Below are 114,945 nucleotides of genomic sequence, written 5' to 3' on the forward strand. Positions count from 1 at the left end.
TGGTGTTGTGTGAGGCCACGTCCCAGGCGCCCGCGCCCACGGAGGCGCATCCACCCGTGGCTCGCGCTGCGTCGCCGCGCGACTCCGCGTCCACCCGAGAGTCCGCCGCCCCGTCGTCGAGCGCGCACTCGGAGTTGGAGGATGATCTCGCGCTCTACAGCGCCGAGGACACCCTGGCGCTGGCGACGCGCCACGAGGAGAAGGTCCGGACCGTTCCGGCCATTGGCTCGTCGTTCGGCCGGGATCAGCTGCGCGCCCTGGGCGCGAGGACCGTGGCGGACGTGCTCGATGTGGTGCCGGGCCTGTCGGTCAGCCGTGACGTGCAGGGCTTCCATCGCACCGCCATTCGCGGCCTGCGCAGCGACGCCGAGGTGCTCTTCCTCCTCAACGGGCACCGGCTGAACAACTTCTTCGACGGCAAGGCGCTGATGAACCTGCCGGTGGAGAACCTGGAGCGCATCGAGGTGATCCGCGGCCCGGGCTCGGCGCTCTATGGCGCGGGCGCATTCCTGGGCGTGGTCAACATCGTCACGGACCGCTCCGAGGGCGTCCGCATGTCGGCGTCGGGGGGCGGCTTCCCTCAGGATGGCGGAGGGCTGGCGCTCACCACGGATGGGCATCTGTCCGCCGCGACGACGTCGGGCGAGCTGCGCCTGTATGGCGACGCGGACGTGTGGCACCAGAATGGCGATTCGAAGGTCATCGAGCACGACTCGCTCGATGATGAGTCGCTGACCCAGGGACTCCGCGATGTGTTGGTTCCGGCGGGCCACACGCGCGACAACCGGTTCCTCGTCAACGTGGGGGGCGGCGCGAGCTACAACCTGGGGGGCGCCGGAACGATGGGCGCCTCGGTGCGCTTCCTCACCGAGAAGCGCGGCGCGCTGCTGGGCCTCTTCGACACGGTGGGCGAGGACTCGGAGCTGCGCTGGAACGTGCTCCTGGCGGACCTCACGTGGGAGCGCGACCTGGGCGGCAACGTCCAGCTGCGCGCGCGGGCCGCGTATGATCAGCAGTCCACCGATCGCCTCTTCCAGCTGACGCCCAAGGGCTTCCGCACGGGCGATGGCGGCGATCAGCTCTTTCCTTCGGGGCTCCGGGAGCAGACGCGCGTGCTGGTGCGCACGCTGGCGGGCACGCTGGACGCGGATGTCGCGGTGGCACAGGGCAACCGGCTGACGCTGGGGCTGGTGGCCGAGCAGCAGATGCTCGCGCGCTACGACTACGAGACGAACTACACGCTGGACGGGAAGCTGCGGCCCGCCTTCGCGGTGCCCGAGGGCGTGGTGGACCTGACGCAGCTGGCGAATGGCGCGGCCACACGGCGGCTGACGGTGGGCCTGTCGGCCCAGGACCAGTGGACGGTCATTCCGGCCCTGACGCTCACGTTCGGGGTGCGCCTGGACGCCACGCAGCTCCCGACGGTGGATGGCGCGGGCGTGCTGAACGGCTCCAAGTTCGTGCCGCGGATCAACCCGCGCATGGGCCTGGTGTTCTCGGCCACGGACGCGTTGGTGCTCAAGGCCCTGTACGGGCGTGCCTTCCGCGCGCCCACGCCGCAGGAGCTGGTGGAGCGCATCCCGGACACGACCTACAACCAGGGTCGCTTCGAGGGTGACCCGAGCCTCCAGCCGGCCACGGTGGACACGTTCGAGCTGGGCGTGGACCTGGTGCAGACGGCGGGCGATGCGCGCGTGCGTCTGCGCGGCAACGTGTTCCTCGAGAACTTCGCGTCGCCGATTGTTCCGGTGGATACCACGGGCAACATCGTCCCGCTGGAGAACCGCGAGCTGGGCGTGCGCGTGTACGGCGTGGAGGGCGAGGCGCGGCTGGAGGCGTCCCGTCGCGCGGCGGCGTGGATCAACGCGAGCGTCTCGCGCGCCCAGGACCTGGAGCTGCCGAGCCAGTCCCGCCTGCTGACGGACGTGCCGCAGGCGCGCTTCAACGCGGGCGTGTCCATGCCGATTGGCGACTGGGTGAACTTCGACGTCATCCTTCGCTCCGGAGCCGAGCGCCGCAACAACAGCCGCTCCACGCTGGAGCTGATCCGCCGCTACAAGATTCCCGCCTACAGCCTCATCACGGCGCAGCTGCGCACCGAGCCGCTGATGGACCACTGGGAAGTCGCCCTGGTGGCGCAGAACCTCTTCGACCACGACTTCCGGGACGATGTCCCGCGCCCGGACCGCGTCACCGGATTGCTGCCGCGTGAGGGAGTCTCTGGCTATCTCACCGTGAGGGCCCGCTACTGATGGAACGCCGTCCACTCTTCACCGCGTTGGTGCTCGCGCTCTGCGCGCCCGCCCTCGGCTGCCTCGCGTACAACGACTCGTGCACCCCGCTCGTGGATGACCCCGACGCGGTCGTGGGGTACCTGGGAGAGGATGTCTTCCTGGACAAGCCCTTTGCCCGCCACGCGAACAACGCGCTCGGGCAGCTCTCCGCGGATGCCTTGCTGCACGCCGAGGATGGCTCGTCCAAGCCCGCCGAACTGGGCGTGGTCAACGGCGGCTCGCTGCGCGCGGAAGGGCTGTGCGTCACGCGCTCGTCCGTGCGCAAGGGGCCGCTCACGGACGGCGTGCTGCACGAGATCATGCTCTTCGAGAACCTCGTGGTGACGGTGGACCTCACCGAGAAGCAGCTCGTGGAGGTCTTCGAGAACTCGGTGGGCGCGCTCTATGCCGAGGGCCAGTACATCTCGTCGCCCTCGGGCGCGTTCCTCCACGTGTCCGAGGGGACGTCGGTGCGCGTGGACTGCTCGCATACCAAGGGCCAGCGCATCCGCGAGCTGAAGGTGGGCTCGCGCGTCGTGCAGATTCCCGCGCGGACGGATGAGTCCATCCGCTACCGCGTGGCGATGTCCGCCTTCTTGTTGGGAGGAGGGGACGGCTACGGCGCCATCCTGGGCAGCGTGGGGCAGGACCCCTCGCGCAACCCCGTGCAGGCCCGCAAGCTGGGCGGCACGGACGTGAACCTCACGGCGGCGTACATGAAGGAGAAGTATCCGAACGCGTCGCAGGCGCTGACCGAGGCGCCGCGTGTCGTGTTCGAGAACTGCGCCCTGCCGGTGCGGCCCGCCACGCGATAGCGAGGTGGCGGGCCGGCGGAGCGGGGGAACCTCAGGACTTCGGGGGCTCGCCCGCGGCTGCTGTCGCGACGACAGGGGCCGAGGATGCCGTGGGCGCGGGCGCCGGGGCCGCGTGCCGAGGAGGCAGCGGGCTCAGCACGTCGTTGACCGAGGGCATCTTGCGAATGTCGGCCCGGGCCACCTTCCACGCCTGCTGCACAATCCACGACAGCGAGCGATCCTGTCGGTTCGCTTCGCGTTGGATCTCCTCGAGCATCTCCTCGGGGAAATACAGCGACTGCTTGCGGTGGTCCGTGGTGGCCATGGCGTCGCTACTCCTCGCGCGGATCCTGCCGCTCGTCGCCAGTCACGTCGTTGACCGCAGGGAATGACTTGATGCGCTCACGGGCGATCTTCCATGCCTGCTGCACCACCCACGAGAGCGAGCGGTCCTGCCGGTTCGCTTCCTCCTGGATCTCCTTCAACATCTCCTCGGGGAAGTACAGCGACTGCTTGCGCTTGTCGGTGCCTGCCATACCTGAGTCTCCGGGTCCGGGGCGGATTCGAGGTGACGACCTGAACACACCGGGGCCGTTATCCGACAGACGCCCTGAAGGGTCAACGGTTTCGGAGGACTCGTGCCGTGCCCCCGGATACTGAACGTTCAGGCACACGCGGGCGTGCAGCGGGGCGCGAAAAGGGGGGCGCAAAAGGAAACGCCCCGGACCTCGGGGACGAGGACCGGGGCGTCTCGGAAAGAGGGACCGCCGAGAGCGAATCTCTCAGCGGACCCGTGGGCCCAGAGGGGGAGGGGGGGGACCCCTAGGCCCAACATCCAGAAATCAGAGCCGTTCTTTCAACACGCGGGGTGGCGCGTCCTATTTCCACCCAATCCGCGCCCGGTGTGAGGATCATAAGAATCCTCCCCCTCTGCCTTCAACCGACGGCGCCTCTGTAACCTTGTTACCGGACACTCGATTCCGAAGCTGTTCGATGCCCCTCACTCGTCCCGCCATCCGACTGCTGTTGAACACCCTCTCGCGCGCCTATCGGCGTCACGGGCTGGAGGGGCGCGGCGTGCTGCTCGCGGTGTCGGGCGGCGCGGACTCCACCGCGCTGTTGGTGGGCACCGCGCGCGTGAGCGAGGCGCTGGGGATGAAGCTGGAGGTCGCCACGCTGGACCACGGCCTGCGGCGCGAGGCCACGAGCGAGGGCGAGGCCGTCGCGCGCCTCGCGTACGGGCTGGGCCTGCGCTGCCATCGCCGCGCGCTTCACCTGGAGGCTGGCGCGGGCGTGGAGGCTCGCGCGAGGGCCGCGCGCTACGAGGTGCTGGAGGCGCTGCGGCGCGAGCGTGGGCTGGCGGCGGTGGCCACGGGGCACACCGCGGATGATCAGGCGGAGACGCTCCTCATGCGCCTGGCGCGGGGCAGCGCGCTGCGGGGCGCGCGCGGCATCCATGCGGCCGGGGGGGCGCTCGTCCGACCTCTGCTCGAGCGCACGCGCGAGGACGTACTCGCCTTCCTGCGCGAGGCGGATGTCGCGTACTTCACGGACCCGATGAACGCGGACGCCACGCTCTTTCGCACGCGCATCCGGCAAGGGGCGCTGCCCGCGTTGTCGGCCGCGGCGGGCTTCTCCGTGACGCGCCACCTGGCGACGTTCGCGCGGGTGGCGGCCGAGGACGACGCGCTCCTGGCCGCGCTCGCGGACGCGGCCTGGGAGCGCGTGCGGGTGGCGCCCGGCACGCTCGATGCGGTGGGGGTCAGGGCGCTGGAACCGCCGCTGCGCCGGCGCGTGCTCGCGCGGCTGGTGGCCGAGGCAGGGGCCCTGGTGGACCACGCGACGCTGCTGCGCGCGGACGAGGCCGTGGCGCGGGGTGGGTCCACGGCGCTCAGCGGCGGGCTGCGGCTGAAGGCGGCGGGAGGTCGTGTGCGGTGCGCGCGCCCTCCTGGGGTGGCGCCCGCGCCGTTGCTGCTCGCGGGGCTGGGGGCGCAAGGCTCGCTCGGCGAGACGGGCTGGCACTTCTCCATCGAGCCCACGCCGCCTCCCGCGGGCATGGCGGGGCTGGCACTGGGGCCCGGCACGCGCTGGCCCCTCACCGTGAGGACCCGCCGGCCGGGCGATCGAATTCGCACGGGGGCGGGACAACGCAAGCTGCAGGACGTGTTGGTGGATCTCCGGGTGCCGGAGGAAGCGCGTCATGCGCAGCCGGTGGTGGCGGACGCCGCGGGAACGGTTATGTGGATTCCGGGCGTCCTGACAGCAGTGCCCACTGCGGCTGCTTCCGGACAGTACATCTGGGCGTCTCTCGCGGCCGCGAGCAATCACGAGACGCCAACGTTATAGAGTGGAACCGTCGCTTCAGGGGATGGCCGTGACCCCCTAAATAGTTGAGGGCTTTTTGCTGTTGCTGATACGGTCCGTCGCTGGTTGGGTCGTTCTGACAGGCGCCGGGCAACTCATGAAACAGGCTGGGTTTTTTGCCCAGCGCGGCCCTCATCCCGCCGAGTACCGAAAGGGCAGCTGACACGTGCGTTCGACCTACAAGACCATCGGGCTCTGGGTCATCCTGATCGTCCTCTTCGTCGCCTTCTACAACTTCTTCTCCCAGGGCAGCGACCAGGTCCAGGAGCCCACCTTCACGCAGCTCCTCACGAAGGTGGAGGAGAAGAAGGTCCGGGGCGTTTCGATCAAGGGCAACACCTACTCCGGCACGTTCGTGGACACGAACGAGAAGTTCCGGACGACGGGCCCCGCACCGGACGTGGCCGTGCTCAACCAGCTTCGCGCCAGCAACGTGGACGTGAAGTACGAGCGCGAGGAGCAGAACAGCCTCTGGCTCACCATCCTCGGGCAGTGGATGCCCGTCGTCTTCCTGTTCCTCTTCTTCATCTTCTTCATGCGCCAGCTCCAGGGCGGCAGCGGGAAGGCGATGACCTTTGGCAAGTCGAAGGCGAAGCTGCTGAGCGAGAGTCACAACAAGGTGACCTTCGCGGACGTGGCTGGCGCCGACGAGTGCAAGGAGGAACTGGAGGAGATCGTCGCGTTCCTCAAGGACCCCAAGAAGTTCACCAAGCTGGGCGGCCGGATCCCCAAGGGCGTGCTGATGATGGGCTCGCCGGGTACGGGCAAGACGCTCCTGGCGCGCGCGGTGGCCGGTGAGGCCGGTGTGCCGTTCTTCTCCATCTCCGGCTCGGACTTCGTGGAGATGTTCGTGGGCGTTGGCGCCAGCCGCGTTCGCGACCTGTTCGAGCAGGGCAAGAAGAACGCCCCCTGCATCATCTTCATCGACGAGATCGACGCCGTGGGCCGCCACCGTGGCGCGGGCCTCGGCGGTGGACACGACGAGCGCGAGCAGACGCTCAACCAGCTCCTCGTGGAGATGGACGGCTTCGAGTCCAACGACGGCGTCATCCTCATCGCGGCCACCAACCGTCCCGATGTGTTGGATCCGGCGCTCCAGCGCCCGGGTCGCTTCGACCGCCGCATCGTGGTTCCGCGTCCCGACCTGAAGGGCCGACTGGGCGTGCTGAAGGTGCACACCCGCCGCGTGCCGCTGGCGCCGGATGTGGAGCTGGAGGTCATCGCTCGTGGAACGCCCGGCATGACGGGCGCGGACCTGGAGAACCTGGTCAACGAGTCGGCGCTGATGGCCGCGCGTCAGAACAAGGAGCGCGTGGACCTGAGCGACTTCGAGGCCGCCAAGGACAAGGTGTTCATGGGCCCGGAGCGCAAGTCCATGATCATGACCGAGAAGGAGAAGCGGAACACGGCCGTCCACGAGGCGGGCCATGCGCTGCTGGCCAAGCTCCTCCCCGGCTGCGACCCGCTCCACAAGGTCACCATCATCCCGCGCGGTCAGGCCCTGGGCGTCACGTGGAGCCTGCCCACCGAGGACCGGCTCAACGGGTACAAGAAGCAGATCCTCGACCGCATCGCCATGATGATGGGCGGCCGCATCGCCGAGGAGCTGATGTTCGACGAGATGAGCAGCGGCGCCTCCAACGACATCGAGCGGGCGACCGAGACGGCGCGCGCCATGGTGTGCCGCTGGGGCATGAGCTCGAAGCTGGGGCCCTTGTCGTTCGGCAAGAGCGACGGCGAGGTGTTCCTGGGCCGCGACTTCAACTCGTCCAAGGACTACTCCGAGGACACCGCGCGGCAGATTGACGCCGAGGTCCGTGAGATCGTCATGGACTGCTACAACCGCGGTCGTCAGACGCTCACGGAGCACATGGAGGCGCTCAAGCGCGTCTCCGAGGCGCTGGTCGAGTACGAGACGCTGGATGCCGAGGACGTGAACATCCTCCTCCAGGGTGGTCAGCTCACCCGCGAGCGTCCGCCGCCCCGCATCAACGCGCCGCCCAAGGCGACGGAGAAGAAGGACAAGCGGAAGATCCTCGACGCGCTCGAGGGGCTCCCGAAGATGGAGCCGGGTAAGGCGTAAGCCGCTCGGAGCCGCTGCATGAACGAAGGCCCTTCCCGAGTCTCGGGAGGGGCCTTCTGCTTTGTCGCCCTGGATTCCTCGCTGGAGTTGCCGCCGCCATGATTCGCGCCCGCCCCATCTGCCTCGATCGCCCCGAAGACCTGGAGCTGGCCTTGCGTCGCATGGGGCTGCCGGTGGCCTTGCGTGAGTCGTCGCGCGCGACGCTGCCCCATGCGCACGTGCTCCTCACGGGGCTGACGTCCCACGAGGAGCGCTTCCTTCAATCGCTTGCAGCGAACCCACGGGGTCCCGGGCGCGAGGCGTTTCCGGCGTGGATGCCGGGGGCGCCGGATGCTCGGCCAGGGACGGGCTTGCTGTCGGGGAGTCGCGCGCGGCTCGAGCGGCTCGTGGCGGAGGCTCGTGGGGAGGGTGTGCTGTCGGAGTTGGTGCTGGCGCTGGTGCGCGTGCTCGAGGTGAGCGCTCCGCTCCCGCCGCTCGTGTTGGGCGGGCGCACGTTTGAGCTGGGCTCCCGCACGCATGTGATGGGCGTGGTGAACGTGACGCCTGACAGCTTCTCGGATGGCGGGCGCTACTTCGGCGTGGAGGCGGCCATCGCGCGTGGGGTGGCGTTGGCGGAGGCGGGCGCGGACGTGCTCGACGTGGGAGGAGAATCCACGCGCCCTGGTTCGCAGCCGGTGTCTGTCGATGAGGAGCTGGCGCGGGTGATGCCCGTGCTGGAGGGGCTTCGCGCCCGTACGCAGGTGCCGCTGTCGGTGGACACCACCAAGGCGGAGGTGGCTCGCGCGGCGCTTCGGGCGGGGGCGTCGCTCGTCAACGACGTGACGGGCTTCCACTCCGACTCCGCGCTGCCGGCGGTGGTGGCCGAGGCCGGAGCCGCGTGCTGCCTCATGCACACGCAGGGGGCGCCCGCCACGATGCAGCAGGCGCCGCGCTACGACGACGTGGTGGATGAGGTGCTCGCGTACCTGGAGGCGGGCGTGGCGCGGGCTCGGGCCGCGGGGGTGCCTCGCGAGCGCATCCTGGTGGACCCCGGCATCGGCTTCGGGAAGACGGCGGGGCACAACCTGCTGTTGCTGCGGCGGATGGGCGAGCTGCGCGTCTTGGGGCTGCCCCTGCTCGTGGGCACCAGCCGCAAGCGCTTCCTGGGGACGCTGACGGGAGACAAGCCGCCCTCCGAGCGGCTGGCCGCGACGCTCGGCTCGGTGGCCGCCCTGGCGGCCTTGGGGGGCGCGGACTTCGTGCGGGTGCACGACGTGGCCGAGGCCCGGGATGCGCTCGCGGTGGCGGATGCCTTGCGTGGGGCCGAGGAGGGCGGGGCGTTGTATTCGCGCTGAGGCGGCTGTGGGCTCCTGGACACGCCGGATGTCTCGCAGCGGCACGGGCGATTCTCCCGGGCTTCAGGTATGGATGCCGTGCTTGCATGGTCGGGCGGTTGCCCGGGGAGCGCGGGGTTCCTAGCTTCGAGCCCACGTGGGGGACGGGATATAAGCCCCGTCGCCGCGAGCCCGGAGCTGGCCCGGCGTTGGAAAGGTGGATCGGCACACATGGCGTACAGGATGAACATGCCCCCGAAGGAGGGGCGCACCGCGGAGCGGCTGTTCGGCACCGACGGCGTGCGCGGCACGGCGAACGTCTACCCGATGACCGCCGAGGTCGCGATGCAGCTCGGTCGCGCGCTCGCGTATCTCATCCGCAATGGCCCGCACCGGCACCGCGTGCTCGTGGGCAAGGACACGCGGCTGTCGGGCTACATGCTGGAGCAGGCCCTGGCCGCGGGCATCATCTCCATGGGCGTGGACGTGGAGCTCGTGGGGCCGCTGCCGACGCCAGGCATCTCCAACCTCACCACGTCCATGCGCGCGGACGCCGGCGCGGTCATCTCCGCGTCCCACAATCCGTACCAGGACAACGGCATCAAGTTCTTCTGGCGCGATGGCTTCAAGCTGCCGGACGAGACAGAGGCGAAGATCGAGGAGCTGCTGTCGAGCGGCGCCATCGACTCCATCCGCCCCACCGCCACGAAGATTGGCCGGGCGTTCCGCATGGAGGACGCGCGCGGGCGCTACATCGTCTACCTGAAGGCCACGTTCCCTCGCGAGCTGACGCTGGAGGGGCTGACCATCGTGGTGGACTGCGCGAACGGCGCGGCGTACCGCACGGCGCCCCTGGTGCTCGAGGAGCTGGGCGCCAAGGTGATTGCCATTGGCGTGCAGCCGGACGGCAAGAACATCAACCACAAGTGTGGCGCGCTCTATCCGGAGAACCTGGCGCGCGCGGTGGTGAAGCACGGCGCCCACCTGGGCATCGCGCTGGACGGCGACGCGGACCGCCTCATCGTCGTGGATGAGAAGGGAAAGGTCGTGGACGGCGACGCCATCATGGCCATCTGCACCGGCGAGCTGGTGGCGCGCAAGGAGCTGAAGAAGAAGACGCTCGTGGCCACGGTGATGAGCAACATCGGCCTGGAGCGCGCGGTGTCGCAGTGGGGCGTGAAGGTCGCGCGCACCCGCGTGGGTGACCGCAACGTCGTCGAGGAGATGCGCCGCAACGGCTACAACCTGGGCGGCGAGCAGAGCGGCCACCTCATCTTCCTGGACCACACCACCACGGGCGACGGCACCCTCGCGGCGCTACAGCTCCTGGCGGTGATGTGCCGCCAGGGCAAGCCCTTGAGCGAGCTGGCCTCCATCTTCGAGCCGGTGCCCCAGACGCTGCTCAACGTCGTGGTGAAGCAGAAGCGCGAGCTGGGGGAGCTGCCCGAGGTGATGAAGGTCATCAAGAGCGTGGAGCAGCGGCTGGGCAAGTCCGGCCGCGTGCTGGTGCGCTTCTCCGGCACCGAGCCCAAGGCCCGCGTGCTCATCGAGGGCGAGGACGCGGCGCGCAATCAGGCCTTCGCCAAGGAGATTGGCGACGCGCTGGCCAAGGCCCTCAGCCGGTAGGGGCCTCTGCTGGGTTGACTTCCGGACGCCGGCCCTCAATAGAAGGGCCGGCACGGCCCGGGCCCGCTGAGAATCCCGAGGCCGCCCGCAAAGCGAGGAGCGGTCGATGGGACAGCGACTGGGTGTCAACGTGGATCATGTGGCGACGCTGCGGCAGGCGCGTCGCACCCCTTATCCGGATCCGGTGACGGCGGCCGCGCTGGCGGAGTTGGCCGGCGCGCGGCAGATCACCATCCACCTGCGCGAGGACCGGCGTCATATCCAGGATCGTGATCTGCGCATCCTGCGCGACACGGTGCAGACGCTGCTCAACCTGGAGATGGCGGCCACCGCGGAGATGGTGAAGATCGCCTACGAGTACAAGCCGGACGTGGTGACGCTCGTGCCCGAGCGCCGCGAGGAGCTCACCACGGAGGGCGGGCTCGAGGTGGCGGGTCAGCGCGAGCAGATCGCGAAGATCATCAAGAACCTCAAGGACGGCGAGATTTCCGTCTCGCTGTTCATCGATCCGGACCTGGACCAGGTGCGCGCGGCGCACAAGGTGAACGCGGACCGCATCGAGCTGCACACCGGGCGGTACTGCGAGGCGCGCAACGAGCGGGAGCGGGCGCGGGAGCTGGCGCGCATCGTGGATGCGGCGAAGGCGGCGGCGAAGCTCGGCATGGGCGTGGCGGCGGGGCACGGCCTCAACTACGACAACGTGCAGCCCATCGCGCGCATCCAGGAGATCGACGAGCTGAACATCGGCCATGGCATCGTCGCGCGCGCCGTGCTCGTGGGCTTCGAGCGCGCGGTGCGCGAGATGCTCGAGCTGATGCGCGACGCGGGATAGCGCCATGTCCATCATCGGCCTGGGCCTGGACATCTGCTCCATCGAGCGCATCCAGCGCATCATCACCGGGCCCCGGGCGGAGGCGTTCCTCGCGCGCGTGTTCACGGATGGCGAGCGGGCCACCTGCTCGCCGCGCCACGACGCGGCGAGTGCCTACGCGGCGCGCTTCGCGGCCAAGGAGGCGCTCGTGAAGGCCCTGGGCGCACCCAAGGGGATCCGCTGGCGGGACATGGAGGTCGTGCGCGAGGACGGGCCGCCCCGCTTCGCGCTCGCTGGCGTGGCTCGCGAGGTGATGGAGGCGCGAGGGTTGGAGGCCTTCCTCGCGCTCACCCATGACGCTGGCGTGGCCGCCGCCACGGTGGTGCTTCAGACGAAGGGGGTGTGAGCCATGCTGCGAGTCCTCACCGCCGAGCAGATGCGTCAGGCCGAACAGGCCGCCGAGCAGCACCACGGCATGCCCTCGGGTCTCCTCATGGAGAACGCGGGCCGAGGGCTCGCGGAGGTGGTTCGCGAGCTACTCGCTCCCACGGGGCGCGCGGTGGTGGTGTGCGGTCCGGGCAACAATGGTGGGGATGGGCTGGTCGCGGCCCGCTTCCTTCGGGCGAGTGGGGCGCAAGTCCTGGTCGCGCGGGTGGGTGACGTCGCGAAGCTCACGCCCGAGGCGCGACGCAACCTCGAGGCGCTCCGGGGCTTCGGCGTGGAGCCGACCTTGTTGGACACGATGCCCGCGCTGCGAACGGGCGATGTGGCCGTGGATGCGCTGTTCGGCACGGGCCTCAGCCGCGCGCCGGGTGGCGCGTTCGCCGCGGCCATCGAGGTGCTGGCGCGGTGGCGTCAGGCGGGCGCGACGGTCGTGGCGGCGGATGTGCCCTCGGGGCTGCGCAGCGACACGGGCGAGGCGTTCTCGCCGTGTGTCGAGGCGGACGTGACGGTGACGTTTGGCTTCCTCAAGCCGGGCCAGCTCTTCGAGCCTGGCGCGGCGCGATGTGGCGACGTGCGGCGCGTGGACATCGGGATGGGCAGCGCGGTGGCCCAGTCGGTGTCCGGTCCCGAGCTGCTGTGGCTGGAAGAGTCCGATGCTCGCGAGTCCTTGCCCGTGCGCCGGGCGGACACGCACAAGGGCACCTATGGCCACGTGCTCGTGGTGGCGGGGAGCCCCGGCAAGACGGGGGCCGCGGCGATGGTGGCCCTGGCGGCGCTGCGCAGCGGGGCGGGGCTCGTCACGGTGGCTACGCGTCCCTCCGCGTTGGGGCATGTGCTCGCGCACGCACCGGAGATCATGGGTGAGGCGCTGGAGGCCGAGGGGCCGTTGGGGCTCGGAGACCTGGACGCGCTGCTGGCCGCCGCCGAGGGCAAGGACGCGCTCGTGATGGGGCCAGGGATTGCCCGGGGGCCTCAAACGGCGGCCTTGATTGGCGAGTTGCTGTCGCGCGTGGAGGTGCCCGTTGTCCTCGATGCGGACGCGCTCAATGCCGTAGCCGAGGACCTCTCCGTGCTGCGGCGCGCTCGCGGTCCGGTGGTCCTCACGCCACATCCGGGAGAGATGTCGCGCTTGCTGAAGCAGTCGACTCGCGAGGTCCAGGAGCACCGCTTGGATGTGGCACATCGGCTGGCTGCTTCATCGGGCGCGACGGTGGTGCTCAAGGGCTCGCGGACGCTCATCGCCGAGCCCGGGGGCCGCGTGTTCATGAACCCCACGGGCAACCCGGGCATGTCCACGGGGGGCTCAGGCGATGTCCTGTCAGGTGTCTGCGGGGCGCTGCTGGGGCAGGGGCTGCCTGTGTCGAGCGGGGTGTGCACCGCCGTGTACGCGCACGGGTTGGCGGGGGACCTCGTGGCGGCGCGGCGCGGGCAGCTCGGGCTCATCGCCACGGACTTGCTCAAGGGACTCTGTGAGGTCTGGGTGAGGTGGGGACGATGACCGCGGCACGGCAGGTGCGCACGCGCGTGTCCGCGTCGCCGGAGGAGACGCACCGGTTGGGGGTTCGGCTGGGCCAGCTGCTGGCCCCTGGTGACTTCGTGGGACTCATCGGCGACCTGGGCGCGGGCAAGACGCACCTCGTGCGCGGCGTGGCCGAGGGAGCGGGGGTGGCTCGCTCCGAGGTGGCGAGCCCCACGTTCGCCATTGTCTATCCCTACGCGGGCCGCATCCCGCTGTACCACGCGGACCTCTACCGCCTCGCGGACTACGACGAGCTGTACGCCACGGGCTTCCTGGACGTGGTGGGCAACGACGGCGCGGTGCTGGTGGAGTGGTTGGATCGCATCCCCGAGGCCGCGCCGCGCGAGTACCTGCGCGTGACGCTCGGCCACGCGGGCGACGATGCGCGGACGCTCACCGCCGAGGCGTTCGGGGAGCGGCCCACGGCGCTGTTGGAGAAATGGTGGGCCGAGGAGGGCTGATCCTCAGGAGTGCTGCGTCGCGGGACGGACCGCCAGCTCCTGCACCTTCCACTTGCGGAAGACGAGGCCCTGGTCCACGCCGACCACGTCCTCTTCCTCCAGCGGCAGCCAGTGCGGACCGCCGCACAGCGACTCGCTGGAGACGATGAACTGCTCCAGAGCCGCGCCGGGCGCGGGCGCCTGTCCGGAGCCGAAGCAGCTGCGCGGTCCCGCGGACATGAACAGGGTGCGGTTGCGGCGCGTGGCGACCATCACCTCGCCGTTGGTGACGAGAAAGTTCATGGCCGAGCGGCACTTGGGCTCGTTGCCCGGGACGTCGGTGATGGAGGCCACCAGGCTCATCGTCTCGGCGAGCGCGCCCGCGACCTGATCCAAACCCACCGAACCGCCCAGCGAGACGCGCTGCGAGAGCCGGGTGAGGAAGAGATAGAAGCAGCGCTCGCTGTCCGTCGTGCCCTTGATCTGCGCGAGCAGGTCCGCGCGGATGTGCGCCTCGATGGCCGACTGGTGCTGGGCGAACTCGCGCAGCGTGCCGTTGTGCACGAAGGACCAGCGCTCGAACGAAAAGGGATGGGAGTTGCTCAGCTGCACCGTGCCCACGCTGGCCAGTCGGATGTGGGCCACCACGGTGCGCGCGGAGACGCCGCTGGAGACGCGCTCGAAGTCCGGATCGTTGAACGCGGCGCCCACGCCATGCTCCACGTGAGGGAGCGGCTCGGGGCCGTAGGCGGCGATGCCCCATCCGTCCTTGTGCTCACGGGACTGCCGGAGCAGCGAGTTCTTCTCCGTCACCAACGCGGAGTGGACGGCGGCGGGCACTGCGGAGCGGATTCCAAAGAGTCGGCACATGGCGGCAGTTGGTACTTATAACGGCCGACGTGGGCGGATAGTCCCGCCCTGTCGTCCGGCGGACGGCGCGGCCTCCGCGTCGCCCCTTACTGACAGGAACTCATCCGCGCGCGATGCACCACCTGTCCACTCTTCACCACCACTCGCGCGTGGTTGATGCCCAGATGGTAGGGCAGGTGCCGGTAGCTGGGACAGCCAAACACCACCAGGTCGCCTGCATCCCCCACGGCCAGGCGGCCATGCTGTTGGAGTCCCAAGCATTGCGCCGCGCCGCGCGTGGCGGCCCAGTAGGCCTCGGCCGCGCTCAATCCATTCTCCAGACAGGCGAGTCCTAGGACGAGCGCGTGGTTCTCCGTCATGGACGAGCCCGGATTGACATTGGTGCCCAGCGCGACGTTGAGGCCGGCGTCGCGCAGCTTGCGGCCGGGCGCGTAGGGGCGCATGCGCAGGAAGAGGGTGGAGGTGGGCACGAGGCAGGCAGTGACGTTCGCGGCGGCGAGCGCGCGGATGCCCTCGTCGGTGATCTGCTCCAGGTGGTCGGCGCTGGCGGCGCCCAGTTCGGCGGCGAGCTGCGAGGCGCCCATGGCGGTGAGCTGATCCGCATGGAGCCTCGGGACGAGGCCCAGCGCGCGGCCCGCGAGCAGGAGTCGGCGGGACTCGTCCACGGTGAAGGCGCTGTCCTCGGTGAAGACGTCGCAGAAGCGCGCGAGCCCCTCGCGCGCCACGGCGGGGAGGATGTCGCGGATGCACAGCTCCAGGTAGTCCTCGCGGCGGCCCTTGTATTCCTCGGGGACCGCGTGCGCGCACAGGAGCGTGGGCACCAGCTCCATGGGCGTGTGCGTGCCCAGGCGGCGCACCACGCGCAGCATCTTCAGCTCGTGCTCCACGGACAGCCCGTAGCCGCTCTTGACCTCCGCCGTCGTCACGCCGAACGACAACAGCCGCTCGATTCGCGGCAGCGCGAGCTGGATGAGCGTTTCCTCGCTGGCGGCGCGCGTGTTGCGCACCGTGTTCGCGATGCCTCCTCCCGCGCGAGCAATCTCCAGGTAGGTGGCGCCCTGGTTGCGCAGGTCGAACTCGGCGGAGCGCTCGCCCGCGAAGACGAGGTGCGTGTGCGGGTCCACGAAGCCGGGGCCCACGAAGCCGCCCTCTGCGTCCACCACCTCGGTGGCGGGGCCGATGGCGTCAGCGGGCAGGTCCGACTCGGGGCCGACATAGGCCACGCGGCCCGCACGCAGGCCCACGCAGGCGAAAGGGCGCGGGGTGAGCGCCGCTTCGGCCGCTTCGCGGTGCGTGCCTTCGACGGTGAGGACTTCGGAGGTGTTGCGAACGAGCAGGTCCAACATGGTCAGGGCCTCAGCGGGCGCCTCGCACGCCCACGATGGGAACGTTCCAGGAATCTCCCGTGCCCAGGCGCGTGCGCCCGAAGCCACCGGAGATCTCCATCTGGTTGGCGCCGCGGCCCAGCGTCACGCGCGCGGCCACGACGGCGCCGTAGTACACGGCCCAGGTAGAGGTCGCCTCGCGGGCGAACGTCTGGTTCCAACTGAAGAAGGGCACCAGGCCCAGCGCTACGCCGGGCTCGGGCTGAAGGGCGAGCGCGCACGTCGCCTCGGCGCCAATCATGCTGCCGGGGCCACCTCGTCCCGTGAGGCCGAAGTCCGAGGCTCCGCGCACGGACAGGGCGGGTCCCAGGCCCACGCGCTCCGTCCCCAGATAGTACGACGCGCCGGCATAGACGCCGTAGCCGGGCATGGGCACCGTCACGGGCGTCACCTCGCCCTGCGCGCCCGCGTGCAGCGACAGCCGCTCCGAGAGTGGGAAGGTCACCGCCGCGTCGTAGGCGAGCCCCCATTGCTGCGTGGCCAGGGTGCTGGTGTCGCCGCGGAACGGCGTGGTGGAGGTGCTGTTGAGGGACGCGCTCAGCCGGGGCCCGGAGCGGATGCCCAACTGAAAGAGCCGCGCGTCGGGGTTGCCCGGGCCCAGCCGCATCACGGCCGGGCCCAGGGTGGTGGGCGCGCAGCCCCCGAGCGTCGTGAGCGCGCAGGCGACCGCCAGGCAGTTTCGGACGTTCGGGGGAGTCATGCCGTGTCTCAGAGCGTGATGCCGGGGATCTTCACGCCGCGCTCCTTGGCGACGTCGACCGCCTCGGTGTAACCCGCGTCCGCGTGGCGCAGCACGCCCATGGCGGGATCCGAGGTGAGCACGCGCTCGATGCGCCGCGCGGCCTCGGGCGTGCCGTCCGCGACGATGACCTGACCGGCGTGGAGCGAGTAGCCCATGCCGACGCCGCCGCCGTGGTGGAACGACACCCAGGACGCGCCGTTCACGGCGTTGACCAGGGCGTTGAGGATGGGCCAGTCCGCCACCGCGTCCGTGCCGTCCTTCATGGCCTCCGTCTCGCGGTTGGGCGACGCCACCGAGCCGCAGTCGAGGTGATCGCGCCCGATGACGATGGGCGCCTTCACCTCGCCCTTGCGCACCAGCTCGTTGAACGCGAGGCCCGCCTTGGCGCGCTCGCCGTAGCCCAGCCAGCAGATGCGCGCGGGCAGACCCTGGAACGCGATGCGATCCTGCGCCATGTCCAGCCAGCGCTTGAGCGAGGCCTTGTGCGGGAACAGCTCCAGCACGGCGCGGTCGGTGCGGCGGATGTCCTCGGGGTCTCCGGACAGGGCCACCCAGCGGAAGGGCCCCATGCCCTCGCAGAACAGCGGGCGGATGTAGGCGGGCACGAAGCCGGGGAACTCGAACGCGTCCGTCATTCCGCCGAGCTGCGCCTGTCCGCGCAGGTTGTTGCCGTAGTCGAAGACGAAGCTGCCGGCGCGCTGGAAGTCGTTCATCGCGTCCACGTGCATCATCATGGACTCGCGCGCGCGTCGGACGTACTCCTGCGGATCTCGCTGGCGCAGCTCGTGCGCGGCCTCCAGCGACAGGTCCGTGGGGATGTAGCCGTTGAGCGGATCATGCGCGCTCGTCTGATCCGTCACGAGGTCGGGCTTGATTCCGCGGCGGTACAGCTCTCGGAACACCGACGCCGCGTTGCCAATGATGCCGATGGACTTGCCCACGCGCCGCTGCATCGCGTCCTTGGCCAGCGCGAGCGCCTCGTCGAGGTCCTTGGCGACGACGTCCAGGTAGCGCGTCTCCACGCGGCGGCGGGCGCGCGTGGGGTCGATCTCCACGCCGAGGAACACGGCGTTGTTCATGGTGGCGGCCAGCGGCTGCGCGCCGCCCATGCCCCCCAGACCTCCGGAGAGGATGAGGCGGCCGGCCAGGTCATCGGTGCCGAAGTGGTGGCGACCGGCGGCGGCGAAGGTCTCGTAGGTGCCCTGCAGGATGCCCTGCGTGCCGATGTAGATCCACGAGCCGGCCGTCATCTGGCCGTACATCATCAGGCCCTTCTTCTCCAACTCGTGGAAGTGCTCCCAGTTGGCCCAGCGGCCCACGAGGTTCGAGTTGGCGATGAGCACGCGGGGCGCATCCGGGTGGGTGCGCAGCACGCCCACGGGCTTGCCGGACTGCACGAGCAGCGTCTCGTCGTCGGTGAGGTTCTGGAGGCTGGAGACGATGCGGTCGAACGACGGCCAGTCGCGCGCGGCCTTGCCCGTGCCGCCGTAGACGACGAGATCCTCGGGGCGCTCGGCCACGTCGGGATCGAGGTTGTTCATCAACATCCGGAGCGCGGCCTCCTGGACCCAGCCCTTGCAGGACAGGGTGGAGCCACGGGGGGCGCGGATGACGCGGGACATGCGAAGACTCCTGGAGCCGGGGGCTCGGACAAGTCGAGGGCCGGCACACTACCCGAAGCCCTCCAGGGCGGGGGTGTCTCTTGCTCCACGACGCGGTGGGAGCCCGCGCCACTGAATCGTGACGCGGGCGGACATGGACCGGTGGTCCCAGGGGACCTCAGCTCGACGGACGGTGGGCGTCCTCCGGGGCCGGGGGCGGGGTGGGCTCCGAGGCGTGGTCGGCCTGGTGGATCCGCAGGTGGTTGTGGATGTCCTTCACCCCCAGCTCCCCGTCGGCCACATCCTCGATGGCGCGCTTCTCGTCACGGCTGCTCACCGTGCCGCGCAGGGTGACCTCGCCGGCCTCGACGTGGACGTCCACTTCGCTGGCGTCCATCCACTCGCGCATCAGGCGTTCGCAGATCTCCTCGCGGATCCTCGAGTCCGAGCGCGTGTAGCTCCGAGGCCCGCGCCCCGCGGGTCGCGGCACATGGCCTCGCCCCAGGTAGCCGCCGTGCCCCAACTCGTGGTCCTGCGGGCGCGAGGGGCTGGTCCAGTAGCCCATCTGCGGAGGCGCCATGTTCTCGCGGCCGGGGCCGTGGGGGCCGGGCTCGGTGCCGCCATATCGAACGTCTTGCTCCGGGAGCGGAGCCCCCCCTCGAGCGCGGCGCGGTGGTCCTCTTCGATGGCGGCCCGGGGGCGGCTCGGGGGGGAGCTCGTGGAAGGAGCCGCTCGGGCTGAAGCCGGGGCGGCGGAGGCTCTGCTCGGGCTCGAACTCGCGCGCGCGGCGATCCCTCTCGCGGTAGGGGTCGAAGTGGCGCGGCGGTGGACGCGCGCGGTCCAGGTCCTGCGCGGCGACGTGGAAGTCCTGGTCCAGGTCGAACTCGCGCGTGTCGTGATCGCGGGCCAGATACCGCTCGTCGCGGTCCCAGGCGAAGTCCCGGGACTCGCCCTGGCGATCCGGATCCGAGTCCCAGTCCCCCGCGTGGACCCGCCGGTCCCGGGCCTCGTCCCGGGCGTCGTCCAGGTAGTGCGCCGCGTCGCGGTGGGCCCGGCCCAGGAGCGGAGACTCATGGGCGAGGGGGTCGCCCGCTCGGGCTGCCTCCCACCCGCCGGACAGCCCCTCCCCGGGCCGCTCGTGCTTGCGCCCCTTGGGGCCATGGCCTCGTTTGCGCTTGCCGTCGTGGTGCCTGCCGCTCATCGCGCCGCCTCCTCGGGGTGCCGTGCGCTGTCGCACTCCGCTCCAAGACGTTCGTGCCGATGGGAGGTGACGGCAACGTGGGGTGGGTGGGGGGAGACGGAGGAAGGACCATCCTCGGGCGTCACCTCGCGCCTCGGGCGCGGTAGGATTGCGCCCGCCCGGGCGGCGGCGGAACGGTCGCGCGCACGGGTTTCTGGGAGGGCGGTTCATGGCGGACGTGCAGCAGATGGAGGGACAGACTCGGCCCGCGCCGGCTCCCGGGGCCGTGCTGGCGCCCGTGCTGCCGAGCGCCCAGCCTCCCGAGGAGACCCATCCGCCTGACGTGCGCCCGGTGGAGACCGTGGCCGGCGGCATGACCGCGGTGGTCACGGCCATGCGCCACGTGTTCAGCGAGGCCGGCCCGGTGCGCGGCACCCAGCTGCTGCTCCAGGTGAACCAGGAGCACGGCTTCGACTGCCCGGGCTGCGCGTGGCCGGACCCCAAGGCGCACCGCTCCGTGGCGGAGTTCTGCGAGAACGGCGCGAAGGCGGTCGCGGAAGAGGGGACGCGCGCGCGCGTGACGCCCGAGTTCTTTGCGAACTGGAGCGTGGCGGAGCTGTCGCACCAGTCGGACCTGTGGCTGGGCAAGGCCGGTCGGCTCACGCACCCCATGGTGCTGCGCGAGGGCGCCACGCACTACGCGCCCATCTCCTGGGACGAGGCCTTCGCGTTGGTCGCCGAGGAACTCAACGCGCTGGGCTCACCCGACGAGGCGTGCTTCTACACGTCAGGGCGCACGAGCAACGAGGCCGCGTTCCTCTACCAGCTCTTCGTGCGGCAGTACGGAACGAACAACCTGCCGGACTGCTCGAACATGTGCCACGAGTCCAGTGGCCGGGCGCTCACGGAGACGGTGGGCATTGGCAAGGGCACCGTCACGCTGGAGGACTTCGAGCAGGCGCAGGCCATCTTCGTCGTGGGGCAGAACCCCGGTACCAATCACCCGCGCATGCTCTCCGCGCTCCAGGCCGCCGCGCGGCGCGGGTGTGAGATCGTCAGCATCAACCCGCTCCCCGAGACCGGCCTCAACCGCTTCAAGCACCCGCAGGAGGTGCTGCGGCTCCTCGGGCCGGGCACGGCCATCAACACGCTGTTCCTCCAGGTGCGCATCAACGGCGACGTGGCGCTCTTCCAGGGACTGGCCAAGGCCCTGTTCGAGATGGAGGACGCGCGGCCGGGGTCGGTGGTGGCGCGCGGCTTCATCGACGAGAAGACGCTCGGCTTCGAGGCGTACGCCGACCACGCGCGCGCGGTTTCTTGGGATGACGTGGTCGAGCAGAGCGGCGTGCCGCGCGATCAGATTGTCGCCGCAGCGGAGATCCTCGCGCGCTCCGAGCGAGCCATCTGGTGCTGGGCCATGGGCCTCACGCAGCACCGCAACGCGGTGGCCAACATCCAGGAGATCGTCAACCTGGCGCTCCTGCGGGGCGGCGTGGGCAAGCCGGGCGCGGGCCTGTGTCCGGTGCGCGGCCACAGCAACGTGCAGGGCGATCGCACCATGGGCATCTGGGAGCATCCCAAGCCCGAGTTCCTGGATGCCCTGGCGCGGGAGTTCCAGTTCGAGCCGCCGCGCCACTCGGGGCTCGACACCGTGGCCACGCTGCACGGGATGCTCGCGGGGCAGGTGAGGGTGTTCTTCGCGCTCGGCGGCAACTTCCTGTCCGCCTCGCCCGACACCGAGCGGACCGCTGAGGCCCTGCGGCGCACGCGCCTCACGGTGCATGTGTCCACCAAGCTCAATCGCGCGCACCTCGTGCACGGCCGGCGCGCGCTCATCCTTCCGTGCCTGGGCCGCACCGAGCGGGACGTCCAGGTGGCCGGTGCGCAGTTCGTCACCGTCGAGAACTCCATGGGCATCGTGCACGCGTCGCGCGGCGCGGTGCCTCCCGCGTCGGAGCACCTGCTGAGCGAGCCCGCGCTGGTGGCGAGGCTGGCCCAGGCGGTGCTCGGTGCTCGCTCGAGGGTGGCGTGGACGTGGCTGGTGGAGGACTACGACCGCGTGCGCGACCTCATCTCGCGCTGCATCCCGGGGTTCACGTCCTTCAACACGCGCGTACGCGAGCCGGGGGGCTTCGCCCTGCCGAACGGGCCGCGTGAGGGGCGCTTCACCACCGCCAGCGGCAAGGCGCACTTCACGGTGCATGAGATGCCGCGGCTGCGCCTGGAGCCCGGTCAGCTCCTCATGATGACGCTGCGCACGCATGACCAGTACAACACGACCATCTACGGCCTGGATGACCGCTACCGAGGCATCCGAGACGGGCGGCGCGTGGTGTTGCTGCACCCCGGGGACGTGAAGGACCTGGGGTTCGAAGCGGGCCAGTGGGTGGACCTGACGAGCCACTTCCAGGGCGAGACACGCGTGGCGCGCCGGTTCGTGGTGGTGCCGTACAACATCCCCCGGCGCTGCGCCGCCACCTACTTTCCCGAGGCCAACGTTCTGGTGCCGCTCGACAGCTTTGCGGAGAAGAGCCGCACCCCCACGTCGAAGTCCGTGGTCATCACCCTGTCGCCGAGCGTGGATGCCCCCGCGCTGGTCGCGGGCGTGAGCCCTTGAGGCACGGGGTGATGCATCCGAGGTCCCATGTCGTCGTTCGTTGAGAGCGGGTGGCCGGAGTCGATCCGGTCCCTCTATGAGCAGGTCGCCCAGGTCTCGCCCGCGGAAGCCGTGGACGCGAGCGCCGGTTGGCGAGAGACGTTCGCGCAATGGGTGCGCGGCGCGTCGCTGGAGGAGCGCACCCAGGCGCAGGCCGCCGCGTGGGCTCGGCTGTCTCCGGGCGAGCGGACGTCCGGGGAGCTGTTGTTCCTCGTGTCCACGTGCAGCGAGCTGCTGTGGCCCTACGCCGAGCCTCCCGCGGGACTGCTGCGGCAGCTCCTCGCGCGGCAGGCCGAGGCGGTCCACGCGCTCATCGCCGCGGGAGACGGCGGTGGAGCGTTGCGCGTGCGGCGCGAGACGGACGCGTCCATGTCCACCGTGCTCACGCGTTATCTGCGGCGACATCCGGAGTCCTTGCTCGCGCTCGTCGAAGGTGTGCCGTGTACGTTCGATGGTCGAGCGCTGCGCTTCCAGGACGTGGTGGAGGTGGACCTCAAGCAGGTGCTCGGGACGGGCGTGAAGTCCGTGGGTCTGCTGGAGCAGCTGCGCACGCTGTTGCCAGACACGCGTGAGGAGGGACGGGATCGGCTGGCGGACTTCATCCGGACTCGCGCGGCGCGCATCCCGTGGGCCGAGGCCAGTGAAGTGCTGGGCGAGCGACTGTTCGCGCTGGCCATGTCGCCCGAGGGCCGCAGCGGCATGCGTGGCTTCCTCGCGTGCTATCCGAACGGTCGCAAGGAGCCGGACTGGTGCTCGCGCGCGGGCATGCTGTTGGCGCGCACGGTAGAGGTGGGTGGGCCGCAGGCGGTGGTGGAGAACCTGTGCGAGCTGCTGACGCTGTTCGACTCCTCTCCGGTGGATGGACTCCGAGGGGCGTTGGGGGCGCTCGTGCAGAGCGACCTGGAGGCCGCGGCGGATCTCCATCACGCGCGCTTCGTGTTGGATCACTGTCAGGCCACGCTGCGCAAGAACGAGCCGGGCCTGGCCCTCACCATCCTGTGGCTGGAGGAGCGCCTGTTCCGCGCGGCCGTGCGGCGCGGGGTTCCGGAGGCGTTCGAGCGCCGGGGCCGCGCGCGGGCTCGCATGGAGAAGCTGCCCGGCTTCGTCCACCTGTCTTGGTTGGCGGACGAGTGCGCGGAGCTGTGGCCTCGCTTCCGCGCCGGCGCGCGCCCAGGCCTCGATGAGCTGGCGGCGTGGCGGCAGCAGGTGGCGGTGCGCATGGGCCGCAAGCCGGTGCTGCGCAAGGCGGCCATCGAGTTCTTCCTGTGGTGTGCCCCGGATGAGGCGTCGTCCGAGGCGGAGCTGACGGTGCTGGGGCTGGCGCGCACCGCGACGGATCGACGTCTGGTGCGGCGCTTCCTGGAGCATCCGTCGCCTCGCGCTCGCTTCCGTGCGCTGGCGCTCCAGAACTGGTTCCAGGGTGGCGTGGGGAAGGGGACGAAGCCCCTCGCGCCGACGGAGCCCGCGACTCCGGCCACGCTCACGGAGGCCTTGCGCCATCTGCACGCGACGCGCGCCGTGCCGATGGGGGGCCGCACGTGGTTGCGGGATCGCGACCTGGAGGAGCTGCTCCTCGGCGCGGTGGGCCGCGTGGAGTCCGAGTTCGCGCTGCGCTACGCGGAGCGCTTCCGCGAGCCGCCCGAGGAGTTGGTGGCCCACCTGCTGTCCGGCATTCAGGAGGAGTTCGCGCGGATCCGCGCGGACGTGTCGTCCCTGCTCGCGAATGGTCAGCCCGTGCCGGTGGAGCTGGGCTTCACCGTGCGGCGCAAGGCCCCCGTGCCCGAGCAGGAGCACGACAGCGTGGAGCTTGCCTTCGTCGTCACCGCCGAGATGGCGGGGATGGTGCGCACGCGCCGCGTCGCACGCATGCAGGTGGCGCGGCTGGAGCAACGGGGCGAGGGCCAGTGGCTGCCCACGTTCCGGCTCGCGCGCGAGCGTGTGGACGCGCTCCTGGCGCGCACGGAGTCCGCTTTCTGCCTGTTGCTGGTGCCCGCGTTCGTGCGACCTGAGTGCTGGGTGGTCCCCGCGAAGTTGGCGCGCGGCGTGATGGAGGCGCAGGGCTCACTGACGGGCTTGCCTCGCGAGCCGGCGCAGCGGGTGGCGAGAGGGCTCGCGCCGTGGCTCATCTACGACCTGCTGGGCCTGTGGACGGGAGACGAGCGACCGCAGGCGATGGATGAAGCCACGGTGGAGGAGGGCGGCCCTGACTTCCTGGTTGAGCTGAACCTCCGGGGCTGAAGCGGTGCTAGCGTAGCGGGGACATGACTCCCCCCGAGCGGCCCTCTGGTTCCGCGCGCCCTGCCTCCAGCTCCGAGGATCCGCAGCAGACGTTGCCTGTCGGGACCCGGCGACCCGGCGCCACCGGCGCGGTCCGGCGCTTCCGGTTCACGGTGCTGGAGGGCCCGGAGCCAGGGTTCTTCCGCGAGTCCAGCGCGGACACGTACTCGCTGGGCTCACACGCCCTCAATGACCTGGTCATCGAGGAGCCCACTGTGTCGCGCTTCCACTGCGAGGTGAAGGTGGATCGCGATGGGGCTCGGGTGCGCGACCTGGACAGCCGCAACGGCACCATCCTGGACGGCGTGCACGTGCGCGAAGCGTTCCTGCGCGGCGGCAGCGTGCTGCGCCTGGGGCGCGTCAGCGTCCGCTTCGACTTCAGCCCCGAGAGCAACCGCCTGCTCATCTCCGAGCGCCCCGTGTTTGGGGACCTGGTGGGCACGTCCGTGGTCGCGCGGGTGAGCTTCGCCCTCATGGAGCGCGCCGCCGCGAGCGACGCCACGGTGCTTCTGGAGGGCGAGACGGGCACGGGCAAGAGCCGCGCGGCCTTGGCCATCCATCGCGCCAGCGCGCGCGCCGCGGGGCCGTTCCTCACGCTGGACTGTGGCGCCATTCCCGCGAACCTGCTGGAGAGCGAGCTGTTCGGTCACGAGAAGGGCGCCTTCACGGGGGCCCTGCAACGCCGCGTGGGTGCGTTCGAGGAGGCCGATGGGGGCACCATCTTCCTCGACGAGATTGGAGAGCTGCCCGCGGAGCTTCAGCCCAAGCTGTTGCGGGTGCTGGAGGAGGGGGAGATTCGTCGGCTGGGCTCGAACACGTATCAGCCGGTCAACGTGCGCGTCATCGCGGCCACGAACCGGGACCTGCGCGCCGAGGTGAACGGGGGGCGCTTCCGCTCGGACCTGTTCTTCCGGCTCGCGGTGGTGCGCATCCTCATCCCGTCGCTGCGAGAGAGACCCGAGGACATCGCGCTCATCACCGAGCGCATCCTGGCATCATTGGGCGCGACGCCCGCGCAGGTGGAGTCGCTGTCCGCCCCGGACTTCGTCGCGCAGCTCCAGCGCGCCGCGTGGCCCGGCAACGTGCGTGAGCTGCGCAATCACCTGGAGCGCTGTCTGGTGTTCCAGGACGCCATGCCGCCATCGTCCGAGGACGTGGGCGCCGCGCCAGGAGTCGCGCCGACGGCGATCGATCCCAAGCTGCCCTACGCGGAAGCACGCCGCCGGGCCCTGGAGTCCTTCGAGCGCGAGTACCTGGATGGGCTCCTCGCGCTGCACCAGGGCAAGGTGGCGGTAGCGGCGGCGGCGGCGGACATGGACCGGGTGTACCTCTACCGGCTCCTGCGTCGGCACGGCCTCAAGGTGTAGCGCCGGTTGTGCGTGGCCGCGGTCGGTGTGTTCACCGCCGCGCAAGCAACCCCGCCCTGGTGTCTGACTTGTCCACGCGTGGCGTCCCCCTACCTTGGGGGCTCTGTCATGCGCGCATGAATCCGCCGCCACCCGAGCCCGAGCCGTCTGGTCCATCCTTGCGCGAGAAGCCGCGGCGCCGTCTCTGGCAGTGGTGGCTCGTCGGCCTCGGTGGCGTCGTCGTCGTGGGCGTCCTGCTCGCGCGTCGTCATGAGGCCAGCTCCGCCGCGAAAGCGGCGGGCGCGCGTGACACCGGGAAGCCGCAGCCAGTGGTGTCGGCCGTGGCGCGCACGCGTGATGTCCCCGTGCACCTCGCGGGGCTGGGTGCCGTCACGCCCACCAGCACCGTCACCGTCCGGACGCGCGTGGACGGACAGCTCATGCGCGTCGCCTTTCGAGAAGGGCAGCTCGTCAAAGAGGGCCAGCTGCTGGCCGAGATTGATCCGCGCCCTTTTCAGGTCCAGCTCGAACAGGCGCTCGGGCAGCTGCGCCGGGACGAGGCGTTGCTCGCGAACGCGCGGGTAGACCTCCGGCGCTACACCACGCTGTTCAGCCAGGACTCCGTCTCCCAACAGACGCTTCAGACGCAGAGAGCGCTGGTGCATCAGTACGAGGGCAACGTGAAGGCGGACCAAGGCACGGTCGCGTCGGCCCGCTTGAACCTCACCTATGCCCGCGTCACCTCGCCGGTCAGTGGGCGAGTGGGGCTGCGGCTGGTGGACCCCGGCAACATCGTCCACGCAGCCGACGCGAACGGTCTGGTGGTGGTCAACACCGAGCAGCCCATCGCGGTGATCTTCTCCGTGCCCGAGGACCGGGTGCCGGAGCTCCTCTCCCGACTGGCCACGGGGCAGACGCTGGCGGTCCGCGCGTTCGATCGCACCGGGACGAAGCTGCTCGCGAACGGGACGCTCCTCACGGTCGACAATCAGATTGACCCGACGACGGGGACCGTCCGGCTGAAGGCGACCTTCCCCAACTCGGACTTCGCGCTGTTTCCGCAGCAGTTCGTCAACGCGTGGTTGATGATCGACACCCTGCGCGGCGCGACCGTGGTCCCCACCGCGGCCATTCAGCATGGCGTGAACGGGGCGTTTGTCTACCGCGTTCAATCGAACGACACCGTCCAGGTGGTGCCGGTGAAGACGGGGCCCTCGGATGGGGATGACACGGTCGCGTCCACCGGACTCCAGCCCGGAGACCTCGTGGTGGTCGAGGGCGCGGACAAGCTCACGAATGGCGCGCCCGTGAAGCTCCAGTCGCGCGAGCCCGGGCCCGCCGTGGGAGGCAGCGGCCGAGATGGAGGCCAGGAGGAGCCCGCCGGCGTCGCGCCGGATGGCGGTCGGTGAATGTCCGAGCCCTTCATCCTGCGCCCCATCGCGACGTCGCTGTTGATGCTCGCGCTCCTGCTCGCCGGGGTGCTCGCGTACCGATTGCTGCCGGTCTCGGCGCTGCCCGAGGTCAATTACCCGACCATCCAAGTCATGACCTTCTACCCGGGCGCGAGCCCGGACGTGATGGCCACCGCCATCACCGCGCCCCTGGAGCGCCAGTTCGGTCAGATGCCCGGCTTGGATCAGATGACCTCGTCCAGCTCGGGAGGGGCCTCGGTCATCACCCTCCAGTTCACGCTGACCATGAGCCTGGACATCGCCGAGCAGCAGGTGCAGGCAGCCATCAACGCGGCCTCGAATCTGCTCCCGAGCGACCTGCCCAACCCGCCCGTCTACAACAAGGTGAACCCCGCGGACACGCCCGTCATCACCCTGGCGCTGACGTCCGAGGTGATGCCGCTGCCGAAGGTTGAGGACCTGGCCGACACGCGGCTCGCGCAGAAGTTGTCGCAACTCCCCGGCGTGGGGTTGGTGAGCATCAGCGGGGGACAGCGGCCCGCCGTGCGCATCCAGGCCAATGCCACGGCGCTGTCCGCGCGCGGGCTGACGCTGGAGAACATCCGCACCGCCGTGGCCGCGGCGAACGTCAACACGCCCAAGGGGAGCTTCGATGGGCCGCGCCAGTCCTTCACGATCAACTCCAATGATCAGCTCCTGACCAGCACGGACTACGCGCCGCTCATCCTCGCGTATCGCAATGGCGCGCCGGTTCGGCTGACGGACGTGGCCCGGGTGTTCGATGGGGCGGAGAACGCGCGACAGGCCGCGTGGATGAACGCCGTCCCCGCGGTCATCCTCAACGTGCAGCGTCAGCCCGGCGCGAACGTCATCGCCGTGGTGGACAGCGTGAAGAAGCTGCTGCCCCAGTTGCAGGCCACGCTGCCCGCGACGGTGAAGGTCGCCGTGCTGACCGACCGCACGACGACCATCCGCGCCTCCGTGCACGACGTGCAGGTGGACTTGATGTTCTCCATCGCCCTGGTCGTGCTGGTCATCTTCCTGTTCCTGCGCAACCTGCCCGCTACGTTCATCCCCAGCGTGGCAGTGCCGCTGTCGCTGGTAGGCACCTTCGGCGCGATGTACCTGCTGGGCTTCTCACTCAACAACCTCACGCTCATGGCGCTGACCATCGCGACGGGCTTCGTCGTCGACGACGCCATCGTGATGATCGAGAACATCAGCCGCTACATCGAAGGGGGCACGCCGCCGCTGGAGGCCGCGCTGAAGGGGGCGAAGCAGATCGGCTTCACCATCCTCTCGCTCACCGTCTCGCTCATCGCCGTGCTGATTCCGCTCCTCTTCATGGGAGACGTGGTCGGGCGCCTGTTCCGTGAGTTCGCCATCACCCTGGCGGTGACCATCCTCTTGTCCGCGGTGGTGTCGCTGACGCTCACGCCCATGCTGTGTGCACGCCTGCTGCGGCACCATGCGCCAGGAAACGAGAGCCGCTTCGAGCGCGCGATGGGGGGCGCCTTCCAGTGGCTCGTGGCGCGCTACGACGTCGCGTTGACCTGGGTGCTGCGGCACCAGACGGTGACGCTCCTCATCGCCCTGGGCACACTGGTGCTCACAGGGGCGCTGTTCTGGTTCATCCCCAAGGGCTTCTTCCCGGTGCAGGACACCGGCGTGCTCCAGGGCATCAGCGAGGCGCCCCAGTCCATCTCCTTCTCCGCCATGGCCGAGCGGCAGCAAGCGCTGGCGCACGTCGTGTTGCAGGACCCGGCGGTGGAGAGCCTCACGTCGTTCATTGGTGTGGACGGGACGAACACCACGCTCAACAGCGGCCGGATGTTGATCAACCTCAAGCCGCTCGCGCAGCGGGACGACTCGGCCACGCAGGTCATCCAGCGCTTGCGCGGGCCGCTCGCGCAGGTGCCGGGCATCGCGCTCTACCTGACCCCGGTGCAGGACCTGACCATCGACACCCGGGTGAGCCGCACCCAGTACCAGTACAGCCTCAGCTCGCCGGACACCGCCGAGGTCTCGGCGTGGACCGGCCGGCTGGTCGAGTACCTCCGAGGGCAACCAGAGCTGGGTCAGGTGTCCAGTGACCTTCAGGACGAAGGGCTCCGGATGAACCTGGACCTCGACCGTGACACCGCCTCGCGCCTGGGCATCACCCCGCAGCAAGTGGACGACGCGCTGTACGACGCCTTCGGGCAGCGACAGGTCTCCACCATCTTCACGCAGCTCAACCAGTACCACGTCGTGCTGGAGGTCCTCCCCGAGCAGCGGCGCGCGGCCCAGCCCATGGAGGGGCTCTACCTCCAGTCGGCGGCGGGCTTGCCCGTTCCCTTGTCGGCCTTCACGCGCATGTCGTCCGGCGTGGGGTCGCTCACCATCAACCGACAGGGTCAGTTCCCGGTCGCCATCGTTTCCTTCAACCCCGAGCCCGGAACCTCGCTGTCAGAGGTCGTGCGGGTCTTCGAACGAGCGAAGGCGAGCCTGGGAGTGCCGCTGTCGGTGCAGACCCAGTTCGAGGGAACGGCGCGAACGTTCCAGGACTCACTGGCCAACGAGGGGTTCCTCGTGCTGGCGGCCGTCGTGGTCGTCTACCTGGTGCTCGGCATCCTCTACGAGTCGTACATCCATCCGCTCACCATCCTCTCCACACTGCCCTCGGCGGGGATGGGTGCACTGCTCGCGCTGTGGCTGTGCGCCATCGACCTGGGCGTCATCGCGCTCATTGGCGTCATCCTGCTCATTGGCATCGTGATGAAGAACGCCATCATGATGATCGACTTCGCCCTGGAGGCGGAGCGCGTCCACGGACGCACCGCGCAGGAGGCCATCCACGAGGCGTGTCTCCTGCGCTTTCGTCCCATCCTCATGACGACGCTCGCGTCGATGCTCGGCGCGGTGCCGCTCGCGCTGGGCAGTGGCATGGGGGCGGAGCTGCGGCGGCCGTTGGGCATCGCCATCATTGGTGGGCTGACGGTCAGTCAGCTGCTCACGCTCTTCACCACGCCGGTCATCTACATCGGCTTCGACAACCTCTCGCGCCGGTTCACGCGAGGCACGTCGCGTCGCGGAGGGATGACGCCCCCGCGGGAGGCGCCCTCGGAATGAACCTCTCGGCGCCCTTCATCGCGCGCCCCATCGCCACGTCGTTGCTCGCGCTGGGCACGGCGTTGTTGGGGGCGCTGGCCTTCACGCTGCTGCCCGTCGCGCCACTGCCGCAGGTGGAGTTCCCCACCATCAACGTGCAAGCGGCGCTTCCAGGGGCGAGCCCTCGCGTCATGGCGACGTCCGTGGCCACGCCGCTGGAGCGACAGCTCGGACGCATCGCGGGCATCACGCAGATGACGTCCTCCAGCGGTCTCGGCTCCACGAGCATCGTCGTGCAGTTCGACCTGTCTCGGAACATCGATGGCGCCGCGCGAGACGTGCAGGCCGCCATCAACGCCGCGCGCGGGAATCTGCCGGCCAACCTGCCCAACAACCCCACCTACCGGAAGGTGAATCCCGCGGACGCGCCCATCCTGCTGCTCGCGCTCACCTCGGCCACGTACACGCGCGGCCAGATGTATGACGTGGCGTCCACGCGGCTTCAGCAGAAGCTGTCCCAGGTGAAGGGCGTGGGGCAGGTCATCGTGGGCGGTGGCGCGCTGCCCGCCGTGCGCGTGGAGGTGAATCCCACCGCGGTGAGCAAGCTGGGCCTGGGGCTGGACGGTGTCCGCACCGCCATCGCCGCGCAGAACGCGAACCGGCCCAAGGGACAACTGGAGGAGGGGCCTCGCACCTACAGCGTCACCGCGACGGATCAGCTCTTCACGGCGGCGCAGTACAAGGCCATCACCGTGCTGTCGCAGGATGGCTCGCAGGTTCGGCTGGAGGACGTGGCGGACGTCACGGACGACAACGTGGAGGACGTGCACAGCCTGGGGCTGGCGAACGGCAAACAGGCCGTGCTGCTCGTCATCTTCAAGGAGCCTGGGGCCAACGTCATCGACACCGTGGACGCCATTCGCGCGCTGCTGCCGACGTTCCAGGCCTCACTGCCGGCGGGCATCGACATGGCGGTGACGATGGACCGGACGACCACGATTCGCGCCTCGCTGCATGACGTCGAGGTGACGCTCGTGCTGGCCATCGCCCTGGTCATCTTCGTGGTGTTCGTGTTCCTCGGCAGTGCGCGCGCGACGCTGATTCCGAGCGTGGCGGTCCCGCTGTCGCTGCTCGGCACCTTCGCGGCGATGTACCTGCTGGGCTACAGCTTGGACAACCTGTCGATGATGGCGCTGACCATCTCCACGGGCTTCGTGGTGGATGACGCCATCGTGGTGCTGGAGGACATCCAGCGCCATTTGGAAGAGGGCATGACGCCGCTGGAGGCGGCGCTGCGCGGCGCGCGCGAGGTGGGGTTCACGGTGCTGTCGATGAGCATCTCGCTCATCGCGGTGTTCATCCCCATCCTCTTGATGGGGGGCATCGTCGGGCGCTTGTTCCGCGAGTTCGCCGTCACCTTGTCGGTGGCCATCTTCGTCTCGCTGCTCGTGTCGCTCACCGTCACGCCGGTGATGTGCTCGCGGCTGCTCCGCTCACCCTCGCGAGCCGCGAAGAAGCCCTCGCGCTTCATGCGGCCCTTCGAGCGCATGCGGGAGGGCTATGCGCACAGCCTCGGCTGGGCGCTCGCGCACCCCGGGCTCTTGCTGCTCGTCATGGCCGCGGCCATCGCGCTGAACGGCTACTTGTTCGTCGTCGTGCCCAAGGGCTTCTTTCCCCAGCAGGACACGGGGCGCATCAGCGCGACCGTCCAGGCCGAGCAGGACATCTCGTTCGAGGCGCTGTCGCGCAAGTTCATCGAGTACGCACACATCATCGGCGCGGATCCAGCGGTCGAGGCGGTCTCCGGCTCGGTGGGGGGCTCCGGAAGTTCGTCGAACTCCGGGTCGTTCTTCATCACGCTCAAGCCGTTGGAGGAGCGCAAGGTCACCGCGGACATGGTCATCAACCGGCTCCGAGGCAAGCTGGCCCGAGTACCGGGTTCTTCGCTGTTCATGCAGTCCGCGCAGGACCTGGTGATTGGCGGTCGGCAGGGTGGGGCGCAATTCCAATACACCCTGTCCTCGGACAACTTGTCGGTGCTGACGACCTGGGCGCCTCGGGTGATGGAGCGGCTCCAGCAGGTGCCGGGGGTTGCCGACGTCAACAGTGATCAGCGTGACCACGGGCTGGAGGCCTTCGTCACGGTCGACCACGACACGGCCTCTCGCTTCGGCATCACCCCCGCGGAGATCGACAGCACGCTCTACGACGCCTTCGGGCAGCGACAGGTGTCGACGATGTACACCGAGCGCAACCAGTACCACGTCGTCATGGTGGTGCAGAAACAGTACTGGCAGCGCCCCGAGAGCCTCGACGTCGTCTATGTCCGAGGCGCGCAGGGCCAGCAGGTCCCGCTGTCCGCGTTCGCGACCTTCGCGCCCGCCTCGACGCTGTTGTCGGTGAACCACCAGGGGCAGTTTCCCTCGGCGACCATCTCGTTCAACCTGCTGCCGGGGGCCTCGCTGGGCACGGTGGTGAGCGCGGTGGAGGAGGCCGTGCACCAGATGGTCCTGCCCGCGCAGATTCGCGGGAGCTTCAGCGGGACGGCGCAGGCGTTCCAGTCCTCGCTCGCGTCGGAGCCGCTGCTCATCGCGGCGGCGCTGTTCGCGGTCTATGTGGTGCTCGGCATCCTCTACGAGAGCACGCTGCACCCCATCACCATCTTGTCCACGCTGCCTTCGGCGGGCGTGGGGGCGCTGCTCGCGTTGCTGCTGTGCCGGTTGGACCTGTCCATCATCGCGTTGATCGGCATCATCTTGCTGATCGGCATCGTGAAGAAGAACGCCATCATGATGATCGACTTCGCGCTGTCCGAGGAGCGCGGCGGCGCGAGCCCGCGTGACGCCATCTTCCGCGCGGCGCAGTTGCGGCTCCGCCCCATCTTGATGACGACCATGGCCGCGCTGCTGGGCGCGCTTCCGCTCGCGCTGGGGTCGGGGGTGGGGTCGGAGCTTCGCCGACCGCTGGGCATCGCGATTGTGGGGGGGCTCTGCGTGAGCCAGGTGCTGACCCTCTACACGACGCCGGTCATCTACCTGACCCTTGATCGGCTGGGGCTCCGGGCCCGGCGGCTCGTGCGGGGGACACCGCGCGCCGCGGCCCCTTGATGTGTGGAGCGAGTGATGCGCGGCGCCTTCTCATCATGGCGGAGTGGAGGGACGGTGGCGGTATGCCAGCGCTGGGGGCTCGTGCTGCTCGCGGGCTGCCTGGTGCTGGGATGTCCCGTGGGGCCGAACTACCGGCGCCCGAGCGTCGTGGTGCCCGCGCACTTCAAGGAGGCCTCGAACGGATGGATGCCCGCGCGCCCCAACGACGAGCGTGAGCGCGGCCCGTGGTGGGAGGTGTTTCAAGAGCCCGAGTTGAATGCGCTGGAGGCGCGCGTGGCGAGCGCGAACCAGACCGTCGCGGGCTTCGAAGCGGCCTACTGGCAGGCGCGAGCGCTCGTCGCTCAAGCACGCGCCGCGTGGTTCCCGCAGCTGGGGGCGTCGGCCTCCGCCACTCGGGCTCGGGGGGCATCGGGCACGGGGGGCACCGGCTCCACGCCTACGACGCCCACGCAGGTTCCCAGCACGGGGAGCAGTGGGGCGGGCAACATCTACCGGTTGTCGGTGGATGCTTCGTGGGAGCTGGACCTCTGGGGCCGAGTGCGCCGCCAACTGGCCAGCGCGAAGGCCTCGGCACAAGGGGCCGCCGCGAACCTGGCGAACGCGAAGCTGTCCGCCCAGGCCATGCTCGCGCAGAGCTACTTCCAGGTTCGCGCCCTGGATGCGAGCCAGCGGCTGCTGGATGACACCGTCGTCGCGAACGAGAAGCTCCTCACGCTCACGCAGAATCGCTACGCGCAGGGCGTGGTGTCCCGGGCCGATGTGCTTCAAGCCCAGACCCAGGTGCAGCTGGCGCGCGCCGCGGCGGTGGAGAACGAGATCGCCCGAGCGCAGTTGGAGCACGCGATCGCCGTGCTGGTCGGTGAGCCCGCGTCGGGCTTCGCGCTTCCGCGAACGCCGCTCCGGGCCGTGCCTCCGCCGCTCCCCCTGCGCCTCCCGTCGTCGTTGCTGGAGCGACGCCCGGATGTCGCCGCGGCCGAGCGCAAGGCCGCCGCCGCGAACGAGCAGATCGGCGTGGCGATTGCCGCGTTCTTCCCGGACCTGTCGCTCTCCGCGTCCACCGGCTTCACCAGCGCGGCCTTGTCGCAATGGTTGAGCGCGCCCGCCTGGGTGTGGTCGCTCGGGCCGCAGTTGGTCGCGACCTTGTTTGATGGCGGGCAACGACTGGCGCAGACGGACGCGGCGCGCGCGGCCTATGCGCAGAGCGTGGCCGAGTACCGGCAGACGGTGCTCTCCGCGTTCCAGGACGTCGAGGATGCCCTCGTCTCGCTGCGCGTCCTCGAGGAGGAGCTGGTCTTCCAGCAGGCGGCGGTCGAGTCCGCGAAGCAGGCCCTGGAGATCTCCGTCAACCAATACAAGGCCGGCACGGCGACGTACCTGGAGGTGCTCATCGCGCAGACGACCGCCTTCGCCGCCGAGGAGAAGTGGGTGAACCTCTCCGGGCAGCGGATGGTCTCGGCGGTCGGGCTCATCAAGGCCCTGGGCGGGGGGTGGGACGCGAAGGAGCTGGACCCCAAGGAGAAGTGAGGCTCCTCAGGTCGGATCGGAAAGGAATCCGGGACCGATGCGAAGCGTTCCCGCCCGGCCTCCGGTGGCCCAGTGCTCCAGGTCTCGCGGCGCGCCGCGCGCGATGTCTGTGTAGAGCCGCACTTCGGCCCAGGTGTCGGCTTCGCGCATGGCTTCGCCCATCACCCGCTCGGCCACGGCCCTCACCTCGGCATGGGTGGGCGGCGCGTTCGACGGGAGGGCGCATCGGGCGAGCAGGGCGTTGCTGCTCTCGGCATCCAGTGTCCAGCCCGCGGCGCGGAGCGCCTCTCTTGCGTGGTCCACGGCGGCGTCGCGCGCGTCCATGGCCGCGTCGGAGGGCTCCTCGGTTCCCTCGGGGACGCGCACGTCCACGAACAGTGCCGCCACCCAAGGCGCGGTGGAAAGGGGAGGCTCGTGTCCGAGCGCCGCGCGCAGGGCACCGAGGAAGGTGGACACGTCTGGGAAGCGCTCCTCCGGGCGCTTGGCCATGGCTCGGCGGGTGGCTTCACACACGCCTGACGGGGCCTTCACCTGCTCACCGAGTCTCGGCGCGGGCGCGTGCAGGTGCTGCTCCTCCAACTCCACCGCGCTGGTCCCCGAGAAGGGCAGTCGCCCCGTGAGGAGCTGGTAGAGCAGGACGCCCAGCGCGTACTGGTCCGTGCGCGCGTCCACGGCCTGTCCACGAATCTGCTCCGGTGCCATGGCCGAGGGCGTCCCGAGCACCGCGCCCTCCGAGGTCAGCCCGCGGCTGCCTCCGCGCGCGCGAACCTGGGCGATGCCGAAGTCCACCAGCTTCACCCGGAAGCCCTCCGGCTGCGGGACCATCATCACGTTCTGGGCCTTCAGGTCGCGGTGCAACACGCCTTGCGCGTGGGCGAGTTGGAGCGCCGCGCCCAGCTCCTCCATGACGGTGAGCGCCTCCGCGAGAGAGAAGGGCCCCCGGTGCGCGAGCCACGCATCCACGCTCCCGCCGTCCAGCCACTCCATCGCCAGCCAGGGCCGCCCATCCGACAGCTCGCCGGACTCACGTACTTCGACGATGTGCGGGTGGATCAGCGCGCGAAGCGTGTCGGCCTCTTGCTGAAACCGGCGCAGCACCTCGCTCACCAGGGTGTATCGCGAGCGCACCACCTTCAGCGCCGCGAGCTCGCGCGTCTGCTCATGTCTGGCGCGATACAGCCAGGCGGTGATCCCGGGATGGACACGGGTCTCGACAATCCATGGGCCCACTCGCGCGCCGGGCTCCAACTCGTCACCGTAGAGCGAGAGTTCCGGTTCTGCATCGACGAGCGGTGTCGTCTCCTCGGGATGGCGCGGTCGATGGTTGCTCATGCCCTGGCCTCGGTGCGGTCCATCGGCGCGTGCGCGAGCGCATGGACGCGGTCGCTCCACAGCGGAGCGAGCCGCGTGGCGGTGTCTGCTTCTTCGAGGAAGGCGCGAAGGCGCGGCGAGTCCTCCGCCGCGCGCGCGGCCTCTGCTGCCGCGACGAGCACCTCCAGGCGTTCATCCGGCGTGCAGTGCTCCCGAGCCTCGGCGGCCAGGTGCGCCCACTGCGCGCCGTCGTACCGGTGGACTCCGCGGGCCTCACCCAGACTCCGCGTCACCGCCCGTTGGAGGACACGACCGCCCAGGGGCAGCCTCCGCGCGGCGTCCGTCTCGTCCAGCCACGCGAGCTGTTGCGCGGTGCCGTCCAGGTCGTCCACCGCGAGGCACAGGCGCGCCAGCAGCAATCCATCCTGGGCCATGGAGTGCGGAAAGAATCGCTGGCTGAGTTGTCCCGCGCGCCGCGCGAGCGGAAGCGCCTCGGTCGTACGGCCCTGATAGAGCAGCAGCTCCGCGAGGTTGAACGCGGACGTGCGCTCGATCTGCACGTTGCCCCATTCTCGTCCCAGCGCCACCGCGCGCTCCAGGTCCGCGCATGCGCCCGCGACATCTCGCTGCGCCACGCGCAGGACCACGCGATTGTTGAGCGCGACGCCCAGGTGCAGCAGGTCCCCCGTGGCCTCACACCGCGCGATGGCTTCGTCGAAGCGTCGTTCGGACTCCGCGGGTCGCTCCGTCCACGCGAGCATGGCGCCGAGCATGGCCAGGGAGATGACCTCCGCCTCGGTCTCACCCGCGTCTCGAGCGAGCCTCGCCGCGCGCTCCAGCGCGGGCACCGCCGTGGCCGCGTCGCCTCGGCGCACGATGACCCGCGCGCGGGCCAGTTCCTGGCGCGCGGCCAGCTCGGGCGGCGCGGGGTTCGCCACGCGGCCCAGGGCCCGCTCGAGCAGCGCGGTGGAGCCTTCCGTGTCGTCCTGCCAGTCCAGCGCGGTGGCTTCTTCCAGCATCAGGTCCACCGCCAGCATGGTGTCGCCCTGGGTCTCCGCGAGCGCTCGGGCGGCGCGGAGATCCGCCACGGCATCGTCGATGCGCTGAAGCCGGTAACGCACGCGTCCTCGGCCTGACAGGAGGAGTCTCCGGACGGGAGACTCGCCTCGCGTCAGCAGGCCCAGCGCGGCGGTGTAGTGTCGCTCGGCGTCCATCAGTCGGTGCTCGCGCCGCGCGGACTCCGCCAGGAGCGAGTGGAGGGCCAGCGCGTGGTCCATGTCTCCCGCGGCCTCGGCGAGTCGTGCGCGTCTCGGCGTGGGGGCATCTGGGAGCGCGGCGAGCGCGGCCTCGCAGACGCGGTGGGCGAGGGGCACGGGCAGGAGCGCCGCGAAGGCCTCGCGGAGGCTCGGGTGTTCGAAGCGCCACCGGCCCGGGCCCCGTGCGCTGAGGAGCCCCGTGCGCGCGAGCCGCTCCAGGCCCACGCCCGGATCATTCGAGAGGTCCAGTCCGCAGGATGGCTCCAATTGCGCGAGCGTGGCCGTCACCTCGTCCAGCCGAACCTCGTCGCCCAGCAGCGCGGCCACGAAGAGCAGGGCGCGCAGGCCCGAAGGCAGCGTCGCGAGCCCCCGCTCCGCGAGGCGCTCATCCGGGCTGTCGGTCGCGAGGCCATGCATCGCGTCCGTCGCCAGGTACCAGCCTTGACCATCCGCTTGGGAGCGCAGCGCCCCTGCCGCGCGCAGGGAGCGCACGGTCTCGGCCATGCGCAGGGGCGAGCCACCGCATCGCTCGCCCAGCGTTCGCAGCAGTCCCTCCGGTACCAGCTCCACGGGGCGCAGCAGCTGCCGCAGCACGGAGTGCGCGGCCTCGTCATCCAGCGGGGCGAGCACTCTGCGCGCGGAGTCCCGGGCACGTTCGCCCAGGTAGGGCCTCAGTCCCAGCAGGCCGTGCTGGCCCGCGAGCACCACGCACAGCGGCGCTTGCGTTGTCGCCAGGGTCGCCAGCTCCAGCGCATCCAGCGCGATGGGGTCGAGCAAGTGCGCGTCGTCCACCAACACGACCCGAGGTCCCTCCGCCGCGAGTCGCCCCAGCCGCTCCGCCACCGCGCGCGCGATGTGTTGCCGATGCGCCGCGGGATGCTCCGTTCCGGAGGAGGACGGGAGACACTGTGGCGCGAGCAGCGCGCGCACGGCCTCGGCGGGAGGCGTATCGGAGGGCAGGCCCAGCACGGCGGCCACGAGTTCTCGTGGCCCGCTGTCGCCGGTGCCCCCCTCGGATCGTGACGGGTCGACCCGAAGGCACCGCACGCCGGGCACATGCTCCAGCTCGCGGTGCCACTCGGACAGCAGTCGGGTCTTTCCCAGCCCCTCGCTCCCCAGCAGCGTGAGCAACACCGGAGCCCCCGTCTGCCGTGCACGTGCGAGCCCGGCCCGCAGCCAGTCCAGGTCCGCGTGCCGTCCCTCGAAGGAGGAGCCCGGCGGGGCGAGTTCGGCCACGGGCGCTCGTGAGGTCTCTTCCCACGTGCCGCTGTGGGCGAGGGCCTCGGGGGTCCGAGGGACGGTGCCTGCTTCGACCGTCACGGGCCACCAGCGTTCCGGGTGCTCTAGCGCCGCGCCCGCGAGGGTGACGCGATGCGCCCGCTCGCGAACGCGCAAGGGCGCGCAATGGATCGCGACCCGCGAGCCTTCGGGCAAGAGCGGCGCGAGGGCCTCGGCGGCCTTCCTGGCGAAGTGCAGACCTCGCTCCAACGTGGGCGCGTGCGGGAACGCGACGAGCACCTGGCCCGGCTCCATCCGCCCCAACACCGCCCCCCACGGGCTCAGCGGGGCGACGAGGGCCGCGGGAGACACGCGCGCCCGGATGCCCAGCAGCGCCACGTCCCGGACCGACGCGCGCGCACTCGACCCCGCGGGCCTCTCGAACGCCGGAGCGGAGACTTCGGCCTCGGCGGGCACCGCCCGGAGCGCGTCAACGAGCGCTCGCGCATCCGCGAACCGGGCCTCGGGGGCCTTGGCCAACAGGCGCTGCACCAGGGCCGAGACCGCGAGCGGCACCTCCCCCGCGAGGGGTGGAGGTCTCAGCGCCACTTGCGCCTGCAGGACCGCGGACGCATTGCCCACGAAGGGCGGCCGTCCGCTCAGCAGCTCGAAGAAGACGACGCCCAAGCTGTAGAGGTCCGCGCGCGTGTCGATGCGCCGAGCGTCCTGGCACTGCTCCGGCGCCATGTACTCGGGGGTCCCCAAGCGCTGGCCCGTGAGCGTCACGGTGGGCGCCAGCGCGGGCTGCTCCAGGGTGTCCTCGGGGCGCGCGAGTCCGAAGTCGAGCAGCACCACCCGCGGACCCGCGAGCATCACGTTCTCGGGCTTGAGGTCCCGGTGGACGATGCGCGCGGCGTGCACGCAAGCCAGGGCCTCGGCCATGCCCAGCATCAACGCCTGGGCTCGGGGCCAGGGCAGGGCGCCCGTTCCGGGTTGGGTGGACAGGTGGTGCGCCAGGGTGATGCCCTCGATGGGCTCCATGGCGAGCACTGGCTCTCCTGCGGCCGTGATGCACTCGCCCAGCAACTCGGGAACGGCGGGAGGCCCGATCCGACGCAGCGCCTCGCGCTCGCGGCCCAGGCGGTCCTGGCTGTGTCGCTCCAGGACCTTGAGGGCCACGGGGTGGCCATCCGCCTCGCGTCTGGCGAGGTAGACGCGCCCGAAGCCTCCCTGACCGAGGACTCCCAGGGGCGTGTATCCCGGGACGGTGGGCAGTGCGGGGGCGGGCGTCCCCTCGGCGCGCGGTGCGTTCGAGGGATGCTGGGGACACCGCTCCACCACGCGTCGGTGACAGGTCGAGCAGCGCATGCGCATGGAGCAGAACGGTTGGTGGGGGCGTTTCTTCGACGAACAGCCCCCGCACGTCTGGGTCCACTCGCGGTGCGGCCCCAGGGTGCGTGAATACGCACACTCCGGGGCCGGGGTGGACTCAGTCGCTCAGCTCAGGCAGGTCCGGCAGCGCATCCGGGTCAAGCTTCAGCAACACACACAGGCGCGTCAGCGTGGGGATGGTGGGCACCATCACCCCGCGCTCGACCCGGGCGAGGACTTCCACGGGGAGTTCCAGGTACTCGGCGACTTCTTCCATGGAGAGCCCGGCATGTTGCCGTGCCGCCTTCAGCGTCGAGCCCAATGCTTCGGCCCGCTCCCTGCGACTCGTCGTCATGGGCCCGAGCATGGCGCCATCCGGCCGTTCCGTCACCCCGAAACCTACACGCCCAGGACCCAGGACGACGCCCCGGGCGGGGACCGGAAGCGGGCGCCCCGTTGGCCGGCGGCCCGGGATGTTCCGGGAGGGGCTCGAAGGGACACGTCCGTCCTCGTGGCCCACCGATGCGACCTCCGAGGTAGGAATGGTGGGCCCGCTCGCCCGCCTGGAATGACCGGAGACCTGGGGCCCCTGGGCTGGCGGTTGGCGCGAGCCATGGACACGGTGCTCGGGTGGGAGAGGCATTGGCGAGGTACGGGGGGGTGTGCTAGTCCGCCGCTCCCCGTTCCACGCGAGGAGATGCGAATGGCCCGCCGTCACGTCCGCGTCGTCGGCGCGATGCTCCAGAACGATGAGGGGCGCTACCTCATCACCCAGCGGCCCCCGAAGGCGTCGCTGCCCCTGTTGTGGGAGTTCCCGGGCGGTCGCGTGGAGGAGGGCGAGGACGATGCCGAGGCGCTCGCCCGCGAGATTCGCGAGGAGATGGGCGTGGACATCGAGGTGCTCGAACAGGCGATGCACACGCGCCACGAGTACCCGACCTATGACATCGACTTCCGCGTGTTCCACTGTCGGCTGAGTGACGCTCGGGCCCCCATCCAGCACCTGCGGGTGCACGATCACCGCTGGGTCGGGTTGGACGAGATGTCGCAGTACCGCTTCCCGGACGCCGACGCGAAAACACTCGCCAAGCTGCTCGACCTGGATTCCTGAGATGCGGCGCGCCAGCGTCGTCCTGGGGTGTGTGCTGTCAATGGCCTGGGGCGCCTGTACGCGCCCGCAGGCGCTCTCCGGACTGGATGCTGGCACCGTCGCGGCCGAGGGCCTCCCGGGCTGCCTCCATTACGGCGAGCCGCGCCGCACTGGCACCGTGCCTCCCGAGTTGCCAGAGCTGTCCGGCCTGGCCGCCAGCCATCGCCACCCCGGGGTCTTCTGGGCGCACAACGACTCGGGGAATGCCTTCGAGGTGTTCGCGATCAACGAGGCCGGGCAGGTGCTCGCGCGGGTGACGCTCACGGGCGCGGAGTCGCGGGACATCGAGGACGTGGCGGTGGGCCCTTGTGCTCCGGGCGACACGCGGCCCTGCATCTGGCTGGCGGACACGGGCGACAACTTCGGGTTGCGGCGGGAGGTGCGGCTGTATCGCCTGCCGGAGCCGGAGGTGCTCGGGAACGCGACGCTGGCGGTGGAGACCCTGCCGTTCCGCTACCCGGACGGCACGCACGACACCGAGTCGCTCATCATCGAGCAGCAGACGGGGCGGCTCGCGGTCATCACCAAGACGCGCAAGTCGCTGGGCGAGGTGTTCGCGCTCGACGGCTTGCGCCCGGACAGCGTCACGGTGGCGACGAAACTGGGGACGCTGCACGCGCCCGGGGAAGACCATCGCTCCACCGCGGCGGACCTCCACCCGGGCGGTCAGCGGATGCTGGTGCGCACCTACTCCCGCGTCTGGGAGGTGCGGCGCCCCGGGGCCACGAGCCTGGAGGAGCTGGTGCACGGTGACGTGGTGGAAGTGCCCGGCGCGAGCCAGGCCCAGGCCGAGGCGGTGGCCTTCCTGCCGGATGGCCGCGGCTATCTGCTGGGCAGTGAGTTCACTGGCCAGCCCCTGGTCCGAGTGGATTGCCGCTGACCGGACGTTGGCGCACGGACATCCCGAACAGGCCGTGGGGCGTTCCGGTTGACGGGCCGGCCGGGGTGATCATCTTTCGCCAGTCAGGTGGGGACGTCGCGCGACATGGGTCTCGCGCGTGTTGGGGGGCGGGGGAGGCCAAGCGTGCCGACGATGAAGCCACAGGATCTGCCGCCAGGGATGGGGCCCCGTGGAAAGAAGCCAGACAAACCCACGCCAGCGCGCGGCGGGTTCAAGTTCGGCTCGCCATTGGGCTACATCCTGTTGCTGGTCCTGGGATTCTTGCTGTTCCGCAATGTCTTCCAGGACGCGGGCGTGCGGCGCGTGAGCTACAGCCAACTGCGCGACGCCATCGAGAACGGGCAGTTCAGCCGCGTTCAAATCTCCAACGAGTGGGTGAAGGGCTTCCTCAAGGAGAACGCGCAGCCGCCGGCTGGTGAGCAGAAGACACTGCGCTCCGAGCCGAGCGCGTTGCCGTGGATGGCCTACCGCGTCCCGGGGGATGACGAGCTCATCCCGCTGCTCGAGGAGAAGGGCATCCAGTTCGAGGCGGTGCCTCAATCCAGCTTCAGCGAGGTGCTGTGGATCTGGCTGCTGCCCATGGGCCTGCTCATCCTCTTCTGGAGCTTCATGATGCGCCGGATGACGGGCGGCATGGGCCAGGGCCCGCAGAGCGTGATGAGCTTCGGCAAGACGCGCGCGAAGGTGCAGGCCGAGTCGGACACGGGGGTGGGCTTCAAGGACGTGGCCGGCGTGGACGAGGCGGTGGACGAACTGCGCGAGATTGTCGAGTTCCTCAAGACGCCCGAGAAGTTCCGGCGCCTGGGCGGACGCATCCCCAAGGGCGTGCTGCTGGTGGGGCCGCCGGGCACGGGCAAGACGCTGCTGGCGCGCGCGGTGGCGGGCGAGGCCGGGGTGCCGTTCTTCAGCCTCTCCGGCTCCGAGTTCGTGGAGATGTTCGTGGGCGTGGGCGCGGCGCGCGTCCGCGACCTCTTCGCGCAGGCCACCTCCAAGGCCCCCTGCATCATCTTCATCGATGAGCTGGATGCCATTGGCAAGAGCCGCAACGCGGGCATCGCGGGCGGCCATGACGAGCGCGAGCAGACGCTCAACCAGCTCCTCGCGGAGATGGACGGCTTCGACAGCCGCGCGGGCCTCATCATCCTGGCGGCCACCAACCGCCCGGAGATCCTCGACAGCGCGCTGATGCGCCCCGGACGGTTCGACCGGCAGGTGCTCGTGGACCGCCCGGACAAGCGCGGGCGCGAGCGGGTGCTGGAGATTCACTCGCGGGGCGTGAAGCTGGGGCCGGACGTGGACCTGCGCGTGATTGCCTCGCGCACGCCGGGATTCGTGGGCGCGGACCTGGCCAACGTCGTCAATGAGGCGGCGCTGCTCGCGGCCCGGCGCAACCGCGACGCGGTGATGCGCGCGGACTTCGAGGAGGCCATCGAGCGCGTGGTGGCGGGGTTGGAGAAGAAGAACCGCCGCATGAACGAGCGCGAGAAGGAGATTGTCGCGCACCACGAGGCGGGCCACGCGGTGGTGGGCTGGATGCTGCCCTACGCCGAGCGGGTGACGAAGGTCTCCATCATCCCCCGCGGACTGGCGGCGCTGGGCTACACCATGTCGTTGCCCTTGGAGGACCGCTACCTCATGTCGCTGGAGGAGTTGCGCGACAAGATGGCGGGGATGATGGGCGGCCGGGCCGCGGAGGAACTCTTCGTGGGGGAGATCTCCACGGGCGCCTCCAATGACTTGAAGCAGGCCACGGAGATCGCGCGAATGATGGTGCGCGACTACGGCATGAGCAGCCTGGGGCCGGTGGCGCTGGGCAGTGAGCACGGGCCGGGCTTCTTGCGCTCGGCGGGCCTGCCGGAGACGCGCTCCTACTCCGAGCAGACCGCGCGGATGATTGACGAAGAGGTCCACAAGATGGTGGCCGAGGCGCTGGAGCGCGCCCGCCATGTGCTCAACACCCACCGGGACAAGGTGCAGGCCGTGGCCGCGCGCCTGCTGGCGACGGAGGTCATCGAGGAGGACACGATGGTCACCATCCTCGGGCCCAAGGTGGTCGCGGAGCGGGGCCTGCTGCACCCCGAGGCGCGCGCGGTCATCTCCGCCCACCCGGTGGCGCCGACCGAGCCGGAAACTCCGCCAACCCAGCACACCGATCCTCCCCTGGACGCCTGAACGCTCGCCTCCCGTGCGGACCGCCGTCGGCTGCAACCGGCGGCGGCCTGCGGCGTCCAACAGGCGAAATTATCTTCAGGCCGAAGGGAGGAGTCGCCGTGGAGAACCGAATCGGCAGGAGCTACGTGGCCCGCAAGGCCCTCTTCGCCAAGGGGCTGAAGGCGGGGCGGCTCACGGTGCAAGAAATCGAGGAGGCCCTGCCCGCCGGGACGCTGACGGCGGCCGAGCGCTGGTTGCTGTACTACTCGCTGCGCGCCGCGCAGGTGGAGATCATCGACGAGGTGACGGGGCAGGTGGACCACGGGTTCATGGCCGAGTCACCCGCGGCGCCCTCCGAGCACTAGCGCGTTGACATGACCGCCTCGGCGGTTAGGTTCGCGCGGCCCTCGACGATTGCAGGAATAGGCTCGACATGACCGGCAACACGCACAACGACACGCAGACGGAGGCCGCCGAGGCCGCGACCCCCACCTCCGAGGGTGGCCCCGCCCAGGATGGCTCGGGCAAGGAGGCCACCCCGGCCGTGGATGTGGAGAAGGCGCGCCTCCAGGCGGAGCTGGACGCCTCGCGCCGCCGCGTGGATGAGCTCGCTCGGGCCTATCAGGCCCTCAACAAGGACCGCGAGGAGTTCAAGCAGCGCCTGACCCGCGAGCGCGAGCGGATGATTGACGTCGAGCGCGGCGACGTGGCCGTCACGCTGCTGGAGGCCATCGACGAGTTGGATCGCGCCCTGAACGCGGGCGGCGAGGACGGATCCGCGCTGGCGCAGGGCGTCCGGATGATCCGCGACAGCCTGCTGCGCAAGGTGCAGGCGGCGGGCATCGAGCGGCTCCAGGTGGTGGGGCAGCCGTACGATCCCAACCTGGCCGAGGCCGCGGACATGGAGATCACCCCCGTGCCCGAGGACGACCAGAAGGTCGTCGCCGAGGTGCGGGCCGGCTACCGCCTGAAGGACCGGATCATCCGGCCGGCTCGGGTGAAGGTGGCCAAGTACATCCCGCCCGCGAACGCCTGAGGGCGGACCCGGCGGCCGGGAAGGGCCCGGCGGTGCGCGCTGTTGGGGCGGATCGCCATGGCCCGCCGTGTAAGCTCCCGCTCCGTGCACCCTCGCTTCCTTGCCGTGTGTCTCGTGCTGGCGCTCGCTCCCCTGGCGGGCGCCGCCGAGGATCCGCTGGTCCCCTGGCTTCAGGCCCGCGCGCGGGAGCACGCCACCTACTTCGGCGTCCACGCGGCGGGAGCGGACGGGCGGACGGGCGCCATGGGGCTGTGGCGGGAGCGCGCCCCGGGCTCCTCGGGCCTGCCCAACTTCGTCCCGCCCACCTCGTTGGCGCCGCTGATCCGCGCCGTCGAGGCGGGCGTGGTGAACATCACCGCGGTGAGTCCGGGCTCGGCCCCGGGCGGGGGGATGAAGCGCTCCACGGGCTCCGGGCTGGTGCTCACGCCAGACGGGCTGGTGGTGACCAACAACCACGTGGTGGCCAACTCCCGCGCGCCCTCCATGGGCACGATGGTGAACCCCGATGCGCCGCGCGTGGAGGTCGGGGGCCGGGAGGGCTCCACCGCCCAGCAGATCTCCGTGCGCCTGGCGGACGGCCGCGAGTTCCCCGCCGAGGTGGTGGGCCGTGACGCCTCCACCGACGTGGCGCTCCTCCGCCTGAGCGGCACGGAGATGGACAACCTGCCGGCCGTCTACCTGGGGGACTCGGACGAGCTCCAGGTGGGGGACTGGGTGGTGGCCATCGGCAACCCGTTCGGCCTGGACCACTCGGTGGCGCACGGGATGATCTCCGCCAAGGAGCGCGTGCTGGGCGTGGGCCAGTTCGATGACTTCATCCAGACGGACGCGCTCATCAACCCCGGCAACTCGGGCGGCCCGCTGTTCAACATGAAGGGCGAAGTCGTGGGCGTGGCCACGGCCATCATCAGCGAGGGGCAGGGCATTGGCTTCGCGGTGCCCATCAACCTGGTGAAGGACCTGCTGCCGAACCTGCGCGAGAACGGGAAGCTGGAGCGCGGGTGGCTGGGCGTCGTCATCAACGAGGACGGTGAGAACGGCGCCCAGCGCGCGCCCATGGTCCGCGACGTGTACCGAGGCAGCCCCGCCGCGGCGGCGGGCATCCGTCCCGGGGACCGGCTGGTCGCGGTGAACGGGCGCCCCATCGGCAGCTACCTGCAACTGCTTCGCAAGGTGGCGCTGCTCGCCCCGGGCACCGAGGCGCGGCTGACGCTCCTGCGCGGCACCGGGACCCAGGACGTGACGGTGCGGCTGGTGGCGCGCCCGGCGGCGGAGGCCACCTCGGGGCTGACCAACCGGGCCAGCAGCAGCGCCAATGACGTGGGGCTCCTGCTGCGGGATCTGACGCCCGAGGTGGCGGCGCCGCTGGGGTACGAGGCCTGGACCGGGGCGCTCGTGTCTGGCGTGCTGCCGCGCAGCGCGGCGGAGCAGGCCGGGCTGCGCGCGGGCGACGTGGTGACGGAGGTGAACCGGCGCCGCGTGAAGGATGCCGCGGGAGTCCGCGCCGCGTTGGAGCGGGGCAGCGCGGGGGCCAGCATCCTCCTGCGCGTGCAGCGGGGCACGGTGCTTCAGTACATCGCCATCGCCCGCTGAGCCTTGGCGGTGCCTAGCGGCGCAGCTGCGCGTCCTTGCCGTTGAGCCACAGGCCGAACTGCTCGCCGGTGCGGCCCTCGGTCACCAGGATGGACTCGATGCGCGCGTTGACCCCGTAGACCTTCCCGCCGCCCTTCTTGGGCAGCACCCACACGCCCTGCGGCGAGAAGACGACCTGCGCCCGAACGCCGCGCATGGAGAACATCCGGGAGAACGTCCCGCCGTTCCACATCTGCGGCGCCGTGCCGCTCACCGACAAGAGCGGCAGCACCGGGTTTCCCTGTGCGTCCGTCTTCTTCGGCGCGCCGTGCGTGAGCGCGTACTTCCCGGCCCCGAAGAAGGGCGTGATGTTGATGAGGTACTCGTTGGTGCCGGGGTTGAAGGCGCCCGGGGACAGCATGCTGGCGTCGTCCTCGGTGACGATCATGTACAGCCGCTTGCCCTGGTACTTCTTGCGGAAGGCCTCCGCCTGCGACTTGCACTGCGGGTCCACGAGCGCGCCCTCGCACTCGCCCACGTACTTCTCAAGGAACGCGCCCAGGCCCCCCAGCGGCTCGGACTCGTCGCGCAGCTTCGCGAAGCGGGAGTCCACATCAGCCAGGGCAAGCGCGGGCAGCAGGACGGCGGCGGCAACCAGGAAGCGATTCACGGTGTTGCGACTCCAGGAAACAGGGGGTTGGGACCTCGGATGCTGCCACCCCCGGCGCCCGTCCGGCAGCCCTTTCGGGGGAGGTGAGGGCGGGTAGCGACAGGTGAATAAATTGCCTACATGTGGCTACCATGTAGGGTGTGCCTGTCACTTCCTGTTTCTGGAGGCACCCCGCGTGAACGAGCGTCAGCAGGACCGCCGCACCCACCTGCGGTTCGACAAGGTTTTCACCGTGTATCTGTCCACCCAGGACGGAATGATGCGGGGAATCGGTCGCAACATCAGTGCGCGGGGCATGTTCATCGAGGTCCGGGATTCCCTGGGCCTGGGCGAGAAGCTGAAGGTGACGTTCGCGGGCGAGGACGGCACGGAGATGACGTGCCTGTGCGAGGTGCGCTACCAGGTGGCGCTGGCCTTCGGGCGCAAGGACGGCCGCCCGGGCAGCAGCCGCGGCGTGGGCCTGCGCATCGTGGCGTACGAGACCATGGATGACGCGCCGCTGCTCCTGGTGGACCGCGAGCGCGTGATGCACTGACGGGGGGGCCGGAACGCGGGGCCCGGGCAACGGGCCTTCCGGAAACGACAAAGGGCACGGTCCTTCCAAGGAAGGCCGTGCCCTTCGTGCGTCACGGGCCCAGAAACCGGGCCCGCTCGGCGCGGATTACTGCGAGAAGCCTTCGAGCAGGTAGTGGGCCTCGATGCGCTTGAGCGCGAGGATCATCGCGGCGCAGCGCGGATCCACCGTCTTACCAATGCAGTACGGACGGCTGTCGTGCATCTCCGTCTTGCGCGGCTGGTTGCGCGAGATGTCGCGGATGATGCGGTAGTTGCGCTTCATGGCGCGCTCGAGCCGCTGGTCGACCTCGGCCTCGCTCCAGCGCTCCATGCGCTTGTTCTGGATCCACTCGTAGTAGCTCACCGTCACGCCGCCGGCGTTGGCGATGATGTCGGGGATCATCTCGATGCCGCGCTTCTGCAGGACGCGATCGGCCTCGGGGGTGGTGGGGCCGTTGGCGCCCTCGGCGATGAGCTTGACCTTCAGCTTCTCGGCCACGTCGGCGGTGATCTCTCCGCCCAGCGCCGCCGGGATCAGGATGTCCGCCTGGACCTCCCAGAGATCCTTCTTCTCGATCTTCTGGGCGCCGGGGAAGCCGATGACCGAGCGCTTGAGGTTCTTGGAGTCCGCCACGTAGGCGGCCAGGGCCTGCGCGTCGATGCCGTCACCGTTGTAGATGGTGCCGTCCGCGTCGTTCACCGCCAGCAGGCGAGCGCCCATGCTGGTGAGGATGAGGGCGGCGTGGCTGCCCACGTTGCCGAAGCCCTGGAGCACGAAGGTCTTGCCCTTCACGCTCTCGCCGCGGTCCGCGTAGTAGTCCTCGATGCAGAACGCGACGCCCTGGCCGGTGGCCTTGCCGCGGCCCTCGGAGCCACCGATGCGCACGTCCTTGCCCGTCACGATGCCGCGCAGGTTGTGGCGCTCGCGCTCACCGTCGGAGAACTGGCGGTAGAGCAGGGCCATGATCTCCGGGTTGGTCCCCACGTCCGGCGCCGGGATGTCGATGTTCGGCCCGATGAGGCTCTTGAGCCGGTACATGAAGCGCAGCGTGATGGCCTCCAGCTCCTCCTTGCCGTACTCGCGCGGATCAATCTGGATGCCGCCCTTGCCGCCGCCGAACGGGACCTCGGAGATGGCCGTCTTCCAGGTCATCTCGGCCGCCAGGGCCTTGAACAGGTCCAGCGACACCTCGCGGTGGTAGCGCAGGCCGCCCTTATAGGGGCCACGGGCCTGGTTGTGCTGGACGCGGTACGCCTTGAAGCGCTGCGACTCGCCGGGGACGAGCTGGTACACCTTGCCATCCGGCAGGCGCAGGTGGCCGCGGCTGATGGACACGTCCGAGCCGAGCAGGGCGCGGCCGTTCAGGATGATGTTGCCGTTGGCCAGACGCTCCAGGCCTTCGGGGTTGCGCACCTGGGTGACGGACAAGTCCGCGAACGACTTGGCCTCCTCCGGGAGGAGGGGCACGAGCCGGTCCTTGAGCTTGGCCGTGACGTAGAAGATGTGCTCGTAGTCGGGCTCTTCCAGCTCCAGGCGAACGCGCTTGTCGAGCCCGATGAGGTCCGCCGCGCGGTTGAAGATCTCCATTGCTTCCGTGAAGATCGTGCGCTTGGGCGAGGGGGCCGGGGCGCGCATGAAATTCTCTTCGCTGGCCATGACTGAGAACGCTCCTTGGGGGCCGCCCAGATAGAGGGGGCCACAGGGGATAGCGGCGCCCTTATGTGCACAGGCGGTCCGAGGGGTCAACCACCGCGACATGGGCTAACTGTCCGGATTATTAAGTTATTATGAGGGGTTAGCCAACGCGGTGTGTCAGCCGCGACAGACGCGGTGTGTCACGCGTGTCACGGTGATTTTCGCGTCACATCGGAGCCCGGAGAGGGCACATCATTTCTGCTTGCCCTACCCGAACCCCCATGGTACCTACGCGCCGCCTTCGGTCACGCCGACATAGCTCAGCGGTAGAGCAACTGATTCGTAATCAGTAGGTCCCCAGTTCAAGCCTGGGTGTCGGCTCCATGAAACGGGTCGGCTGCGCAAGCAGCCGGCCCGTTTTTATTTTCCCATTCTTCTTGTGCGGACGAGGCGCCGCGCGACCGCGCGTGAGCCAGGGCGCCGAGCCACGCTCCGCTCCCCGCCGGTTCGTTCGGGTGGCATCCCGGGATTGCGTGGGTGTGTCGGCCCAAGGCTCGGGAGCTGCGGCGAGCACCGAACGGTGCCGGCTCCAACAGGCGTCCGAGCCACGCCGATGTCGCCGGGCTGGAGGAGACGGGGGCTCCACGGGCGGCTCGCGATTCCGTGGCGGCGTCTCGGGTGGCCGCGAGGTGCGGCCCAGCGCATCAGGGCAAGGCGGTCCAACGTGCTCATGGGGCCGGTTCTCGGCCGGGGTTCCAGGCCGTGCTGAGTGGGCGTGGACAGTGTCCCGGTGGGCTCACGGTTCAATTCATCGCTCGCGTGTGGAGCGGTATCGCGTTCGCCGACCGTCTCTCGAAGAGCTTGCGAGACGCGGGCTTCGAGTTGAGAGGAATTGTCGCGTGCGGCCGCACGACAACTCGAACGCGAGGGTGTGGTGCTTTGCGTGTCGAGATTATTTGTCTGGGTGTGCAATGAAAGCATGGTTTGTCTTGTGTTGTCTCGTTGCCGCTCGATGCTCCCGGGCGGGTGGCTGTTGGTCACGCTGCTTCAGGCCGAGCGGTAACACTCCGCTTCGAGGGCACGCCTGACGGCGCAAGGAGGCATCGCGTCGGCATTGATTCAGGCCCGTCGCCCCGATGTATGCCGGAGGGACGGGCCTCGGGCCTCGCGGAGCGCCCCGTGTGTACTCTCGCCCTTGCGGGAGGGTGGCTGAGCGCTGGCGTGCGAGGCTGTCCATGACGTCGAGCAAGGCTCCACTGGAGCGTTTCTGCTCTTCTCTGACTGGACCTCGGAGCCCCTGGTCGATCAGCGTGTCGTGCGGCAACGGGTCTCCTCGAAGTATCGGCCCGGACACTTCTGCGAGCGCGAACTCCCGGTCCTGCTGGCCGTGCGCTCTCAGGTCGAGCGGCCCCCTGGAGGCCATCCTCCGTGACGCCCCGGCGTCTGCTTCTCCTGTCGCGACGGCGCAGAGTCCGCAGGAGCAGAGGCCCTGTGCGTTTCTCGCATGCGCAGCGCCACGATGACTCCTGACGCCGCTGTGAGCAGGGCCACCAGGGTGATGGCCGCCGGAACGCCCAGCGCATCGGCCGTGATGCCTGCCACCACCGCACCTGCTGCGTAGCCTGCATCCCTCCAGAGTCGGTAGACGCCGACCGCGGACGAGCGCCAGGACGGGTGCGCCACATCGCCAATCGCCGCGAGCAGCGTTGGATAGACCATCGCGGTGCCCAAGCCCATCAAGAGCCCTGCGGCGACGAAGAGGGAGGTGCTGCGCCCGCTCACCATCAGCGCGATGCCACCCGCTTGGACCCACATGCCGGAAGCAATCAGCCACTTCCGGCCCAGGCGATCCGACAGTGCGCCCGTGAAGAGCTGCGCGATGCCCCACGCGGCTGGATAGACGGCGGCCAGCGTCCCCACCTGCGCGAGTGAGAGGCCCGAGGCCAGGTAGACGAGAGGGAACAGCCCCCACGCCATGCCGTCGTTCAGGTTGTTGATGAACCCGGCTTGGGTGACGCTCGACAGCTCTCGGTCCGTGAAGCTCGTTCGAACGAACACCCCGCGTGGAGGCTCGGAGGCCGCGCTTTGCATTCGGGCTTCAGCCCGTGCGTGCTCGCGTGTCTCGCGCACGAAGAAGACAGACAGCGCGAGTCCGAGCACCACATAGACAATGCCCAGATAGAACGGCGCGGGCCGTAATCCGTAGCGCGCCGCGAGATAGCCCGTGGCGAGCGCGGAGAGCGCCACCGCGACATAGCCGGCGAACTCGTTGAGGCCCATCGCGAGCCCTCGCTGCTTGGGGCCCGCCAGATCAATCTTCATGATGACGGTGGTGGACCAGGTGAGGCCCTGGCTCGCGCCGAGCAGTCCGTTGGCTCCCAGAATCCATCCCCAGGTTGGCGCCCAGATGAGGAGCAGCGGAACGGGCACGGCCAGGAGCCACCCGGCCACCAGCACGCCCTTGCGTCCCCACGCATCCGACAGGCGTCCCGCGAAGTAGTTCGTGGCCGCCTTGGACAATCCGAAGGCGACGATGAACGAGAGGACTGCGGAGCGGGCCACGAGGCCGAACGCGTGCTCGGCCAGACTGGGCAGGATGCTGCGCTCCAGGCCCACCATCGCGCCCACGAAGGCGTTCACCAGGACCAGGAGCATGAACTGCCCGAGGTTGGCGCGCAGGCCCAGGTGGACCTCGGATTGGGCGGGCGTCATGGCCCGCGTCCCGGGTTGAAGCGGAGGATCATCGAGACGCTCTCAGTGCGGGGTGCGAGTCAGTGCGGGAGGGACTCGGTGGGCAGGCCCGCGGCACGCCACTCGGGAAAGCCTTCATGAAGGCGTCGGGCCTTGCGTCCGTGGGCCCGCAGCAGTCGCACCGCCTCATCCGCGTAGACGCAGTAGGGGCCGCGGCAGTAGGCCACCACCTCGCGCTGCTTCGGCAGCTCGCTCAGCCGCGACTCCAACTCCGCGATGGGGATACAGAGCGCGCGAGGGATGTGGCCCGCCGCGTACTCCTCGGACGGACGCACGTCGAGCACGACGACCTTGCCGGCGCGCACCCGCTCCAGCAGCTCCTCGCGCGCCACCGCGTCGAGCGACTGGCGGTCTTTCAGATAGGTGTCCACCACCTGCTGCATGTCGGCCAGGTGCGCCTCCGCCACGCCACGCACGCCCTGCACCAGCGCGAAGACGGTGGGGCCCGCGAGCCGATAATGGGCGTAGGTGCCTTCCTTCCGAGACTCCACCACGTGCGCCTCGCGCAGCACCTGGAGGTGCTGCGAGGTGCTGGCCACGCTCAGCGACAGCTCGCGCGAAAGGGCCTCGACCGTCCGCTCGCCTTGGGCCAAGAGGTCCACCAGCTCCAGCCGCCTCGGATTGGCCAGCGCCTTGGCGACCCGCGCGAGCTGCTCGTAGAGCGCGTCCTTGAATGCTCGGTTGCCCATCGCTGCTCCTCAATTATTCAATTGAATGATTGAATAGTGGTGCGCCTGAGGCTTGTCAACGAGACCGGACGGGAGTGTCGGGTCGCTAGCCGACTCGATACACGCGGGTGGGCACGCCTTCGTAGTCGAGGGTGCGCTCCAACTTGAGGCCGATGCGCTCCGCGACGCGGATGGACGGGGCGTTGTCGGGATGGATGAGGGCCACCAGGGGAATGTCCGGGGCGGCCTCGTGGGCGAAGCGCAGGGCTGCTTGGGCGAGCTCCGTCGCATAGCCGCGCCCCCAGGTCCGAGGCGAGAGGCGATACGCGAGGTTCAGCACGAGGCGGCCCTCGAACTCCTTGCGCCGCACGCCGCCGATTCCCACCATCTGTCCTGGAGACTCACGTGGCTCCACGGCCCAGTACCCCATGCCGTGCTGGGTCCAGTCCTCCTCCCAGCGCGAGAGCAGGGCGCGCGCCTCGTCCCGCGTATGGAGGACGCCAATCGCGCCGGTGTAGCGCTGCGTCTCGGGGTCGGAGTGGAGGGTGAAGACCGTGTCCACGTCATCCGCATGGATGGGGCGCAGCAAGAGCTGCTTCGAGGTCAGGTGCTCGTGGGTGCGCGACATGGAGAGTTCCGGGGCCAGGTCTCGCTCGGTGCACCAGCGCACAGGTCGGTGATTCCTGGACGGACGTCCTGTAGCGCGTGCCGGGGCGAATGGCCAGACGGGCGCGTGACTGGCTCCGGATCAGCAGTCCTCCAGTGGGTCGGGCGCCGCGTGAGAGGGCGCGTGTCACTTCGCGCGCAGTCCGAAGCCCACCGCAGGAGGGGCATCGAGCACCTCCGAGCCGCGCCGGCGGCGTGGCTTGCCGGCGCGGCAATGAAAGACAGCCGAGCCGCCTCCAGGCTCGAGCCTCGAGGCCGCCCGGGGATGTCTCAGGTCTTGGAGATCGCCACGGTGATTTGTCCGAGCGACACGTTCTGGCCCGTGACGGCGTAGCCGCCGATGAAATTGACGGTGTCGATCCACGGAAGAGAGCCCCGGCCCATCACCGAGTCCTGGTCCTTCTGGTGTGAGTAGAAGGACGCCACCGAGTTGTTCTCCGAGTAGCTCGGGTCCCACACGCCCACGTTCAGCGTGTTGTCATCGTTGTATTGAGTCAACACGGTGACGCTGTTCTGACCGGAGCCCTGTGCGCCCAGCGTGGCGCAGGACAGCGAGAGGATCTGCGTCGAGTCCGGAGTGCTGACGACGACGCTCAGTGTATTGGCCGTCTGATTGACGAGGGTGGTCCGCAGTGAGTTCGCGTTGGTCATGGGCAACTGGGGGTTGGCCGGAATCGGCATCGTCGTCTCCGCAAGGTGCGAGGTGGCGATCGCGCACGGAGAAGGCGTCTCCGAGCCGAGCGTGTCCACCCCTTGAGCAATGCCCGTGCCGAGCCCCCGATGCAGGGCGCTTTCCTGTGTAACCGGCCTGCGTCATCGTGGCGCCTCGCCGTTCGACGTGTCGAAGCGGGTCGAGCGACTTGTCGACGCGGACACGCTGGGGTGAACGGTGGATTCGTCCCTCTCCTGGGCGGTTTCATCCCGCCCGTGTGGGGGTTGATCCCTTCTCGCTCCTTGCGTTGATCCGGGGGCGTAGAAACTCGGGTGCTGAACCACTCCAGCGGCATCAGGCCGCACAGTGCGTGGTCGCTGCAACGAGGCAGAGGGGGTTATCGCATGCGATACATGAAGTCGTGGGGAGGCTCGCTCGTGGCGAGCGCCTGGTTCCTGTTGCTCGCGCCGGGGTGTCAACCCGGCACAGACACGGGAGCTTCCGCGGAGGCGCCTGGCTCGCGCCCCGCATCCCAGACCCAAGCCATTACGTGTGGAACCAGCCAGGTTCCGGTGATGACGAGCGCCACGTCGCCGAGCGGCATCGTGACCAGTTCGGGGATCTACAATTCGACCTATGACGCCTGGATGGCGTTCGACGGTGTCGACAGCACCAGTTCCATGTGGCTCTCGGGACTGCGCCAGTCTCCCGCCTGGATTGGGTATGAATGGACAGACGGCCCGCGGCGGATCATCCGCTACGCCATCCGCTTCGTGAATGGCTCCACGCTCACGACTCGCGCGCCCAAGGACTGGACACTCCAGGCCTGGAACGGGTCGCAGTGGGTCGTGGTGGATACCCGAACCAACGAAGCGAACTGGGCTGGCTCGGAGCGCCGTGAGTACACCCTGCCGGCGAACGCGACCTACTCGAAGTTCCGTCTCAACGTGACGGATGACAATGATGCGCGCACGGGCATCGAGGTCGTCTCGATAGGCCGGCTGGAGTTGCTGGGCTGTCAGCCGGACACGACGCCCCCTGTGACGCCGGTCCTGTCACACTTCAGCCCCGCCTCGCCGTCCAACATCGCGAATCCGAACCTGTTCGGGAGCGCGGAGACGGGCTCGACGGTGCGCGTCTACACCAATGCGACGTGCTCGGGGAATCCGGCGGTCTCGGTCACTGCCGCGACGGAGAACCTGTTCTCGGCGGCCGTTCCCGCGATCACCAATGCGACGACCGTCTTCAGCGTCACGGCGACGGATCCCGCCGGAAACGTGTCCGGTTGCTCTCAGCCGATGAGCTACGTGCACGACGGCACTGCTCCAGCGGCGCCCGTGATGACGGGCTTCCAGCCCGTGTCGCCGAGCAACTCGCTCACGCCGCAGGTGCGAGGCACCGCGGAGAAGGGGAGCACCGTCCAGATCTTCAAGAGCGTGGGCTGTGTGGCGCCTGTCGTGGTGAGTGCCGTGGCGGATGCGTCCACGGGGGCGTTCTCGGCGGCCGTGACGGTCACGGCCAACACGACGACGGGTTACTCCGCGCTGGCCGTGGATGCGGCAGGAAACGTCTCGGCGTGCTCCTCGATCATCAACTACTTGCATGACAACATCGCTCCGGCGGTGCCCTCGTTGTCGGGCTTCCTGCCGGTGTCGCCGGGCAACACGCTGACACCCCAGCTGCGCGGCACCGCGGAGCGGGGGGGCACCGTGCAGATCTTCAAGGGCGCGGGCTGCGTGGCGCCCGTCGTGGCGAGTGCTGTGGCGGATGCCTCGACGGGGGCATTCTCGGCCCCCGTCACGGTGGGAGCCAACACGGCGACGAGCTTCTCCGCACGGGTCTTGGACCCAGCAGGAAACGTGTCGACGTGCGCTGTCGCGGTCAGCTACCGGCACGACAGCGTCGCGCCGCCCGCGCCGGTGTTCACCCCTGGCTTCATTCCCGCCGAGGGGAACGGCACGGTGGGCATCGTCGGCGCGTCGGGAGAGGCGGACTCGTTCATCACGCTGTTCACGGACGCTGCTTGCACCACGCAGTTCGCGCCCGCGGGTCCTTTCCTGATTGATCCGTTCGGTGCGGTGGCGGTCCCCCTGACCCAGAGCCAGCGGGCCGGGCCACTGTTCGCGAATGCGCGAGACGTGGCGGGCAATCGCTCCGGATGTGTTTCCGTGCCGGTGGCGTGCGACATCGGCTTCGCGGACTGCGATGGCAATCCAGCCAATGGCTGCGAGGTGGACCTGCTCTCGGATGAGGCGCACTGCGGGACGTGCGGCACGGTGTGCGCGGGCGGTCCGTCCGCCCATGCGGTGTGTGGCGCCGGGACGTGTGGTCTGGGCTGTGTGGTGGGGACCTTCGACTGCGATGGCAATCCGGCGAACGGATGCGAGTCTTCCACTGCGTGCGCGGCTCAGACGTGCAGCGTGGACGCTTTCTCCGAGTTGATGATCACCAACATGTCGGTGGTGGACGACCCGATGCGCACCACGGCGGATGGCGTCTGGACCTTCGGTCATCTCATGCGCGAGATGAATGGTGGACAGGATCCGTCGAACCTGGTGCGCAACTGGCTCAAGACCTGGAACACGGACCAACTCATTGGCGTCAGAAACGTCCTGTCTCGACCCAACATGAGCGGCATGGTGCTGACGCCGTGGGAGAGCCGCAGCGGCGGGCCGGGGGCCCCGCTCGACTTCGAGAGCGCGCCGTTCCGGCTCCTGGCCATCGTCAATCGCATGGATTTGCGCAAGGAAGGGCAGTTCGCGGGCGAGGGGCGCTTCGTGTTTGGCGTCACGGACCCTTTCGGCAGTCCCATGCCGTTCACCGTCATCCTGGAGTACGTCCTGCCCGGTGGTTCACCGGACGAGTTCCAGCGCTGGGCGCGTGACTGGCACGAACTCGGCCGCATTGGCGTCGGGAACCCGGGCTACAACGAGAAGCTCGAGGCGCTCACGGATCGCTTCACCCGATCGTTCGTCGCGCGAGGCGCGTACCTGGGGAGCGCCATCCACCAGGTCCGCAGCAATGAGAACGCGTTGAATCCGTTCTGGGAGCTTCGAGAGTTCCACCTGGGGGCAGGAGGGCTGGAGCCCGCGCACGTCGCGCTCACGCCAGACCTGGCCTTCAACGGGGCGCCCGTCTTGACGGATTTCATCAACCAGAACATGTCCTCCGTCCTTTCGGAGTCGCATACCCTTCCGGAGTTCTTCGGGGGCCAGCCCGTGCTCGCCGGCTCCGCGCTGACGCAGTTCAACTTCGCGTGGACCGTGCAGCAGGTCCCCACCGAGGCGCGCTTCAAGTTCTCGGTGAACACATGCAGTGGCTGTCACTCTGGCGATACGTTCACCACCTTCCTGCATGTGCGCCCACGCTCTGCGGGGCAGGCTTCGGCCCTGTCTCCGTTCCTCCTTGGGACCGGGGCGATTCCGGACCGATTCGACTCGTCCGTTACGCATTCGTTCGCGGACCTGGCCCGCCGGGAGGCCGACCTGTCGGCGCTCGTGTGCGGCGTGCCACCGGCCAATCCGCTGGTGCAGGCGAAGACGTCTTTCGGAAGCTCGCTGCTCTCGGGCTCGAATCAGCCGGTCCGGCCCGCGGTGCCTGGCTTCCCGACGCCGTCCAACCTTCCGCCGGGTCGCGTCCACTGACGTGACGTAGCGGAAACACAACGCAGTCAGCAGTCGGGGCAGGGCGCCGCGTGTCTCGGGCGCCCTGTCTGTCTTTGCCGGGTGAGGCTGGGAATGTGAGGCATCAGCTCGTCACGCCGAGCAGCTCGCGAATCTGGCGGAGCATGGCGATCTCCTCCGCGTGCACGCTGCCGTCGTGGGTGATGAGTTCCTGGGCGGCGCGGATGACCGCCGTGGGATCCATCCGCAGCAGGCCCAGGTTGGGGGCGGGGAGGGGAGAGCCGTGCTGGAGGCACTGGGTGAGCGCGGTCAGCTCCGCGAGCGGGACGCTCATCCCCCGGGCGGCCGCCACGAGGTGATCGATCTCCGCGCGGGTGACCCGATCATCGCTGGTGACGATCTGGAGCAACAGCTTGAGGACTTCGATGTGGAACTGGGAATCGGGGTCCGCGGGCATGCTCATTCGGGCTGGTCCATGGGAATTCCCCAGGCTGTCCCGTTCTGGCGGGCGCGTCCAGTCGTCGTCCCCGGGTGGCGTGGGACAGGCGGGCAGGCCAGTAGGAGTGGGTTGCGCGAATGGCCCATCCCGGGAAGCATGCGCGACCGCATGGATGCCCTGTCCCCCCTCTTCGCGCTGCACGACCGGATCCGCGCCCATCCTGTCTGGACCGTCCTCCTCTGCCTGCTCGTCCTGGGAGGCGCTGGAGCGATCGCCAGCCGGGTCCATCTGGACGAGAACGTCGCCGCCCTGTTGCCAGGGGGCCCGGGCTCTCCGGGCGAAGCCGCCACGCTGCTGTCCGAGTTCGGCGCGCTGGACACGTTGCTGCTGGACCTGTCGTTGCCCGGCGGATCGCGGGACGAGTTGATCGCGCAAGGGGACGCGCTGGTCGCGAGGCTGAAGGCGACGAACCAGTTCTCACAGCTCTACTCGGGACCCTCCCAGGCCGAGCTGGTGAAGCTGGGCGCCCTGGTGCTCCCCAAGCGGCTGTACCTGTTGGAGAACCCACGCGAGGAACTGGAGGCGCGCCTTTCTCCCGAGCGGCTGAGCCAGAGCCTCGCGCGGTTGAAGCTGTCCCTGGCCGCGCCCGAGGCGATGGGCCTCAAGCAGCTGTTGCTCGCGGACCCCTTGGGGTTGAACACGGACCTGCTCGGGCGGCTCGCGAAGCAGGGCGGGGAGCTTCAGTTGGATCGCGGGCACCTGTTGTCCGCGGATGGCACCCACCTGTTGCTCGTGGGGACACCGGCGCGGCGGGCGCTCGACGTGGATGCCTCACAGGCGTTGATGGATGAGCTGGGGCGGGTCTCCGGCGAGCTGAAGCAGACGACGGGCGGGCGCGCGACGCTGCGCTGGGTGGGGGGGCCGCGCTTCGCGGCCGAGAGCGCCGCCGCCATTCGCCACGACATCTCCGACAACTTCATCCTCTCCACGGTGGTGATGCTCGCCGTGTTCGTGTTGCGCTTCCGGGGGCTGCGGCTCCTGGTGCTCGCGTCGGTGCCGCTCGTGTTCGGCGTCGTGGGCGGGGTTGCGGCCATGGCGCTGCTGCAAGGGCACATGCATGGGCTCACGCTGGGCTTCGGGTCCGCCTTGGTGGGCATTGCCATGGACTACCCGCTGCATCTCATCAACAGCGCGGCCGCCGAGCCGGGAGATCGCGCGCACGCGTACACCTCGACGACGCGGGCGGTATTCCAAGGGCTGTGCCTCGGGTTCTTCACCACCGCGATGGGGTTCCTCGCGCTGTTCCTCTCGGAGTTCCCCGCGCTGCGCGAGCTGGGCTACTTCTCCACCATCGGACTGGTGTTGGCGTTCCTCGCCAACTTCGTGCTCGTGCCGCCGCTGTGCGCGCGGCTCGGGCCTCGGCAGGCGACTCCTTCGGGCATGGCGCCGCGCCTGCTTCGCTTCGCGTTGCCGCCGCGCGCGGCGCTGGTGACGACGCTGGTCCTGTTGGCCCTGGGGGGGGGGTTCTCGCGGAGCCTCGTGTTCGATGGAGACTTGCGGAAGCTCGACTCGCAGAACGCGCGGACGCTGGCGGACTATGACGAGGTGCTCGCGCTGTTCCGCCAGCCGTCGAGTTCCTCGCTCGTCGTGTCGAGCGGGCCGACGTTGGAGGACGCGCTTCGGATCAACGACGCGGTGGCTCGGTCCATCGAGCCCTTGAAGCGCTCAGGCGTGCTCTCGTCCGCGATGAGTCTGGCGGCGCTGGTTCCCTCGGCGGAAACCCAGCGGCAGCGCGCGGAGCAGTTGCGTGGGATGGACCTGGAGGCCGCGAGGCAGAAGCTCTCCGCCGCCAGCGTCGCGGCGGGCTTCACCCCCGAGGCCTTCACGCGCTTCTGGCAGGAGGTGGGCGCGGTGGCTCGAGGTGAGGTGGCGCCCATCACGCCCGAGGAGCTCCAAGGCACGTCCTTGGGAATGCTGTTGTCGCGCGCCATCCGCTGCGAGGGCGCAGAGTGCCGGATCGCGACGACGTTGGAGCGCCGCGCGGGAAGCTCATTGGAGGCGGTGAGTTCGGTCCTGCCCGCGGGGGCGCGCATGGTGGACAGCGAGGCCTTGGCCAACCGCGCGGTGGCGGAGATTCCCCGGCAGATCGCCATGCTGTGCGTGCTCGGCGTCTTCGGCAACCTGCTGTTCCTCTCCTGGGTCTATCGCTCCGTGCGGCAGGCGATCCTCACGTGTCTGCCCTGCGCGGTGGCCCTGGTGCTGACCGTGGGGCTCATGTCGCTCTTGGGCCTGCCGGTGAACCTCGTGTCGGCTGGAGGGTTGGTGCTCGTGTTCGGCTGCGGCGTGGACTACGGCCTGTTCGCGCTGGAGGGGCTCGCGGGGAATCAGCCCGACGGCGTCGAGCAGCTCGGTGTCCTGCTGGCTGCCTTCACGACGCTCGCGGGCTTCGGCACGCTGGCCATCGCGCAGAACGGGGCGATGCGAGCGCTCGGCATCTCCACGGGGCTGGGGACCGCCATCAGCGCCGCCGTGGCGTTGGTGTTGCTGCCGGGACTGGCGGCGCGATGGCTGCGCCCTGCTGCTCAGGGGGCGAGCAAGAACGCCCTGACCTCGGATGTTACCTCGGAGTGAGTCAGGAAGAAGTAGTGGTGTGTCCCGCGCAGCTCCACGACGCCTGCCGCGGGCAGTTGGCGCTGAAGGCGTGAGCGCGCCTCGGTGCCCACCACCTTGAGGGACGCGAGCACTCCCAGGGCCTGTTCACGGGCCGGCGCGTCGAGCCTCGCGACCCAGGGCTGGACGATGTCCGCGGACTCCTCCACCACGTAGTAGGCGAGCACAGGCGCGTGGACGCGCGAATAGTCGGGCGCCGCGTTGCCTTGCGAGAGTTGTTCGTAGACGAAGGGCGGCGTGGCGTCCTCGGTCCATTGTCCGCTGGGCACGAAGACGTTGCTCGCCCGCACCTCGGACTCGGGAATGGTGATGCCTTGGAGCCGCGCCTGCCAGGCTTGGAAGGCGCGGGGCGAGGCGAGATCCTCCGGCGTGGGGGGCGGGAGCGCGGGTGCGTCCCTCACCGCCGCGTCGATGGCGGGGTGGTCATACGCGGCCTCCAGGTACACGAGCTTGTGCACGCGCTCCGGATACGCCCCCGCGAACGCGGTCAGCTCGTCGCCTGCGACCGAGTGACCCACGAGGGACACCTTGTCCAGGTGCAGGGCCTCCAGCGCCTGACGGAGATCCTCCACGCGGGTGCGGAGATCATAGCCCGCGGCGGGCCTGCTGGAGGCTCCGAAGCCACGTCGCGTGAGGGCGACCACATGGAACGTATCCGTGAGGCGCGGGGCATAGTCATCGAAGATGTGCGCGGTGTTGCCCAGGCCCGCGAGCAACACCACGGGCGCGCCCTGGCCGCCGAAGTCGAGGTACTCCAGCGCCACATCCTCGCCGACGCGAACGCTGCCCACGCGGTGCGCGGCGGGATCCATCCAGGGGGACGCCTCGCGGAGGGCGGCGCGAGGTGCGCAGCCCAGCAGGAGCAGCAGCGCGGCGAGTCCAGGGAGGGACACGCGTGGATGCGTCATCCCCCTCGCATCGCCAACGCCGCCGAGGGCGCGAGGCCCCCTGATGGACTCAGTGCGCGGGCGCATCGGGTGTCGCCGAGACATGGGGGCAGGCCCGGGTGAGGCGCTCCTTCCGTTCGCAATGACATGCACACGACGTGGGGCTGAAGCAGGCGTCTATCTGCTTGGGCTGGGCGCAGTCGCACTCGGGGCGGGCTGGCATCTCGCGCAGCTCTTGCTCCGCGCGACGCGAGCAGGGATCGCAGGGGGCGCAGTCGCTCGGGCAGGCGTCCTGCGACGCCGCCTCGGAGTTGTACCAGGGCTGGACCGAGCCGGCCTCAGCGCCACCTGTCCAGCTTCGGACCGTGCAACCTCCAGGAGAGGGGTCGCAGCATCTCGCGCAGCCAGACTCGTCGGGCGCGCGGCAAGCCCGCGGCGCCGAGGCCCCCGGAGGTTCGGAGGGCTTCTCTTCGGGCGTGTGCTTGCATCCCGTCACGCACAGCCACAGCACGGCCCAGCACCACCATGAGCGGGACATCGTTCCTCCTCGGATGGGCGCCAGGTCCTCGCGGCGCAGGCGGGGTGTAGCAGGCAGGGCTTCGCGCGAGCGACCCGGTTGGCAAACAAGGGTGAAGCGGGCAACGTTGGCGTACTCCTCACGCCGTCCCCTTCATGATCGCCAACCTCCACAACGCCGACATCCCTCGCCCTGTCATCGAGGTCATCTCCCGCCTGCGCGAGCTGGGCCACGCCGTCTACCTGGTGGGCGGCTGCGTCCGAGACATGGTCCGGCAGGTCCAGCCCAAGGACTTCGATGTCGCCACGAGCGCGCTGCCTCAGGAGGTCCAGGCCGCGTTCCGCAAGGTGATTCCCACGGGTATTCAGCACGGCACCGTCACGGTCGTGACGGGTGGCAACCACGTGGAGGTGACCACCTTCCGATCGGAGGGCGACTACCTGGATGGCCGGCGTCCCAGCTCCGTGGCGTTCGAGCGGGACATCGTGAAGGACCTGTCCCGGCGCGACTTCACCATCAACGCGATGGCCTACAACCCGCTCGACCGTGAGCTGGTGGATCCGTTCGAAGGGCAGAAGGATCTCCAGGCCCAGCTCATTCGCTGCGTGGGCTCGGCTCAGGAGCGCTTCTCCGAGGATGGACTTCGGCCGCTGCGCGCGGTGCGCTTCGCCGCCGTGCTGGGCTTCACGCTCGACGCGTCCACGCGCGATGCCATCCCCGCAACGTTGGACGTGTTCCGCAAGGTGGCGCTGGAGCGCGTGCGCGAGGAGTTCGTGAAGCTGCTCATGTCGCCCCGCGCGGAGAGCGGGCTGCTGTTGCTCGAGCAGACCGGATTGCTCGACGTGTTCCTCCCCGAACTGGCGCGGGCCGAGCCCGAGGTTGCGCGGCAAGCACGGCACGCGGCGCAGGTGGCGGCGCATGCGCAGGAGATCCGGCTCGCGGCGCTGCTCGCGGACCTGAGCACCGGGCCGCACGCGCGCGACCTCTGTCTGCGCCTCAAGTTCTCCAACAAGGCGGCGGACCTGGTCGGGCTCCTGGTGGAGCACGCGAAGCTGGAGGCTCGGCTGGAGGACTCGGATCCCGCGCTGCGGCGGCTGCTTGCGCGGTTGGGCGTGCCTCAGCTCCCGGACTTGCTGGCGGTGGCCCGCGCGAGGGTGGAGGCCCGAGCCCCCGAGCTGCGGCCCGCGCTGGAGCAGCTCGGCGCGCGACTGGAGGCGATCGCCGCCACGAAGCCGCCCCTGGTGGCCAGGGATCTGGCGCTCACGGGCAAGGACATCATGGCCACGCTGGGGGTGAGCCCTTCGCCCATTGTCGGCGAGGCGACGCGGTTCCTGGTGGAGGCGGTGCTCGACGACCCATCGCTCAACACCCCCGAGCGGCTCCAGGACGCGCTGCGAAACTGGAGGTCGCGTCCGACGGGCGGCGCCTGAGGGGGGAGCCCCGGCCAGGCGAGCAGGGGAGGGGGAATCGCGCTGCCCCCAAGTCCTCTGCCCGTGCGCGCGGGCCCGCGTGCGTGTAGGAAGGACCCCATGCGAGTCGTCGTTGCCATGAGCGGAGGAGTGGACTCCTCGGCCGCCGCCGCGCTCCTCAAGGAGCAGGGGCATGAGGTCATCGGTATCACCCTGCGCGTGTGGTCCTACGAGGACAACGCGAAGTGCGGGAGCTGCTGCAGTCCCGATGACATCGATGACGCGCGCGCGGTGGCGAACACGCTCGGCATTCCGTTCTACGTCGCGAACGCGGAGGAGATCTTCCAGGAGCGCGTGGTCAGCCCGTTCGTCCAGTCATACCTGGGTGGGCGCACCCCCATCCCGTGCGTCGCTTGCAACCGCGACGTGAAGTTCAACTACCTCCTCAAGCGAGCGCGCGCGCTCGGGGCCCGGCTGGCCACGGGGCACTACGCCCAGGTCGAAGAGGTGGGGGGCCGCTACGTCCTGCGGCGCGCGGTGGATGCCGCCAAGGACCAGAGCTACTTCCTCTTCACGTTGGGCCAGGAGGAGCTGCGCGACGTGCTCTTCCCCGTGGGGCACCTCACCAAGCCCGAGGTGCGCGTCATCGCCGAGCGGCACCAGCTCCCTACGAGCCACAAGCCGGAGAGCATGGAGATCTGCTTCGTGCCGGACGGCGACTACGCGGGCTTCGTGGAGAAGGTGGCGGGCCCGCAGCCCGAGGGCGACATCGTGGACGCGTCCGGCACCGTGCTCGGGACGCACCAGGGCATCCACCGCTACACCGTGGGGCAACGTCGGGGCCTCAACCTCGGCGGTGGAGAAGTGCGCTACGTCCAGCGTCTGGAGCCCGACACGAACCGCGTGGTGGTGGGGCCGGCGGAGGGCTCCGCGCGCGACACGTTCGGCCTGCTCCAACCCCACTGGGTGGACGCGGTGCCGCCGCCGGAGCAGACCGTGGAGGTTCGGATCCGGCATCGGCATGCGGGTGCGGCAGGTCGTGTGCAAGTGTCGCCGCACGGGCTTGTGTCAGTGAAGCTCGATGCGCCCGCGCGCGCCGTCACGCCGGGGCAGGCCGCGGTGGTGTACTCGGGAGACCGCGTGCTCGGGGGCGGGTGGATCGTCTGACCTCGCGGGTCGGCGGGGGCTCGGTGGAGGCCGCCGCGCGGTGTCGCGACACTCGCTCGGCGCACGCTTCCGCACGGGTTCCGTGAATTTGACCGACCTGGGGGTGGGGCGTACCTTGCGCCCACGCTGTCGCTACAGGGCGTTACACGGCCCGTGGCGCGCACAAGAGGTCTTGCACTGCCATGCGTGACGCCCATCGGATGAAGGAGAAGTTCGACGTCTCGCTCGACAACCGGCAGATCGTCAGCTTGATGATCGCCGGCATCGTCGTGATGGGGGCCGTGTTCGTGCTCGGCGTGGTGGTGGGCAAGAAGCTCGCTGGCAACGCGCAGGCCGCGGCGGCGCCCGACCTGCTGTCCGCGCTGGATGCCAACGCGCAGGCGCTGCAAGAGGTTCAGAAGGAGCCGCCGCTCACCTTCCAGGACGAGCTGACGCGCAAGTCCACCAGCGAGCCCGCGCTCCCGCCGGCGCCCAAGCCCGCGGCCCGCGCCTCGGACAAGCCCGCCGCGAAGCCGGTCGAGAAGCCCACCCTGGCGCCGACCCCGGACCCGGACACGGGCGAGCTGCCCATGTCGGACGAGGCGCGCGTCGCCGAGAAGCCCGCCGCGCCCAAGCCGGTGCCCGTGGCCGCCAAGCCCACGGAGAAGCCGGAGCCTGTCGCCGCCAAGCCCACGGAGAAGCCGGAGCCCGTGGCCGCCAAGCCCGCCCCGAAGCCCGAGACGGTCTCCGGCAAGGTCGAGGACGCCGCCGTGCCGACCCGGACCGCGTCGCGCGAGGGGGGGGGCCTGAAGGAGGCCATCGACCGCGTCACCCAGCGCCCCGCCGAGCCGCCCAAGCCCTCCGAGGCGGTGAAGGGGGGGGCGTTCAGCCTCCAGCTCTCGGCCTTCCAGAATCGTCCAGAGGCGGACCGTTTCGCCGCCCGGTTGCGTGACCGGGGCTATGCCCCCTATATCGTCCCGGCCGAGGTGCCTGGAAAGGGCACCTGGTACCGGGTCCGCATGGGCAGCTTCGCCTCGAAGGAGGCGGCGGGTCGGTACCTGGCAGACTTCAAGCGAGAGACCCAGCTCGACGCGTTCGTGGCCGGCACGACGAACTAGGGCAGGGCGAGGAAGACGCAAGCACCATGACGACGACGAGGCGGGTGGAGAAGCCCTGGGGCTACGAGCTGATCTGGGCTCACACCGAGCGCTACGTGGGCAAGCTGCTGCACGTGAAGCAGGGCCACAAGCTCAGCCTGCAGTACCACAACCGCAAGGATGAGACGATCCACGTGCAGAGCGGCAAGCTGCTCTTCGTCGTGGACGAGGGCCAGGGCCTCATCGAGAAGGAAATGCTTCCCGGTGAGAGCTACCACATCAAGCCCCTCATGAAGCACCGCATGGTCGCCCTCACGGACTGCGACATCCTCGAGGTCAGCACCCCCGAGCTGGATGATGTGGTGCGGCTCGAGGACGCCTACGGCCGGACCGGCACCAGCACTCCGTAAGAAGCAGGGCCTCGGCGCTCCCCGCACGCTCCCGCATCGTGGCGGTGAGCGCGGGGGCGCACGCTACTGTCGCGCGGCGCTCGGATTGCGCGTCCACTTGTCGACGTTGCCGTCGCCGTCCACGTCCTCGCCAATGCGATCGACCTGGTTGCCTTCCCAGTACTCCCAGTAGTCGACCCGGCCGTCGTGGTTGTTGTCGTTCTCCTTGCGGACCAGCACGCCTTTTTCGAAGAAGAGGAACGAGTCAGGGCGGCCATCGCCGTCGATGTCGCGCTCGCCCTTGACCTTGAGTCCCTTCTCGAAGGTGTACGTGGCGTCGACCTTGCCGTCGTAGTCCAGGTCCATGACCTCGCGGACCTTCTCGCCGTGCTCGTCGAAGTACTGGGTGAGGTCCACCTTGCCGTCCCAGTTCAGGTCCAGCTCCTTGCGCACCACGCGCTCGCGCTCGCGGCCGTCCGGGGACTTCACCGTCACCGAGTACGTCCACACATCCGGTGAGTGGTCGCCGTTGACGTCCATCTCCGTGACTTGCTCGTCTCGGGAGCGCTCGGGACGGATGGGCTCGGCCTTCCGGGGCCCCAGGGCACCCCCCGCGGACGCATCGTCGCGCCGGGCCCCCTTGTCGCCGCTACAACCGGGAAATACTCCCGCGGCCAGGAATCCCAACAAAATCCAACGGTTCACAGGAGACATGCGTGCTCCGGGGCTGGCGGGGCGCTCCGTCCGCGCCGTCCGCAATCCGCGCTTCGCAGGCCACGTCATTCCATATATTTTCACATATCGCCATGGCCCGAAAGAAGATCAGCACCACCATCTACATCACCCCGGAGCAGAACGATCTGCTCAAGGCGCTGAACCAGAAGACCAAGGTGCCCGTGGCCGAGTACATCCGCCAGGGCATCGACCTGGTCCTGGAAAAGTACAAGGCCCAGCTACCGGGGCAGGCAACCTTTGATGAGCTCTCCTGACGAGGGCTCGAACCAATGAGGCGTGACGTGACGAGCATGCATGGCAAGCGGATAGCCGTCCTGGGGGGCGCGGGGTTCGTGGGCTCGCACCTGTGTGAACGGTTGTTGGATGACGGGGCCGCGGCGGTCTTCGCGGTGGACAACCTCATCACCGGAAACGAAGAGAACGTCCGCACGTTGAAGCCGCGGCCGGGCTTCACGTTCATGCGCCAGGACATCGTCGAGGGGCTCGAGGTGGAAGGCCCGCTCGACTACGTGTTCAACATGGCCTCGCCCGCGTCGCCCATCGACTACGCGAACCTCCCGCTGGAGACGCTGCGCGTGGGCTCCATCGGGACGGAGAACGCGCTGAAGCTGGCCGAGCGCAAGGGCGCCGTGTTCCTCATGGCCTCCACCTCGGAGATCTACGGCGACCCGGTGGTGCACCCGCAGCGCGAGGACTACTGGGGCAACGTCAATCCCATCGGGCCGCGCTCCGTGTACGACGAGGCCAAGCGCTACGCCGAGGCCATCACCGCCGCCTACGGGCGCTCCCGCGGGGTGAAGACCCGCATCGTGCGCATCTTCAACACGTATGGGCCGCGCATGCGCCTCAACGACGGCCGCGTGGTGCCGGCCTTCGTGGGGCAGGCGCTCCAGGGCGAGGACTTCACCCTGTTTGGCGACGGCAGCCAGACGCGCTCGTTCTGCTACGTGAAGGACCTGGTGGACGGGCTGGTGCGCCTGGCGCTGTCGGACGTGACGGATCCGGTGAACATCGGCAACCCGCGCGAGATGACCATCCGCCAGTTCGCCGAGGCCGTGCGCGTGGCGGCGGGCGGTGGCGGCAAGCTCGTCTTCAAGCCGCTGCCCAAGGATGATCCGAAGCAGCGCCAGCCGGACATCACTCGGGCGCGCACGCTGCTGGGTTGGGAACCGAAGGTGGCCCTGGAGGATGGTCTAAGAGAGACCATCGCCTATTTCCGCGAGGTTGCCGGGCGCAGGGCCTCGGCATAGGTTGCCGCCGCAATCGATGTGCTCAACGGTGCGGCCACGACCGGTGGCCGGGAGCGTACTGGCGTGAAAGTCCTGGTGACGGGCGGCGCGGGCTTCATCGGCTCGCACGTGTGTGACGAGTTCCTCAAGGGTGGCCACGAGGTCATCGCGCTGGATGATTTGTCCGGCGGCAAGCGCGAGAACCTGGACCCCCGCGTCCGGCTCGTGGTGCACGACATCCGCAGCCGTGAGGCCTCGGAGCTCATCAAGTCCGAGAAGCCGCAGGTCATCTGCCATCTGGCGGCGCAGATGGACGTGCGCCGCAGCGTGGAGGACCCGAGCTTCGACGCGGACGTGAACATCCGCGGCATGCTCAACCTGCTGGAGGCGGCCCGTCACGCGGGCGTGAAGAAAGTCCTCTTCAGTTCGACGGGCGGCGCCATCTATGGCGAGCAGGACCTGTTCCCCGCCCCCGAGTCGCACCCGACGCGGCCGGTGTCTCCGTACGGCGTCTCCAAGGCGTCCGGTGAGCTGTATCTGGGCTACTACCGGGCGCAGTACGGCCTGCCGTACGTGGCCCTGCGGTACGCCAACGTGTACGGCCCGCGGCAGAACCCGCATGGCGAGGCCGGCGTGGTGGCCATCTTCAGCCAGCGCCTCATCGCGGGGCAGGGCTGCACCATCTTCGGAGAGGGCAAGCAGTCGCGAGACTTCGTCTTCGGTCCGGACGTCGCTCGCGCCAACTACCTCGCCTTCGAGAGCGACTACGTCGGGGCGGTGAACATCGGCACGGGCGTGGAGACGGACATCAACCAGCTCTACAAGGCCCTGGCTGACGCCGCGGGCTCCACCCAGCCGGCCACCCACGCGCAGGGCAAGCCGGGCGAGCAGCTCCGCTCGTGCATCGACAACAGCCTGGCGAAGAAGGTGCTGGGCTGGCACCCGACGGTGGACCTGGCCGAGGGCGTGCGCCGCACCATCGCGTACTTCCGTCAGAAGGCCGCCGCACCCACCCGCGCCATGGGGTGAAGGTCTTGAGGGTGCCCGTGCCGTCCTCTCCAGGCGGAGGACGGCGCGCGGTGCCCGTTGGGAACAGCGCCGCGCGCGGACGGGTTGGCTGGGCGGCGGGCGCGCTCACGCGTAGATTTTCGCGCGGTTTGGTGTTAGCCACGCCCGCTTCGATTAGCGACGAGCGTCCCGAGCATGCCGGCCGAAAACGCGCACATCCGCAACTTCTGCATCATCGCCCACATCGACCACGGTAAGTCGACGTTGGCGGATCGCCTCCTCGAGAAGACTGGAACGCTGACCAAGCGGGAAGCGCAGGCCCAGTTCCTCGACAACATGGACATCGAGCGCGAACGGGGCATCACCATCAAGGCCCAGTCCGTGCGGATGACCTACACCGCCAAGGACGGCAAGAACTACGTCCTGAACCTCATCGACACGCCGGGACACGTCGACTTCGCCTACGAGGTGAGCCGCAGCCTCGCCGCGTGCGAGGGCGCGCTCTTGGTGGTGGACGCCAGCCAGGGCGTCGAGGCCCAGACGCTGGCCAATGTCTACATGGCGTTGGATCACGACCTGGAGATCATCCCGGTCATCAACAAGATCGACCTGCCGAGCGCGGACGTGGCGCGCACGCGGGCCGAGATTGAAGACGTCATCGGCATCGACGCCTCCGTGGCGGTGCCCACCTCCGCGAAGGAGGGCATTGGCATCCACGACATCCTGGAGTCCGTCGTGGCGCGCGTGCCGCCGCCGAAGGGCTCCGCGGACGCGCCGCTCAAGGCGCTCATCTTCGACTCCTGGTACGACAACTACCGGGGCGTGGTGACGCTGGTGCGCGTGCTGGAGGGCACGCTCAAGCTGAAGCAGAAGATCAAGCTCTTCAGCAACAACAAGGTCTTCGAGGTGCAGGAGCTGGGCGTGTTCAGCCCGTTCTCGCGCCCGGTGCAGCAGCTCATTGCGGGCGAGGTGGGTGTCCTCGTCGCGAACATCAAGGAGCTGCAGGACGCGAAGGTGGGCGACACCGTCACCGAGGAGGCGCGCTCCACGGAGGAGGCGTTCCCGGGCTTCCAGGAAGTGAAGCCGATGGTGTTCAGCGGCATCTTCCCGGTGGACTCCGCCGAGTACGAGAACCTGCGCGACGCGCTCGCCAAGCTGAAGCTGAACGACTCGGCCTTCACCTACGAGCCCGAGTCCTCCACGGCGCTGGGCTTCGGGTTCCGCTGCGGCTACCTGGGCCTGCTCCACATGGAGATCGTCCAGGAGCGCCTGGAGCGCGAGTACAACCTGAACCTCATCACCACCGCGCCGTCCGTGGTGTACCGCATCACCACGAGCAAGGGCGAGGTGACGCTGGTGGACAACCCGGCGAAGCTGCCGCCCGTCCAGAACATCGCGAAGTTCGAGGAGCCGCTGCTCTCCTGTCACATCCACGTCCCGAATGATCACCTGGGCGCCATCCTGAAGCTGTGCCAGGAGCGGCGCGGGGTGCAGAAGGACATGAAGTACCTGGGCAGCAGCGGGCAGCGCGTGCAGGTGACGTACGAGATGCCGCTGGCCGAGGTGGTGTTCGACTTCTTCGACAAGCTGAAGAGCGTGTCGCGCGGCTACGCGAGCCTCGACTACGAGCTGTCCGGCTACGCCGAGGCGGACCTGGCCCGGCTGGACATCCTCATCAACGGGGATCCGGTGGACGCGCTGAGCGTCATCGTGCACCGCGATCGCGCGTACCTGCGCGGCCGCGAGGTCTGCCAGAAGCTCAAGGAAGTGATTCCCAAGCAGATGTACGAAGTGGCCATCCAGGCGGCCATCGGCGCGAAGATCATCGCGCGCGAGACCATCTCGGCCATGCGCAAGAACGTGCTCGCCAAGTGCTACGGCGGTGACATCAGCCGCAAGCGCAAGCTCCTCGAGAAGCAGAAGGAGGGCAAGAAGCGCATGAAGCAGGTGGGCACGGTGGAGATTCCCCAGGAAGCCTTCCTCGCGGTCCTCAAGACGGAGCAGTAGGCCCCCATGAACGCGGCCAGTCCTCCCGTGAAGCTCGGTGCGGCCATGGCCGCGCGTCGTACCCCGGAGCAGCTCAAGGCACGGCGCCAGTGGGTCTGGCGCGAGATGCTCACGAGCCTCTGGGCCCCGCTGTCGCTGCTGGGCATCGCGTTCGTGCCCTACGTCACGCTCATCGAGGTGGCGCCTTCGACCGCTGGCTGGGCGCAGCCGGCGATGAAGGGCTTCGGGCTCCTGATGGTGGCCTACTTCGTCGCGCTGCTCATCTGGCGCAACGTCTCCCCCAAGGAGAAGGCCATCCGGCAGCTGCGCCACGACGCGCGCGAGCTCATCGCCGAGGACGAGCGCATCCTCGCGCGCGTACAGGGCAAGGTGCCCGCGCAGGCCAGCGAGCGCATCACCGAGCAGGCCCTGCGCGTGGAGACCGCATCCATGGAGGGCGACGTCGCTCGGCTCCAGGCGGAGGTCAAGACGCTGGAGGCGCTCACCGCCGAGCACCTGGGCGCGTACCGCAAGCAGTCCGCGTGGGACTTCATCGGCGGGTTCGCCAAGGCGCTGCTCATCGCGCTGGTCATCCGCACCGTCATCGTGGAGCCGTACCGGATTCCCTCCGGCTCCATGCTGCCCACGCTGCAGATTGGCGATCAGGTCTTCGTCAACAAGTTCATCTACGGCGTGCGCATCCCGTTCCTCAACGTGGTGCCGTTCCGCATCGTCCGCGCGCCCGCGCGGGGCGACGTCATCGTCTTCAACAACCCCGTGGACGAGTCCAAGGACTTCATCAAGCGCGTCATCGGCGTGCCGGGTGACACCGTGGAGATCGTCGACGGCGTGGTCGTCATCAACGGGCAGCCCCAGCCTCGCCAGCTCGTGTCCACGGACTACGTGGTGCACAACTGGAACGAGCAGGGGGGCGAGTGGTTCGACGAGGAAGAGGTCCTCTACCGAGAGGACCTGGCCGGCGTGGAGCACGCCACGCTCCAGAACGCCGTCCAGCAGCCGAGCAAGGCCCGTGAGGGGCCGTTCGTGGTCCCCGCGGACCACGTCTTCGTGATGGGCGACAACCGCAACAACAGCTTGGACAGCCGCTACGGCCTCGGTGGGCCCATCCGCGTGGCCTACGTCCCGTTTGGCCACATCAAGGGCAAGGCGATGGTGGTGTGGTTGTCGCTGGGCTACGGCGGCCTGCTGAGCAACCTGTTCGGCGGCACGGGCCTGCGGGTGGATCGCTTCTTCGAACCGGTGCGCTGATGTCCGTGTGACGGGGGCCTGCGCGCCGCGCTTGACGCAACGTGCGGCGCGGGGTACGCGGCGCCCCCGGCCCATGAGACACCTTCTTGGAATCGAAGGCTGGCGCCGGGATGAGCTGATCGCGCTGCTCGACCGCGCGCTCGCCCATCTTCCCGGTGGTCCAGATGCCTCGCACACCCTCCGGGGGCGCGTGGTCGCGAACCTGTTCTTCGAGGACTCCACCCGGACGCGCTCCTCCTTCGAGGTCGCCGCGCGAGGCTTGGGAGCGGACGTGCTCAATTGGGGCCTGGTCGGCTCCTCGGCCTCCAAGGGCGAGACGCTGCTGGACACCGCGCGCAACATCGAGGCGCTGGGGCCCGCGGTCATCGTCATCCGGAACCGAGCCTCGGGCGCGCCGCACCTCGTCGCTCGGCACGTGCGCTGCGCCGTGGTGAACGCGGGCGACGGTGCGCACGAGCATCCGTCCCAGGCGCTGCTGGATGCCTTCACGCTCCGGCGCCGCTGGGGAAGTCTGGACGGGCGCACGGTGCTGATTGTGGGCGACGTGCAGCACAGCCGCGTGGCGCGCTCGAACCTGCTGTGCCTCACGGCGCTGGGCGCTCGCGTGGTGCTGTGTGGTCCGCCCACGCTGATTCCGCCCGGCCTGGAGGAGATGGGCGGCGAGGTGACGCACCGCTTGGATGAGGTGCTGCCCCAAGCGGACGCGGTCATGTGCCTGCGCCTCCAGACGGAGCGGATGGGCGAGGCGTTCCTGCCCTCCACGCGCGAGTACGCTCGGCTGTTCGGCCTCAACGCGGCGCGCGCGGAGCGCATGAAGCCCGAGGCGCTGGTGCTTCACCCGGGCCCCATCAACCGCGGCGTCGAGCTTGCGCCCGGCGTGGCCGATGGGCCTCGCAGCGTCATCCTGGAGCAGGTGGCCAACGGCGTCGCGGTGCGCCGGGCCATCCTGGAGGTGTGCGCGTCATGAGTTCTGTGCTCTTCCGGCGGGGGCGGCTCATCGATCCACGCCACGGTGTGGACGGCGTGCACGACGTGCTGGTGCGCGACGGCAAGGTCGTCGAGGTCTCGGCCCAGCCCATCGCCGCGCCCGCGGGCGCGCGCGTGGTGGAGGCGGCGGGGCAGTGGGTGGTGCCGGGCTTCATCGACCTGCACGTGCACCTGCGCGAGCCGGGCGAAGAGGGCAAGGAGACGGTGCTCACCGGGTGCCGCTCGGCGGTGGCGGGCGGCTTCACCGCGGTGGTGGCCATGCCCAACACGAAGATCGTCAACGACAGCGCGCTCGTCACCGAGCTGGTGCTGTCACGCGCCCGTGACGCGAACCTCTGTCACGTGTATCCGGCCGGGGCCATCACCAAGGGGCTCAAGGGCGAGGAGCTGGCGGAGGCGGGCGAGCTGGTCTCCGCGGGCTGTGTGGCCATCACCGACGACGGGCGCCCCGTCATGAACGCGGCGCTGATGCGGCGCGCGCTCCAGTACGCCACGCTGTTCGACGTCCCCGTGATGGTGCACGAGGAGGACCTCACGCTGTCGGCTGGAGGCGCGATGCACGAGGGCGCCACGTCCACGCGCCTGGGCCTCCGCGGCATTCCGGCGTCCGCCGAGGTCGCCATGGTGGCGCGCGACATGATCCTGCTCGAGGAGACGAAGGGCCGGCTGCATGTGGCGCACGTCTCGTGCGAGGGCAGCGTGCGCCTCATCCGCGAGGCGAAGCGGCGCGGCCTGCGCGTCACCTGCGAGGTGGCGCCGCACCACTTCACGTTGGATGACCGGGCGGTGGGCCACTACGACACCCACGCGAAGATGGCCCCGCCGCTGCGCTCGGACCGTGACGTCCTGGCGCTGCGCGAGGCGCTGGTGGATGGCACGGTGGACGCCATCGCCACGGACCACGCGCCGCACGGCGTGTTGGACAAGCAGGTGGAGTTCGAGAAGGGCATCAACGGCATCGTCGGCCTGGAGACCTCGTTGGCGCTGACGATGTCGCTGGTGCATGGGGGGCTGTTGAGCCCTCGGCGCGCCGTGGAGCTGCTGTCGGAGGGGCCGGCGAGGGTGTTCGGCCTGCCGGGCGGTCACCTGGCCGTGGGGGCACCGGCGGACATCACGGTGGTGTCGCCGGATGAGGAGTGGACGGTGGACGTCCAGCGTTTCTATTCCCGCAGTCGCAATACCCCGTTTCATGGCCGGTCGATGAAGGGCCGCGTGACGCAGACGTGGGTGAGTGGTCGCTGCGTTTACGAGGGGGGCCAGGTGAGCCCCTCCAAGGAGTCACGGTGATGACGAAGCGGGCGGTACTCGCGCTGGCGGATGGCACCACGTTCGAGGGTCGTGCTTTTGGCGCGACCTGTGAGCTGGTGGGCGAGGTGGTCTTCAACACGTCGATGTTCGGCTACCAGGAGATCCTCACGGACCCCTCCTACGTCGGGCAGATCGTCACCATGGCGTATCCGGAGATGGGCAACGTCGGCGCCAACCCGGAGGACGAGGAGGCGGGACAGCCGCACGCGGTGGGCATGGCGGTGCGCTCGCTGACGCCGCAGGCCTCCAACTGGCGCTCGAAGGAGTCGCTGGATGCGTACCTGAAGCGGCACGGCCGCGCCGGCATCGAGGGCGTGGACACCCGGCGGCTCGTGCGCCACCTGCGCACGCATGGCGCGCAGATGGGGGTCATCTCGTCGGATGGGCACTCCGCCGCCGCGCTGGTGGAGCGGGCCCGGACCGCCCCCGGCATGGAGGGCATGGACCTGGCCACGGGGGTCTCGACGAAGACGCCGTACGTCTTCACCACGCCGTCGCCGGACGTGTTCCGCTCGCCGAATGATCCGCGCCCCACGCCGGAGCTGCGCTTCGACGTGGTCGCGTACGACTACGGCCTCAAGCGCTCCATGCTCCAGTACCTGGTGGATGAGGGCTGCCGCGTGACGGTGGTTCCGTCGAACACCACCGCCGAGGAGGTGCTGGCGCGCAAGCCGCACGGCGTCTTCCTGGCCAACGGCCCTGGGGACCCGGCCGCCGTGAAGGGCGCGGACCGCACCGTGGCGGCGCTTCTGGGCAAGGTGCCGGTGTTCGGCATCTGCCTGGGGCACCAGATCATGGCCCTGGCCCTGGGCGGCCGGACGTACAAGATGAAGTTCGGCCACCGCGGCGCCAACCAGCCGGTGAAGGACCTGACCACGGGCAAGGTGGAGATCACCGCCCAGAACCACGGCTTCGCCGTGGACGACGCCAGCCTCAAGGGCAAGGCGGTGGTGACCCACATCAACCTGAACGACGGCACGGTGGAGGGCCTGGCCGTCCCGGACGCGCGCGCCTTCAGCGTCCAGTACCACCCCGAGGCCTCACCCGGCCCTCACGACGCACGCTATCTCTTCGCCCGCTTCGCGAAGCTGATGGCGGGGTAGGATGCTCCACCGCCCCATGGACACGCCTCAGACCCCGCTCTCCTATCAGCCCTATCTGGATCAGCTCATCGCCTTTGGCAGCGAGGAGCCGCGCAAGGCGGACCTCCTGGTGGCCAAGGCAGAGTACTTCCGCCTGACGGGCGAGGTCTTCGAGGACGACAAGCTCTTCGAGCTGCGCATGGCGTCGTTCCTCGACTACTACCTCTACGACCGCGTCTCGCCGCTCACGGGCAAGACGCCGGCCGTGGAGCTGTACGAGGCGCGGGTGCAGAACACGGCCCCCGAGGAGGTCAACGCCTTCCGCAGCTTCACGGAGACCGTCCACGGCCTCTTCGAGGTGCGCAAGCTGGGCAAGGGGATGGTGCGCCTGCGTGAGCTGTTCTCCGGCAAGGACTTCGACGTGACGGAGCGCCGTCACGTCGCGGGCCTGGAGACGGGGGACGTGCTGGAGGCCCGCCTCATCCCGTTTGGCGGGCACCTGCTGTTCTCCTCGGCGTTCTGCTACCACCCGAGCGCCGTGGTGAAGTCCATCAAGGCCGAGGTCAAGCGCCGCAAGAAGAAGGAGCCGGAGCGCCCCGCCAAGGAGCTCGTCTGGGAGTGTGCCCGACGCGCCCTCAACACGGAGCGCTACCGCCAGCTCGCCGTCGAGAAGCTCTACGACTTCGAGCAGAAGGTGCTCTGAGTCGCTGCCGTGGCCGCCGCGCCGCGTCCCTCAGACGCGGTGCACGGTCATCAGGTTGGTGTTGCCGGGCACGTTGAGCGGGACGCCGGCGACGATGACCACGGGCTCGCCTGGGGTGGCCAGCCGCTCCTCCAGGCACAAGCGGCGCACCTGGCGCAGCATGGCGTCCGTGGAGGTCACGCGCTTTACGCGCAGCCCCGTGACGCCCCAGTAGAGCGCCATGCGGTGCACCGCCTCCATGTTCGGGGTGAGCGCGACGATGCGCGCGTGCGGGCGGTACTCGGACAGGAGCCGCGCGGTGTGGCCGCTCTCCGTGTACGCGACGATGGTCTGACTGCCCAGCTGGTGCGCCGCCGCCACCGCGGCCGCGGCCACGCCCGTGCCCAGGTCATCCGAGTGCTCGAAGGGCGTGGGGTGCGGGGGCTTCAGGGTGCCACGCTCCGTCTCTTCCACGATGCGCGCCATGGTGGCCACCGCGTCGATGGGATGCTTGCCGGCCGCCGTCTCGCCCGAGAGCATCACCGCGTCCGCGCCGTCGAGGATGGCGTTGGCCACGTCGGACACCTCCGCGCGGGTGGGGCGGGGGTTGCTCACCATGCTCTCCAGCATCTCTGTGGCGACGATGACGATGCCGCCTCGGCGGTTCACCTCGCGCACGATGTGCTTCTGGATGGCGGGGAGCTTCTCCAGCGGCATCTCCACGCCCAGGTCCCCGCGGGCCACCATGACGCCGTCCGCCGCGCGCGCGATGGACTCCAGGTTCTGCACCGCCTGCGGCTTTTCAATCTTCGCGATGAGGGGCGTCCGGTTCCGGGCCACGAGGGCCCTCGCTCGCTTCACGTCCTCCGCCGAGCGAACGAAAGACAGGGCCACGTAGTCCACGCCCAGCTCCTGGCCGAAGGCGAGGTCCTCCACGTCCTTGGGGGTGAGGGTGGGGACGGAGACCGCGGCGCCGGGCAGATTCAGCCCCTTGTGATCCTTGAGCAGTCCGCCCACCTCCACGCGGCACGTCACCTCGCGCCCCTCCACCTTGCGCACGCGCAGGCGCACGCGCCCGTCATCCAGCAGCACCACCTCGCCGCGTGTCACGTCGCGGGGCAGGGTGCGCACGGGGGTGGGGATGAGCGAGCCATGGCCCAACACGGCCCGCGTGGTGAGCGTCACGGTCTGCCCCGTCTTCACCGTGAGGTGTCCACCTTCGAACTTTCCCAGGCGAATCTTGGGCCCCTGCACATCCTGGAGAAGGGCCACGGGTACCCCCAGCTTTCGGGAGGCCTCGCGGACCCGCTCCACGCGGCGTCGGTGCTCCTCATGCGTCCCGTGGGAGAAGTTGAGCCGGGCCACGTTCATGCCGGCGCGAATCAGCCCCTCGATGACCTCGGGCGTGTTCGAGGCCGGCCCCAGCGTGCAGATGATTTTCGCCTTGCGCATAGGTCCGGCCATCGTAGGCGGCGGACGGACCGGCTTGACAGGCTCGCGGAAGGGGGACTACTTCTGGAGTTGGTTCGCTGCAGACTCCTCCGTCGTCGGAGGAGAGAAAGCCCGGCTTCCCTGGGAGGGGGGGCCGGGCTTTCGCACGTCAGGCGCCGAGTCGCCGCCTAGAGGCTGATTTCCTTCCCCGCGCCCGCGGGCGGGGACTCGGGCTGGTGCGGCGTGACATCGGGTAGGTCGCCGCCGCCCGTGGGGCCATGGGGTGAGGGCACTGGAATCGCGTCGCTCCCCCCGCCCAGGTCGCCGCCCCCAGGACTCGGCCCGCTGCCGCCCACGCCGGGCCCTGCCTCTTCCTGCTTCTGGAGGGCCTCGATCTCCGCGCGGGTGATGCCGGCCATGGTCAGCACCTTGCGGGTGACGCGGATGCGGGCGTTGCTGTGCAGCGCCATGGCGATGGAGTCCGACGGACGGGCGTCCAGGGTGACCTGCTTCTTGCCCTGCTGGAGGAAGAGCCGTCCGCTGTAGACGTTGTCGCGCAGGTCATCGATGCGGACCTCTGTCACCTGGCCCCCCAGCTTGGACACGACGTCATCCAGCAGATCCTGCGCCAGGGGTTGCGGGGGCGCTCGCTCGGCGAGGCGGAACGCGATGGAGATCGCCGCGGCCTCATCCACGAAGACGGGGAGCACCGTCTCGCCATCCTTGGTGGTCAGCACGACGGCGTGCGTCTGCGCCTCCACCAGAGGCACCACGTCCTTCACTTCCAGCTCGACCAGCTCGGTGCAGGCCTTGGGGTCGCCGCCCTTCTCCGTGAGGCAGGGCTGACTTGCGCCCGGGGCACCCTTCGCTTCGCCCTTTTTCGAGGAGGCGACAGCGCCGGGGATGCCGAACGCCGGGAGGAGAAGCAGCCCTCCGAGCGCCAGCACCACGGCGGACAGCGGAGCAAGAAACAGGTTGGCGCGGTTGGGCGTTTTCACACCCCTAAGCTACGCACCCCCCACCTCCTCGGGAGGGCGCGCCGCTGTCACCTCGCCCAGGCAATCCACGACCTCCTGCCTCCCAGGTTGAAGGGCAGGCAGGGAGGCGTGAGTGAAGCAGGAGGTTCAGCGGTCGTCGTCGGACTCGTCTTCGTCGTCGTAGTCCTCGTCGTCCTCGACGTCCTCGTCCTCATCCTCGTCGGACTCGTCATCGTCCTCCTCGGATTCGTCCTCGTCGTCGTCCTCCTCTTCATCCTCGTCCTCGAGCTCGTCTTCGAGCTCCTCCGCCTCCAGCGTCATGGTGGCGGCGAACTTCTTGCTGAGGGCGGCGATCTGCGCGCGCATCTCCGTCAGCGCCGCGACGAAGTCCTCCGCGAGGTTGGTGGGCGCCTTCGAGTCGCAATGAGGGCAGACGATCTTCTCAGTCCCCTCGATGAGGTCCTGGGCGTCCAGCTCGAAGCTCGCCTCGCACTTCTGACAGGTGAAGTCGATGCTCATGGTCGGGCGCGGCATACAAAGCCATCCAACCAGCTGTCAACGCCGGAGACGACAGACGTGGTCCGTCCCTGGGGGTTCCACTAGCATTCCGCGAATGGCCCTTCCCAAGACGATGGTGCACGCGCTGCACGACCAAGCCACCCAACGCGAGCATCGGCCCGCGTTGTGGACCCGGCGAGGTCGGGACTTCGTGCCCACCTCCTGGTTCGAATACGCACAACGGGTCAAGCGATTCGCGCTGGGGTTGCATGCCCTGGGCTTCCGGGCGGGGGAGCCGCTGGCCATCATCAGCTTCAACCGCGAGGAGTGGCACGTCGCGGACCTGGCGGCCATGGCCTTGGGCGGCGTGCCCGTGGGGCTCTATGTCACCAGCAGCGAGGAGCAGCTGGAGTACATCCTCGGCCACTGCGGCGCGCGCTTCATGCTGGTGGAGAACGCCCGCTACCTGACGGCGGCGCTCGCGCTCCGGGCCCGGCTGCCGGCCCTCCAGCACATCATCGTCATGGACGCGCCCGCGCCATTGCCCGAGGGGGTGCTGCGCTACGCGGACGTGCTCTCTCGCGGCCTGGGGGTGGACGAGGGGCCCTACTGGGACAGCGTCAACGCGCTCCAGCCTGAGGGGCTGGGCACGCTCATCTACACGTCCGGGACGACGGGCCACCCCAAGGGGGTGATGCTCAGCCACCGCAACCTCGCCTGGACCGCGCGTCAGCTCATCGACACGCTGCGCGTGGCGCGGGAGGAGCAGACGCTCCTGTCGTACCTGCCGCTGTCTCACATCGCGGAGCAGATCATCTCGCTGCACGCGCCGCTGTTGCTGGGGCTGCAGGTGTACTTCGCGGACTCCGTGGACGCGATGGGCAAGAACCTCCAGGACGTGCGGCCCGCGCTCTTCTTCGGGGTGCCTCGCGTCTGGGAGAAGTTCAAGGCGAAGGCCGAGGACGGCTTCCGGGCGCAGTCTCCGCTCAAGCAGCGCCTGCTCGGTTGGGCGCGCCGGGTGACGCAGGAGCGCAACGGCCGGGCGCTGAGGCAGGAGCAGCGGCCCGTGTGGCTCGAGGCCCAGTACCAGCTCGCCCGGCGCCTGGTGCTGGCGCCCCTCAAGGCGCGCATCGGCCTGGAGCAGTGCCAGGTGTTCGCCACCTCGGCGGCGCCCATTGGCCGGGACGTGCTCGACTTCTTCACCTCCCTGGACATGGTCCTGCTGGAGGTGTGGGGCATGACGGAGCTGACCGGGCCCGCCACGCTCAACACGCCCGAGGCCACCCGCATGGGCACCGTGGGTCGCCCCATGCTCGGCGTGCAGGTGCGCATTGGCGAGGACGGGGAGATCCTCGTCCACGGCGGCAACACCTGCATGGGCTACTACAAGAACCCGACCGCGACGCACGAGTTGCTCGCGGAGGGCTGGCTGCACACCGGGGACGTGGGCCAGCTCGACGATGGCGGCTACCTGCGGATTACCGGCCGCAAGAAGGAGATCATCGTCACCTCCGGCGGCAAGAAGACGGCGCCGTCCAACATCGAGGAGCTGATCAAGACGGTGAGCCCCGTGGGCCACGCCGTGGTGGTGGGGGATCGCCGCAACTACCTGGTCGCGCTCGTCACGGTGGACGTGGAGAAGCTGACCGGCGTCGCCAAGGCGCAGGGCTGGACGGAGGCGCCCGAGGGGCTCGTCCAGGATGCGCGGCTGCGCGCGCTGATCCATGAAGGCATCGAGCGCGAGGTCAACCCGAAGCTCTCCCGCTTCGAGACCATCAAGCGCTTCGCCGTGCTCCCCCACGACTTCACCGTGGAGAGCGGGGAGATGACGCCCACCCTGAAAGTGCGGCGCAAGGCCGTGGAGCAGAAGTACGCCGCGCTGATTGAGTCGCTCTACGCGGATGGCGCGCACGCGCCTGGGCACGACTGAGGCGGGCCCGCAAAGCAGAAGGGGCGGGAACCCGGTTGGGTTCCGCGCCCCTCATGCGTCACGCGGACTTCGCGTGGGCTACTTGGCGGTGCGGGCGTTCATCGCGACGTAGTCGCGGCGCTTGGAGCCGGTGAACACCTGACGGGGCCGGGCAATCTTCTGCTCCGGATCCTTCACCATCTCCTCCCACTGCGCGCACCAGCCCACCGTGCGGGGGATGGCGAACAGCACCGGGAACATCTCCACCTGGAAGCCCATCGCCTCGTAGATGAGGCCCGAGTAGAAGTCGACGTTCGGGTACAGCTTCCGCTTCACGAAGTACTCGTCCTGGAGGGCGATGCGCTCCAGCTCCAGGGCGATCTCGAGCAGCGGGTTCTTGCCCGTGACCTCGAAGACCTCGTCCGCCACGCGCTTGATGACCTTGGCGCGCGGATCGTAGGACTTGTAGACGCGGTGGCCGAAGCCCATCAGCTTCTTCTCGCCCTCGCCGCTCTTCACGGACTTGATGAAGTCCGGGACCTTGGAGATGTGGCCGATCTCACGGAGCATGCGCAGCACCGCCTCGTTGGCGCCGCCGTGCAGCGGGCCGTAGAGGGCGCCGATGCCCGCGCTCACCGCCGAGTACGGATCCACCTCGGACGAGCCCACCGTGCGCACCGACGTGGTGGAGCAGTTCTGCTCGTGGTCCGCGTGGAGGATGAAGAGCACGTCCAGCGCGCGCTCCAGCACCGGGTGAACCTTGTACGTCGTGGTGCCGATGCGCTTGATCATCGCCAGGAAGTTGGCGACGTAGGACAGGTCGTTGTCCGGGTAGATGTACGGAAGGCCCATCGTGTGCCGGTAGGAGAACGCGGCGATGGTGGGCATCTTCGCGATGAGCCGGGTGATCTGGATGCGGCGGCTCATCTCATCCTTGGTGTGCTTGGCGTCCGGGTAGAAGCCGGAGAGCGCCGCCACCGTGGAGGCCAGCATGGACATGGGGTGCGCGTCGTAGCGGAACCCGTCCATGAAGGACTTGATGTTCTCGTGCACGTAGGTGTGGTGCGTGACGAGGTGGGTGAACTGGTCGAGCTCCTTCTGCGTGGGCAGCTCACCGTTCAGCAGGAGGTACGCGACCTCCAGGTAGCTGGACTTCTCCGCCAGCTGCTCGATGGGGTACCCGCGGTACTCCAGGATGCCCTTGTCACCGTCAATGAACGTGATGGCGCTCTTACAGTTCGCCGTATTGAGGAACGCGGGGTCGTAGCCCATCAAACCGAAGTCGTCGTCACTGACTTTGATCTGTCGCAGGGCGTTGGTGCGGATACAGCCGTTCTCGACCGGGACCTCGTACGTCTTCCCTGTCCGATTGTCGGTGATCGTCAGCGTGTCCTTGGGCATGGCGGGAGATTTCACAGTGCGCTCGAAGCTTTCAACAAAAAAGAACGATAAGTCGGTGAGGGTGACACTGATGGCTCCGCGCTGAGCTCAGGAAATACGGACCCCGAGCCGCGAGAGCTGTCTCCAGAACCCCGGGAAGCTCTTCTCCACACACTCGGGGCCGGTCAGCTCCAAGGAAGCGCCCGACAGGATGCCCAGTGTCGCGGCCGTCATGGCCAGGCGGTGATCGCCGCGGCTGTCCACCGCGAACCGCTCGGGCGGGGCGGCGGGAGGGAGGATGCGGAGGCGTTCCCCCTCCAGCTCCGTGGTGCCGCCATAGGCCGACACCAGGGTGCGGATGCCCTCCAGCCGGTCGCTCTCCTTGACCCGGAGAATGCCCACCTCGGTCAGCGTGGACGGTTCCGGGAGCACACAGGCCAGCGCGGCCAGGGTGGGCAGGAGGTCCGGACACTCGGTGCCCGACGCGAGCAGTCCTCCTCGCGCGCGGCCCTCCATCCGCAGGGTGTGGGCCTCGCCCGCGGGGACGGCCCGCAGGCCCACCTGCTCGACGAGGCGCACGATGGCTTGATCCGGGTGGGCGCTGTTCACGTCCGCGCGCTCCACGACGCTCCCGGTCTTCCACGCCGCCAGCAACAGGTACCCCAACGAGGACCAGTCGCCGGGCAGCGACGGGACCTCCGAGGGCGGGTGGTAGCCGACCACCGCGTAGCGCGACTCGGAGACCTCGAGTCCGAAGCCGAAGCGCTGGAGCCACGACACCGTGAGATCCAGGTAGCCAGCGCTCGTCAGCGGGCCTTCGATCTCGACGCTCCACGGGCGCTGTTCGCGCATGAACAGCGAGGCGCACCCCAGCAGGAGGCTGGACGCGTACTGGCTGCTCTGCGCCCCGGGGACGCGGAACACCGGCTTGGCCGTGGAAGTGCCCTGGGGCGCGGCGATCGTCACCGGCCACGGTTGGCCCTCGCGCAGCGCCAGCCCCGAGCTTCCCAGGGTGGCCCGCAGCGAGTTGAAGAGGGGCCCATGGGGACGCTCGCCCAGGCGGGGCGTTCCGGTCAGCCGGGCGTGGATGCCTGGGGTGACCGCGGCCTGGGTGACGAGAATGCGGAACGGCGCGCCCCCATCCGCGCAGTCCAGGTCGCGCACCGGCCCCGCGGGCAGCCGCAGGGCCTCGATGCCCCGGCGGAGCACGCGCACATCGGCGGGCAGGTCGTCGTCGGCCTCTGCCTGGACACTCGGCAGGGGCCAGGCACCGGTGAGGTGGCCCAGCACCAGGGCGCGCTGCGCGTCCGACTTGGACACGGGCGGCGTGAGGCGTGAGGCCTGGAGGGTGCTGGCGTCAACGCGGATCCGCCCCGGATTCGCCGCGCTCACGGTCGCACTCCCTCGGTCCAGGCGGGCCACAGCTCGCGCCAGGTGGCGGAGGCCACGTCGCGCACATCGGTGGCCCCCAGGGCCGTCAGCAGCACCATGCGCAGCTCGCCCCTGGCGCCGGCCTTCTTGTCGGCGTTGAGCAGCGCCACGACGTCTCGCTGGGAGGCGCGGCGCAAGAGGCGCGCGGCGTGGGCTCGGTCGAGCACGCCCGGGCCTTGCTGGAGCGCGGCCTCGACCTCGGCGGCCACGAGCCCCGGCGTCGCGCCCAGGTGTCGGCCCACGTCCAGGGCCATCAACATGCCGAGCCCCACCGCGTCGCCATGGGACAGCTGGAAGCTCGACAGGCTCTCCAGCACGTGCCCGAAGGTGTGCCCGAAGTTGAGCACGCGGCGCAGGCCCGTCAGCTCATAGGGGTCTCTGGCGCAGACGCTCTCCTTGAGGCGTCGCGCGTCGCGCACCAGCTTCTCCATCGTGGGGGGCGCGCGCACGTAGCGCTTGAACAGCCCCGCGTCGAGCGTGGCGACCATCTTCCACGCCTCGATGGAGCCCTCGCGGATCTGCTGAGGGGAGAGGGTGGCGAAGAGGTCCTGACAGAGCCAGCCCTCCTCCGCGTAGTGGAACACCCCGGCGGGGTTCTTCACCACGCGGCCCCGCACGGTGAGGTCCACCGCGCCCTTGCCACCGAGGCTGCTGTCCACCGCCGCGAGCAGCGTGGTGGGGACCTGCACGAGCCGCACGCCTCGCTTGAGCAGGTGCGCGGCGACCGTCGCGACGTCCCCCACGGTTCCTCCGCCCACCGCCACGAGCGTGCCGGACCGGGGCAGGTTCACCCCGTTGGCCAGCACTTTCTCCAGGGACGCGAGGCTCTTGGCGCGCTCGCCGCCCACGAGCTGGATGATGGCTCGGGGGGCGCGGGCTTTCAGCGCGGGGATGAGGGCGGGGTGCAGCCGCGCCACGGTGCGGTCCACCACGGCCACGCAGCCCTCGGGCAGTCGCGCGGCGAGTCGGGTGAAGGTGCCCCACCGGTCGGCGGGGGGACGATAGGCGCCAGAGGGAAGGAGGCTCATGGAGTGTGGGGTCGGGCGTTCATCTGCAGGACGAGATCGGCGATGACCAGGGACACCATCGCCTCCAGGACAGGCACCGCGCGCGGCATGATGCAGGGGTCGTGTCGCCCGCCCTTGGCGTGCTCGGCGAGCGTCGCGGGGGGCTTGAAGTAGGCGCGCACCTGGAGCGGCTCGCCATTCGCGAGGCCGCCTTGCACGCCCCCGTACGCATCCTTCACGGAGTGGAAGGCGAGGCCCGGCTGTCCGATGCGCTCGAGCAGGTCCGGCGGTCCCCAGAGGACGCCCGTCACCGCGCCGATGCTGCCGAGCGCTTGCGCGATGAGCGCCTTGAGCTTGCCGAACACGGGCTCGCCCAGGCCCACGGGCAGGCCCTCCACGCGCACGTCGATGGAGCCCCCCAGGCTGTCGCCGGCCTCCTTCGCGACGAGGATGCGGCGGGACATCTCGTCCCGCACCGAGGCATCCGGGCACCGCGTGGGGTGCGCGTCCACGAGCGCACGCGTCAGACCCGGGGACGGCACCTGGGCCACGAGGTTCCCCACCTGGGACACATACGCCACGGTGGAGAGGCTGGGCAGGTCGCGCGCCAGGTACGCCTCGGCGATGGTGCCCCCGATGACGCGGCTGAGCGTCTCTCGCCCGCTGGTTCGCCCGCCGCCGCGGTGGTCGCGGTGCTTGAAGCGCTCGCGCCACACCGCGTCCGCGTGGCCGGGGCGGTCCTCCGCCTTCAGCTTGTCGTAGTCACCCGAGCGCTGGTTGGTGTTGCGCACCATGGCCGCGATGGGCGTGCCCAGCGTCTTGTCCTCGAAGACGCCGGAGAGGATCTCCACCGTGTCTGGCTCGCTGCGCGCGGTGGTGATGGTGGACTGGCCTGGACGGCGGCGATCCAACGCGGCCTGGAGCTGCTCGCGCAGGAGGGGGACGCCCGCCGGACATCCATCCACCACGGCGCCGAGCGCCGGGCCGTGGCTCTCGCCGAAGGTCGTGAGACGAAAGAGGCTGCCGAAGGTGTTCATGACGCTGTCTCCCAGAGTTCGCGCTGTCGCCGGGCCTGCGCGACGAACCAGGCCGCGCCGAGCATGAGCGGTGTGCCGCCTCGGCGGATGATGTCTTGGGCGATGCGCCGCCCGGGTGCGCCGTACGCGATGACCGCCACGCGCGCGCCCTCGAAGCGAAGGGACTCCGGCGCCGCCACGCGGTCCGGCCACGTCCAGACCACGTCGCCTCGCAGTGTCCCTTGCGCGTCCGCTCGGCGCAGCACGCGCAATGTTCGGCCCACGTCACTGGCCACGCCGCGCAGCGCGGCCGTGGTTCCGCCGTCCCCGAGCACGAGGCACTCGCCGCCGGAATCCAGGCGCTCGAGCACCGTGCGCGCGCCCTCGGTGTCGGTGTTGAAGGCCTCCCAGCGGGAGCCGCGACGCACGAGCGTGTTGATGGCCTCGAGCGTCGCGCCCACATGGCGCGCGAGCCGCAGCTTGAACGGGCTGGTGATGGCGAAGCCCGCGTAGTGCGGCAGCATCGCGTCCACCACCGCCTCCACCGGCGCGTCCTCGGGAAGGTCGATGCGATCGAACGGCTGGAGGTGGATCCGCGGCGAGCGCGAATGCGCAATGGAGGTCCCGAGGATACCGAGGCGCGCGCGCGATCCCGACGGCGCTCGGGTCCACTCACGAACCGCGTCGTCGAGCAGCCGTTGTCCGGGGGCCGCGGCCCAGGCGCCGCCCGTGGCCACGTAGTCCAGGACGTTGCCTCGGGCCAACACCGCGCGCGCCGGCAGCGCCAGGGCGCCCATGCCCAACACCGTGACGCGGTGGGCACCGTAGCGCTCGCTCAATCTCCGCTGCGTCTCCAACAGGACCGAGACATGCGCGGACGCCTCCATGGGCTCCACGTGCTTGACGAGCGCGTCCTCGGGCAGCGGGCGCGACCACAGCGCCAGGGCCTCATCGGACGACAGCGAACGCGCCGCGTGGTGCGACGCGAGCAGCTTCCCGACAGGTGCCGCGAGAACCTGGGCGTGCGCGACGTCGAAGTCCGCGCGCCAGCAGGCGTCGAGCCACGGCTCGGGAATGGGCTGACCTCGCTCCGAGACGAGCAGGGGCAGCACCTGGGCCAGCGCCCGAGGGTCGATGGCGTCGGGGGCATGCAGATCCGTGCGCACCTCCAGCACGTCCGCGCCCCGTTGCTGGGCGTTCCTGGCGAAGCGGACGGCCTCGGGGCCGACGAGGGACGGGGGCAGGGTGACGACGCGCCGGGCGGGCGTCACGGGGACTCCTCGGGGATGAGGCAGCCCCGGAGGAAGTCGACCAGGGCCACCGTGGTGACGCGCGCGTGCAGTGCCTCGCGCTCATGGAACAACGTGGAGATCTCCTCCTCCAGCGACACCTCGGGGCGCAGCCGGGGGCGCGTGCGGTCGCGCAGCAGCCGCTCGCGGTAGGTCTCGAAGGTGAGCGGGACGAGCAGGGTGAACACCCCGGCGAGCGCGTCCGGATGATGTGAGAGGAAGCCCCCGCCCACGGACACCAGCGTGCCCCGCGGTTGGGCCAGCAGGGCCTGGCGCTCGGCGACGCGGAACTCGCCTGGTGCCTGGGCCACCCAGGTGCGCAGCGAGCGGCCCGAGGCGCGCTCCAGCTCCGCATCCAGGTCCAGCCCGGGGCGCCCGAGCAGCCGGGACACCAGGGGCAGCAGGCGGCTCTTGCCCGCGGCCCGATGCCCGGCGATGACCACGGTTTGGGTGGCGCTGGGGCACAGCGCCGGGCCTGGGGAGGCGAGCGCCTCCCTCAGTGACGACTTGAGACGCGGGTCCACCGCGTTGAGGACCTGCGTGACGAGCTGGCTGCGCGCTTCAGCGGACCGTTCCGACATAGACGAAGGCGGTCCCGAACAGCAGCGAGTGGGCATCGCGCGCGGAGTAGGCCTCGGCCTGCTCCATGAGGCCGATGAACTTCTCGCCCGCCGGGAACGCCGCCGCGGTGCGCGGCAGGTACTCGTAGGCGGCGCGGTTGCCGGTGAGCAGTCCGCCCACCGTCGGCATCACGACCTTGCTGTAGAAGCGGAACAGGCCGCCGAAGAAGCCCGAGGGCTGTCCGAACTCCAGCACCACCACGCGGCCGCCGGGGCGCACCACGCGGGCCATCTCCTTCAGGCACTTCACGGGGTCGTCCACGTTGCGGATGCCGAACGCGATGGACGCCACGTCGAAGCTGTCATCCGCGAAGGGCAGGGCCATCGCATCCGCCACCTGGAACTCGACCTCGAGGCCCGCCTGCCGCGCCTTGTCCGGCGCGACCTGGAGCATCTCCGGGCAGAAGTCCGTGCCCACCACGCGGCCCTGTGCCCCCACCTTCCGCTTGAACACGAGCGCGAGGTCGCCCGTACCGGATGCGCAATCGAGGATGCGATCGCCCGGCTTCGCCCCGCTGAGGCGCACCGCGGTGCGCCGCCACAACCGGTGCACTCCAAACGAGAGGACCTCGTTGGTCACGTCGTACCGCGTGGCGATGGAGGAAAACATCTGACGAACTTCGGTGCTCATCGCGCCCCCGCGATTTGGGCCGGAGTCTCCGGCCGCAGAAGGTGACGGTCCACGGCGTCTAGCACGGCTGGCAGCCGGCGCATCAGGTTCTCGAAGGCCGACGGCGTGAGGGCCTGATGCCCATCGCACATGGCCTGCTCGGGCTTCGCGTGGACCTCAATCAGCAGCCCGTCCGCACCCGCTGCGGCGGCGGCCAGCGACATGGGAAGAATGAGCGACGGCTCTCCCGTGGCGTGCGAAGGATCCACGATAACGGGCAGGTGCGTGTGTTGCTTGGCCCACGCCACCGCGGCCAGGTCCAGCGTGTTGCGCATCGCCGGCTCGAAGGTGCGGATGCCGCGCTCGCACAGCAGCACCTGCTCGTTTCCGCCATCCAGGAGATACTCCGCGGCGAGCAGCCACTCCTGCAGGGTCGCGGCGAGTCCTCGCTTGAGCAGCACCGGCTTGCGCACCTTGCCCAGCGCGCGCAGCAGCGAAAAGTTCTGCATGTTGCGAGCGCCGACTTGGAGGATGTCCGCGTGCTGTTCCATCAGCGGAATCTGCGCGGTCTCCATCACTTCGCTGATGATGGGAAGCCCATGCCGGCGCCCCGCGTCCGCGAGCAGCCGCAGCCCCGGCTCACCCATTCCCTGGAAGGCATAGGGGCTCGTGCGGGGCTTGAACACGCCGCCGCGCAGGACATGCGCGCCAGCGCTCGCCACCGCCGCGGCCGAGTGCTCCACCTGCGTCGCGCCCTCCACCGCGCACGGCCCCGCCATCACCACGAAGCCTCGCCCGCCAAACTCCACGGGCCCGACTTGGACCCGCGTCCCCTCCGGACGTGCCGCACGCGACACGCGGAGCGCGCCCGGGCCGTCTGGCTGCTTGCCTCCCACGACGCCTCCAGTTCATGGAGTTCAAGTGGTTTTGAACTCCTTGGTGCATGTATAGCCGAGATGGCTTAGAAGACAACCGAAGGTGATGGGCTGTGCGACATGGATGAGGAAGGCTGATGAGGACGCTCACTCCCGTTGAGGGACAGCGCTGGGTGGCGGGGTGGGTTCCCTTGCCAGCGGTGGATCCGCTGGCGGGAGCGGACGTGTTGGGGCCTCCGTCGGTCTACTGGGAGCGTCCGCTCGCGCAGGAAGCGGCGGCGGGTTGGGGGGAGGCGGCGGCGTGGGAGGCGCGGACTCCGTCCGAGGCGCACACGGTGTTGGCCTCGTTGGCGAGCCAGGGGCTGCGCTGGCTGGGCTCGGCGCCAGGGGAGTTGTTGGGGCCGTGGTTCGGTGGGATGCGGTTCGGGGCCACGGGTGCGCCGGACTCCGCTTGGGATTCGCACGGCGTGGCCCGTTGGGTCCTCCCTGAAGTGCTGGTCTGTCGCGCGGGAGAAGGTGTGGTGATTGCCGCCTTCTCTCCCGATGTCGATGGCGGCGAGGCCCAGGTCCGCGCGCGACTGGAGCAGGTGCGCGGGTCGTTCCCCGCGGCGTACCGCCATCCTCGTGGCGGCGCGGTGGAGGTGCGCACCCGCTCGTCTCGCTCGGACTTCGAGGCGCGTGTGACGCGGGCGGTGGAGGACATTGGCGCGGGCCACTTCCAGAAGGTGGTGCTCGCGCGCGCGATGGACGCCGAGGGCCCGGACGACTTCGACGTGGTGGACGTGCTGTCGCGGCTGCGAGAGCAGAACCCGCGCTGCGCCACCTTCTTGTTTCGCGCCCCGGATGGAGCCTGTTTCCTGGGCGCCACGCCCGAGACGTTGTGTCGAGTCGAGGGGCGGGTGTTGGAGACGGAGGCGCTGGCCGGCTCCGCGGCGCCGGGCCAGACGGAGGGCCTGGGCGCGAGCGACAAGGATCGGCGCGAGCATGAGGCGGTGGTGCGCTACATCCTCGCGGCGCTGGCCCCGGTGGCCGAGCACGTCTCCGCGGATGCGCAGCCCGCGTTCCTGACCTTGAAGAACGTGGTGCACCTGCGCACGGGCATTCGCGCGGAGCTGCGCGAGAACGCCACGGCCGCGCAGGTGGTGGCGGCCCTGCACCCGACGCCCGCGGTGGGCGGGACGCCGCGTGAGCGCGCGCTGTCGTTCCTGGTGGAGCACGAGGCCTTGGACCGAGGGTGGTACGCGGGGCCGGTGGGGTGGGTGGGCGCGGGGCGGGCGCACTTGATGGTGGCATTGCGCTCGGCGCTGGTACGCGGGCCGCGGGCACGCCTCTTCGTGGGAGCGGGCATCGTCGCCGGCTCCAGCGCGGAGGCCGAGTGGCGGGAGACGGAGATGAAGAGCCTGGCGATGTTGCGGGCCTTGGGAGGCGGGGATGTCGTCCGACGCTAACCTCAACCAGCTCTGGGCCCGGGCCCTGCTGGAGGAGCTGATCCGCGGCGGCGTGCGCCACGCGGTGGTGTGTCCGGGCTCGCGCTCCTCGCCGCTGGCCCTGGCCTGCGCGAGCGCGGACGGGCTGCGCACCTGGTCTGTCATTGATGAGCGGAGCGCGGGCTTCTTCGCGCTGGGACTCGCCAAGCACTCGCGGGCGCCGGTGGTGCTGGTGGCGACGAGCGGCTCGGCGGGAGCGCACTTCTATCCCGCGGTCATCGAAGCGGCCATGTCGCACGTGCCGCTGATCATCCTCACGGCGGATCGTCCTTTGGAACTCCAGGGGTGGGGCGCGGCGCAGACCGTGCCACAGGCCCGATTCTACGGCGAGTTCAGTCGCTTCTACGCGGACGTGGGGCTGCCCGAGTCGGGGAACGCGCCCATCGCGCACCTGCGAGCCACCGCGGCCCGCGCGGTCGGTTGCGCCACGCGCGCGCCGCGCGGTGCGGTGCAGCTCAACGTTCCATTCCGTGAGCCGCTCGCGCCGACGCCCGAGGCCCATGGCGCCGAGCAGCTCTCCGCGCTCGCGAGAGACGGACGCCCCGGAGTGCCGCTCACGCGCATCGTGCCGCCCTCGCACGGGCCCGACGCGAGCACCCTGGATGAGGTGCGCCGCCGTGTCTCCGTCACCGCGAAGGGCGTCATCGTGTGCGGTCCTCGTGATGAGGATGATGGCTTCAATGAGGCCATCACCGCGCTGAGCCTCGCGACAGGCTACCCCGTGCTCGCGGAGGCCGTGTCCCAGGCCCGCTACGGTGGTGGGCCCCTCACGGTGTCCTGCTACGACACATTGCTGCGCCATGGTCCATTCGCGCAGGCGCATCGGCCCGAACTGGTGCTGCGTTTTGGTGGCGGGCTGACCCCGAAGACCCCCCAGCAGTGGATCGACGCGTCGGGCGCGGAGATCGTCGTGTTCAGCGACGAAGGCGCGCTGTTCGACCCCACGCATCGCGCGGCGACGGTGGTGGAGGGCTCCGCGGTCCTCGCGTGTCGCGCGCTGGCGACGGGCCTGTCTCGTGGACCGGGGAGGTGGGCGGAGTCCTTCCTCTCCGCCGAGCGCCGCGTTCGTGGTGCGCTGTCGGCTGCGTTCGAGGAGCGGCCCGACGTTCTGACGGAACCGCGCGTGGCCAGCGAGGTGGTGGCCGCATTGCCCGCTGGCGCGCAGTTGTTCGTGTCGAGCAGCATGCCCATTCGCGCGATGGACGCCTTCGCGCCGTCCAGCGCGGGGCCCATGCGCGTGCTCGCCAACCGGGGCGCGAACGGCATCGATGGCATTGTGTCCACGGCGGCGGGCATGGCTTCCGCGGCGGGTCGTCCGGCGGTGCTGCTGACGGGGGACCTGGCGCTGCTCCACGACGTGGGCGGCCTGATCACCGCGGCGCGCGCCCGGGTGTCGCTCACGGTCGTGGTGGTGAACAACGACGGCGGCGGCATCTTCTCGTTCCTGCCCATCGCGCAGTCGGCGCCGCGCGAGGCCTTCGAGACGCTGTTCGGTACCCCGCACGGCGTGGACCTGTCGCATGCGGCGTCCCTGGCCGGAGCCCGATTCTCGCGTCCCACGACGCCTTCGGGGCTGCGCTCCGCGGTGCGCGAGGGGCTCGAGGGCGGATTGCGCGTGGTGGAGGTGCGAGTGGATCGGGCCACGAACGTGGATGAGCACCGGCAGCTCTTCGCGCGGATGGCGACCGCACTGGGAGACGGACCATGGGCGTGACGCTGGCGTATGAGACGTGGGGCGAGGGGCCTCGGACCGTGGTGCTGCTCCATGGCTTCACGGGCAGCCGCGCGTCCTTCGAGCACCTGAAGCCACTGCTGAGCCGCTCGGTGCGCGCCGTGGCGGTGGACCTGCCGGGTCACGGCGCCACGCCGCTGCCAGAGCGCTCGGGGCGAGAGGGCTTCATCGAGACGGTCGACGCGGTGATCCAGCTCGCGCGGAGCCTGGGCGAAGGCCCGGTGGACCTCCTCGGCTACTCGCAGGGCGCGCGTGTGGCGCTGGCCGCCGCGGTGACAGCCCCCGACGTGTTTGAGCGCCTCATCATGGAGAGCGGCTCGCCCGGCCTGCATCGCCGCCAGGAGCGCGCGGCCCGGCGCGAGTCGGATGCGCAGCTCGCGGGCTTCATCCAGGCGCGCGGCGTGGACGCCTTCGTCGAGCGCTGGGAGTCACTGCCGCTGTTCGACGGTGTGCGCCAGCTTCCCGCGCAGCAGCAAGCGGCGCTGCGGGAGCGGCGTCGCGCCTGCACGACCGATGGGCTCGCGGGCGCGCTGGGGGCGCTGGGCGTCGGGGTCCAGCCTGACTACTGGCCAAGCCTGCACCGACAGCGCCTGCCCACGTTGTTGCTGACGGGGGCGCGGGACGAGAAGTTCACCCAGCTCGCGCGGCGCATGGCGGCGGAGCTTCCGGTGGTGTGGCGGCACGCGTTCGCGGACTGCGGACACACGCCCCATCTGGAGACACCCGAGGCGTACGTGCGCGAGGTGCTCTCTTTTCTCCAGACACCCTGGTACGAAGCGCCGCAGTTCGAGCACACCGCGTTGCGCAGAGAGGCTTCGACTCCATGAGCACCACCGTTCCCACCCTGGCCACGCCGGGACAGCCGCAGCCTTCCGTGAAGACGTGGTTGATGGCGGCGCGTCCGAAGACCCTCACCGCGGGCTCGGTGCCCGTGGTGGTGGGGACCGCGCTGGCGTTCGCCGAGGGCGTGGGGCGTTGGCTGCCCGCGATCGCCGCGTTCGTGGGAGCGGTGCTCATCCAGATCGGGACGAACTTCGTCAACGACTACTACGACTTCAAGAAGGGCGCGGACACGGCGGAGCGCCTCGGTCCCACGCGCGTGACGCAGAGCGGGCTCATCTCTCCGCGCACGGTCATGGCGGGCGCGCTGGTGTGCTTCGGGCTGGCCACGCTCGTGGGAGTGTACCTGGTGGCGATCGCGGGCTGGCCCATCCTCGTCGTGGGGCTGGCCTCGCTCCTGTGCGGCTATGCGTACACGGGCGGCCCGTATCCCCTGGGGTATCACGGCCTGGGTGACCTCTTCGTCCTCCTCTTCTTCGGCTTCGCCGCCGTGGCGGGCACGTACTTCGTGCAGGCGGGCATGGTGAGCACCGCCGCGTGGTGGGCCGCGGTGCCGGTGGGCGGCTTGGGCACGGGCATCCTCGTGGTGAACAACCTGCGCGATGCGACCACGGACGTGAAGGCGGGCAAGCGCACGCTCGTCGTTCGTTTCGGTTCGGGCTTCGGCAAGGCGGAGTACGTGCTGCTCCTGGCGCTGTCCTATGGCACGCCGGTCGCGCTGCTGGCGATGGGGCTCGCGAGCCCGTGGGTGCTGCTGCCGTTCCTGAGCCTGCCGCTGGCGGTGTCGCCCTTGAAGCTCGTGCTCAAGTCCCAGGGCGCGGCGCTCAACCCGGCACTGGGGGGCACGGCGAAGCTGCAACTCGTGTTCGGGGTGCTCTTCGCGGTGGGGCTGTACCTGCGCTGACGAGCGCCATGCGCATCACCCACGCGACGCTGACCCCGCTGCGGCTGGACTTCGCTCGGCCATTGCGGACGGCGCGCGCGACGTATGCGGCGCGCGAAGGTTGGCTCGTGCGCCTCGTCGATGAGTCCGGCCACGTGGGCCGAGGCGAGGCCATGCCGCTGCCGGAGTTCGGCACGGAGTCGCTCTCCGAGACCGAACGCGCACTGAGACAGTGGTCAGCCACGCTGGTGGGGCAGCCTGTCTCTGATTCGCTCGATGCGATCGCATCCACGCGGAGCGGTGACCTCGCCAGGGTGGAGCGGTGGGGCGGCGCACGGGTGCGAGCCCAAGGGAGTGCGGCGGATCCGCGATTGCCCGCCGCGGAGCACGCACTGGAGCAGGCCCTGCTGGAGCTGCTCGCGCTGCGCCGAGGGATTCCGCTCCGCCAGCTCTTCGCTGATGCCGCGCGCTCCGAGGTTCGCGTGAATGCGCTCCTGGGGGCCGCGACTCCCGACGCGCTGGCAGACGAAGCGCGCCGCGCCGTGGCGGAGGGCTTCGACACCCTGAAGGTCAAGGTTGCAGGGCGCTCGCTTGGCGAGGACGACGCCCGAGTGTGCGCGGTACGCGAGGCCGCGGGCCCAAGCGCGCGGATCCGCCTGGATGCGAACGGCGGCTGGTCCGAGCCCGAAGCGATTCACGCCCTCCGAAGCCTTCACCGGTACTCGCCGGAGCTGGTGGAGCAGCCCACGCCCGCAGAGGACTGGGCCGCGCTCGGTCGGGTGGCGCAGGCGGTGCCATGTCCCATCGCCGCGGATGAGTCGCTCGCGTCGCCGGAGTGGCGGCGTCACGTGTGGGCGTCCGCCGAGGGCAATCCCTCCGCGAGCGCGTGGGTCCTCAAGCCGATGGTGCTCGGGGGCCTGTTGGTCACGCTTGAATGGGCACGCCAGGCGGAGCGACGCGGCGTCCGGACGTTCGTCACCAGCTCACTGGATGGGGTGATTGCACGCGCGGGCGCGGCGCACCTCGCGGCGGCGCTGCCATCGGGGGAGCTGGCCTCGGGGCTCGCGGTCGGGCGCTTGTTCACGAACGAGCCCCCGGGCCATCCGTATCAACCCGTGGCGGGGCGGATCCACTTGTCCGGTGCCCCCGGAATCGGTTGGGAGGAGCAGCAGGGATGACGTTCGACTGCCCCATTCATGAGGGCGCCCAGCGGCACGCGACCGCGGAGGCCCTGACGTTCGCGGGACAGACGTGGACCTACGCGGCGCTGGATGCGGAGGTCGCGCGTTGGACCGCCGCGTTGGAGCAGCGAGGCGTGGGCCACGGCTCGCGGGTCGCGGTGTTGTCCACGAGCCACCCGTCGGTCGTGTTCCTGTTCTGGGCCTTGGGGCGTCTGGGCGCCATCCATGCGCCGTTGAATGCGCGGCTCACGGCGGTGGAACTGGCGCCGCTCGTGGAGGACATCGGGCCCGTGCTGCGGCTCGCGCAGACGGCTCTGGCGGAGCGCCTCCCTGGAGCCGAGCCGCTGGAGTCATGGGCCACGAACTCCCGCGTGCCTTCATCCACACGAGTGTCGCTCCATCGAGATTCGCCGCGGGTCATCCTCTTCACGAGTGGCACGACGGGGCGACCGAAGGGCGCCGTGCTGGCGGAGGGGGCATTCCGCGCGTCGGCGCGAGCCTCCGAGGCGAACCTCGGCGCGCACCGTGCGCCGCGCTGGCTGGGCACGTTGCCGCTCTTCCATGTCGGGGGGCTCGCGATGCTCACGCGCACGGCCTACGAGGGCGGCTGCCTCCTCCTGCACGAGCGCTTCGATGCGAGCGCGGTCAACCACGCCATCGACGTCGCGGGCGCCACGCACGCCAGCTTCGTGGCCACCACGTTGGAGCGGGTCCTCGATGAGCGCAGGGATCGGCCGGTGCCAGACACCTTCCGTCTCGCGCTGATTGGCGGAGGCCCGGTGCCCACGCCGTTGTTGGCGCGCGCGCGCGCGGCCAGCCTGCTCGCGCTCCAGACCTACGGCTTGACCGAGGCCTGTTCGCAAGTCGCGACAGAGCGTCCCAGCGAAGCCGATGGCCGCACCGCCGGCCCACCGCTTCCCAGCATTGAGGTCCGCATCGTTGATCCTCGGGGGCACATTCTCGCGGTGGGCGAGGAAGGTGACCTCGAGGTGCGGGGCGAGACCGTCATGGCGGGCTACTGGAACCGCCCGGATGCGACGCGCGAGGCCCTGCGAGACGGCTGGCTGCGCACGCGAGACGTTGGCGTGCTGGATGCGCGAGGCCGGTTGACCTTGCTCTCACGCCGCACGGACCTCATCGTGCGCGGCGGTGAGAACCTCTATCCCGCGGAGATCGAGGCCGTGCTCGCCAACCATCCCGCGGTGCAGGAGAGCGCGGTCGTCGGAGTGCCGGAGCCACGCTGGGGCGAAGTCCCCGTCGCGTTCGTGGTGGCTCGCGCGGGGCGACCCGCTCCGACGGGCGATGACCTCACGGCCTGGTGCCGGCAGTCGCTCGCGGGGTTCAAGGTGCCCGCGCGATTCCTCTTCATCGCGGAGCTGCCACGCAATGCGATGAGCAAGGTCGAGCGCGGAGTGCTGCGCCAGCAAGCCACGCGCTGAGGTTCGACCTCGAGTTCGTGTGACGGGGCTGCCTCGGGAGCGCTCGAACACAGTGCCTCCCGCCCCGGCCCGCGTGATGCGGAGCCGGGGCAGGAGAGGCTCAACACTCGGAGGCGGGGTGGCCCCACGGATTGGTGCGCGTGTACTTCCTCAGCAGCGTGCACATCCGATGCGCCAGCGTGCTCGCTGACTTCACGGGGGCCGCGCGCCGGTACGCTACGGTCCTCTCCAGACGGGACACCTGGAGCGCCAGCTTGCGCTGCACCTCAGGGGACCACCGCTGGAAGTCGAGCCATTCCATGTGTCTGCTCCTTCGCGAGACTGCGCGGGAAGCAGCCATTGAACGCCTGATGCCGAGGGAAAGCACGACGCCCCGCGCTAACGCGAGGCGCCACTGCGCGCTTCCCGACAGGGCAACTCAGGCCTTCGGGGTCGACGCGGGTCGCCCAATGAGCATCATCAAGCCAAAGGGATTCCCCGCGTTCGTCAGGCGATCAATCTCCCAGATGTAGTCGTCGCTCAGGCCCTGCGTCAGCTCGCGCATCTCCTCGACCGAGTAGGTCCGCAGGCACGACACGACGCCGTCAAACGCGGCCGCGAAGGGGATGAGCGGCAACAAGTACGTGAACGCCAGCCGATCCAGCTTCACCGGGCGGATGAACGGGGTGGTCAAGGGCACGTTGAGCAGCGCCGCGGCCGTCATCGCGATCGCCGGCCCGCGCCGCTCCACCAGCTCCATGATGGCGATGCCGCGCCGCTGCGCCACCGCGTCCGCGAGCACCTTGCGCGCCTGCTCGGGCGGCAGGTGGTGGAACGAGTTGCACATGATGCGGAAGCCCGAGTACTCGGGCGGAACCGCGGTCGCGTCCACGGGCGTCGCCACGTAGTCGATGCGCCCTGTGTGTTGCGTCTTCACCTTCTCGAACGTCTCCACGTCCGGATACAGGTCCGTCAGCAGCGCGTCGACCTTGTAGTTCTCCCGCTCCTCCATCAACTGGATGAGCTTGGGCACCGGGCCCGCGCTCCCGGACGCCATGTCCAGCAGCGTGTGCTCACCCATCGCCTCCATCGCCTTCTTCAGCCGCGTGACGAACTCCGAATATCGGTCGTCGGACAGGCCCCAGACGAAAGCCAGGAAGTCCGTCACACCTCGCCGGAGCGTCGCGGGGAACCACGGCTGATCCTCAAGTTCGAAAAGTTGCAGTCTGGGCATAATCGCTGGGCACTCCAAGGGGCGGGGGGCAGGTGGGGGCCGCCAATCTCGCCGAGTTCTGCAACTCACACAAGCGGTCCGTGCAGGGCCTTCGCATTCATCTGATGCATCAATTTAACCAGACTGTTCTAGGAGTTCCGCGCGGTAGGGGCGCAATGTTGAACCTCCAGGGTAAGCGTTGAGCCAGTTTTCCATGTTTCACCGGGACAATTGCCAGACATGCAAGGAATTTCGCGCGCGGCGTTTGGTGAAGAGAGAGACGTGAAATCGCGTCGGGGGTGTGTCGCGCGAGACACATGCGGTGAAACAAATCGCAATGGTGCGAGTGCTGGATGTTGGGGCTAGACTGAACTCCACGCTCAACGGGGGGATTCAGACAGGCGCACGCTCAACATCACGGCACGCACGCAACGGGGAGTGGGCAGATGTCTCCAGAGTCTGTGGATGTGATCATCGTGGGATGCGGCCCGGTTGGGGCCATGGCAGCCAACTTCTTGGGCCAGCAGGGACTGCGCACCCTGATCATCGAGAAGGAGACGACGGCCCACGGCCAGTCTCGCGCCATCAACGCCGACGACGAGACGCAGCGCATCTTCCAGGCTGCGGGCCTGATGGATCTGCTGGGGCCCGACCTGCATCCCTGCCAGCGCATGGCGTATGTCGATGACGAGCTGCGTGTGTTGGCGGAGGTGGACTTCGCGAAGGTGGAGCGCCCGAACGGCCACGCCATCGGCGCGTTGTTCACGCAGCCGCGCTTGGAGGCCGCGCTTCGCAAGGGCTTCCAGCGCCACGCGAGCGTCTCGTTCTGGCCGGGCTCGGAGGTCGAGTCCTTCGTGCAGGACGAGGACGGCGTGTCGGTGCGCGTGAAGGAGCTCGCCTCGGGTCGCACCGAGTCGGTGTACGCGCGCTACCTCCTGGCGTGCGATGGCTCGCACAGCAGCATCCGCCGGCGGCTCGGTCTTGCGTTGCAGGGCACGACGGCGCAGGCGCACGCGCTGGCCATCGCGGTGGGAACGACGTCGGAGGCGCCGGACTTCACCTACTACCCCTGCGGCCCGGAGCGCGTGGGCATCGCGACGCGGACGGCTCGCGACGAACTGCGCTTCGACATGGTGGTGCGGCCGGGGCAGGACCTGGAGGAAGTGCGCCGGCCCGAGTACGTGCGCAAGATCATCTCGGCCTTCGTGGATCCGGCGACGGTGACGGTGAAGAGCGTCAACGTGTACGCGTACCACAGCCGCATGGCGGAGAAGTGGCGCGTGGGCCGGGTCTTTCTGCTCGGCGACGCGGCGCACCTCATGCCGCCGTTCCTGGGGCAGGGCCTGTGCTCGGGCCTGCGCGACGCGGCGAACCTCACGTGGAAGCTGGCGCAGGTGCTCGGCGGCGGCGCGGACGACTCGCTGCTGGACACGTACGAGGTGGAGCGGCGTCCCCACACCGCGGAGATGATGCGCATCTCCGATTCGCTGGGGCACATGCTGTCCTCGGGCGGTCCGCTGATGTCTCGCGCGCGCAACGCCTTCATCCACCTGCTGTACCGGCTGCCGGTGACGGGGCCATTCATCCGCGAGTACCGGATGAAGCCGAACCTCTTCTTCTCCGAGGGCTTCATGCGGGGCGGACGCCGCGAGGGCAAGGATGCGGCCGAAGGGCTGCTCATCCCCCAGCCTCGCGTGCAGCGCGCGAACGGCGAGACGCTCCTCCTGGACGACGCGCTGGGGGACGGCTTCGCGGTCATCACCCGGCCGGGCGCGACGGTGGAGGTGCAGCAGGGCGCGCGAGAGCTGGCCGAGGAGCTGGGCGCGCCTTGGGTGCACCTGGCGCCCGCGGCCCGCGTCGATGCGGGCCGCTCGGGGGAGCTCGTCGATGTGGAGGGGCGCCTCGGAAGCTGGTTCGCGAAGCACGCGGCGGACGTGGTGGTGGTGCGGCCGGATCGCTACGTGTACGGCACCGCGGACGCGACCACGCTGAGCGACCTGCACGGCTCGCTCAAGGGCCGGATTCGTCCCTGCACGCGGCGGGGCGGGCGGGTGGCGCGGCGCGCCTCGAGCGCATAGTCCCTCGTGAAAACGACTCCGGGCGCCCTGGAGACACACCAGGCGCGCCCGGACGGACTTCGGACGGGGAGGGGCTCAGGCCGCGGCGGAGCTCATCATCTTGCGCGCGCGCTCCAGGCAGTCGCCGTAGAAGCGCAGGTAGATGTCCAGCGCGCGTGCGCCCGTCTTCCCGATGGTGTCCGCGTGCGCGGGCACCTGACCCAGCAGCCGGGTCAGCATGTTCTCGTTGAGCGCCGTGTGGCCCACGTCCAGCTCCACGTGCTCCTCGATGAAGGACAGCGACTTCATGATGTCCTTGCCGAGCACGCGCTTGCACTGCTCGATGAGCTTGGGCGCGAACTGCACGGAGAGGTTCTCGATCTCGTACTCGATGGCGACCTGACCGCCCGGCATGGCGCTGGCGATGGTCTCCTCGTGAATCTCGCGGTACTCCTGCATGGCCCGGCTGGGGGGCTGGTTGAGGAGCTGCTCCGCGTCGAGCTTCGGCGTGCGGCGCTGGTTCCAACTGGCCACGAGGTTCTTTGTGTCCTGCACCATCATCAGGTGGTGCCCCGCCTCGTGCTTGGCGTGGGTGATGAGCTGTCTGCCGATCTCGTCCAGGCCCACGCGCAGACAGGACTCACCGGCGCGGCGGATCCAACCGTCCACGGGCTCGGTCATGTACACGCCGAGGGAGCACAGCTGGATGAGGAAGGCCTCGAGCAGCATCGGGTCCACGTTCGGATCCAGCAGGGTGCGAACGGCGGGGCCTGACTGAAGGGCCTCACGGACAGTGGCCACATGCGGCATGTACTGCTCGGCGACGAGGTTCTTGTTCATGGGGTTCATCCTTGGCGGGGGGAGTGGGCGCCACGGCGCCCGATCGTCAGTTCGCTGATGTGCTCGAGGAAGTCCGGGACGAGCTTGGAGGAGATGATCCACAGGTAGGGATCCGGCCCGTCGTGCAGCCCGGACTCCTCGACGTAGCTGCCGCCCTCGTCCTCGCGCAGGAAGAGGAACGACTCCCGGTTGCGCGCCGCGTACCACCGCCGCGCCTCGTCCATCAGGGCCGCGTACGTCCGCTGGCCGTCCTCGACGAGGGAGAACATCCGGGTGTTGTCCAGCAGCCGGAACAGGTTGGTCCCGAGCTGCCCCAGCTCCACGACCGCCGCGGCCTGCGGCACGCCCGCGCGACGGGCGACCAGGATGGCGCGCTCGCGCTCCATGCCGAAGCTCTTCCACTTCTGCGTCACCGGCGTCAGGTCCAGCCGGTCCCGCGTGAAGTCGAGCGACTCCACGTAACACTCCGGGAAGGAGCGGGCCACGCTGGCCGCCAGCAGCGACAGCTCCCCCGGCGTCGCGGGCCCGATCTCCAGCTCTCGGAAGTCTCGGCCGCTCAGCTCATGGCTGTAGGCCTTCATCTTCTGGATCTTCCGCGTGTAGGCCAGCCCCGAGCCCTGCTCCATCTGGCGCTGCGCGTAGCGCACGTGCGCCTTGGCGATCCACGGGTTCAACGCCTCGACGTAGGCCACCACCCAGTGGAAGTCCGGGTCGCTCTGCGGGTGCTCGAACGTGCGCAAATAGATGTCGCGCATGATCTGCCCCGGCTCCTGAACGCCGGTGGGCGGCTTGCCGGGGCGCTTGGCCACCTGATGCCCCAGCCACGCATGGCGGTAGGGCTTGGTGAACGACAGGGTCGCCTCGATGCCGCGCTCGGACGGCCACACCGCCTGGCAGAAGAGCTGGGGAACGTCAGCGGCCCGGCGCGCGAGCGACTCGAAGTTCATCTTCAGCTCCTGGAACGCCTCCGGGGAGCTGCCGCCCAGGTTGAAGAAGCCCGAGCGCGTGAAGAGATCCCAAAGGCCCTCCACCAGGTCCTCGCTGGTGCGGGTGGCCGGCGACATCGTCTGCGACACGAAGCGCACCCACCGCGCCTCGTCCACCGAGTACGGCTGGATGCTGATGCCGCACAGCACGGTGCCATCCGCGCGGGGGCGGGTGACGTAGCGAAGCTCGCCGCGCAGGCTGAGCGTCTGGCCGTTGCCGGTGTCCAGCTCGATGAGCGGCGGCAGCAGGCCCGGGAACATCAGGTCCTCCGGCGCGCACCGCACGCACAGCCCGGAGAAGGACAGGTCGAGGACCTCGCGTTCCAGCTCCCCCAGCTCACGCCACAGCGGGTGGTGAAAGCGAACGCGCACGCCCTCGGGGGCCGGGACGCGCCGATGCCACCGGTGGCGGATGCGGAAGAGGTGCTCGGGCAGCGTCGTGAAGAACCGCGAGCCCTCGCCATGCCCCTCCTCGAGCCGCATTCGGTACGCGGAGTTGTAGCCGATGACGTCGATGTCGTAGGAGGGCGCGCCCCACTCGGGCTCCGCCTCGTCGGTGCGCCACTCCAGCTGTCCGGTGGCCGGGTTGTAGCGCTCCAGCTCCATCCGCACCGTGCGGCCCATGCGCCGCAGCACGCCCTTGTTTCCCGCGGCGCAGATGGCCACGAGGATGGAGCGGATGCGATCCGCGTCCGCGATGGTGTCCTGCACCGGCAGCGCGGAGGCCGCGGGCTCCGCCACGCCCCGGCGCAGCGCATCCGCCAGCAGCGCGACAATCTCCCGGCCCTGCTCCAAGGAGACGCCTACCAGCTGAAGGCCCACCGGCGCGTGAGCGACCTCGGCATCCGTCCGGATGAACGCTCCGTGAAGCGGCCCCAGCGTGACGCCGTTGCCGGACAGGTACACCGGCAGGGGACGGCTCTCGCTGGTGTCCACCTGCGCCTGTCGGGGCGTCACCCACACGATGGTGGGGCTCAGCCGGGTGATCTCCCCGAGCACGTTCTCGGGCGTACCGAGCGAGCAGGTGAGCGCATTCACGCCCGTTCCGTGCAGGGAGTACCCAGAGTCGTCGAGGGCGGCCTCGGCCGGCGGAAGTGGGATGACGTTTCGCAGCGCGTCACCACTGCCGAACTCGACCCCGCGGCGCGCCGATGTACCCGGAGTGCCTCCTTCCATGGTCTGGAACCCTCTTCTCCGGGCGACGACGCCATTCATGGACGGCGATGTTGCGAGCACAACAGTCCCTCCCTGCTCCGGCGCTCCTGCGGTCGGCAACTTGACTCTGCGTCGCATCATATGGACTGACGAGAAACAGTCAAATCGAATTTGTGCATCCTGGCTGTTTTTGCGGAGCTGGGTGGTTTCTGAATCAGGGTTCCATGTGACTAAGTGATTGCCCGTATTCCGTGATTCTTGAGCGCCTCGCGGAACGACTCCACACCCAAGTCCTGGCGTCACCGGAATGTCACAAAGGCGGTTTCCCTCGGGGGCAGATGCAGGGGAGAGGGTGGACGTGTGTCGGAGGAGCCCGGTACAGTTCTGATCCGCAGCCAAGCGGAGAGGTGCCCCGATGAGCGCAGCCCTGAGTGCCGTGGGAGCCAAGGCCCTTCAGAAAGAACCGCAAGGACGTTCCCAGGCGCTGGAGCCGGTGGACGTGCCGGACGTACTCCAAGTGGATGTCGCGGTCGCGGCGCACAACGCCCTGGAGCTGCTCGGCGCCACGCGCCGGCTGCGCGGGGTGGAGGTGAAGCTGTCGCTGCCGGATGAGCCGGTGATCGCGCGCGTCAGCCGGCGCCGGTTGGAGCAGGTGTTGTTGCTGCTCCTCGCTCACGCGGCGGACACCCTGGGCGGTGAGTCACCGGGGGTGCGCCTCACGGTGGAGCCTCCGGATGACTTTGGTGACGTGGGGCCGCGCTTCCACGTCGTCACGCCGGGCGCGAACCTGTCGGATCGCGAGATCCAATCCATTCTCCTGGCGCCGCTGCTGGTCAGCTCGCCGCACCGGCGACTGGCGCGGGCGCGCGAGTTGCTCGAGTCGGTGGGCGGCACGCTGAGCGTGGCGCGAGAGCTTCCCTCTGGGACGCGTGTCACCGTGGAGCTGCCCGCTCCGGGGCTCGCGAGCTGGTAGGGCAGGTCGGGGAGGGGGCCGGCACCGGCTCCCTTTTCTGGCGTGGGGTGCGCGGCCTCTCTGGCAGAGGCCCCCTCGCGCGGCGGTCTCGGACGGTGATTCCCAGCGAACGCGGGGGCGCGCTGATCGCGCCGCGCCGTTGGCTTCGATAAGTCCAGCACTCCGAGCGGAAGGCCAAACTCCTTGACGGCGGGGGGGCGGGTTCCCGACTATCCGCCGCCTCTTCTTCTTACACGGCCACACCCCCAGGAGTTCCGTCCATGGCGCCTCCCTCTGGCGAGAAGATCTCCCTGCAGAACGGCAAGCTGACCGTCCCGGACCACCCGATCATCCCCTACATCGAGGGCGATGGAACCGGTCGCGACATCTGGCGCGCGTCCCAGGCCGTCTTCGATGCCGCCGTCGAGAAGGCGTACAAGGGCAAGAAGAAGATCGCCTGGTACGAGGTCCTCGCCGGCGAGAAGTCCTTCAAGCAGGTCAACAACTGGCTGCCCGACGAGACTGTCGAGGCGTTCCGCACCTATCTGGTCGGCATCAAGGGGCCGCTGACGACGCCGGTGGGCGGTGGCATCCGCTCGCTGAACGTGGCGCTGCGCCAGATGCTCGACCTGTACGTCTGCCTGCGTCCGGTCCGTTACTTCAAGGGCGTGCCCAGCCCCGTGAAGCAGCCGGACAAGGTGGACATGGTCATCTTCCGTGAGAACACGGAGGACATCTACACGGGCATCGAGTTCGAGGCTGGCACCGCCGCCGCGGACAAGTTCCTGGCCCTGCTCAAGCAGGAGTTCCCCAAGGAGTTCGGCAAGATTCGCTTCCCGAAGGACGTGGGCCTGGGCGTCAAGCCCGTGTCTCACGAGGGAACGGACCGGCTGGTTCGCGCGGCGATCCAGTACGCCGTGGACCACAAGCGCAAGAGCGTCACGCTGGTCCACAAGGGCAACATCATGAAGTTCACCGAGGGCGCCTTCCGCAAGTGGGGCTACGAGCTGGCCGCCCGGGAGTTCGGTGACAAGGTCTACACGTGGGATCAGTGGGAGGCCACCAAGGCCGCCAAGGGTGAGGACGCCGCCAACGCCGAGCAGAAGGCGGCGCTCGCGTCCGGGAAGATCCTCATCAAGGACTCCATCGCGGACATCACGCTGCAGCAGGTGCTCACGCGTCCGGACGAGTTCGACGTCATCGCCACGCTGAACCTCAACGGCGACTACCTCTCGGACGCGCTGGCCGCGCAGGTCGGCGGCATCGGCATCGCGCCGGGCGGCAACATCAACTACGTCACGGGCCACGCCGTCTTCGAGGCGACGCACGGCACCGCGCCGAAGTACGCGGACCTGGACAAGGTGAACCCGGGCTCGGTCATCCTGTCCGGTGAGATGATGCTGCGGCACCTCGGCTGGCACGAGGCCGCGGACCTCATCATCCAGGGCATGGACAAGGCCATCGCGGCCCGCACGGTCACCTACGACTTCGCCCGCCTCATGAAGCTCGAGAGCCAGGGCACGGTGACCGAGGTGAAGTGCTCCGAGTTCGGTCAGGCCATCATCAAGCACATGTAGTCCCCCCATCCGGGGAGACGGGAGAACGCGAACCCATGGCTCACAATCGCAAGAAGAAGATTGGTCTCATTGGCGGCGGCCAGATCGGCGGCAACCTGGCGCTGCTGGCCGTGCAGAAGCAGCTCGGCGACGTGGTGCTCTACGACATCCCGGCGGCCGAGGGACTCGTCAAGGGCAAGGCGCTGGACATCAACCAGCTGTCCGCGGTGGATGGCTATGACTGCCGCGTGACGGGCACCACGGACTGGAAGGACGTGGCCGGCGCGGACGTCATCATCATCACCGCCGGCGTGCCGCGGAAGCCGGGCATGTCCCGCGAGGACCTGCTCGAGGTCAACCTGAAGATCATGAAGGACGTGGCGGCGAACATCAAGCAGCACGCCCCCAACGCCTTCGTCATCAACGTGGCCAACCCGCTGGACGCGATGGTGTTCGCGCTCCAGAAGATCGCCGAGCTGCCCAAGAACATGGTGGTGGGCATGGCGGGCGTGCTGGACACCAGCCGCTTCAAGTGCTTCGTGGCCGAGGCGCTCGGCTGCTCCATCCGCGACGTGGAGGCCCTGGTGCTCGGCGGCCACGGCGACGACATGGTTCCGCTCGTGCGCCACAGCACCGTGGGCGGCGTGCCGCTCACCGAGCTGCTGCCCAAGGAGAAGCTGGACGCCATCATCAAGCGCACCCGTGAGGGCGGCGCGGAGCTGGTCGGCCTGTACAAGACGGGCAGCGCGTACTTTGGCCCGGCGTCCTCTGCCATCGCGATGGCGGAGAGCTTCCTCTTCGACCGCAAGCGCGTGCTGCCGAGCGCCGCGCAGCTCAATGGCGAGTACGGCATCAACGGCTACTTCTTCGGCGTCCCCGTGCAGATCGGCGCGGGCGGCGTGGAGAAGATCATCACCGTGTCGCTCAACGACGCGGAGAAGGCCGAGATGACGAAGTCCTTCGAGTCCGTGAAGAAGACGGTCGACTCGGTCAAGCTGTAATCAAAGTCTCGGGTTCGCGGTCCGTCGGGAGGTTCCTGACGGGCCGCTGCCTGATGCCGCGGATGACGCGGGCTTATCGCCCGGCGCATCGACGATGCGGCGAGGTTCCCTCAGTTTAACTAGCCTGTAGAACTCGCACTGGACGTCCAGGCGCGGGCCGCCGCTGGCAGCGGGGTCCGCCGGATGTATGCCCGGCGTCTGGCAGTCAAGGAGACGATGATGGCAGCAGCAGCGCGGTTCACAGTGGTGGGCGGCGGTCTCGCCGGGCTGATGACGACAATCAAGCTGGCGGAGGCGGGCCACCAGGTGGACGTGCTCTCGCTGGTGCCCGTCAAGCGCTCCCACTCGGTTTGCGCCCAGGGCGGCATCAACGGTGCCGTGAACACCAAGGGCGAGGGTGATCACCCGGACATCCACGTGAAGGACACGCTGCGCGGCGGCGACTTCCTCGCGGAGCAGACGTCCGTGAAGGGCATGTGTTACGCGGCCCCGGGCATCATCTACCTGCTCGACCGCATGGGCGTGACGTTCAACCGCACGCCGGAAGGTCTGCTCGACTTCCGCCGGTTCGGCGGCACGCTGCACAACCGCACGGCCTTCGCGGGCGCCACCACCGGCCAGCAGCTCCTGTACGCGTTGGACGAGCAGGTCCGCCGCTACGAGGCCGAGGGCAAGGTCACCAAGTACGAGTACTGGGAGTGGCTCGGCACGGTGAAGGATGACGCGGGCCGGGTCATCGGCAGCGTGGCCATGGACCTGCGCACCATGGAGATCCGCACGTTCCCCGCCGAGGCCGTGTGCCTCGCCACGGGTGGTCCGGGCATCGTCTTCGGGCGCTCCACCAACTCCATCATCAACACCGGTACCGCGGCGGGCCGCGCCTTCATGGAGGGCGCCATCTACGCCAACGGCGAGTTCATCCAGGTCCACCCGACCTCCATCCCGGGCGAGGACAAGCTCCGCCTGATGAGCGAGTCGGTGCGTGGCGAGGGTGGCCGTGTCTGGGTGCCGCGCAAGAAGGGCGACGTGCGCAGCCCCCGGGACATTCCGGAGAGCGAGCGCTGGTACTTCCTCGAGGAGAAGTACCCCAAGTACAAGAACCTGGTTCCGCGCGATGTCGCCACGCGCGAAATCTTCATGGTCTGCCGCGACCTGGGCATGGGCATCGGTGGGCGCGACGGCGTCTACCTGGACGTCACCCACATCCCGGCCAAGACGCTCGACGCCAAGATCAAGGGCGTCATGGAGATCTACGAGAAGTTCGTGGGCGATGACCCGCGCCACACGCCCATGGTCATCTTCCCGGGCATGCACTACTCGATGGGCGGCCTGTACGTGACCTTCGAGTCCGACGCGAAGACGAACATGCCGGTGGACGGCAGCCCGAAGAACCAGTCCACCAACATCCCGGGCCTGTACGCCGCCGGAGAGGCGGACTACGCGTTCCACGGCGGCAACCGGCTGGGCGCCAACTCGCTGCTCTCGTGCATCTACTCGGGCATGATCGGCGGTCCGGCCATGGCGAACTTCGCCAAGAGCCAGTCCACCAGCGCGGCGGCGATGCCGGAGAAGTTCTTCCAGAGCGCCAAGGCGTATTGGGCGGATCGCTTCGCCACCATCAAGAAGATGGCCGGCCCGGAGAACCCGTACCAGCTTGCGCGTGAGCTGGGCGACGTGATGACGGAGAACTGCACCGTCGTCCGCTACAACGACCGCCTGAAGAAGACGGTGGAGAAGATCCGCGAGCTGAAGGACCGCTGGAACCGCGTGAACGTGCTCGACACGGGCGAGGTGGCCAACCGCGCCCTCTCGTACACGAATCAGGTCTGGAACATGCTGGAGCTGGGCGAGGTCATCGCCACGAGCGCGCTGTTGCGCGACGAGAGCCGCGGCGCGCACTACAAGCCGGAGTTCTCGCTGCCCGAGCCCAAGAGCAAGGACCCGACGCAGGATCCCGAGTGGATGGCCCTGTGGCGCAAGCGCCACGAGAAGTGGGCGAAGACCACCATGGCGCGCTACGCCTCGGAGGGCCCGCAGATCTCCTACGAGCCCATCGCGACGCCCGTGCTGGATCCCGAGCCGCGCTGGTACGCGTAGTCGGGGCATCGCATCCTCGGGCCCTGGCGACACGCGGGGCCCGCCACATGACTTTTGAAGTGAAGGGAAGGGCTCAGCATCATGGACACCGCACAGGCCAGCGCCGTCAGCAACCAGTCCATCACCTTTCGCATCTGGCGGCAGGACGACCCGGCGAAGCCCGGGCACTTTGACGAGTTCAAGGTCCCGTATCGCAAGGGCGCCAACGTTATCTCCTGCCTGATGGAGATCCAGCGCAACCCCGTCACCTCGGATGGCAAGAAGGTGGCCCCGGTGGTGTGGGACGCCGCGTGCCTCGAAGAGGTCTGCGGCAGCTGCGCGATGAACATCAACGGGCGGGTGCGCATGGCGTGCTCGGCGCTCATCGACAAGCTCGAGCAGCCCATCACCCTCACGCCGATGACGAAGTTCCCCGTCGTGCGCGACCTCGCGGTGGATCGCGACCGCATGTTCGAGGCGCTCAAGCGCGTCAAGGGCTGGGTGCCGGTGGACGGCACGTACAACCTGGGGCCCGGTCCGCGGCAGTCCCAGAAGGATCAGTCCGTGATGTACGTGCTGTCCACGTGCATCACCTGCGGCAGCTGCCTGGAGGCCTGTCCGCAAGTCTCCCAGGACAACGAGTTCATCGGCGCGGCGGCCATCAGCCAGGCGCGCCTGTTCAACATGAACCCGACGGGCAAGCTCAACTCCGAGGAGCGCGTGCGCGCGCTCATGGGGCCGGGCGGCATCCAGGACTGCGGCAAGGCGCAGAACTGCGTGAAGGTCTGTCCGAAGGAGATTCCGCTGACGACGTCCATCGCGGTGATGAACCGCGAGGTGACGAAGCTCGCCATCAAGGACATCTTCTTCAAGGAAGACGAGCAGAAGGGCAGCAGCGGGCCGGCGTAGGTTCGCCTCGCGGCTCGGTGCTCACGGCCCCGTGCTGGCGCTCTCTTGGGAGCCGCCAGACGGGGCCGCCGTCGTTGGTATTGCCCCGTCCGGCTGGCGGGCGGGCTTGAAGGGCGGCTCATTCCGCCCGACATTCGCGGTTATGTCGTGTCGGGGGCCCTCGACTTCGACCGCCGCCGGAGGGCAAACAGTCTTGCCATCCGTCGTTTTCTGCGCAATGAGGGCCCCGCGCTGACGCCCCGCCGGGGCTGTCTCCCTCGTCTCACCCGGAGCCTCGATGAAGATCCACGAGTACCAGGGCAAGGAACTCTTCCGGAAGTATGGCGTCCCGACGCCGCGCGGCATCCTCGCGCTCTCTCCCAATGAGGCGGAGACCGCCGCCAAGGAGTTGGGCACGTCGGTTGTCGTCGTGAAGTCCCAGATCCACGCGGGCGGCCGCGGCAAGGGCGGCGGCGTGAAGCTCGCCAAGAGCCCCGCCGAGGCGAAGGACCTCGCCAAGGCGATGCTGGGCATGAAGCTGAAGACCATCCAGACCGGGCCCGAGGGCCAGACGGTCCACAAGGTCTACATCGAGGAAGGTCTCGCCATCGGCCAGGAGCTGTACCTGGGCGTGACGCTCGACCGCGCCTCCAGCCGCGTCACCTTCATGGCTTCGCGCGAGGGCGGCGTGGAGATTGAAGAAGTGGCGGAGAAGCACCCCGAGAAGATCCTCCGCGAGACGGTGGATCCGGCGGTGGGCTTCCAGGACTTCCAGGGCCGCAAGCTGGCCTTCGGCCTGGGCCTCTCTGGCGCCACGGTCAACAAGTTCGTCCAGTTCTGCTCCGCGCTCTACCGGATGTACATGGAGACGGACGCGGCGCTCGTGGAGATCAACCCGCTGGTCATCACCAAGGATGGCGGCGTGGTGGCGCTCGACGCGAAGGTGACCTTCGACGAGAACGCGCTCTACCGGCACAAGGAGCTGCTGGAGTACCGCGACTTGGCCGAGGAGGAGCCGCGTGAGACGCAGGCCAAGGAGTTCGACCTGGCCTACATCGCGCTCGACGGCAACATCGGCTGCATGGTGAACGGCGCCGGTCTGGCCATGGCCACCATGGACACCATCAAGCTGGTGGGTGGCAACCCGGCCAACTTCCTGGACGTGGGCGGTGGCGCGAGCCGTGAGAAGGTCACGGCGGCGTTCAAGCTCATCCTGGCGGACTCGGCCGTGAAGGCCGTCCTCGTCAACATCTTCGGCGGCATCATGAAGTGCGATGTCATCGCCGAGGGCATCATCGCGGCCGCCAAGGAAGTGCAGCTCAAGATTCCGCTCGTGGTGCGGCTCGAGGGCACGAACGTGGAGAAGGGCAAGGAGCTGCTGCGCAACTCCGGGCTCGCCATCACCCCCGCGGACAACCTGCGCCAGGCGGCGGAGAAGGCCGTGGCGGCGATCAAGTAGTCGCGCGCACCGTCTTCGAACTCTTTTCCTGAAGGAACGCCATGAGCATCCTCGTCAACGAGAACACGAAGGTCCTCTGCCAGGGCATCACCGGCTCGGCGGGCTCGTTCCACGCCAAGCAGATGTTGGACTACGGGACGAAGCTGGTGGCCGGCGTGACGCCGGGCAAGGGCGGTACCGACTTCGAGGGCAAGGTCCCCGTGTTCAACACGGTGGCGGACGCCGTGAAGCAGACGGGGGTCAACACCTCCGTCATCTTCGTGCCGCCCCCCTTCGCCGCCGACTCCATCATGGAGGCCGCCGACGCGGGCATCTCCCTCATCATCACCATCACCGAGGGCATCCCGGTCAACGACATGGTGCGCGCCAAGCGCTACCTGCAGGGCAAGCCGGTGCGCCTCATCGGCCCGAACTGCCCGGGCGTCATCACCCCCGGCGCCAAGTGCAAGATCGGCATCATGCCGGGCCACATCCACAAGCCGGGCCGCATCGGCGTGGTGTCCCGCTCAGGCACGCTGACGTACGAGGCCGTGCACCAGCTCACGCAGCTGGGCCTGGGCCAGTCCACCGCGGTCGGCATCGGCGGTGACCCGGTCAACGGCACGGACTTCGTGGACGTGCTGCGCCTGTTCAACGCGGATCCGGAGACGGACGCGGTCATCATGATTGGTGAGATCGGCGGCAGCGCCGAAGAGGCGGGCGCGGAGTACATCGCGCGCGAGTTCACCAAGCCGATCGCCGGGTTCATCGCCGGCCAGTCCGCGCCCCCGGGCAAGCGCATGGGCCACGCGGGCGCCATCATCTCCGGCGGCAAGGGCACCGCGTCGGAGAAGATCAAGGCGATGGAGGCCGCGGGCGTGCTGATGGCCGCGAGCCCCGCCGAGCTGGGCACCACGCTCCAGGAGGCGCTGAAGCGCGGCGCCCCCAAGAAGAACCGCTAACCGCTACTCACGCGAACACACAAGGACTCACCGACATGGCCATCGAGCGTACGCTGTCCATCATCAAGCCGGACGGTCTGGAGAAGGGCGTCATCGGCAAGATCATCACCCGCTTCGAGGGCAAGGGCCTCAAGCCGGTGGCGATCCGCCTGCAGCAGCTGTCCCAGGCGGAGGCCGAGGGCTTCTACGCGGTCCACAAGGCCCGGCCCTTCTTCAAGGACCTGGTGCAGTTCATGATCTCCGGCCCGGTGGTCCTGATGGTGCTGGAGGGCGAGAACGCCGTCCTGGCCAACCGCGACATCATGGGCGCGACCAACCCGGCCAACGCGGCCGAGGGCACCATCCGCAAGGACTTCGCGACCAGCATCGACAAGAACACGGTGCACGGCTCGGACAGCCTGGAGAACGCGAAGAACGAGATCGCGTACTTCTTCCGCGAGACCGAGATCCAGAGCTACACGTACACGAAGTAGTCCCGTCCGGCGCTCCGCCGCCGACGACTCCGGCCCGGTTCCCACGCCCTGCGTGGGGCCGGGCCGTTGTCGTTGTGGCAACCACTCCTCTCGGTGCGTTGCGCGGGCAGGGGAGGGGACGTGGGGCGCTTTGACTTGCTGGGTCCAGGTGTGGGAAGGGACAGCCGCGTACCCTCCGTTACAGTCGACTGAACGATGTCCGAGCCCTCCGCCACTGCCCTCCCTGTCACTGAGCCGCTGGCCGCCCCCGCGCCGGCGAAGCTCGTCGACGTGGCCAGCCTCTCGCTCGACGGGCTGACGCGCTTTCTCACCGAGCGACTGGGCGAGCGCGCGTTTCGCGCGGCCCAGCTCTACCGGTGGTTGCATCAGCGCGGCGCCACGTCCTTCGACGAGATGACCGACCTGTCCAAGGTGCTGCGCGAGAAGCTGCGCGCCCAGGCGGAGATCGTCCCGCTGGTGAAGGACCTGGAGCAGCGCAGCGTCGACGGGACCATCAAGTACCGCTTCAAGACGCGGGACGGGCGCTTCATCGAGTCCGTCTACATGCCCTCCGAGGACCGCAAGACGCTCTGCGTGTCCACCCAGGTGGGCTGCGCCATGGCGTGCACGTTCTGCATGACGGGCACGCTGGGGCTCAAGCGCAACCTCACGCCTGGGGAGATCGTCGCGCAGGTGCACGCGGTCAACCGCGAGGTGCGCCGCAACGAGAGCCTGGAGACGCTCCGCCCGCTCACCAACCTGGTGTTCATGGGCATGGGCGAGCCCCTGCACAACTTCGAGAACCTGAAGACGGCGCTCTCCATCCTTCAGTCCGAGGACGGGCCCAACTTCAGCCACCGGCACATCACCGTCTCCACCGTGGGCCTGGTGCCCATGATTGAACGTTTCGGTCAAGAGACGGACGTCAAGCTGGCCATCTCGCTCAACGCGAGCACGGATGAGCAGCGCAGCCAGACGATGCCGGTCAACCGGAAGTGGAACATCGCGGCCCTGTTGGACGCCTGCCGCAAGTTCCCACTGCGCCAGGGCCGGCGCATCACCTTCGAGTACGTACTGCTCAAGGGCTTCAACGACACGGACGCGGACGCGTACCGGTTGATGGAGCTGCTCCGGGACATCCCGGTGAAGGTGAATCTGATCCCGTACAACGAGAACCCGGGCTTGGGCTTCCAGACCACCGGCGAGCAGCGCGCCGAGGAGTTCCGGGCCATCCTCGCCGAGGGGCATGTTGCTGCCTATATTCGGCGGAATCGGGGGCGGGACATCGCGGGGGCGTGCGGTCAGCTCGCCAATCGGGGAGAAGCCGCGCCCCAAGTGACATAAGCACCCGAGCTTCCTTGACAATCTGCTAGGAGGGGCGCTAAGAGCGCCCCCCTCCTAGTCTGACGTAACCTGTTCGTTGGAGTTCTCCATGGCCGTCGTCCTCCGTCTTGCCCGCGCGGGCGCCAAGAAGATGCCGTACTACCACGTGGTCGCCACCGATTCCCGGAACCCCCGGGATGGCAAGTTCATCGAGGCGGTCGGTGCGTACGACCCGAACATCTCGCCGCCGAAGGTGGAGTTCAACGAGGAGCGGCTGAACTACTGGCTGAAGACGGGCGCGACCCCCTCCGAGACGGTTTCGGACCTGATCAAGGTCGCCAAGAAGGCCAAGCCCGCGACCACCGCCTGAGCGCGCACCCGTCTGGACAAGACGTGGAGCCGCTTCTCACGTATCTGGCGAAGGCCCTGGTCGACCAACCAGACCAGGTGAGCCTGCGCATCTCCGAGGCGGACGGCGGACAGCTCTTTGAGCTGAAGGTCGCCCCCGAGGACGTCGGCAAGGTCATCGGCCGTGACGGGCGCACCGTGAACGCCCTCCGGACGCTGCTCGGCGCCGC

Annotated in this window: 92 protein-coding genes and 1 tRNA gene (1 of these 93 only partly in view); 59 read left to right on the forward strand and 34 right to left on the reverse strand. The window is 69.4% G+C overall.

From position 1 onward, the window contains the following. The coding region (locus tag KRR26_RS15315) for a TonB-dependent receptor plug domain-containing protein (RefSeq protein ID WP_217080186.1) at window positions 1–2,252 on the forward strand (2,252 nt) is incomplete at its 5' end. Further along, window positions 2,252–3,088 (forward strand): 5'-nucleotidase C-terminal domain-containing protein, encoded by an 837-nt coding sequence (locus KRR26_RS15320; protein ID WP_120207873.1) that lies wholly within the window; start codon window positions 2,252–2,254, stop codon window positions 3,086–3,088. The genes KRR26_RS15315 and KRR26_RS15320, both read left to right, overlap by 1 nt. 31 nt (window positions 3,089–3,119) lie before the next feature. Here KRR26_RS15320 and KRR26_RS15325 read toward each other — a convergent pair whose 3' ends face one another. Beyond that, window positions 3,120–3,392, reverse strand: a complete 273-nt coding sequence (locus KRR26_RS15325; RefSeq protein WP_120207875.1) for a TIGR04563 family protein — start codon at window positions 3,390–3,392, stop codon at window positions 3,120–3,122. A gap of 7 nt (window positions 3,393–3,399) precedes the next feature. Continuing rightward, the gene (locus KRR26_RS15330; RefSeq protein WP_015350409.1) at window positions 3,400–3,603 is read right to left on the reverse strand and encodes a TIGR04563 family protein; all 204 of its coding nucleotides are present in this window, start codon (window positions 3,601–3,603) and stop codon (window positions 3,400–3,402) included. A 457-nt stretch (window positions 3,604–4,060) separates the two neighbouring features. On the opposite strand from KRR26_RS15330, the gene tilS reads away from it, so the two are divergent. The 8 genes from tilS to tsaE all read left to right on the forward strand — a co-directional run bounded on the left by tilS (window position 4,061) and on the right by tsaE (window position 13,688). Further along, window positions 4,061–5,413, forward strand: a complete 1,353-nt coding sequence (tilS, locus tag KRR26_RS15335) for a tRNA lysidine(34) synthetase TilS (protein ID WP_217080187.1) — start codon at window positions 4,061–4,063, stop codon at window positions 5,411–5,413. A gap of 184 nt (window positions 5,414–5,597) precedes the next feature. Beyond that, a complete protein-coding gene (gene ftsH / locus KRR26_RS15340; protein ID WP_120207880.1) occupies window positions 5,598–7,514 on the forward strand; it encodes an ATP-dependent zinc metalloprotease FtsH in 1,917 nt (638 codons plus the stop codon). A 98-nt stretch (window positions 7,515–7,612) separates the two neighbouring features. Next, window positions 7,613–8,848: a dihydropteroate synthase gene (folP, locus tag KRR26_RS15345; protein WP_120207883.1), complete on the forward strand. Its 1,236-nt coding sequence runs from the start codon at window positions 7,613–7,615 to the stop codon at window positions 8,846–8,848. Window positions 8,849–9,058: 210 nt separating this feature from the next. Further along, window positions 9,059–10,453 carry a phosphoglucosamine mutase gene (gene glmM, locus KRR26_RS15350; protein WP_120207885.1) on the forward strand — a complete coding sequence of 465 codons (1,395 nt, stop codon included), beginning with the start codon at window positions 9,059–9,061 and terminating at the stop codon, window positions 10,451–10,453. Between the two features lie 106 nt (window positions 10,454–10,559). Further along, complete coding sequence (locus KRR26_RS15355; RefSeq protein ID WP_120207888.1) at window positions 10,560–11,285, forward strand: pyridoxine 5'-phosphate synthase; 726 nt, start codon at window positions 10,560–10,562, stop codon at window positions 11,283–11,285. A gap of 4 nt (window positions 11,286–11,289) precedes the next feature. Beyond that, window positions 11,290–11,670, forward strand: coding sequence for a holo-ACP synthase (acpS, locus tag KRR26_RS15360; RefSeq protein ID WP_120207890.1), 381 nt, complete (start codon window positions 11,290–11,292; stop codon window positions 11,668–11,670). A 3-nt stretch (window positions 11,671–11,673) separates the two neighbouring features. Next, on the forward strand, window positions 11,674–13,206 hold the full coding sequence (locus KRR26_RS15365; protein ID WP_217080188.1) for an NAD(P)H-hydrate dehydratase: 1,533 nt from the start codon (window positions 11,674–11,676) through the stop codon (window positions 13,204–13,206). Continuing rightward, window positions 13,203–13,688 (forward strand): tRNA (adenosine(37)-N6)-threonylcarbamoyltransferase complex ATPase subunit type 1 TsaE, encoded by a 486-nt coding sequence (tsaE, locus tag KRR26_RS15370; RefSeq protein ID WP_199723840.1) that lies wholly within the window; start codon window positions 13,203–13,205, stop codon window positions 13,686–13,688. Before KRR26_RS15365 ends, tsaE begins: the two co-directional genes overlap by 4 nt. Window positions 13,689–13,691: 3 nt before the next feature. On the opposite strand, the gene KRR26_RS15375 is transcribed toward tsaE, so the two are convergent. The 5 genes from KRR26_RS15375 to KRR26_RS15395 all read right to left on the reverse strand — a co-directional run bounded on the left by KRR26_RS15375 (window position 13,692) and on the right by KRR26_RS15395 (window position 19,466). Then, window positions 13,692–14,537: a class II glutamine amidotransferase gene (locus tag KRR26_RS15375; protein WP_120207896.1), complete on the reverse strand. Its 846-nt coding sequence runs from the start codon at window positions 14,535–14,537 to the stop codon at window positions 13,692–13,694. Window positions 14,538–14,623: 86 nt separating this feature from the next. Then, entirely contained in the window at window positions 14,624–15,889 is a 1,266-nt protein-coding gene (hutI, locus tag KRR26_RS15380) for an imidazolonepropionase (RefSeq protein ID WP_120208214.1), read from the reverse strand. A 4-nt stretch (window positions 15,890–15,893) separates the two neighbouring features. Then, window positions 15,894–16,622, reverse strand: coding sequence for a hypothetical protein (locus KRR26_RS15385; RefSeq protein ID WP_120207898.1), 729 nt, complete (start codon window positions 16,620–16,622; stop codon window positions 15,894–15,896). Window positions 16,623–16,630: 8 nt separating this feature from the next. After that, on the reverse strand, window positions 16,631–18,286 hold the full coding sequence (hutU, locus tag KRR26_RS15390) for a urocanate hydratase (protein ID WP_120207900.1): 1,656 nt from the start codon (window positions 18,284–18,286) through the stop codon (window positions 16,631–16,633). Between the two features lie 157 nt (window positions 18,287–18,443). Further along, window positions 18,444–19,466 (reverse strand): BON domain-containing protein, encoded by a 1,023-nt coding sequence (locus KRR26_RS15395; protein ID WP_217080189.1) that lies wholly within the window; start codon window positions 19,464–19,466, stop codon window positions 18,444–18,446. A 208-nt stretch (window positions 19,467–19,674) separates the two neighbouring features. On the opposite strand from KRR26_RS15395, the gene KRR26_RS15400 reads away from it, so the two are divergent. The 7 genes from KRR26_RS15400 to KRR26_RS15430 all read left to right on the forward strand — a co-directional run bounded on the left by KRR26_RS15400 (window position 19,675) and on the right by KRR26_RS15430 (window position 34,857). Then, window positions 19,675–22,062, forward strand: coding sequence for an FdhF/YdeP family oxidoreductase (locus tag KRR26_RS15400; protein WP_217080190.1), 2,388 nt, complete (start codon window positions 19,675–19,677; stop codon window positions 22,060–22,062). 27 nt (window positions 22,063–22,089) lie between these two features. Next, the gene (locus KRR26_RS15405; RefSeq protein ID WP_217080191.1) at window positions 22,090–24,339 is read left to right on the forward strand and encodes a hypothetical protein; all 2,250 of its coding nucleotides are present in this window, start codon (window positions 22,090–22,092) and stop codon (window positions 24,337–24,339) included. 23 nt (window positions 24,340–24,362) lie between these two features. After that, the gene (locus KRR26_RS15410; RefSeq protein ID WP_120207907.1) at window positions 24,363–25,745 is read left to right on the forward strand and encodes a sigma 54-interacting transcriptional regulator; all 1,383 of its coding nucleotides are present in this window, start codon (window positions 24,363–24,365) and stop codon (window positions 25,743–25,745) included. Window positions 25,746–25,861: 116 nt separating this feature from the next. Further along, complete coding sequence (locus KRR26_RS15415; RefSeq protein WP_217080192.1) at window positions 25,862–27,133, forward strand: MdtA/MuxA family multidrug efflux RND transporter periplasmic adaptor subunit; 1,272 nt, start codon at window positions 25,862–25,864, stop codon at window positions 27,131–27,133. Further along, entirely contained in the window at window positions 27,134–30,247 is a 3,114-nt protein-coding gene (locus tag KRR26_RS15420; RefSeq protein WP_217080193.1) for a multidrug efflux RND transporter permease subunit, read from the forward strand. Continuing rightward, window positions 30,244–33,333: a multidrug efflux RND transporter permease subunit gene (locus KRR26_RS15425; RefSeq protein WP_217080194.1), complete on the forward strand. Its 3,090-nt coding sequence runs from the start codon at window positions 30,244–30,246 to the stop codon at window positions 33,331–33,333. Before KRR26_RS15420 ends, KRR26_RS15425 begins: the two co-directional genes overlap by 4 nt. 54 nt (window positions 33,334–33,387) lie before the next feature. Beyond that, a complete protein-coding gene (locus tag KRR26_RS15430) occupies window positions 33,388–34,857 on the forward strand; it encodes an efflux transporter outer membrane subunit (RefSeq protein WP_328707144.1) in 1,470 nt (489 codons plus the stop codon). Between the two features lie 6 nt (window positions 34,858–34,863). On the opposite strand, the gene KRR26_RS15435 is transcribed toward KRR26_RS15430, so the two are convergent. From KRR26_RS15435 to KRR26_RS15445, 3 genes are all read right to left on the reverse strand, one after another. After that, window positions 34,864–36,189, reverse strand: coding sequence for a serine/threonine-protein kinase (locus KRR26_RS15435; RefSeq protein ID WP_217080196.1), 1,326 nt, complete (start codon window positions 36,187–36,189; stop codon window positions 34,864–34,866). Continuing rightward, window positions 36,186–40,016, reverse strand: coding sequence for a serine/threonine-protein kinase (locus tag KRR26_RS15440; protein ID WP_236068652.1), 3,831 nt, complete (start codon window positions 40,014–40,016; stop codon window positions 36,186–36,188). The genes KRR26_RS15435 and KRR26_RS15440 overlap by 4 nt, the downstream gene beginning before the upstream one ends. Window positions 40,017–40,131: 115 nt before the next feature. Next, a complete protein-coding gene (locus tag KRR26_RS15445; protein ID WP_233577277.1) occupies window positions 40,132–40,380 on the reverse strand; it encodes a helix-turn-helix domain-containing protein in 249 nt (82 codons plus the stop codon). 336 nt (window positions 40,381–40,716) lie between these two features. Here KRR26_RS15445 and KRR26_RS15450 point away from each other — a divergent pair, with 336 nt between their 5' ends. From KRR26_RS15450 to KRR26_RS15475, 6 genes are all read left to right on the forward strand, one after another. After that, a complete protein-coding gene (locus tag KRR26_RS15450) occupies window positions 40,717–41,124 on the forward strand; it encodes a (deoxy)nucleoside triphosphate pyrophosphohydrolase (protein WP_120207920.1) in 408 nt (135 codons plus the stop codon). A 1-nt stretch (window position 41,125) separates the two neighbouring features. Continuing rightward, window positions 41,126–42,043, forward strand: a complete 918-nt coding sequence (locus tag KRR26_RS15455) for a hypothetical protein (protein ID WP_120207922.1) — start codon at window positions 41,126–41,128, stop codon at window positions 42,041–42,043. Between the two features lie 180 nt (window positions 42,044–42,223). Further along, on the forward strand, window positions 42,224–44,236 hold the full coding sequence (gene ftsH / locus KRR26_RS15460; protein WP_120207924.1) for an ATP-dependent zinc metalloprotease FtsH: 2,013 nt from the start codon (window positions 42,224–42,226) through the stop codon (window positions 44,234–44,236). A gap of 98 nt (window positions 44,237–44,334) precedes the next feature. Continuing rightward, window positions 44,335–44,580, forward strand: coding sequence for an RNA polymerase sigma factor region1.1 domain-containing protein (locus KRR26_RS15465; protein WP_120207926.1), 246 nt, complete (start codon window positions 44,335–44,337; stop codon window positions 44,578–44,580). Window positions 44,581–44,648: 68 nt separating this feature from the next. Then, window positions 44,649–45,251, forward strand: coding sequence for a nucleotide exchange factor GrpE (locus tag KRR26_RS15470; RefSeq protein WP_120207928.1), 603 nt, complete (start codon window positions 44,649–44,651; stop codon window positions 45,249–45,251). Window positions 45,252–45,308: 57 nt separating this feature from the next. Continuing rightward, window positions 45,309–46,844, forward strand: coding sequence for a trypsin-like peptidase domain-containing protein (locus tag KRR26_RS15475; RefSeq protein ID WP_199723843.1), 1,536 nt, complete (start codon window positions 45,309–45,311; stop codon window positions 46,842–46,844). A 13-nt stretch (window positions 46,845–46,857) separates the two neighbouring features. On the opposite strand, the gene KRR26_RS15480 is transcribed toward KRR26_RS15475, so the two are convergent. Then, window positions 46,858–47,493: a DUF6066 family protein gene (locus KRR26_RS15480; RefSeq protein ID WP_217080197.1), complete on the reverse strand. Its 636-nt coding sequence runs from the start codon at window positions 47,491–47,493 to the stop codon at window positions 46,858–46,860. 175 nt (window positions 47,494–47,668) lie between these two features. On the opposite strand from KRR26_RS15480, the gene KRR26_RS15485 reads away from it, so the two are divergent. Further along, a complete protein-coding gene (locus KRR26_RS15485; RefSeq protein ID WP_120207932.1) occupies window positions 47,669–48,028 on the forward strand; it encodes a PilZ domain-containing protein in 360 nt (119 codons plus the stop codon). Window positions 48,029–48,154: 126 nt separating this feature from the next. Here KRR26_RS15485 and KRR26_RS15490 read toward each other — a convergent pair whose 3' ends face one another. Further along, a complete protein-coding gene (locus tag KRR26_RS15490) occupies window positions 48,155–49,705 on the reverse strand; it encodes a Glu/Leu/Phe/Val family dehydrogenase (RefSeq protein WP_120207934.1) in 1,551 nt (516 codons plus the stop codon). 288 nt (window positions 49,706–49,993) lie between these two features. Between KRR26_RS15490 and KRR26_RS15495 the strand changes: the two genes are divergently transcribed. Beyond that, a tRNA-Thr gene (locus KRR26_RS15495) sits at window positions 49,994–50,068 on the forward strand. Window positions 50,069–51,079: 1,011 nt separating this feature from the next. Here KRR26_RS15495 and KRR26_RS15500 read toward each other — a convergent pair. The 4 genes from KRR26_RS15500 to KRR26_RS15515 all read right to left on the reverse strand — a co-directional run bounded on the left by KRR26_RS15500 (window position 51,080) and on the right by KRR26_RS15515 (window position 54,450). Beyond that, a complete protein-coding gene (locus KRR26_RS15500) occupies window positions 51,080–52,396 on the reverse strand; it encodes an MFS transporter (protein ID WP_217080198.1) in 1,317 nt (438 codons plus the stop codon). Window positions 52,397–52,455: 59 nt separating this feature from the next. Next, complete coding sequence (locus KRR26_RS15505) at window positions 52,456–53,124, reverse strand: ArsR/SmtB family transcription factor (protein ID WP_217080199.1); 669 nt, start codon at window positions 53,122–53,124, stop codon at window positions 52,456–52,458. A gap of 85 nt (window positions 53,125–53,209) precedes the next feature. Beyond that, complete coding sequence (locus KRR26_RS15510; protein ID WP_120208224.1) at window positions 53,210–53,731, reverse strand: GNAT family N-acetyltransferase; 522 nt, start codon at window positions 53,729–53,731, stop codon at window positions 53,210–53,212. Between the two features lie 308 nt (window positions 53,732–54,039). Then, window positions 54,040–54,450 (reverse strand): hypothetical protein, encoded by a 411-nt coding sequence (locus tag KRR26_RS15515; RefSeq protein WP_217080200.1) that lies wholly within the window; start codon window positions 54,448–54,450, stop codon window positions 54,040–54,042. 576 nt (window positions 54,451–55,026) lie between these two features. Between KRR26_RS15515 and KRR26_RS15520 the strand changes: the two genes are divergently transcribed. Next, window positions 55,027–58,065, forward strand: a complete 3,039-nt coding sequence (locus tag KRR26_RS15520) for a hypothetical protein (RefSeq protein WP_217080201.1) — start codon at window positions 55,027–55,029, stop codon at window positions 58,063–58,065. Window positions 58,066–58,168: 103 nt separating this feature from the next. Here the strand turns inward: KRR26_RS15520 and KRR26_RS15525 are convergent, their stop codons facing one another. Then, on the reverse strand, window positions 58,169–58,507 hold the full coding sequence (locus KRR26_RS15525; protein WP_217080202.1) for a tellurite resistance TerB family protein: 339 nt from the start codon (window positions 58,505–58,507) through the stop codon (window positions 58,169–58,171). A gap of 144 nt (window positions 58,508–58,651) precedes the next feature. Here KRR26_RS15525 and KRR26_RS15530 point away from each other — a divergent pair, with 144 nt between their 5' ends. Then, window positions 58,652–61,114, forward strand: a complete 2,463-nt coding sequence (locus KRR26_RS15530; protein WP_217080203.1) for an MMPL family transporter — start codon at window positions 58,652–58,654, stop codon at window positions 61,112–61,114. Here KRR26_RS15530 and KRR26_RS15535 read toward each other — a convergent pair. Further along, window positions 61,066–62,046 (reverse strand): alpha/beta fold hydrolase, encoded by a 981-nt coding sequence (locus tag KRR26_RS15535; RefSeq protein WP_217080204.1) that lies wholly within the window; start codon window positions 62,044–62,046, stop codon window positions 61,066–61,068. The genes KRR26_RS15530 and KRR26_RS15535 overlap by 49 nt on opposite strands. 666 nt (window positions 62,047–62,712) lie before the next feature. Here KRR26_RS15535 and KRR26_RS15540 point away from each other — a divergent pair. The 4 genes from KRR26_RS15540 (at window position 62,713) to KRR26_RS15555 (ending at window position 66,619) form a co-directional block, all read left to right on the forward strand. Continuing rightward, window positions 62,713–63,987 carry a CCA tRNA nucleotidyltransferase gene (locus KRR26_RS15540; RefSeq protein WP_217080205.1) on the forward strand — a complete coding sequence of 425 codons (1,275 nt, stop codon included), beginning with the start codon at window positions 62,713–62,715 and terminating at the stop codon, window positions 63,985–63,987. Between the two features lie 99 nt (window positions 63,988–64,086). Continuing rightward, window positions 64,087–65,133: a tRNA 2-thiouridine(34) synthase MnmA gene (gene mnmA / locus KRR26_RS15545; RefSeq protein WP_120207955.1), complete on the forward strand. Its 1,047-nt coding sequence runs from the start codon at window positions 64,087–64,089 to the stop codon at window positions 65,131–65,133. Between the two features lie 182 nt (window positions 65,134–65,315). Then, window positions 65,316–66,230, forward strand: coding sequence for an SPOR domain-containing protein (locus KRR26_RS15550; protein ID WP_217080206.1), 915 nt, complete (start codon window positions 65,316–65,318; stop codon window positions 66,228–66,230). A gap of 26 nt (window positions 66,231–66,256) precedes the next feature. Then, window positions 66,257–66,619: a cupin domain-containing protein gene (locus tag KRR26_RS15555; RefSeq protein WP_120207959.1), complete on the forward strand. Its 363-nt coding sequence runs from the start codon at window positions 66,257–66,259 to the stop codon at window positions 66,617–66,619. 63 nt (window positions 66,620–66,682) lie between these two features. Here KRR26_RS15555 and KRR26_RS15560 read toward each other — a convergent pair whose 3' ends face one another. Next, the gene (locus KRR26_RS15560) at window positions 66,683–67,138 is read right to left on the reverse strand and encodes a hypothetical protein (RefSeq protein WP_236068653.1); all 456 of its coding nucleotides are present in this window, start codon (window positions 67,136–67,138) and stop codon (window positions 66,683–66,685) included. A gap of 266 nt (window positions 67,139–67,404) precedes the next feature. On the opposite strand from KRR26_RS15560, the gene KRR26_RS15565 reads away from it, so the two are divergent. The 9 genes from KRR26_RS15565 to KRR26_RS15605 all read left to right on the forward strand — a co-directional run bounded on the left by KRR26_RS15565 (window position 67,405) and on the right by KRR26_RS15605 (window position 76,905). Beyond that, window positions 67,405–67,587, forward strand: a complete 183-nt coding sequence (locus tag KRR26_RS15565) for a ribbon-helix-helix domain-containing protein (RefSeq protein WP_120207963.1) — start codon at window positions 67,405–67,407, stop codon at window positions 67,585–67,587. 36 nt (window positions 67,588–67,623) lie between these two features. Continuing rightward, window positions 67,624–68,583 (forward strand): UDP-glucuronic acid decarboxylase family protein, encoded by a 960-nt coding sequence (locus KRR26_RS15570; protein WP_217080251.1) that lies wholly within the window; start codon window positions 67,624–67,626, stop codon window positions 68,581–68,583. Window positions 68,584–68,646: 63 nt separating this feature from the next. Beyond that, on the forward strand, window positions 68,647–69,591 hold the full coding sequence (locus KRR26_RS15575; protein WP_217080208.1) for an NAD-dependent epimerase/dehydratase family protein: 945 nt from the start codon (window positions 68,647–68,649) through the stop codon (window positions 69,589–69,591). A gap of 174 nt (window positions 69,592–69,765) precedes the next feature. Then, window positions 69,766–71,577 carry a translation elongation factor 4 gene (lepA, locus tag KRR26_RS15580; RefSeq protein WP_120207967.1) on the forward strand — a complete coding sequence of 604 codons (1,812 nt, stop codon included), beginning with the start codon at window positions 69,766–69,768 and terminating at the stop codon, window positions 71,575–71,577. A gap of 6 nt (window positions 71,578–71,583) precedes the next feature. Beyond that, window positions 71,584–72,825 (forward strand): signal peptidase I, encoded by a 1,242-nt coding sequence (lepB, locus tag KRR26_RS15585; protein ID WP_120207970.1) that lies wholly within the window; start codon window positions 71,584–71,586, stop codon window positions 72,823–72,825. A gap of 73 nt (window positions 72,826–72,898) precedes the next feature. After that, window positions 72,899–73,792, forward strand: a complete 894-nt coding sequence (locus tag KRR26_RS15590; protein WP_120207972.1) for an aspartate carbamoyltransferase catalytic subunit — start codon at window positions 72,899–72,901, stop codon at window positions 73,790–73,792. After that, entirely contained in the window at window positions 73,789–75,099 is a 1,311-nt protein-coding gene (locus KRR26_RS15595; RefSeq protein WP_217080209.1) for a dihydroorotase, read from the forward strand. Before KRR26_RS15590 ends, KRR26_RS15595 begins: the two co-directional genes overlap by 4 nt. Further along, a complete protein-coding gene (carA, locus tag KRR26_RS15600; RefSeq protein WP_120207974.1) occupies window positions 75,099–76,223 on the forward strand; it encodes a glutamine-hydrolyzing carbamoyl-phosphate synthase small subunit in 1,125 nt (374 codons plus the stop codon). Before KRR26_RS15595 ends, carA begins: the two co-directional genes overlap by 1 nt. A 16-nt stretch (window positions 76,224–76,239) precedes the next feature. Beyond that, complete coding sequence (locus KRR26_RS15605) at window positions 76,240–76,905, forward strand: hypothetical protein (protein ID WP_120208230.1); 666 nt, start codon at window positions 76,240–76,242, stop codon at window positions 76,903–76,905. A 30-nt stretch (window positions 76,906–76,935) separates the two neighbouring features. On the opposite strand, the gene pyk is transcribed toward KRR26_RS15605, so the two are convergent. From pyk to KRR26_RS15620, 3 genes are all read right to left on the reverse strand, one after another. Beyond that, entirely contained in the window at window positions 76,936–78,336 is a 1,401-nt protein-coding gene (gene pyk, locus KRR26_RS15610; RefSeq protein ID WP_217080210.1) for a pyruvate kinase, read from the reverse strand. 167 nt (window positions 78,337–78,503) lie between these two features. Then, the gene (locus tag KRR26_RS15615) at window positions 78,504–79,313 is read right to left on the reverse strand and encodes a bifunctional nuclease family protein (RefSeq protein WP_233577282.1); all 810 of its coding nucleotides are present in this window, start codon (window positions 79,311–79,313) and stop codon (window positions 78,504–78,506) included. A gap of 126 nt (window positions 79,314–79,439) precedes the next feature. Continuing rightward, window positions 79,440–79,826: a hypothetical protein gene (locus KRR26_RS15620; RefSeq protein ID WP_120207978.1), complete on the reverse strand. Its 387-nt coding sequence runs from the start codon at window positions 79,824–79,826 to the stop codon at window positions 79,440–79,442. A 79-nt stretch (window positions 79,827–79,905) separates the two neighbouring features. Here KRR26_RS15620 and KRR26_RS15625 point away from each other — a divergent pair, with 79 nt between their 5' ends. After that, a complete protein-coding gene (locus KRR26_RS15625; RefSeq protein ID WP_199723844.1) occupies window positions 79,906–81,720 on the forward strand; it encodes an AMP-dependent synthetase/ligase in 1,815 nt (604 codons plus the stop codon). Between the two features lie 78 nt (window positions 81,721–81,798). Here KRR26_RS15625 and KRR26_RS15630 read toward each other — a convergent pair whose 3' ends face one another. From KRR26_RS15630 to aroF, 8 genes are all read right to left on the reverse strand, one after another. After that, entirely contained in the window at window positions 81,799–83,100 is a 1,302-nt protein-coding gene (locus KRR26_RS15630) for a citrate synthase (protein ID WP_120207983.1), read from the reverse strand. Window positions 83,101–83,187: 87 nt separating this feature from the next. Then, window positions 83,188–84,471 (reverse strand): 3-phosphoshikimate 1-carboxyvinyltransferase, encoded by a 1,284-nt coding sequence (locus KRR26_RS15635; RefSeq protein ID WP_328707147.1) that lies wholly within the window; start codon window positions 84,469–84,471, stop codon window positions 83,188–83,190. Beyond that, the gene (locus KRR26_RS15640; protein WP_217080212.1) at window positions 84,468–85,538 is read right to left on the reverse strand and encodes a 3-dehydroquinate synthase; all 1,071 of its coding nucleotides are present in this window, start codon (window positions 85,536–85,538) and stop codon (window positions 84,468–84,470) included. Before KRR26_RS15640 ends, KRR26_RS15635 begins: the two co-directional genes overlap by 4 nt. Further along, window positions 85,535–86,554 carry a chorismate synthase gene (aroC, locus tag KRR26_RS15645; RefSeq protein WP_120207989.1) on the reverse strand — a complete coding sequence of 340 codons (1,020 nt, stop codon included), beginning with the start codon at window positions 86,552–86,554 and terminating at the stop codon, window positions 85,535–85,537. Before aroC ends, KRR26_RS15640 begins: the two co-directional genes overlap by 4 nt. Next, window positions 86,551–87,804 (reverse strand): shikimate dehydrogenase, encoded by a 1,254-nt coding sequence (locus tag KRR26_RS15650; RefSeq protein ID WP_217080213.1) that lies wholly within the window; start codon window positions 87,802–87,804, stop codon window positions 86,551–86,553. The genes aroC and KRR26_RS15650 overlap by 4 nt, the downstream gene beginning before the upstream one ends. Next, complete coding sequence (locus tag KRR26_RS15655; protein ID WP_120207993.1) at window positions 87,801–88,403, reverse strand: shikimate kinase; 603 nt, start codon at window positions 88,401–88,403, stop codon at window positions 87,801–87,803. Before KRR26_RS15655 ends, KRR26_RS15650 begins: the two co-directional genes overlap by 4 nt. After that, the gene (ubiE, locus tag KRR26_RS15660; protein ID WP_120207995.1) at window positions 88,384–89,073 is read right to left on the reverse strand and encodes a bifunctional demethylmenaquinone methyltransferase/2-methoxy-6-polyprenyl-1,4-benzoquinol methylase UbiE; all 690 of its coding nucleotides are present in this window, start codon (window positions 89,071–89,073) and stop codon (window positions 88,384–88,386) included. Before ubiE ends, KRR26_RS15655 begins: the two co-directional genes overlap by 20 nt. Further along, entirely contained in the window at window positions 89,070–89,948 is an 879-nt protein-coding gene (aroF, locus tag KRR26_RS15665) for a 3-deoxy-7-phosphoheptulonate synthase (protein ID WP_217080214.1), read from the reverse strand. Before aroF ends, ubiE begins: the two co-directional genes overlap by 4 nt. 116 nt (window positions 89,949–90,064) lie before the next feature. On the opposite strand from aroF, the gene KRR26_RS15670 reads away from it, so the two are divergent. The 6 genes from KRR26_RS15670 to menE are packed head-to-tail and all read left to right on the forward strand — an operon-like array spanning window position 90,065 to window position 97,489. Continuing rightward, window positions 90,065–91,375, forward strand: a complete 1,311-nt coding sequence (locus KRR26_RS15670) for an isochorismate synthase (RefSeq protein WP_217080215.1) — start codon at window positions 90,065–90,067, stop codon at window positions 91,373–91,375. Further along, a complete protein-coding gene (menD, locus tag KRR26_RS15675) occupies window positions 91,359–93,128 on the forward strand; it encodes a 2-succinyl-5-enolpyruvyl-6-hydroxy-3-cyclohexene-1-carboxylic-acid synthase (protein ID WP_217080216.1) in 1,770 nt (589 codons plus the stop codon). Before KRR26_RS15670 ends, menD begins: the two co-directional genes overlap by 17 nt. Beyond that, entirely contained in the window at window positions 93,119–93,973 is an 855-nt protein-coding gene (menH, locus tag KRR26_RS15680; protein WP_217080217.1) for a 2-succinyl-6-hydroxy-2,4-cyclohexadiene-1-carboxylate synthase, read from the forward strand. Before menD ends, menH begins: the two co-directional genes overlap by 10 nt. After that, window positions 93,970–94,890 (forward strand): 1,4-dihydroxy-2-naphthoate polyprenyltransferase, encoded by a 921-nt coding sequence (locus KRR26_RS15685; RefSeq protein ID WP_120208006.1) that lies wholly within the window; start codon window positions 93,970–93,972, stop codon window positions 94,888–94,890. The genes menH and KRR26_RS15685 overlap by 4 nt, the downstream gene beginning before the upstream one ends. A gap of 8 nt (window positions 94,891–94,898) precedes the next feature. Then, entirely contained in the window at window positions 94,899–96,047 is a 1,149-nt protein-coding gene (menC, locus tag KRR26_RS15690) for an o-succinylbenzoate synthase (protein WP_120208008.1), read from the forward strand. Continuing rightward, window positions 96,044–97,489 carry an o-succinylbenzoate--CoA ligase gene (menE, locus tag KRR26_RS15695; protein ID WP_217080218.1) on the forward strand — a complete coding sequence of 482 codons (1,446 nt, stop codon included), beginning with the start codon at window positions 96,044–96,046 and terminating at the stop codon, window positions 97,487–97,489. The genes menC and menE overlap by 4 nt, the downstream gene beginning before the upstream one ends. A 100-nt stretch (window positions 97,490–97,589) precedes the next feature. Here the strand turns inward: menE and KRR26_RS15700 are convergent, their stop codons facing one another. Together KRR26_RS15700 and KRR26_RS15705 are read right to left on the reverse strand one after the other, a co-directional pair. Continuing rightward, window positions 97,590–97,790, reverse strand: a complete 201-nt coding sequence (locus KRR26_RS15700) for a hypothetical protein (RefSeq protein ID WP_120208012.1) — start codon at window positions 97,788–97,790, stop codon at window positions 97,590–97,592. A 117-nt stretch (window positions 97,791–97,907) separates the two neighbouring features. Beyond that, window positions 97,908–98,702, reverse strand: a complete 795-nt coding sequence (locus tag KRR26_RS15705) for a class I SAM-dependent methyltransferase (RefSeq protein WP_217080219.1) — start codon at window positions 98,700–98,702, stop codon at window positions 97,908–97,910. A gap of 425 nt (window positions 98,703–99,127) precedes the next feature. On the opposite strand from KRR26_RS15705, the gene KRR26_RS15710 reads away from it, so the two are divergent. Further along, a complete protein-coding gene (locus KRR26_RS15710) occupies window positions 99,128–100,759 on the forward strand; it encodes a bifunctional 3-(3-hydroxy-phenyl)propionate/3-hydroxycinnamic acid hydroxylase (RefSeq protein ID WP_120208017.1) in 1,632 nt (543 codons plus the stop codon). A gap of 75 nt (window positions 100,760–100,834) precedes the next feature. Here the strand turns inward: KRR26_RS15710 and KRR26_RS15715 are convergent, their stop codons facing one another. Both KRR26_RS15715 and KRR26_RS15720 read right to left on the reverse strand, forming a co-directional pair. After that, window positions 100,835–101,578: a hypothetical protein gene (locus KRR26_RS15715; protein ID WP_321202784.1), complete on the reverse strand. Its 744-nt coding sequence runs from the start codon at window positions 101,576–101,578 to the stop codon at window positions 100,835–100,837. Window positions 101,579–101,583: 5 nt separating this feature from the next. Next, a complete protein-coding gene (locus tag KRR26_RS15720) occupies window positions 101,584–103,740 on the reverse strand; it encodes a PilZ domain-containing protein (protein WP_199723845.1) in 2,157 nt (718 codons plus the stop codon). A 394-nt stretch (window positions 103,741–104,134) separates the two neighbouring features. On the opposite strand from KRR26_RS15720, the gene KRR26_RS15725 reads away from it, so the two are divergent. The 11 genes from KRR26_RS15725 to KRR26_RS15775 all read left to right on the forward strand — a co-directional run. After that, the gene (locus tag KRR26_RS15725) at window positions 104,135–104,692 is read left to right on the forward strand and encodes a histidine kinase (RefSeq protein WP_120208023.1); all 558 of its coding nucleotides are present in this window, start codon (window positions 104,135–104,137) and stop codon (window positions 104,690–104,692) included. A gap of 260 nt (window positions 104,693–104,952) precedes the next feature. Then, window positions 104,953–106,248: an NADP-dependent isocitrate dehydrogenase gene (icd, locus tag KRR26_RS15730; protein ID WP_120208025.1), complete on the forward strand. Its 1,296-nt coding sequence runs from the start codon at window positions 104,953–104,955 to the stop codon at window positions 106,246–106,248. A 35-nt stretch (window positions 106,249–106,283) separates the two neighbouring features. Further along, entirely contained in the window at window positions 106,284–107,228 is a 945-nt protein-coding gene (gene mdh, locus KRR26_RS15735; RefSeq protein ID WP_120208027.1) for a malate dehydrogenase, read from the forward strand. 219 nt (window positions 107,229–107,447) lie between these two features. Then, window positions 107,448–109,325: a succinate dehydrogenase flavoprotein subunit gene (gene sdhA / locus KRR26_RS15740; protein ID WP_120208029.1), complete on the forward strand. Its 1,878-nt coding sequence runs from the start codon at window positions 107,448–107,450 to the stop codon at window positions 109,323–109,325. An 81-nt stretch (window positions 109,326–109,406) separates the two neighbouring features. Further along, window positions 109,407–110,213, forward strand: a complete 807-nt coding sequence (gene sdhB / locus KRR26_RS15745; RefSeq protein ID WP_120208031.1) for a succinate dehydrogenase iron-sulfur subunit — start codon at window positions 109,407–109,409, stop codon at window positions 110,211–110,213. 277 nt (window positions 110,214–110,490) lie between these two features. Next, window positions 110,491–111,651 carry an ADP-forming succinate--CoA ligase subunit beta gene (sucC, locus tag KRR26_RS15750; protein ID WP_120208033.1) on the forward strand — a complete coding sequence of 387 codons (1,161 nt, stop codon included), beginning with the start codon at window positions 110,491–110,493 and terminating at the stop codon, window positions 111,649–111,651. Window positions 111,652–111,692: 41 nt separating this feature from the next. Continuing rightward, window positions 111,693–112,592 carry a succinate--CoA ligase subunit alpha gene (gene sucD, locus KRR26_RS15755; protein ID WP_120208035.1) on the forward strand — a complete coding sequence of 300 codons (900 nt, stop codon included), beginning with the start codon at window positions 111,693–111,695 and terminating at the stop codon, window positions 112,590–112,592. A gap of 35 nt (window positions 112,593–112,627) precedes the next feature. Next, complete coding sequence (ndk, locus tag KRR26_RS15760; RefSeq protein ID WP_120208037.1) at window positions 112,628–113,065, forward strand: nucleoside-diphosphate kinase; 438 nt, start codon at window positions 112,628–112,630, stop codon at window positions 113,063–113,065. 195 nt (window positions 113,066–113,260) lie between these two features. Beyond that, a complete protein-coding gene (rlmN, locus tag KRR26_RS15765) occupies window positions 113,261–114,388 on the forward strand; it encodes a 23S rRNA (adenine(2503)-C(2))-methyltransferase RlmN (protein WP_217080220.1) in 1,128 nt (375 codons plus the stop codon). 88 nt (window positions 114,389–114,476) lie between these two features. Then, entirely contained in the window at window positions 114,477–114,737 is a 261-nt protein-coding gene (gene rpsP, locus KRR26_RS15770) for a 30S ribosomal protein S16 (RefSeq protein WP_120208041.1), read from the forward strand. A 23-nt stretch (window positions 114,738–114,760) separates the two neighbouring features. After that, on the forward strand, window positions 114,761–114,945 hold the 5' portion of the coding sequence (locus tag KRR26_RS15775; protein ID WP_120208043.1) for a KH domain-containing protein. 103 nt of this gene lie beyond the right edge of the window; 185 of the gene's 288 nt are visible here — the first part of the coding sequence; it begins with the start codon at window positions 114,761–114,763; its stop codon lies off the right edge, out of view.

It is taken from the genome of Citreicoccus inhibens (assembly GCF_019039035.1).
Taxonomy (GTDB): domain Bacteria; phylum Myxococcota; class Myxococcia; order Myxococcales; family Myxococcaceae; genus Citreicoccus; species Citreicoccus inhibens.

Excerpts from the sequence above, each read along its gene's own strand:
- KRR26_RS15320 (WP_120207873.1), top strand. The coding sequence starts at position 2,252 with ATGGAACGCCGTCCACTCTTCACCGCGTTGGTGCTCGCGCTCTGCGCG.
- KRR26_RS15325 (WP_120207875.1), bottom strand. The coding sequence starts at position 3,392 with ATGGCCACCACGGACCACCGCAAGCAGTCGCTGTATTTCCCCGAGGAG.
- KRR26_RS15330 (WP_015350409.1), bottom strand. The coding sequence starts at position 3,603 with ATGGCAGGCACCGACAAGCGCAAGCAGTCGCTGTACTTCCCCGAGGAG.
- tilS (WP_217080187.1), top strand. The coding sequence starts at position 4,061 with ATGCCCCTCACTCGTCCCGCCATCCGACTGCTGTTGAACACCCTCTCG.
- folP (WP_120207883.1), top strand. The coding sequence starts at position 7,613 with ATGATTCGCGCCCGCCCCATCTGCCTCGATCGCCCCGAAGACCTGGAG.
- glmM (WP_120207885.1), top strand. The coding sequence starts at position 9,059 with ATGGCGTACAGGATGAACATGCCCCCGAAGGAGGGGCGCACCGCGGAG.
- KRR26_RS15355 (WP_120207888.1), top strand. The coding sequence starts at position 10,560 with ATGGGACAGCGACTGGGTGTCAACGTGGATCATGTGGCGACGCTGCGG.
- acpS (WP_120207890.1), top strand. The coding sequence starts at position 11,290 with ATGTCCATCATCGGCCTGGGCCTGGACATCTGCTCCATCGAGCGCATC.
- KRR26_RS15365 (WP_217080188.1), top strand. The coding sequence starts at position 11,674 with ATGCTGCGAGTCCTCACCGCCGAGCAGATGCGTCAGGCCGAACAGGCC.
- tsaE (WP_199723840.1), top strand. The coding sequence starts at position 13,203 with ATGACCGCGGCACGGCAGGTGCGCACGCGCGTGTCCGCGTCGCCGGAG.
- KRR26_RS15375 (WP_120207896.1), bottom strand. The coding sequence starts at position 14,537 with ATGTGCCGACTCTTTGGAATCCGCTCCGCAGTGCCCGCCGCCGTCCAC.
- KRR26_RS15385 (WP_120207898.1), bottom strand. The coding sequence starts at position 16,622 with ATGACTCCCCCGAACGTCCGAAACTGCCTGGCGGTCGCCTGCGCGCTC.
- hutU (WP_120207900.1), bottom strand. The coding sequence starts at position 18,286 with ATGTCCCGCGTCATCCGCGCCCCCCGTGGCTCCACCCTGTCCTGCAAG.
- KRR26_RS15395 (WP_217080189.1), bottom strand. The coding sequence starts at position 19,466 with ATGAGCGGCAGGCACCACGACGGCAAGCGCAAACGAGGCCATGGCCCC.
- KRR26_RS15400 (WP_217080190.1), top strand. The coding sequence starts at position 19,675 with ATGGCGGACGTGCAGCAGATGGAGGGACAGACTCGGCCCGCGCCGGCT.
- KRR26_RS15405 (WP_217080191.1), top strand. The coding sequence starts at position 22,090 with ATGTCGTCGTTCGTTGAGAGCGGGTGGCCGGAGTCGATCCGGTCCCTC.
- KRR26_RS15410 (WP_120207907.1), top strand. The coding sequence starts at position 24,363 with ATGACTCCCCCCGAGCGGCCCTCTGGTTCCGCGCGCCCTGCCTCCAGC.
- KRR26_RS15415 (WP_217080192.1), top strand. The coding sequence starts at position 25,862 with ATGAATCCGCCGCCACCCGAGCCCGAGCCGTCTGGTCCATCCTTGCGC.
- KRR26_RS15420 (WP_217080193.1), top strand. The coding sequence starts at position 27,134 with ATGTCCGAGCCCTTCATCCTGCGCCCCATCGCGACGTCGCTGTTGATG.
- KRR26_RS15425 (WP_217080194.1), top strand. The coding sequence starts at position 30,244 with ATGAACCTCTCGGCGCCCTTCATCGCGCGCCCCATCGCCACGTCGTTG.
- KRR26_RS15435 (WP_217080196.1), bottom strand. The coding sequence starts at position 36,189 with ATGAGCAACCATCGACCGCGCCATCCCGAGGAGACGACACCGCTCGTC.
- KRR26_RS15440 (WP_236068652.1), bottom strand. The coding sequence starts at position 40,016 with ATGCGCATGCGCTGCTCGACCTGTCACCGACGCGTGGTGGAGCGGTGT.
- KRR26_RS15445 (WP_233577277.1), bottom strand. The coding sequence starts at position 40,380 with ATGCTCGGGCCCATGACGACGAGTCGCAGGGAGCGGGCCGAAGCATTG.
- KRR26_RS15450 (WP_120207920.1), top strand. The coding sequence starts at position 40,717 with ATGGCCCGCCGTCACGTCCGCGTCGTCGGCGCGATGCTCCAGAACGAT.
- KRR26_RS15455 (WP_120207922.1), top strand. The coding sequence starts at position 41,126 with ATGCGGCGCGCCAGCGTCGTCCTGGGGTGTGTGCTGTCAATGGCCTGG.
- ftsH (WP_120207924.1), top strand. The coding sequence starts at position 42,224 with ATGGGGCCCCGTGGAAAGAAGCCAGACAAACCCACGCCAGCGCGCGGC.
- KRR26_RS15470 (WP_120207928.1), top strand. The coding sequence starts at position 44,649 with ATGACCGGCAACACGCACAACGACACGCAGACGGAGGCCGCCGAGGCC.
- KRR26_RS15475 (WP_199723843.1), top strand. The coding sequence starts at position 45,309 with ATGGCCCGCCGTGTAAGCTCCCGCTCCGTGCACCCTCGCTTCCTTGCC.
- KRR26_RS15490 (WP_120207934.1), bottom strand. The coding sequence starts at position 49,705 with ATGGCCAGCGAAGAGAATTTCATGCGCGCCCCGGCCCCCTCGCCCAAG.
- KRR26_RS15500 (WP_217080198.1), bottom strand. The coding sequence starts at position 52,396 with ATGACGCCCGCCCAATCCGAGGTCCACCTGGGCCTGCGCGCCAACCTC.
- KRR26_RS15505 (WP_217080199.1), bottom strand. The coding sequence starts at position 53,124 with ATGGGCAACCGAGCATTCAAGGACGCGCTCTACGAGCAGCTCGCGCGG.
- KRR26_RS15510 (WP_120208224.1), bottom strand. The coding sequence starts at position 53,731 with ATGTCGCGCACCCACGAGCACCTGACCTCGAAGCAGCTCTTGCTGCGC.
- KRR26_RS15515 (WP_217080200.1), bottom strand. The coding sequence starts at position 54,450 with ATGCCGATTCCGGCCAACCCCCAGTTGCCCATGACCAACGCGAACTCA.
- KRR26_RS15525 (WP_217080202.1), bottom strand. The coding sequence starts at position 58,507 with ATGAGCATGCCCGCGGACCCCGATTCCCAGTTCCACATCGAAGTCCTC.
- KRR26_RS15530 (WP_217080203.1), top strand. The coding sequence starts at position 58,652 with ATGGATGCCCTGTCCCCCCTCTTCGCGCTGCACGACCGGATCCGCGCC.
- KRR26_RS15540 (WP_217080205.1), top strand. The coding sequence starts at position 62,713 with ATGATCGCCAACCTCCACAACGCCGACATCCCTCGCCCTGTCATCGAG.
- mnmA (WP_120207955.1), top strand. The coding sequence starts at position 64,087 with ATGCGAGTCGTCGTTGCCATGAGCGGAGGAGTGGACTCCTCGGCCGCC.
- KRR26_RS15550 (WP_217080206.1), top strand. The coding sequence starts at position 65,316 with ATGCGTGACGCCCATCGGATGAAGGAGAAGTTCGACGTCTCGCTCGAC.
- KRR26_RS15555 (WP_120207959.1), top strand. The coding sequence starts at position 66,257 with ATGACGACGACGAGGCGGGTGGAGAAGCCCTGGGGCTACGAGCTGATC.
- KRR26_RS15560 (WP_236068653.1), bottom strand. The coding sequence starts at position 67,138 with ATGGACGTCAACGGCGACCACTCACCGGATGTGTGGACGTACTCGGTG.
- KRR26_RS15565 (WP_120207963.1), top strand. The coding sequence starts at position 67,405 with ATGGCCCGAAAGAAGATCAGCACCACCATCTACATCACCCCGGAGCAG.
- KRR26_RS15570 (WP_217080251.1), top strand. The coding sequence starts at position 67,624 with ATGCATGGCAAGCGGATAGCCGTCCTGGGGGGCGCGGGGTTCGTGGGC.
- lepA (WP_120207967.1), top strand. The coding sequence starts at position 69,766 with ATGCCGGCCGAAAACGCGCACATCCGCAACTTCTGCATCATCGCCCAC.
- lepB (WP_120207970.1), top strand. The coding sequence starts at position 71,584 with ATGAACGCGGCCAGTCCTCCCGTGAAGCTCGGTGCGGCCATGGCCGCG.
- KRR26_RS15590 (WP_120207972.1), top strand. The coding sequence starts at position 72,899 with ATGAGACACCTTCTTGGAATCGAAGGCTGGCGCCGGGATGAGCTGATC.
- KRR26_RS15595 (WP_217080209.1), top strand. The coding sequence starts at position 73,789 with ATGAGTTCTGTGCTCTTCCGGCGGGGGCGGCTCATCGATCCACGCCAC.
- carA (WP_120207974.1), top strand. The coding sequence starts at position 75,099 with ATGACGAAGCGGGCGGTACTCGCGCTGGCGGATGGCACCACGTTCGAG.
- KRR26_RS15605 (WP_120208230.1), top strand. The coding sequence starts at position 76,240 with ATGGACACGCCTCAGACCCCGCTCTCCTATCAGCCCTATCTGGATCAG.
- pyk (WP_217080210.1), bottom strand. The coding sequence starts at position 78,336 with ATGCGCAAGGCGAAAATCATCTGCACGCTGGGGCCGGCCTCGAACACG.
- KRR26_RS15620 (WP_120207978.1), bottom strand. The coding sequence starts at position 79,826 with ATGCCGCGCCCGACCATGAGCATCGACTTCACCTGTCAGAAGTGCGAG.
- KRR26_RS15625 (WP_199723844.1), top strand. The coding sequence starts at position 79,906 with ATGGCCCTTCCCAAGACGATGGTGCACGCGCTGCACGACCAAGCCACC.
- KRR26_RS15630 (WP_120207983.1), bottom strand. The coding sequence starts at position 83,100 with ATGCCCAAGGACACGCTGACGATCACCGACAATCGGACAGGGAAGACG.
- KRR26_RS15640 (WP_217080212.1), bottom strand. The coding sequence starts at position 85,538 with ATGAGCCTCCTTCCCTCTGGCGCCTATCGTCCCCCCGCCGACCGGTGG.
- aroC (WP_120207989.1), bottom strand. The coding sequence starts at position 86,554 with ATGAACACCTTCGGCAGCCTCTTTCGTCTCACGACCTTCGGCGAGAGC.
- KRR26_RS15655 (WP_120207993.1), bottom strand. The coding sequence starts at position 88,403 with ATGTCGGAACGGTCCGCTGAAGCGCGCAGCCAGCTCGTCACGCAGGTC.
- ubiE (WP_120207995.1), bottom strand. The coding sequence starts at position 89,073 with ATGAGCACCGAAGTTCGTCAGATGTTTTCCTCCATCGCCACGCGGTAC.
- KRR26_RS15670 (WP_217080215.1), top strand. The coding sequence starts at position 90,065 with ATGAGGACGCTCACTCCCGTTGAGGGACAGCGCTGGGTGGCGGGGTGG.
- menD (WP_217080216.1), top strand. The coding sequence starts at position 91,359 with ATGTCGTCCGACGCTAACCTCAACCAGCTCTGGGCCCGGGCCCTGCTG.
- menH (WP_217080217.1), top strand. The coding sequence starts at position 93,119 with ATGGGCGTGACGCTGGCGTATGAGACGTGGGGCGAGGGGCCTCGGACC.
- KRR26_RS15685 (WP_120208006.1), top strand. The coding sequence starts at position 93,970 with ATGAGCACCACCGTTCCCACCCTGGCCACGCCGGGACAGCCGCAGCCT.
- menC (WP_120208008.1), top strand. The coding sequence starts at position 94,899 with ATGCGCATCACCCACGCGACGCTGACCCCGCTGCGGCTGGACTTCGCT.
- menE (WP_217080218.1), top strand. The coding sequence starts at position 96,044 with ATGACGTTCGACTGCCCCATTCATGAGGGCGCCCAGCGGCACGCGACC.
- KRR26_RS15700 (WP_120208012.1), bottom strand. The coding sequence starts at position 97,790 with ATGGAATGGCTCGACTTCCAGCGGTGGTCCCCTGAGGTGCAGCGCAAG.
- KRR26_RS15705 (WP_217080219.1), bottom strand. The coding sequence starts at position 98,702 with ATGCCCAGACTGCAACTTTTCGAACTTGAGGATCAGCCGTGGTTCCCC.
- KRR26_RS15710 (WP_120208017.1), top strand. The coding sequence starts at position 99,128 with ATGTCTCCAGAGTCTGTGGATGTGATCATCGTGGGATGCGGCCCGGTT.
- KRR26_RS15715 (WP_321202784.1), bottom strand. The coding sequence starts at position 101,578 with ATGAACAAGAACCTCGTCGCCGAGCAGTACATGCCGCATGTGGCCACT.
- KRR26_RS15720 (WP_199723845.1), bottom strand. The coding sequence starts at position 103,740 with ATGGAAGGAGGCACTCCGGGTACATCGGCGCGCCGCGGGGTCGAGTTC.
- KRR26_RS15725 (WP_120208023.1), top strand. The coding sequence starts at position 104,135 with ATGAGCGCAGCCCTGAGTGCCGTGGGAGCCAAGGCCCTTCAGAAAGAA.
- icd (WP_120208025.1), top strand. The coding sequence starts at position 104,953 with ATGGCGCCTCCCTCTGGCGAGAAGATCTCCCTGCAGAACGGCAAGCTG.
- mdh (WP_120208027.1), top strand. The coding sequence starts at position 106,284 with ATGGCTCACAATCGCAAGAAGAAGATTGGTCTCATTGGCGGCGGCCAG.
- sdhA (WP_120208029.1), top strand. The coding sequence starts at position 107,448 with ATGGCAGCAGCAGCGCGGTTCACAGTGGTGGGCGGCGGTCTCGCCGGG.
- sdhB (WP_120208031.1), top strand. The coding sequence starts at position 109,407 with ATGGACACCGCACAGGCCAGCGCCGTCAGCAACCAGTCCATCACCTTT.
- sucC (WP_120208033.1), top strand. The coding sequence starts at position 110,491 with ATGAAGATCCACGAGTACCAGGGCAAGGAACTCTTCCGGAAGTATGGC.
- sucD (WP_120208035.1), top strand. The coding sequence starts at position 111,693 with ATGAGCATCCTCGTCAACGAGAACACGAAGGTCCTCTGCCAGGGCATC.
- ndk (WP_120208037.1), top strand. The coding sequence starts at position 112,628 with ATGGCCATCGAGCGTACGCTGTCCATCATCAAGCCGGACGGTCTGGAG.
- rlmN (WP_217080220.1), top strand. The coding sequence starts at position 113,261 with ATGTCCGAGCCCTCCGCCACTGCCCTCCCTGTCACTGAGCCGCTGGCC.
- rpsP (WP_120208041.1), top strand. The coding sequence starts at position 114,477 with ATGGCCGTCGTCCTCCGTCTTGCCCGCGCGGGCGCCAAGAAGATGCCG.